This is a genomic window from Vreelandella lutescens (assembly GCF_014640815.1).
In the GTDB taxonomy this organism is placed as follows: Bacteria; Pseudomonadota; Gammaproteobacteria; order Pseudomonadales; family Halomonadaceae; genus Vreelandella; species Vreelandella lutescens.
This window is the reverse complement of record NZ_BMHM01000004.1, coordinates 1-114,567: the sequence shown is the minus strand read 5'-3', so window position 1 is coordinate 114,567 and position 114,567 is coordinate 1. Positions and strand designations below refer to the sequence as shown.

The window sequence follows — 114,567 nt, the reverse complement described above, 5'->3', positions numbered from 1 at the left end:
GTTAGCAACATTTCAGGTTGTTTAGACAGGGCGGTTCGCTCAAACAGCAAGGTGTTTTTTCTTTCCCGCAACTGGCGCACACTCCATCTCTCCTGCGCGCACATCTGACTATAAAAGTCGCGCTGAAGCGTATCTTTTAGATAAATCAGCTCTAAAAAATGACTCCATGACAATTGTCTCGACAGTGTCGAGACAATCTGCCCATCGGGGTAAGCCTCGACAAAGCGCAGCATGTGGCGCAGGTTTTTGGCAGAGAAACCGCGGCCGTACTCCTGTTCTAATTGTCTCGACAGTGTAGAGACTATTTGCTCGCCATAGGCAGCACGCTCACCCTGAAGCACTTCATGGTGAATACGCTGGCCAATTTGCCAGTAGAGGATCGTTAGTGCGCTGTTGACGGTTGTGGCCAGTTGCTGGCGACCCTGCTCAATCAGCGTGCGGATATCACCAAGCAGTTGTTGGTCGGTCGGTAAAGCTGGCTTGCTCATGCGTCTTCTGCCTCTGGGCTAAAGTGGTGAGCAAGGGCTGCCGCCAGTTCGCTTTTGAGCTGGTTTTCGGTTTCTTCAATTTCCCCCAAGAGCTGTTTGTATTTGACCAATAGCTCGTCAGGGTCGTGGCTTTCTTCTTCGGGGCCATTCGGATTTTTAATATCCAAATTAAAGATTGGCCAATAAATACGGTCGCCTGCGGACTGCGCGTCGCGGGCTTTTAAGCGCAGCGTTTCACTTTCGCTGCGTAAGCTTTCCATTTCATCGTCCACGCTTTGGCGTTGTGTTTTATCGTTGTTTCCTTTAATAGAGCCACGCAAGTCACGAATGCGGTTTTCCAATGCGCTGGCTTGGTTATTAAGCTGCTCAGCATTATCCCAATGCGGTTGGGCGGCAGCTTCGGCCTGTTCACGCTTAGTTTTAAAATCGACCTTCCAGGCGAATTCGTTTTCTTCGCGGCTGGCAAAGTCATCGCTTTCATCGCCCCACCAGTCTTGCTCGGGTTTAAATTCTTCCAGGCGTATGGGTTTGGTTTTGCTATAGCTTTTATAGCCCGGCGGATAGGGGTGTTCGTAAAACCAAATGGTGTCGGTGTGGAAATGCTCGCTGCCATCGTCTACCCGCGTACCTTTGGTAAAAAACAGCAAGTTGGTTTTGATAGTAGTGTAGGGAGCAAACACGCCTTTGGGCAGGCGGATAATGGTGTGCAGTTTGCACTCTTGCAGCAGCAGCTTTTTAAGCGTGCCTTTGATGCCATCACCAAACAAAAACCCATCTGGAAGTACCACGGCGGCACGACCGTTTTCTTTTAAAAGCTTTTTGATAATCAGCGCCATAAACATATCGGCGGTTTCACGTGTTTTTAAGTCAGTCGGGTAGTCGCCACCTACCGTGTCATCTTCATAGCCACCAAAGGGTGGGTTGGTGATGATACAGTCAACTTTTTCGTTAGCACTCCATTCGTTCCAGCCCTTGCCTAAGGTGTTTTTATGTTCGATCTGGCTGGGAATATCAATTTCGTGCAAAAGCATGTTGGTGGTGCATAGCAGGTGCGGTAGTTGTTTTTTCTCAATGCCGCGAATAGCAGCTTCGATAGCGTGCTGTTCCTTTGTGCTAGATTTATTAGTGCGCTGTTTACGCAAATGGTCGATGGCGGCGGTTAAGAAGCCACCAGTGCCGCAAGCTGGGTCGAGCACGATCTCGGTGCGTGGCTTCAATCGAGGGTTTACTCGGTCAACCATAAATTGTGTGATGGCGCGAGGGGTGTAAAACTCGCCCGCATTGCCTGCACCACGCAGGTCGTTCAGCAGTTGCTCATAAACATCACCAATCTGCGAACGAGTGGTGAAGTCGTGAAAGTTAATGGCTTCTTCAAGCTTTTCGATCACCGCCAGTAACTGGGTGCCAGACTTCATGTAGTTGTTGGCATCTTGAAAGACGCTGCGAATGACCTTGTGTTGTGGGCTGGCGTTGGCGTCCAGCTCTTTCAGTGCCGGAAATAAATGATTGTTAACAAAACTGACGATATCCGACGGGGCCATTTTATGGGATTTTTTGCCTTGCTCATCGTCATTCATTTTGGCCCAATTGCGCCAGCGAAACTCTTCCGGCAGTGGTGATTGATAGTTCGCTTTATCGTCTTCCCACTCTTCTTCACGCTGGTCAAATACTTTTAAAAATAGCAGCCAGGTGAGCTGACCCAAGCGCTGCGCGTCACCATCGACGCCATCGTCTTTGCGCATGATGTCTTGAATAGATTTTATGGTGCTGCTGAGATTCATTAGGTTATCCAGTACTCGTAATTAAGCGCTTTGATCGTCGTAAAGCGCTTTTTCTAATTCGTGAATGGCTTGGGTGTACTGCTCGACGCCACCAAAAATGCCGCGACGGATTTGAGTTTTACTGCCGAATTGGTCGAAAGGGGGCAGCTCCAATACTTTGGCATCTTCAATATCTTGCACGCCGTGGTGAGCAAATTTTTCCAGCAGGGCTTCGAGCACGACGCGGGCTTGTTCGCCGTATTTACCGAACACATCGCGTTTTTTGACCTTGTTAGCACGTTCACGCCGGGTGAGAGGCTTTTGGTTAAAAGCGACATGAGCCACCAGATCAAAAGCGTCCAGCTCACGGCCGTTGGGAACGGCTTGCTGCAATATCTCCAGCGGTATCCCATGTTCGGCAAGTTCTTTCAGCACCACTTGCTTACGCTCAGCCCCATTCCAACGGCGCAAAAAGTTGGTGAGGTTGCCAAATTCAGCCTGCAAGGCTTTTTGAATATCGGCTTTGAGCAGGACTCGGTAGTCGTCAGTAATCAGTTTGCCGTCGGCGTCCAGATACTGTTCGAGTATCACAGCGACCCGAACGTTGACATCCCCAATCACGTATTTGGTGCGGCCTTCTCTCTCTCCTGTTTTGCGGCCATCATCAAACCCGTCGGTTGTGCCGGTATCGTAAGGTGGAGGCTCCACTTCACCAATACCAGAGGTGCCTGTGACATCGGGTGGCAGATCTTCCGGCGGTATTTTGTCAGGGGGGATTACCGGGTCATCAGGCTTGGGTTCATAAATGACGACGGGGTCTCCATCAAAATCCGGATCAGCAAACAGTCGTGTGGCACCCTTGAAGTCCATGATCGTGAAGTAGAGCTTTTGGTAATCCTCGCGCAGGCGAGTGCCACGACCAATCATTTGTTTAAATTCGGTCATGGAATTGATGTTTTGATCGAGCACAATCAGCTTGCAGGTTTTGGCATCTACGCCGGTAGTCAGCAACTTAGATGTGGTGGCAATAACGGGATAGGGCTCGTCATTATCAATAAAGTAGGAAAGCTGGGCTTTGCCTTCGTTATCATCACCGGTAATGCGCATCACATAGCGGCGGTTACTAGCAGCTGCTGGAATCAGTTTTACCAGGGCTTGGCGCATGCGCTCGGCGTGGTCTTGATCGTCACAAAAGACGATCGTTTTGGCCATGGGGTCGGTGGCTTTCAAATACTCCCAAACTCTTCTGGCCACCAGTTCGGTGCGTTTTTCCAACACTAAGTTGCGATCAAAATCTTTGGTGTTGAACTGGCGCTGTTCCACCAATTGGCCGAGTTTATCGATCTTGCCTTTTTCGGGTGTGTAGCCCACGGCATCCACATCCGTGGCTATACGGATCACTTTGTAAGGGGCGAGAAAGCCATCTTCGATGCCCTGTTTGAGCGAGTAGGTATAAATGGGGTCGCCAAAGTAGGTGGTGTTGCTGATCTCTTTGGTTTCTTTCGGCGTGGCGGTTAAGCCCAGATGGGTGGCGCTGCCGAAATACTCTAATATATCACGCCAAGCAGAATCATCCGCTGCGCTGCCACGGTGGCACTCATCAATCACGACCAGATCAAAAAAGTTTGAGGGGAACTGGCGGTAGATTTGTTTCCACTCGTCTCGGCCGGTCACCGCTTGATAAAGAGCAAGGTAGATTTCGTAATTCTTTTTGGCTTCTCGATTAGTGACCTTGTGCATGACTTCGCCAAAGGGGGCAAAGTCTTGTTGCATGGTTTGATCCACCAAAATGTTACGGTCGGCCAAAAACAAAATGCGTTTTTTGGCTTTGGCTTTCCATAAACGCCAGATGATCTGGAAGGCAGTGTAGGTTTTTCCGGTGCCCGTCGCCATAACAAGCAGAATACGCTCTTGGCCTTTGGCAATTGCTTCGATGGCGCGATTAATGGCAACACGCTGGTAATAACGGGGCTCTTTGCCACTACCATCGCTATGAAAGGGTTGCTCGACCAGTTTTACCGCTTCCGGCGCTACCAAGCCTTTCCATTGCTGATAGAGAGGCCACAAATTTGCCAAGGATGGCAACTCATTGAGTGAGAGCTCTCGTTCGATAGGCTGAGTAATGCCAGTGCGATCATGCAGCAAAAAACCTGCTCCGTTGCTGCTGAGAGCAAAAGGGGCATCCAGCATTTCGGCATAGGTCAGCGCCTGCTGCATGCCGTGGCCGACTGAAAATTTTGATTGTTTGGCTTCAATAACGGCAATGGGCACGCCGGGGCTGGCGTAAAGCACATAATCAGCACGCTTAGGGCCGCCCTTCGCATTGGGATTTTTCACCCGCGCAGCCAGCTTTCCCCGCACCATAACGCGACCATCGGTAAGATTCACTTCTTCCCGAAACTGATGCTGTTGCCAACCCGCCTGCAGAATGGCTGGCGTGATGAACTTGGTGCAGATGTCTCGCTCGCTGAGCTGGTGTTTATTCATCGAGGCGCATCCCTTTATTTGTGCTTATGGTCATCGTCATCTGCCATATCAGCTCTCGCCCGCTCATCTACCTCCTAAGACTGAAACTACTGCAGCGGACCTTGACTATGGGCAAGTTGGCCTTTACGTCACATCAGTAGTAGACGACCATTGATAATACCAAGGTTGCTTTGCAACGTTTAGGAAGCCGCCCAGGATCTAGGGCCATAATTTTAACGCCCATCTAAAGAGAGTAAAATCGCTATTCTAGATTGAGCTGGGCGATAAATTGCTCTTATCAATTAAACAAAACTAATGTTCCATCACTCAATATTCTGAATCTGCTCCCGCATCTGCTCAATCAGCACCTTCAGCTCCACCGCGCAGCGGGTCGTCTCAGCCACCACGGATTTAGACGAGAGCGTATTGGCTTCCCGGTTAAGCTCCTGCATTAGGAAGTCCAAGCGGCGGCCTTTGGGGCCTTTTTGGGTGAGCTGGTGGCGCACTTCTTCAATGTGCGCCGTGAGGCGGTCTAGCTCTTCGTCCACATCGGCTTTTTGGGCTACCAGTACCAGCTCGGCTTCCAGGCGTTGGGGGTCGAGTTCGGTTTTGGCGACTTCTAGACGCTCTAGCAGTTGGGCACGCTGGCGTTCCAGAATCTGCGGGAGCAGGCTGCGTACGGTGGCCACTTGCTCGCTCACCGCGTCTAGGCGGGTGGTGATCATCTCGGCCAGCTTTTCGCCTTCGCGGGCGCGGGCGTCAATCAGCTCATCCAGCGCTTGGTTAAACAGCGCTTTGGCGGCGGCTTTGATGGCGTCTTGGTCCAGGTGCTGGGTTTCCATCACGCCGGGCTGGTTGAGCAGCGCCAGCGTGGTGGGCGGCACGGCGCTGGGCACCTGCTGCTGAATGGCCGCCAGGGCGTCGGCTATCTCTTTTAGGCGCTGGGCGTTCACTGCCGGTGCTTGGGCGGTATCGGCGCTTTCGAACCGCAGGCTGCACTCTACCTTGCCACGGGCCAGGCGCGTGCGCAGTGCTTCGCGCAGCACCGGCTCTAAATCCCGCAGGCTTTCGTGTAGGCGAAAGTGCGGCTCTAGGTAGCGCTGGTTCACCGAGCGAATCTCGACCTGCAGGGTGCCAAACGGGGCGGCCTGCTCGGTGCGGGCGAAGGCGGTCATGCTGTGTACGCGGCGGGAAGCGGCCATAAGTCGATGCATCCTTTCCATCAATGTGATTCCGAACAGTCTAACCGATAGGCCCATCCGCGCACGCTCAGACGTGTACAATAGAGGGCTTTTCCACTTTAAACATGATGTGAGGTGCTATGCGTCCTGATGTTGTTCGCCCCAGCGGTCGCGAGGCCGACCAGCTCCGTGAAATTCGCTTAACCCGTGATTACACCCGCCATGCGGAAGGCTCCGTGCTGGTGGAGTTTGGCGATACCAAGGTGCTGTGTAATGCGAGCGTGGAAGCGGGCGTGCCGCGCTGGCTGCGCGGTAAACATCAGGGGTGGATTACCGCTGAGTACGGCATGCTGCCCCGCGCCACTCACTCCCGCAGCAACCGTGAAGCGACCCAGGGCAAGCAGGGTGGCCGCACGCTGGAGATTCAGCGCCTGATTGGCCGTAGCCTGCGCGCAGCGGTGAATTTGAAGAAGCTGGGCGAGTTCACCATTACCGTGGATTGCGATGTGATCCAGGCCGATGGCGGCACGCGCACGGCGGCCATTACCGGCGGCTGCGTGGCGCTGGTGGATGCGATTCGCTACCTTCAGCGAGAAAAAAAGATCAAAGGCGACCCCTTCAAGCAGCTGGTCAGCGCGATCTCAGTAGGCATCTACAAAGGCGTGCCGGTGCTAGACCTGGATTACCCTGAAGATAGCAAAGCCGACACCGACCTGAACGTGGTGATGACCGAAGGCGGCGAGCTGATTGAAGTACAGGGCACGGCGGAAGCGGGCGCTTTTAACCGTAAAGAGCTGAACGCGATGCTGGATTTGGCCGAGAAAGCCGGTGATGAACTGCGTGAGAAGCAGCGTGAAGCGCTGGGGATTCGCGGTTAAGGGAACTCGGTATTACAGAGCCCTGAAACGCAACAGGCCAGCGGTAAGCTGGCCTGTTGGCGGTGCGACGCGGGAAGTAGCTAACGCTTAAAGCGCTAGATCATACTCAACGATCAGCGGTGCGAACTCAGAGAAGGTCGCATCGTAATCAATCCACGCGTCCACCACGTGACGACGGAAGTTGGGGCCGACCAGTTGGTAGTCGATCCGCCAGCCTTCTTGACGGTCACGGGGCACGTCTTGGTCAAGCTTTGGCCACCAGGTGTACTCGCCAGCATCGCGATTAATTTCGCGGAAAGTGTCGATAAAGCCGGTGGGGCCAAGCACCTGATCCATCCAGGCACGCTCTTCCGGGCGGAAGCCCGAGGTGAGCTGGTTGTCCGACCAGTTGGCCAAATCCACGGTTTTATGGGCAATGTGCCAGGTACCGCAGATGATGTATTCGCGGCGTTTGCGCGACATCTTCGTCAGGTACTCTTGGTACTGCTCCATAAACGCCTGCTTGGCTTTTTGGTCACTTCCATCAGGCATCAGGAAGGTGGCAATGCTGAAGCGGTCATAATCCGCCTGCAGAAAGCGTCCTTCGTGGTCGCACTGAGGAAACCCCAGGCCGTACATAATGGCTTTGGGGATTTTGCGGCAATAGAGTGCCACACCGGAGAAACCATCCTCCTCGGCATCCAGGAAGTAGCCTTCGTAGCCTTCCGGATAAAGGATGTGGTCACCCAGTTCAAAACTTTTCGCCTTGATGTTCTGCACGCAGACCACGTCGGCATCCTGCTGAGCCAGCCAGTCCAGGAAGCCACGGTCGACGGCATCACGTATACCATTGACATTGATGCTGGCAATTTTCATAAATCGTCCCTTTTGCGTCGCTGCTGTATGATACCCGACGTTTAGACGTTTGGGTAAAGGCAGCGAGTAAAACTTGCCATTTACCCTACTTTTATTGTTGCTTTCGTGCCGATTGAAACCTACCGCTTAGTGAGGAATGCCGTGGCCACCACTCTACAACCCTACCAGCGCGATTTCATTGCTTTTGCCATTGAACAGGGCGTACTTAAGTTTGGCGAGTTTACGCTGAAATCTGGCCGCGTTAGCCCCTACTTTTTCAATGCCGGGCTGTTTCAAACCGGTCGGGCGCTGGCCAAACTGGGCCGCTTTTACGCCCAGGCGATTGTGGATAGTGGCTTGAAAGCTGACGTGCTGTTTGGCCCAGCTTATAAAGGCATTCCACTGGCGGCGGTCACTGCGGCGGCGCTGGCCGACCACCACGACCTGGATATGCCCTACTCCTTCAATCGCAAAGAGGCCAAAACCCACGGCGAAGGTGGCAACATTGTGGGCGCGCCGCTGTCTGGCGATATTTTGATCATTGATGACGTGATCACCGCAGGCACCGCGATCCGTGAAGTGATGGGCCTTATTGAGCAGAGCGGTGCTCGTGCCGGTGGGGTGATCATTGCCCTCGACCGCCAGGAGCGCGGCCAGGGCGAACAGAGCGCCATTCAGGAAGTACAAGCCCAGTACGGCATGCCGGTGGTCAGCATCGTCACCCTTGAGCAAGTGCTGACGTATCTTGAAGAGCACGCAGGCGGCGAGATGCTCGCCTACGCCGATGCGGTACGCGCTTACCGCGACCAATACGGCATTGCCGGATAAATCTAGATCGCGAGGGCGCCGGCGTAATCCTGCTGGCGCCACGCTTCATAGCTCACCACCGCTACCGCGTTGGAGAGATTCAAACTACGGTTATTAGGCTGCATGGGGATGCGCAGTTTATGCTCCGCCGGAAGCATGGCGTGCACTTCTGGAGATAGCCCGGCGGTTTCGGAGCCGAACAGCAGTACATCCCCCGGTGCGAAGCTAGCATCGCTGTGGGCGCGGGTGCCTTTGGTGGTAATCGCCCAGATGGTGCGCCCCTGCATGGCGGTGTAAAACGCCGTAAAATCCGCGTGACGGGTCACGTTGGCAAGGTCGCGGTAGTCTAAACCAGCGCGGCGCAGCTTTTTCTCTTCGAGATCAAAGCCCAGCGGCTCGATCAAATGAAGACGGCAGCCGTTGTTCGCCACCAGGCGCATAATGTTGCCCGTATTGGGAGCCATGCGCGGCTCGAATAGCGCTACTTCAAACATCACCACCTGCCTATGAGTTACCTGCTGTATTTGCCTGCTGCGCCTTCGTCAGCGTCGCTGATTGTAATAGAAATTGCCCCGAAACACTTGTAGAGGTCACCCTTCGCCATGACGCCCCAACCGCCAAAGAGCATTCTTAGCCGTATCAAAGGGCTCAACCCACGCCAGCAAGAAGCGGTGCGCTACATCGATGGCCCCTGCCTGGTACTGGCGGGCGCGGGGTCGGGCAAAACCAGCGTCATCACCACCAAGATTGCCTACCTCGTGCAAGAGTGTGGCATGAGCGCACGCAAAATTGCCGCGGTGACCTTTACCAACAAAGCTGCCCGAGAGATGAAAGAGCGGGTGGGCCAGATGCTGAAGGGCAAAGAGGGCCACGGGCTAACGGTTTCGACGTTTCACAACCTGGGGCTCAATATCATTCGCGGCGAGCTGAAAACCCTGGGCTACAAGCCGGGGTTTTCGCTGTTCGACCCGGAGGATGCCAAGGCGCTGCTGCGGGATTTGATGAACAAGGATGCCCAGGTAGACGCCGAGCAGATTAACGCCGTGCAGGCCAAAATTTCGACTTGGAAAAACGACCTGGTGCTGCCGGGGGATGCACTCTCGTTCGCTGCCGACGATGACGAACACTTCGCCGCGCGCGTCTATGAAGCCTACGTTCGTCACCTAAAAGCCTACAACGCGGTGGATTTCGACGACCTGATTCTACTGCCGGTGGTGCTCTTACAGCGCGACCCTGAGGCGCTGGCCCGCTGGCGGCGCAAAATCCACTACATGCTGGTGGATGAGTACCAAGACACCAACGTCTCCCAGTACCTGCTGGTAAAGCTGCTGATGGCGGAACGGGCCACCTTTACCGTGGTAGGCGATGACGACCAGTCGATTTACGCGTGGCGGGGCGCACGGCCAGAGAACTTGGTCACGCTAGGGGAGGATTTTCCGCGCCTGAAGGTTATCAAGTTAGAGCAGAACTACCGCTCCACCGGCACCATCCTGCGCGCCGCCAACACGCTGATTGCCAACAACCCTCACGTCTACGACAAAACCCTATGGTCGGATATGGGCGACGGCGCGCCGATTCGCGTGGTGGTGAACCGCCATGAAGAGGCTGAGGCCGAGCGAGTCGCCAGTGAGATGCTCACCCGGCGTATCAAAGAAAAAGCCGAATGGCGCGATTTTGCGGTGCTCTACCGGGGCAACTTCCAGGCGCGGCTACTGGAGCTAAAGCTGCAGCACTATCAGATCCCGTACAAGCTCTCCGGCGGCACGTCGTTTTTCTCTCGTAACGAGATCAAAGACGCCATGGCGTACCTGCGCCTGCTGATTAATCCCGCCGACGACAACGCTTTCTTGCGTATTGTGAACGTGCCCCGCCGCGAAGTAGGCCCCGGCACGCTGGAAAAACTCGCCAACTATGCCACCGAGCGCTCGATCTCACTGTTTTCTGCCTGCCATGAGTTAGGGCTTGAGCAAACCCTACCTACCCGCGCCGTGGAGCGGCTCTCGCGCTTTACCCACTTTATCGATGGCGTTCGCAAACGGATGGACCAGGGCGATGCCATTGCCGCGATCCGCGATATGCTGCGGGATATGGATTACGAGGCATGGCTCTACCAAAACGCCAGTGCTCCCACCATCGCCGAACGGCGCATGGCCAACGTGTGGATTTTGATCGACCAGTTGGAGAAGTCGCTGAACCGCGACCCGGAAGACGCCACCGATTCCACCGAAACGGAAACCGACGGGGTGGAAGCGGCCATTTCGCGCCTGGTGCTGCGAGATATTCTCGAACAGCAAGCAGAGGAGGATGACTCGGACCGAGTGCAGCTGCTCACCATGCACGCCTCGAAAGGGTTGGAGTTTCCGCACGTTTACTTGATGGGCTGGGAAGAGGATTTGCTGCCCCACCGCAACGCCATCGAGATGGGCACCGTAGAAGAAGAACGGCGCTTAGCCTACGTGGGCATCACCCGCGCCCGGCGCACACTGACGCTGACGCTGGCCCGCCAGCGCAAGGCCTATGGCGAGCTGATGGACTGCCAACCCAGCCGCTTTTTGGATGAGCTGCCCGCGGATGACTTGGAGTGGGAGGGCCGCGCCGATAAAGAGGACCCGGAGAAAAAGCAGGCACGCGGTAAAGATGCGATTGCCGGACTGCGCTCGCTGCTGGGATAAGCGTGCTGGCCAAGCGCGATGTATCGCGCAAAAAAATATCCACAGGGGGTTTGGATTACCCACCTGTGGATATTTTATAGAGGCTGACTGCCCTACCCTACGTATAGGGTAAGACGGCCACTTACTGTACTTGCGAGACCATGTAGTCTACGACAGCCATAATCTCTTCATCGGAAGCGCTGCTACCGCCACGGGGCGGCATGATGCCCTTACCATTGAAAACGCTTTGGTAGAGTGCGTCAGTACCCTGTTCAATACGCGGGCCCCAGGCATCGGCATCGCCAATCAAGGGAGCGCCAGCCACACCAGCAGCATGACATGCCGCGCAGCCGATGCTGGCGTAGAGTGCTTCACCGTCTAAACCGCTATCGCCACCGGCAGCGGCTTCTTCCGCAGCAGGCTCTGCTGTGGCTGCATCGTCAGCGGCAGCCATATCATCGCTCGCGCTTTCGTCAGTCGCTTCTGCTGCCGCTTCTTCGCCGCCGCCCAGTTCCGGCACTTCCATCACGGGAGAGACCAAGTGAGCAACGGCCGCTTCCATCTCTTCGTCAGAGAGGTTGGGGTTACCGCCACGGGCAGGCATCGCGCCAATACCGTTAATGGAGTGCTCCAGCAGCGTGGCAAAGCCTTGTTCAGTGCGCTCTGCCCAAGCCGCCTCGTCACCGCGTACGGGGGCACCGGCTGCGCCCGTTTCGTGACACGCCATACACACGTTGTTGTAAATCCCTGCACCATCAACTTCGCCACCACCGCCACTGCTGGCCGCCGCAGGTGCCGCCGCCGTACCACAGTCTTGGCCTTGAAGGCAGAGTTGTCCTACCGGCGCTAGGCGCTCAGCAATTGCGTCACGTTCAGCATCTTGGGCATAAGCACCGGATGTGCCTGCCATGACGCCCAGGGCCGCCAGCCCGCTCATGATCAGCTTAGATTTCACTCTCACCACCTCTTGAGTTTTGTCATAAAACGTTGTGCTTAACCCCTGTGCGCGGCAGCGCCACTCACCACTTTGGCAACCGAGACGCCTAGACGTGCATATAGAGTTAGTATACCGAGAACGTAAAGAGTAAGAAAATGCTACTAAGCGCGGCAATTCAACCTATGCCGTGTTTGAACAGGGTGTTTCCTACTCTATTGGCGTTATTAGCACCACGCCAGTAGACGTTCCTGCATCTCCTTTTTCATCCCTGCTCGGGCATAAACACGCTGTGCGGGCGTATTTTGCGCATCCACCGTCAGGGCAAGTCGCTTTGCTCCGCATTGAGCTGCTAATGCTTGGGCCTGCTGAATAACCACTTGCCCAAGGCCTTGACCGCGCCATTCAGGCACAAGCCCCATTAACTGTAGGCTCCAGCGTGGCTGTTGAGTGGCAAGAAGTAGGACCCCAATGGTCTCACCCTGGTGCTCGAGCCGAAACCAGTGGCGAGGGGTAGGCATCATGGCAGAGGTTGCCTGGGCATCAAAACCTGCTAACAGTGTTTTAACCGGCACTGCTTCGCGAAGGGCCGGGCAATCCAAGGACGCTTCGCCCACCCGCGCTAGTAACGCCAACTGTTGGGTTCGCGTGAGTTCTTCGAAGGGGTGTAGGGTGAGTGATGTGTCAGGCATTCGCACCGTCTGACACCGCCAAACCAGATGCTCTAGCGTTGCCAGCACGCGCATGCCACTCTCCACCAGCGTCTTTTCCCATGCTGCCCAAGGCGCAGGTAAGGCCACATGACAGAGCGTGATCGGCTGCTCATTTACCCAATCCTGCAAGCCATCCAACAGCGCGCGAGCGATGGCGTTATTCTGCTTGGGTAACCATAGCTGCGCCGTTTGGTTCGCCAGCGGCTGGACCCAGGCGGCGGCCGCTATGTTGTCACCATCCATCGCTACCCATAGGCCCTGCCAATGAGCATTAGGCTCAGCCTTGGTCATCGTTAAGGCATTCTGCAGCGCAGGCTGTAAGGCAGGATCATACACAGCCGCTAAGTGCAGCAGCGCCTCGCGCTGGCGATGGCTGGGACATGGCTGCGCGACAATGTGGCCGAGTAGCGAGCAACGTGTCATGTTACGTTTCCAGATAGTGTGAAAAAAGCCCGAGAGTAAAAGAGGATCCACCCCCCGCGATGCGTATCTTATTAGTAGAAGACGACCCAAGTTTAGCATCGGGTATCCGCATAGCGCTGAAACCTGAGCACTATACGGTTGATCATCTTACCGATGGCGATACCGCTCTTACAGCGTTGCAAAACGAACCGTTTGATGCGGTGATTCTTGACCTTGGTTTGCCCACCGTGGATGGCATTGATGTCCTGCATGCCATCAGACGTCATGGCAGTCAGGTGCCTATTTTGGTGCTCACCGCCCGGGACGCAGTAGATAATCGCATTGAAGGGTTGGATGCAGGTGCCGATGACTACCTCACTAAACCTTTTGAAGTGGATGAATTAAAGGCACGCCTGCGTGCGCTGCTGCGTCGTAGCCAAGGTCAGCCAAACGGTGTACTGACATTTCGCGGTATTAGCCTCAACCCCCAAACGCTAATAGTGGAGTATCAACAACAGGCGGTTTCACTCTCTCGTCGTGAATTGGCCTTACTCCAGGAGTTTATGAGCCACCCAGGACGCGTTTTTACTCGCGATACATTAACGCGCTTAATTTATGGCTGGGAAGAAGATGTAGAAAGCAACGCGATTGAAGTCCATATACACCACCTAAGGCGCAAACTATTTCCCGATGTCATTCGCACCGTAAGGGGTATTGGCTATGTGATGGATAAGCCTGATAAGGCAACACTATGACCTCTATTCGCCGCCGCACGCTGGGACTTGTCTTGCTTGTTTTTGGCATCAGCATGCTGATTATTGGCTTTATTAGCTATCGTTACGCTGCCCAAGAAATCGAGGCATTGCACGATAGAAGCTTAGCTCAAAACGCCATGTTATTAGAGGGCCTACTCCAAGCTCCCTTACCTGATAACGACCAGTATCTGTTATTAAAAAGTCTGGAAAATGCGCTACAGCAGTCTGATACGGATACGTTATTTCACTTACCGAATGAGCAGACGAACACGCTGGCGTTTCAACTTTGGGAAGGTGACCGGCTGCTGCTGCGCTCCGCCAGTGCACCGCACACTCCGTTGGTCCAACAACCTGCAGGCTACTCAACGCTCAGCGTAGATGAGCACGTCTGGCGGGTTTATGTACTTGAGGTGCCCAACACTACACAACGTGTGGTGGTGAGCGAGCGTGAAGATGTGCGCGGCGAGCTGATCGGTGCGGTAGCGTTGCGCACGTTGCTGCCAGATCTCATCGGCTTGCCACTATTAACGTTACTGCTATGGTGGTCAATTGGCTGGGGGCTAGCCCCTCTATCTCGCATGGCGGAGCAAATCCGCGATCGCGACCCGCATAATCTAAAGCCTCTATCTCTCTACCCGCTGCCCCAGGAACTAGACACCATTGCCGGGGCGCTAAATCGGCTGTTAGAGCGGTTGCGCCAGCTGCGCGTGCGGGAAAAACGCTTTATTGCCGACGCTGCCCATGAGCTGCGCACCCCACTCGCGGTACTCGATTTACATGCGCAGAATGCCCTTACCGCCGATAACGCTGAGGACCGGGAAGAGTCCCTGCACCACCTGCGTAGCGGCGTGGCCCGCTCTACCCGCCTAGTGTCTCAGTTATTAACGCTGGCTAGGCTCGACCCAGAAGAGGAGCCGCTGCCTGAACTTCGCCACGCCAATGTGCTTTTAGAAACCCAGGAAACACTGGCCAAGCTCTCTCCATTAGCAGCCGAGCGTCAGCAACTGCTGCTTTTGAATGCCAATGACCAGGCGGATTGGAACATGGAGGAGGAGCCTGGCGCCATTGAGACCTTGGTGCAAAACCTAGTGGGTAATGCCATCCAGCACTCTCCCAAACAGGGCACCATTACCATTACACTGGAGGCCGCCATGCAGGGCATTACGTTGATGGTAGATGACCAAGGGCCAGGTATACCGGCCCAAGAACGGAGCCGGGTGATAGAGCGTTTCCAACGGGCAGGCCCAGGCGCAGGGGCAGGATTGGGACTATCCATCGTGGAACGCCTAGTCAAACGCCATGAAGGCTTGTTGAGGTTAGAAGATGCCCCTGGCGGTGGTCTCCGTGTAAAAGCCGTTCTCGCAAGGGATGCTCTCACTCAGCGCCATGCAAAAGAATGAGAAAAAATGTAACAACATCGGTCTCTTAAGATTGCGATAAGAATTCCGTGCAAATGTGAAGGTACAGAGCAGGCGTGTTGTTAATGACCTGCTTCTTCACACCACGGAGGTACCCCCGATGAATACATTACTGAACAACCGTAAGCCGCTAGTGCAATTTGGCGCGACACCTTTACTGACTACCCCAGCTCCTAAGCAGCTTACCCCGGACAGCCCAGCCATATCTGTCTTGACCGACTTCACACAGGTCATGCCGCAGTCTATTGCTGGCGATACCCCCATTGATGATGCTCACCTAAAAATGCGTCATGGCGGTATTCGCTTACTGTTTGTGATGGATAAGCAGGCACACTGTGTCGGCGTACTCACTGCAAAAGAGGTGATTGGCACACGTCGCATTAACCTCGCCATGCAACAGCGCAACCTAGAACGCTCTGAAGTGACCGCCGCCATGATCATGACGCCCTGGGAAAAACTCAGCGCGATGCCATTAGAGCAGCTGGCTTCGCTGACCATTGAAGACCTTGTGCTCTCGATGGAAAGCTTTACCGAGCAGCACCTGCTGATCACCGAGCGTAAGCCGAATCAGGAGTTGAGCGTTCGCGGCATCATTTCCGCGACGGATATTCAGGCGGTCATGGGTAGCCGAATCCCCGCCAAGCTTCCTACTACGGTTGTTCCCATGGCGCGCAGTTTTGCCGATATTTGCCAAGTCATTACCGGGCACGATTTATAAGCGCTGAAATATAAAATAGCGTATTAGTTTTAAAGCATCTGAACGCAAACGCCCCTTATCGAAAGATAAGGGGCGTTTTGTTTGCCTGCTTAACCGAAAGGGCTAAGCAGGCAAAGGTATCAACAAACGGTTAGAACATGCCCGCATTAATCCACAAGTGCGCTGCGATGCTGGCCACGTAGCCTAATAAAATGGCAGGCACCCAGCGCAGGTGAACCGCAAAGGTGTAGATGCCCCGTGCCTGGCCCATCAGTGCCACACCAGCAGCGGAACCCATAGAGAGCAGACTACCGCCCACCCCTGCGGTCAGCGTTATCAGCAGCCAGTTGCCTTCCGACATCTCCGGTGCCATCGAGAGCACGGCAAACATCACTGGGATGTTATCCACCACCGCAGAGATTAACCCCAATACCACGTTGGCCCATACCGGGTCCCAGCCGCCGTAGAGCGTCTCGGAGAGCAGGCTCAGGTAGCCCATAAACCCAAGGCCACCCACACACATCACTACCCCGTAGAAGAACAGCAGTGTGTCCCACTCGGAGCGGGCAATTTTGCTGAAAATATCAAACGGCACGACGCTGCCTAGCTGCTCCAGCTTTTGCCAGTCGCCTCGGCGAGAGTAGCGTTCGCGCTTGCGTTCCAGGGAACGAGGCAGGCTGCGGCGCAGGTAGTAGCCAAAGAACTGCAGCAACCCCAGGCCAAACATCATGCCCATAGCAGGCGGCAGGTAAAGGACCGAGTGGCACAGCACCGAGATCGCCACGGTGATTAAGAACAGGACGATGATGCGTTTAGCGCCACGCTTCATCCAAACGTTCTCGGTGAGCGCGGCTGGCTGACGGTTAACAAGGAAGAAGTTCATGATCACCGCAGGCACCATGAAATTCACTATCGCGGGGACTAATAACGCGAAGAAGCCTTCAAAAGGCACTTGTCCTGCCTGCCACACCATCAGCGTGGTGATATCACCAAACGGGCTAAACGCGCCGCCCGCGTTGGACGCCACGACGACGTTAACGCAGCAAAGGCTAATAAACTTGTTATCCCCTTCCGCCACCTTCAGTACGACCGCACACATCAACATGGCGGTGGTCATGTTGTTGGCAATCGAGGAAATACCGAACGCCAAACAGCCGGTAATCCAGAACAGGCTGCGGTAGCTAAAGCCTTTACGCACCAACCACGCCCGCAAGGCATCAAAAATACGCCGCTCTTCCATGGCGTTGATGTACGTCATCGCCACCAGCAAGAATAAGAGAAGCTCAGTGTACTCCAGCAGAGTTTCCTTAAAGGCGCTTTCCGCCTCGTGGGGCATCCCTGCTTGAACGTAAACCCACGCCACCATGGCCCAGATAAGGCCAGCGGCCACCAGGACAGGTTTGGATTTACGCATGTGGATAATTTCTTCACTCATTACCAAGGCATAGGCAAGAATGAAAATAGTCACGGAGGCAATACCGGCAAGTGAGGTGGTCAAATCTAGGGGGCCGGCAGCAGCATAGGAGAGCGAAGGAAAAGCAAAAAGGCAAAGTGCGGTCAACAACCAAGCAACGCGGCAAGCAGGATGCCGAGTTGCAAGGGCGTTAGGTGGTTTCATAGCAGCATGATCCTGGCAGGGTGAGAGAGTACCGCCACGATAATAAGCACACTAACTATGTGCTGCAACGCAGCGATAGCGCATAAGATGCGGCTATTCGCCGCATCTTGTAAAGCGCTTTATGCCAGCTAACTGTTATTAATTGTGACGCGTTAATTATTCGACGGTCACACTCTTCGCGAGGTTGCGCGGCTGATCCACATCGGTGCCTTTTAACACCGCCACGTGATAGCTCAGCAGCTGCAGAGGAAGGGTGTAAAGCAGTGGTGCCAGTGCTTCGTGTACCTCGGGCAGCTCCAGCACACGGATATCATCTTGCGGGCTAATACCCACCTTTTGGTCAGCAAACACAAACAGCTGGCCGCCGCGAGCGCGCACTTCTTGAAGGTTGGATTTCAGCTTTTCCAGCAGGTCATCATTGGGTGCCACTGAAATGACCGGCATCTCACTATCGACCAGTGCCAGCGGGCCATGTTTCAGCTCCCCGGCGGGATAGGCTTCGGCGTGAATGTAGGAGATCTCTTTGAGCTTTAACGCGCCTTCCAGGGCAATGGGGTAGTGCGCGCCGCGTCCTAAAAAGAGCGCGTGATTCTTTTCAGCAAATGCCTGGGAGAGCACTTCTATCTGCTTATCGAGCGCTAACACCTGTTGGCATAACGCTGGCAGCGCTTGCAGCGCAGCGATTATTTCCGGCTGCTCTGGCTGGCCCTTCGCTTTACTGACAGACAACGTCAGCAGCATCAGCGCCACGAGCTGGGTAGTAAACGCTTTGGTCGAGGCGACGCCAATTTCGGGGCCTGCCCGCGTCATCAACGACATGTCCGACTCGCGCACCAGCGAGCTGCCGGGCACGTTACAAATAGCCAGCGAGCCCACATAGTTGAGCGTTTTGGCAAAGCGCAGTGCTGCCAGCGTATCGGCGGTTTCCCCGGATTGGGAGAGCGTGACAAACAGCGTGCCTTCCGGTACCACCGGGTGGCGGTAGCGGTACTCCGACGCTACTTCAACCTGTACCGGTACGCCAGCGTAGCGCTCCAGCCAGTAACGCGCGACCAAGCCTGCATGGTAGCTAGTGCCACAGGCGATGATATGCACATGGCGCGTTTTCTGAAACAGCGCCAGCGCATCCGGCCCAAAACTCTCTACCAACACACCGTGGCTACTTAAACGCCCTTCCAGCGCGGCACTAATGACGGAGGGCTGCTCAAAAATCTCTTTGAGCATGTAATGACGATACTCGCCTTTGCTGGCCGCGCCATCGCCATGCTCAAAGATATGAATAGAGCGCTCAACGTCATTGCCTTGGCGGTCAACGATGCGAATCACCCCATGCTCACGCAGCTCGACTAAATCGCCCTCTTCTAGGTAGATAAAGCGGTCGGTGACTTGAAGCAGCGCCAGCGGGTCCGAGGCTAAAAAGGCTTCATCAATACCAACACCCACCACCAAGGGGCTGCCTTGGCGTGCACCCACTACCACGCCGGGCTCGGCTGCACTCATTACTCCCAGGGCGTAGGCACCGCCCAAGCCACTGACAATCTCTTGTGTCGCATCAAACAGCGTTTTGCCCGTGGCGAGTTTGTCTGCCAACAGATGCGCGATGACTTCGGTATCGGTTTCCGAGGTGAAGGTATAGCCACTGCCCTGCAGCGTCTCTTTGATCTGCTCGTAGTTTTCGATAATGCCGTTATGCACCACCGCGACGTTATCGCTGCTGTGGTGCGGGTGGGCGTTAGCCTCAGAGGGTTTGCCGTGGGTTGCCCAGCGCGTATGGGCGATACCGCTGTTACCCGGCAGTGCAGCAGCCTCTAACTGCTCAGCAAGCGCCGCGACTTTACCCAAAGCACGGTGACGGGTTAATACACCGTTGTTAAGCACCGTCATGCCAGAAGAGTCATACCCGCGATACTCCAAGCGTTTAAGCCCTTCCAACAAGATTCCCTGCACATTGCGCTGCGCAACCGCTGCGACGATGCCACACATAGCTCTTTCTCCTGAGGCGTTATCACGCCGTGTTATTCAACGTCCTGATACGCTTATTTAGCCTTTTTAACCGGGCGAGGCCAGTCTGGTTTTTCTAACTGTCGGCTACGGGTGACCGCTAATGCGTGCTCGGCAACGTCTTTAGCAATCGTTGACCCCGCGCCCACAGTGGCCCCCTTACCCACCGTAACAGGGGCCACTAAGGCGGTGTTGGAACCAATAAAGGCGTTATCGCCAATCTCAGTGAGGTGTTTGTTCACACCGTCGTAGTTGCAGGTAATGGTGCCCGCGCCCACGTTCACATCGCGCCCCAATCGAGCATCGCCCACGTAGCTTAAATGGTTGATTTTGCTGCCTTCACCCACATCGGCATTTTTAGTTTCGACAAAATTGCCTACCTTGGCTTTCACGGCTAAGCGCGTGCCAGGACGCAGCCGTGCGTAGGGGCCGATCTGATTAAGGCCCGCCGCCACGGTCGTGTCGATGACGCTGTGGCTGTGAATCTCACTCTCTGCGCCAATCGTGCTGTTTTTGATAATGCAGTAGGGGCCTACCCGCACGCCTTCGCCAAGCTCTACGTCCCCTTCAAAAACACAGCCCACGTCGATGAACACGTCGTGGCCGCAGGTAAGCTTACCGCGCACATCAATTCTCGCCGGGTCAGCCAGGGCAACGCCTTGGGCCATGAGCGTCTCTGCCATCTGCTGCTGGTAGGCGCGCTCCAAGCGGGCCATTTGCGAGCGATTATTGACCCCCTCCACCTCGGTGGCGTTATGGGGCTGCGCCGTGGCGACTTTAACGCCTTCGCTGGCCGCCATGGCGATCACATCGGTCAGGTAGTACTCGCCCTGGGCATTTTCTGCCGATAGCTGGGGCAGCCAACGCTTCAGCTGAGCGCTGGTCATGGCCATAATGCCGGTATTGCACTCGGTAATTTTCAGCTGCTCGTCGTTGGCATCTTTCTGTTCCACAATCGCCACGGCGTGGCCATCGCTGTCACGCACAATACGGCCGTAGCCGCTGGGGTCATCTAACGTGACGGTCAACAGGCCCATATGTTGTTCATCTACCTGGGCCAGCAGACTCGCCAGCGTATCGCGGCGAATCAGCGGCACATCGCCGTATAGCACCAATACGATGCCGCTGCCCAGCTGTGGCTGTGCTTGGGCCACCGCATGGCCGGTTCCCTTCTGCTCTTCCTGCAGCGCAAATGACACGTTGTGCTCTGCCAACGCCTCGCGCAGGTGATCCGCTCCGTGGCCAATCACTACATGGGTGCGGCTGGGGTTCAGGCCACCGGCCGTATCCAGCACATGCTGGACCATAGGTTTACCCGCCAGCGTATGCAGCACTTTAGGCAGTTGGGAGCGCATTCGCGTGCCTTTACCCGCCGCAAGAATGACGATATCGAGGTCTTGCATGTTATTCACCTGTCTCCGTTTGGCGATTCGCCACAGGCGTCGCCCAGGGCTCTATACCCAGTTCATCCATTAACGCATCGCCGAAATAGTTAACGAAGGCTGGACTTGCTAAGCTGCGCCAGCGATTGTCATCTTTTACCAGCATTAAAATATTCAGGTTGTTCTCTACCGCCAGCTGCATCCCTTTTTCACTGCCCACCACGGTTAAGGCCGTTGCCCAAGCATCTGCCCAGGTATTGGAGGGGTGAAACACAGACACTGAAGCCAGTTGATGCTTAATAGGACGCCCGGTTCGTGGGTCCAGAAGATGGGAGAAACGCTCGCCATCAGCTTCAAAGTAGTTGCGGTAATCCCCTGAGGTAGCCACCGACATGCCCTCCAGCGCAATCACGTGCTGGGCTTCTGGCACCCCGCTTTGCGGCACTTCAATACCAATGCGCCAGGGGGTTTGCGCTTCCACATCGCGGTAGCCCCGAGCAATGAGTCCACCGCCAATATTCACCAAGTAGTTCTCGATGCCCTGCTGGTCGAGGTAAGCGGCTACCCGGTCCGTGCCATGGCCTTTGGCAACCCCAGAAAGATCAGCAAAAACATCACGCAAACGGCGGGCCTGCATGCGCTGAGTATCGACCTCCACCGCATCAAAACCGATAGTGGCCATACGCTCGCTGAGCTCAGCCTCACTGGGAATCTCTTCGGGTCGCGCTTCGGGGCCAAAGCTCCACAGATTCACCACATCACCAATGGTGATATCAAATGCCCCATCGCTGGCTTCCGCCACTGAGCGGCTCACCGCGAGCACTTCGATCAGTTCGTTAGAGAGCGGCTGCCATTCGTTCAACGGGGTTTGATTAAAGGCCACTAATTCCGAGTCATCCCGATACGTGGACATCGCTTGATCCACGTCTTCCATCTCGGCCAGTATGCCCTCTTCCAGCGTATTGGCTTCGCCCTGAGTCAGTGGATCCACTAACGTAATTTGGTAATACGTACCGAAGATGCCGCCTTCAAAGCGCACCGGTGACTCCAGCGGCCGATCATTCTCTGAACAGCCTACTAATAAGGTCCCGGCCAGTGCCACGACTCCCACACGCCCTAGCGCGGTTTGATAGCCCTTCATTTTATTTCCTTAAATAAAGCGCGCCGTTTAGAAGTGAAAAAACCACAGCAACCAGGCACCAAACAGCACCCGGTACGCTACAAACGGCTGCATCCCCAGCTTTTTAATCACCACCAGAAAGTAGTGAATGCATAAATAGGCGCTGATCCCTGACAAAAGAGCCCCTACTAGCATAGCGGGTACATCAATTAAGTGAGGTGCTTTCATCAGGTTGATCGCTTCAAGCCCACCTGCCAGCACAATCACCGGAATAGAGAGTAAAAAAGAGAAGCGTGCGGCACCTTCACGGTTCATGCCCACCATGAGCGCAGCGGTCATGGTGATACCAGAACGCGAGGTGCCGGGAATCAGCGCCAGCACCTGGGCACCGCCGATAATCAATACATCTTTCAAGGTCAGCTGATACTCACTGCGCGTACCGCGCATTTTCCAATCGGCGTAGCCCAGCAATAAGCCAAAACCAATCAGACTAACGCCAATAATCAGCGTGGAGCGCATATAGCCAGAAATAAGATCATGGAATAAAAAGCCAACGATACACACAGGCAGCGTGGCAACAGTGACCCAAAACGCTAGGCGCGCATCTTCATCTATGCCTTTTCCTCTTAGCGCCGTCAGGCTACTGGTAACCATTTTCCAAATTTCTTGGCGAAAATAGATCACTACGGCACTTAAGCTTCCCAGATGCAGCGCCACATCAAAGGCAAGACCTTGATCTTCCCAAGTGGTCAGCACCGGCACCAAAATAAGGTGAGCTGAGCTAGAAATAGGAAGAAATTCAGTGAGCCCTTGCACCACCGCCAATACCATCACTTGGAGCCAATCCATAGGTCATCCTGTCTGTATTACGTCATGAAATGATGTTTACGAACCTGCAGTGGCGCTAAGGATACACATCCAGCAATTCATTGTCCGCACTGGTCAAACGTACGAATTCATAAGAGGGTATAGAGCTTGCCCGGCGGTAAGCTACAATAGGCGTCTATTAGAAGTGTGCGTCCCTGCAAGGTACCTCATGACTCAGACCGTAGAAACGCCAGTGGTTCCCAACCGCGAGCTCGATAGCCAAGAGGCTAAGCGCGTGACCTATATCGGCGCTTGGCTAGACGGATTGCTGAGCGTTATTAAAGTGGCCGTCGGCTTTTTTGTCGGTTCGGCCGCGCTAATTGCCGATGGTATTCACTCGCTCTCTGATCTGGTCACCGATGGTTTTGTCCTGGCCGCTATCCATTATGGTCGCCAAGAACCCGATAACGACCATCACTACGGCCATGGCCGAATCGAAACCCTGACCACACTGTTACTGGGTAGCGTACTGATCTTCGTGGCAGGGGGAATTGCATGGTCAAGCGTTGATCGCTTGTTAAGTGGCACCGAAGTGGGTGCCCCTGGTGCGTTTGCGATCGTCATCACGATACTGGCACTGATTAGCAAAGAGTGGATTTTTCGCTACACCATGCGTGTCGCAAAACGATTGAAATCCAAACTGTTAGAAGCCAACGCGTGGCACTCGCGCAGCGATGCACTCTCCACCGCCGTCGTGCTGGTGGCCTTAGTGGGTGCGCAATTTGGTTTGGGCTGGCTGGATGCGGTGGCGGCGATTATTGTGGGTCTTCTAGTCGGTAAAGTGGGGTTAGATTTGTTGTGGGAATCTGCCCGCGAACTGGTCGATACGGCATTACCTGAAGAAGTGCAGCAGCAAATGCACGATGTCGCCTGCAGCGTTCCTGGCGTTGATAGCGTGCACGACCTACGTACCCGACAGTCAGCCGGTTGGGTCATGGTCGATTTGCATGTGGTGGTGGGACCTAAAATTACCGTTTCTGAGGCCCATGAAATCGGTAACGAAGTGAGCCGCCGTCTACGCCACGAGTTTCCTCTGCTCACCGACGTCATCTTCCACGTTGACCCAGAGGATGATGCGGGTGAAGGCGACCCCAGCCGACTGCCTGGCCTGCCACTGCGCCCGGAAGTGGAAGCAGCCCTTAACGAGCGCTGGTACCGACACCCCGTATGGCGCACGCTCAACGAGCTGCAGCTCCACTACTTGGACGACAAAGTATCGGTATCACTGATTATCGGCGATGCGGTTCACCAGCCGCCTCAATGCCTCGCCAGCCAGCTAAAAGCGCTGGCCAGTGACATTGAGTGGCTGGGCCATGTGGAAGTCATGTTTATCACTCGCGCGGCCAGTAGCGCCATGCGTTAAGCCCTCCTAAACGCCTGCCAATATGGCAGTGGCAATACTGAAGTAGATCAGTACCCCAGAGGCATCGATCATCGTGGTCACCAGCGGTGCAGAGGCTGTAGCGGGATCCACTTTAAAGCGCTCCAGCACAAACGGCAGACACATACCGATCATGCTGCCAAAGAGTACAATCGTGACCATGCTTAGCGCCACGATCATGGCAACCTCTTCACCGCCACGGAAAATGCCTATCGGGGCCACGGCAATCGCCATGGTTAGCCCTAATGCGCCAGCCACCAGCAACTCACGCCCCAACATTTTACTCCAGTCTTTCACGCCGACATCGCCTGTGGCCATGCCGCGCACCATCAGCGTGGCGGCCTGCGCCCCGGCGTTGCCACCGCTGCCAATCAGTAAGGGCAAAAAGAACACTAGCGCGACCTGAGCGGCAATGGTCTCCTCAAAGTAGGCAATGCCCGCCCCGGAAAAGAGGTTGGCGAACACCAGTAGTACCAGCCAGAAGACCCGCTTGCGATAAAGGCTCCACAGCGGTACCCGGCTGACGCCATCTTCCAACTGGCCGATGGACATCCCTTTGTGGATATCTTCGGTGGCCTCCGACTCAGCAACGTCCATGGCGTCATCGTGAGTCACGATCCCTACCATTCGGCCATCCGCATCAATGACGGGCAGCGCCAGCAAATCGTAGCGTGCCACGATTCTCGCCACCTCTTCCTGGGCTTTATCCACGGGGGTTTTAATCACATCTTTAATCATGATGTCATCTACCAGCGCCCCAGGGCGCGCGACCATCAACTGACGCAGCGACATGGTGCCAATCAGGTGGCCATCACTATCCAGTACATACAACTGGTAAACCGTCTCTGCATCGGGGGCGGTCTGACGCACGCGCATCATTGCCTGCGATACCGTCATGCCACTGGCTATGGCCACATAGTCAGAGGTCATGATGGCACCGGCAGTGCCTTCTTCGTAACTGGCAAGGCGCTTTAGGTCTTCCCGCTCTTGATGCGCCATGCGTCGCAGCAGCGCTTCGCGGCGATCCTCCCCTAGCAGGTTGAACAAGTCCGCCCGCTCATCCGAGCCCATCTCTTCGAGCAGCTTGAGCACTTGGCTATCGGATAACTCTCCCACCACCTCAAGCTGACTCTCTTTAGGCAAGTAGCCCAGCACGTTGGCCGCTCGCTCAGCAGAGAGAATAGCGAGCACGGCAAGCGCTGCCGACAGCGCATTGTCCTCCTCGATTAGCTCTTCCAACACGTCGCCAATATCGGCCGAGCGAAGTTCCGCCAGACGCTCAGCGAGCTGTGTTTTATTCGGCGCTTCTTGGGTAAGCTCTTCAAGCAGTTCGTTTTTTAAGGCTTGCAGGGCTTCTTCGTTTAGTGACATCGCCATCTCCTTGTGCGCAGCCAAGCGCCATACCACTCACCGCATAGATAAGATAACTATCGGATAAAAAAAACGCCCCTTAAACCCTGCGACGGGTTCAAGGGGCGTTTTTATTCACGCAGCGCGTGTTGTTAGCCTTTACCCGCCTTTTTACGCAGCTGCTGAATCGTTCGCAGCTGTGCAACGGCTTCGGCAAGTTCAGCGGCAGCGCGGGTATAATCCAGCTCCGCTGACTTCTCATTAAAGGCTTTCAGCGCCTGCTGACGTGCTTCTTCGGCGGCGGCCTCATCAAGGTCGCCCGCACGAGCCGCAGCATCTGCCAGGATCGTCACAACATCTGGCTGCACTTCCATGAAGCCACCAGAGACAAAGAAGTTCTCTTCCTTGCCATCATCGTGGATCACGCGGATCGGGCCCGGCTGAAGCTCGGTCAGCAGAGGGGCGTGCCCCGGCAAAATGCCGAGGTCACCCATCATCCCGGAAGCAATTACCTGCTCAACTTTACCTGAGAAGATAGATGCTTCTGCGCTGACGATATTGCAAGTGAAGCTATTCGCCATAGCGAATCCCCCTAATGGACGGGATTACTTCTTCATCTGGTTGGCTTTTTCGACAGCTTCGTCGATGGAGCCGACCATGTAGAAGGCCTGTTCCGGCAGATCGTCATACTCACCCGCGAGGATGCCCTGGAAGCCACGGATGGTGTCTTTCAGCGACACGTATTTACCGGGCGAACCAGTGAATACCTCGGCCACGAAGAACGGCTGCGATAGGAAACGCTGGATTTTACGCGCACGAGATACGGCCAGCTTGTCTTCATCAGACAGTTCGTCCATACCCAGAATCGCGATAATGTCCTTCAGTTCCTTATAACGCTGCAGAACGTTCTGAACGCCACGAGCAACATCATAGTGCTCTTCACCTACCACCAGCGGATCCAACTGACGCGAGGTAGAGTCCAGCGGGTCAATCGCGGGGTAGATACCCAGCTCAGCGATTGAACGCGCCAGTACTACGGTCGCATCAAGGTGGGAGAAGGTGGTGGCTGGCGACGGGTCGGTCAAGTCATCCGCAGGGACGTAAACGGCCTGTACGGAGGTGATAGAACCGGTTTTCGTGGAGGTGATACGTTCCTGCAGAACGCCCATCTCTTCAGCCAGGGTCGGCTGATAACCTACCGCAGACGGCATACGACCCAGCAGAGCAGATACTTCGGTACCGGCTAGGGTGTAACGGTAGATGTTATCAACGAACAGCAGAACGTCACGGCCTTCATCACGGAATTTCTCAGCGATGGTTAGACCGGTCAGCGCCACGCGCAGACGGTTGCCGGGCGGCTCGTTCATCTGACCATAGACCAGCGCTACCTTGTCGATAACGTTGGATTCGGTCATTTCGTGATAGAAGTCGTTACCCTCACGCGTACGCTCACCTACACCGGCGAATACAGAGTAGCCGCTGTGTTCGGTGGCGATGTTGCGGATAAGCTCCATCATGTTAACGGTTTTACCTACACCCGCACCGCCGAACAGACCGACTTTACCGCCTTTCGCGAAGGGGCAAACCAGATCGATAACCTTAATACCGGTTTCCAGCAGCTCGTTAGAGGCTGCCTGGTCGGCATAGCTCGGTGCTTTACGGTGGATCGGCATGCGCTCTTGCTCGCCGATCGGGCCTGCTTCATCAATCGGCTCGCCGAGCACGTTCATGATGCGACCCAGCGTTTCCTTACCTACCGGTACGGAAATCGCGGTACCTGTGTTGGTCACGTCCAAGCCACGCTTTAAGCCCTCAGTGGAGCCCATGGCAATGGTGCGCACCACGCCGTCGCCCAGCTGCTGCTGGACTTCGAGGATGGTCTCAACATCGGAGACCTTCAGCGCGTCGTAGACCTTGGGCACAGAGTCCCGCGGAAACTCTACGTCAATCACCGCGCCGATGATTTGTACGATACGTCCGCTCATCTTGGTTCCTCTCAAAAACCTGCAAATGAAACCTGTCTGCCGGGAGCGAGCTCAGTCATGGCAAGCTCCCTAGGCGTTATACGGCAGAAGCGCCGCCGACGATCTCGGAAATTTCCTGGGTGATGGCGGCCTGACGGGCCTTGTTGTAAACCATCTCCAGATCGTCGATCAGGTTGCCCGCGTTATCAGTGGCACTCTTCATAGCGATCATACGGGCGGCCTGTTCGCACGCGCCGTTTTCGACTACCGCCTGATACACCTGCGATTCGATGAATCGAACCAACAGGCTGTCTAGCAACGCCTTGGCATCCGGTTCATACAGGTAGTCCCAGCTTCCGGGACGGGCGTTTTCTTCGTCACGCTTAGCGTCTGCGCCCATATCGGACGACAGAGGAAGAAGCTGACGCACAACGGGCCGCTGCGTCATGGTGTTCACAAACTCGTTATACACCACGTACAGGCGATCCAGGCGTCCTTCGTCATACGCTTCAAGCATGACCTTGACACTACCGATCAGACCCTCGACGGTGGGTGACTCTCCTAATCCGCTTTTTGCAGCAATCAAGTTGCCGCCGTAATTGCGGAAGAAAGCACCCGCTTTCGAGCCAAGGGCGCAGAAGTCTAGCTCAGCGTCTTGCTGCTTCCAGGCAACGGCGTCTTTCACCACTGCCTTAAACAGGTTGACGTTTAAGCCACCACACAGACCACGATCAGTGGAAACCACAATATAACCAACGCGCTTCACCTCGTTACGCTCAACCATATAGTCGTGCTTGTACTCGGGGTTTGCGTCAGCGATGTGGCCTACCACGTTACGAATCTGCTTGGCGTACGGCTGGCCAGCCTTCATCAGATCTTGCGCTTTACGCATTTTCGATGCAGCTACCATTTCCATGGCACTGGTAATCTTCTGCGTATTTTTAATGCTCCCGATCTGGGTGCGTATCTCTTTTGCAGCTGCCATAGCGATCTACCCTTCGTTCGTGGCTCTCAGAAAGCATGCAAGCCCGCCCGCAGGCGGGCCGAACATTACCAGCTCTGAGTCGCCTTGAACTTCTCGAGACCTGACTTCAAGCCGTCCTGAATCTCGCCGTTGTAGTCGCCGGTCTGGTTGATCTTATTGAGCAGTTCGCTGTGCTCAGACTTCATGTAATCGTGCAAAGCACGTTCGAAGTCCAGCACCTTGTCGACGCCCACGTCATCCAGGTGACCTTCGTTAGCGGCGTACAGAGACAGCGCCATTTCTGCAACTGACATCGGCGAGTACTGCTTCTGCTTCATCAGTTCGGTAACGCGTTGACCGTGCTCAAGCTGCTTACGCGTCGCTTCATCAAGGTCAGAGGCAAACTGCGAGAACGCCGCCAGTTCACGGTACTGAGCCAGGGCCAGACGAACACCGCCACCCAGCTTCTTGATGATTTTAGTCTGCGCAGCACCACCTACACGAGAAACCGAGAGACCTGCGTTAATCGCCGGACGAATACCGGAGTTAAACAGGTTGGTTTCCAGGAAGATCTGACCATCGGTGATGGAGATAACGTTGGTCGGAACAAACGCCGATACGTCACCACCTTGTGTTTCGATGATTGGCAGTGCGGTCAAGGAACCGGTTTTGCCTTTCACTTCGCCGTTGGTGAACTTCTCAACGTAGTCAGCGTTAACGCGCGCAGCGCGCTCCAGCAGACGCGAGTGGAGATAGAACACGTCACCCGGGTAAGCTTCACGGCCCGGCGGACGACGCAGCAGCAGCGATACCTGACGGTAGGCAACGGCCTGCTTGGAAAGATCGTCATACACGATCAGTGCGTCTTCACCACGGTCACGGAAGTACTCGCCCATGGTGCAGCCAGAGTAAGCGGCTAAGAACTGCATCGGTGCCGGGTCGGCAGCGCCTGCAGCGACGATGATCGTGTGATCCAGCGCGCCGTGCTCTTCGAGCTTGCGAACGACGTTAGCAATGGTCGATTGCTTCTGACCGATTGCTACGTAGACACAGGTAACGCCTTTGCCTTTCTGGTTGATGATCGCATCGATAGCAATGGCAGATTTACCAATCTGACGGTCACCGATGATCAGCTCACGCTGACCACGACCGATTGGCACCATGGCATCGATAGATTTCAGACCGGTTTGGATCGGCTCGTCAACGGACTGACGGGTAATAACGCCAGGTGCTACTTTTTCTACCGCGTCGGTCAGTTTAGCGTTGATCTCGCCTTTGCCGTCGATGGGGTTACCCAGCGCATCGACAACGCGACCAATCAGCTCAGGGCCTACCGGAACTTCAAGAATGCGACCGGTACACTGAGCGGTCATGCCTTCTTCAAGCTGCAGGTAGTCACCCAGGACAACGGCACCTACGGAGTCACGCTCCAGGTTCAGTACCATGCCAAAGATGCTGTTGGGGAATTCAATCATTTCACCAAACATCGCGTCTTCGAGGCCGTGAATTTTCACGATACCGTCGGAAACGCTGACGATGGTGCCCTGATTACGGGCTTCGGATGCGACGTCAAGCTTCTCAATTCGCTGCTTGATGATGTCGCTGATCTCGGAAGGATTCAGTTGCTGCATGCCATGTCCCTCAGACTCAAGCGGTCAGCGCTTCGGAAAGTCGGTTCAATCGACCACGCACCGAACCGTCAATGACGGTATCGCCGGCACGCAGGATGACACCGCCAATCAGCGTCTTGTCCACCTGAGTAGTAATGGAGATTTCGCGATTCAGACGTTTCTTGAGCGCGTTTGCTAGCTTGGTCTGCTGCTTGCTGTCCAGCTTGTACGCTGAAACCACAGTGACGTCGATACGCTGCTCATACTCTGCACGAAGGTGTTCAAACTGATCAGCAACAGCTGCCAACGCCGTTAAACGGCGCTGATCAGCTAGCGTTGTCAAAAAGCGTTTAAACGCATCATCTGCGTTATCTGAAAGCATCTCTACTAACAGGTTTGCTTTTTGTTCGCTGCTGAGTTTGGGGCTACCTAACAGGCCAGTAACTTGGCGATCTTTTACAATCGCGCTTACCATTGCCAGCGCTTGTGACCAAGCGTCGAGAGCCTGATGATCGCGCGCGTATTCAAACGCCGCTTTGGCGTAAGGACGAGCGACGGTTGTTTGTTCCGCCATGAGTCACCTCCTTACAGTTCAGCGGCAAGCTTATCAAGCAAGTCGCGGTGCGCTTTCTCGTCAACAGAGGCTTCAAGAACTCGTTCAGCACCCACAATCGCTAGGTGAGAAACTTGGGCGCGAAGCTCATCTTTAGCACGATTTACTTCTTGCTCAATCTCAGCTTTAGCGTTTGCCACTAGACGTTCGCCTTCAGCGCGCGCTTGTTCGCGAGCCTCTTCGATCATCTGGTTAGACCGCTTATTGGCCTGCTCGAGAATTTGGGAAGCCTGTTCCTTGCTTTCACGCAGTGTCTGCTCAGCGCGTTCTTGAGCCAGCTCAAGATCACGGGTAGCACGGCTGGCTGCATCTAAGCCATCAGCAATTTTCTTTTGACGCTCGTGAAGCGCGTTGCTGATCGGAGGCCACACATACTTTATGCAAAACCAGACAAAGATCGCGAAGGCGATCGTTTGCCCGATAAGCGTCATGTTGATATTCACAGGGATGTACCTCTGACAAGTTCGTGGCGACCGGAGTGATATAAAGCCGAGCGGACTCGCCGCTCGGCTAAAACATCATTAACCGGCAACAACGAAGATCAGGTACATCGCGATACCAACACCGATCATCGGAACGGCGTCAAGCAGACCGGCCATGATGAAGGTTTTGGTTTGCAGCTGGTCGCCCAGTTCCGGCTGACGAGCGGTAGACTCGAGCAGTTTACCACCCAGCATAGCGAAGCCAAGGCCAGTTGCCAGGGCGCTAACACTGATGATGATGGCGGCAGCAATGTAGACGATTTCCATGATGAAGCTCCTGATAGTGCGTTAATTTCAAGGGTTTAGGTTAAGGGTATTATGCAAAGCGTTGCTCTTGATTAGTGATGCTCGTGTGCGGCGCTCAGGTATACGACCGACAGCGTCGTAAAGATAAAGGCCTGCAACGAAACCACCAAAATGTGGAAGATGGCCCATGGCACATCCAGTAGCCAGATCGCCCAAAACGGCAGAAGGGCAATCAGGATAAAGATGACTTCACCGGCAAACATGTTGCCGAACAGACGCAGACCTAGACTGATAGGCTTAACAATCAGGCCCACTGTCTCAAGAACAAGGTTGAAGGGAATCAACGACCAGTGGTTGAACGGCGTAAGCGAAAGCTCCTTGGCGAAGCCGCCCGCTCCCTTCACTTTGATGCTGTAATACAGAATCATTAAGAAAACGCCAAAGGCCATACCCAGCGTCGCGTTCACATCCGTGGTGGGTACAATTTTCATGTACTCCAAGCCAAGCTTGTTGAACAGCACGGGGAAGTAGTCCACCGGGATGATCTTCAAACTATTCATCAGCAAAATCCACATGAATAGCGTGAGAGCAATCGGGCCGATGTGCTTATTGTGGCCGTGGAACGTTGAGCGCGTCAGATTTTCGACGAACTCAATGACCATTTCTACTGCATTTTGCAATCCGCTGGGTACACCCGTCGTAGCGGCCTTCCCTGCTTTATGAAATAGCCATAAAAACAGTGCGCCCATTCCGATGGACCACCCCATGGTATCTAGGTGGATAGCCCAAAATCCCATTTCGGTGGCTTCGGTAGAGGTGGACGCAAGCGACCAGCCATTTTCCGGATGCTTACCAAATGTAAGATTCTGAAGGTGGTGCTGTATGTAATAGATGGCCGATACTTCATTATCCGCTGCCATACTGCTTCCTCAGGTGTTAGGGGTTGACCGCTCGCGCACAAGCCAAGGAGTCAGCCAGTACATGAGTTGGGCCACCACATAGGCGACAAAGAAAAAAGCTGGGTTTGAAGGAGGCACTAGAGCAAACACCAAGGCGAACAGTGCCACCGTCAAACCAAACTTACCCATTGCTGCTTGATATAAATTTAATACGTTGCGCTGTGGCTGGGGTGAACGCCGCGTACCGCGCCACACAAAGTAGATGCCGGGGGCTAAGCTAACCCCTCCTCCCATTAATGCCGACCACACCGCTTCAGCTCCAGACATAGCACCTGCTAGTGCCATGATAGCCGCCGTTGCGGCTAGCTGAGCCTTAAAGAGCCTGCTGAAGTCTAGCGAGCGCCGCTGGGCAGTTGATACATTCGTCATTTCAACTACCACTCCATGCTGCTGAACTACCGCTTGTCGCTAGAATGTCCTTCACCTTTTGCTGCAGGCATCTTTATGGCAAACACGGCGGATTATAGGGAAGCGCTATCACACCTTCAACCGAAGTTGCACGGAATTCGCGCGTTTCAGCGCCGACTTGCGACCAAAGGGTTAAAAAAAGGGCGCATCTTTCATTAGCCTGCTATTTAATGTGTGCAAGAATTCCATCTAACTCTTCAAGACTTGTATAACGGATGGTGACACGGCCTTTACCTTTTTGGCCATGATCAATCGAAACCGGTGCCCCTAAGAGCTCACCCAAATGGGTTTCTAAACGTGCCACATCCGGTGTTTTGGCCGCCTGCTTAGCAGAAGGCACAGGTGCTTGGTTGGTTTGCACCCTTTTCACCAGCGCTTCAGTATCGCGCACAGTAAGGTCTTTATTGACCACTTCGTGGGCGACCTGGCGCTGTTGAGCACTCGTTAACGAGAGCAGCGCTCGCGCGTGCCCCATATCTAAATCGCCCCGCTCCAGTAGGGTTTGTACCTCTGGGTCGAGGGCTAACAATCGAAGTAAGTTAGCGACCTGAGTACGAGACTTGCCCACTGCATCAGCAATCTGTTGCTGGGTGAGTTCAAATTCATCGCCCAAGCGCTTCAGCGCAATCGCTTCTTCAATCGCGTTGAGGTTCTCCCGCTGAATATTCTCAATCAGCGCCAGCGCGAGGGCGACTTCATCGCTCACATGGCGTATCACCGCCGGAATGACGTCTAACTCTGCCAGTTGAGCAGCACGCCAGCGGCGTTCACCGGCAATGATTTCATAGCGATCTTTGCCTACCGGGCGTACGACGATGGGCTGCATAACGCCTTGGGCACGGATAGAGTCAGCAAGCTCTTCAAGGGCTTCGGGCTGGATATCTCGACGCGGCTGATACTTTCCACGCGTCAGTTGCCCCAGCGGCAGACGCTCCAAACGTTCAGCCGTGGCGTCATGTGTAGCCACGTCTGTCACCGGGGTGTCAGCGCTCTCAAGCGATGCACCACCGGTCAGGTCCAAACTGTCACGACGACGTGCGCCCGCACCAATCAGGGCATCCAGGCCACGTCCTAGCGCGCGTTTACGCGTCATTCGCTTTCCCTCGTACTTTTAACGTTTACAACGACAGCCGTCGAATCATCTCTTTGGCCAGCACACGGTAAGCCTGGCTGCCTCGCGAAAAACGCGCATATTGAGTTACTGGAATACCATGACTTGGTGCCTCCGCAACCTTAACGTTACGCGGAATCGTCGTTTTTAGCAGCGCATCACCGAAAAAGTCGCGTAACTGCTTATCGACCTCACGGGTAAGGCTGGTGCGCTTATCGTACATGGTGCGCAGAATGCCAGAGACCGCCAGTTCAGGGTTAACACTCTGTTTGATCTGCTCTACGGTATCCAACAGCGCCGAGAGCCCCTCTAGGGCGTAGAACTCACACTGCAGTGGAATCAGCACGCCGTGGGCAGCGGTAAGCGCGTTCACCGTCAGCATGTTCAGCGACGGCGGGCAGTCGATCAGCACCACATCGTATTCATTGGCGACGCTGGCCAGCGCCAGCGACAGGCGGCTTTGGCGCTGGTCGCTATCCAGTAATTCGACTTCCGCGGCGGTCAGGTCACCGTTACCAGGCAAGACATCATAGTGAACCGGCAGACCTCGAATGATCACGTCACTTGCCGTGGCTTCGCCTAGCAATACATCAAGCACGCTTTTATCAAGATCGTATTTATCGATACCACTGCCCATGCTGGCATGGCCCTGTGGATCCAAGTCCACCAGCAGTACGCGGCGATCAAGAGCAGCTAGGCTGGCGGCCAGGTTAACGGCTGAAGTGGTCTTGCCCACGCCGCCTTTTTGGTTGGTCAGGGCAATGATCTGGCTCACTACTCAACTCCTTTTGGGGTCAGGATCAACAGCTGCCGCTCGGCCGTTTCAAAGGGTACATTCAACAGGTGGCGCTCGCTGAGTTCAATGCCTTCAGGCAGGTCACGCAGCTCATCATCAGCACCGGGGCCTTTCATTGCCAGCCACTGGCCGTTAGTGGCCGGTAAAGGGCGGGTCAACGTGACGAAGTCAACTAGGCTAGCAAATGCCCGCGAGATGACTTGATCAAAGTGCTGCCCCGCGAACTGCTCTACCCGTGCTTGGGTAGGCGTCACGTTAGTAAGCGCTAGCTCCATCACAGCTTGGCGCTGAAAGCGGACTTTCTTGCCATTACTGTCTAGCAGCGTCACCTGAAGCTCAGGCTTCATAATCGCGAGTACCAAGCCTGGTAACCCAGGCCCTGCCCCTACATCCAGAAGCGTTGGGCCGTGAACGTAGGGAGCAACGGCAGCGCTATCCAACACATGACGCGAGACCATTTCTTCAACATCACGCACTGCGGTGAGGTTATAAGCCCGGTTCCACTTGTGCAACAGCGCCAGTAAACCCAGCAGTTGTTCTCTCTGTTCAGCGCTGATGGTAACCCCCAGCGCTGATAGGCCTTGATCAAGTCGTGGTGCAACGCCATTGGGTAAGCTGTTGACCAGCGGCTGGAGTCGACTCATCCGTTGGCCACCTCGGCGTTGGTGATCAGACGACGTTTTTTCAGATGCACAAGCAGAATCGATATGGCTGCGGGCGTTACCCCAGAAATCCTGGCGGCCTGTGCAAGGGTCTCTGGGCGAGTGTCGCTGAGTTTTTGGCGAATCTCATTGGAGAGGCCTTCCACCCGGTGGTAATCCAGCTCCGCAGGCAGCGGCGTGGCTTCATGACGCTTAAGCTTATCGATCTCATCCTGCTGGCGATCAATATAGCCCTGATATTTAGCTTGAATTTGCACCTGTTCGGCCACGGCTTCGTCGTGTACGTCACCGTTTTCCATACCGGGAAGCGAGGTAATATCGGCATACGTCAGCTCAGGGCGTTTCAGCAAATCGCTTAAGCAGTACTCACGGGGTAGCGGCCTGCCGGTTTTTTCAGCAATTTTTTCTGCGGCAGGACTATTAGGCTGCACCCAAGCGGTGGTCAAGCGTGCGGTTTCCCGCTCGATAGCTTCGCGCTTTTGGCTAAACGCAGCCCAGCGCGTGTCGTCTACCAAGCCCAGCTCGCGGCCTTTTTCGGTCAGGCGCAGATCGGCATTATCTTCACGCAGCAGCAGACGATATTCCGCCCGTGAGGTGAACATGCGGTAGGGCTCTTTGGTGCCCATGGTGATTAAATCGTCTACCAAAACGCCTAGGTAGGCTTCATCACGGCGGGGGTACCACGCTTCAAGCTGTTTAGCGCGACGTGCGGCGTTCAGGCCCGCCAGTAGCCCTTGCGCACCCGCTTCTTCATAACCGGTTGTGCCGTTGATTTGTCCGGCAAAAAACAGGTTGTGGATAAATTTGGTTTCCAGCGAGTGTTTCAAATCCCGCGGATCAAAGAAATCGTACTCAATGGCATAGCCAGGACGCGTAATGTGCGCGTTTTCTAACCCTTTGATCGAGCGCACCACCTGCAGCTGCACATCAAACGGCAGCGAAGTCGAGATGCCGTTGGGATAGAGCTCGTGGGTATCCAGGCCTTCTGGCTCGATGAACACCTGATGGCTCGATTTATCGGCAAAGCGGTGCACTTTGTCTTCAATCGACGGGCAGTAGCGCGGGCCGATGCCTTCAATGACGCCAGAGTACATCGGCGAGCGATCCAAATTACCCAGAATAATCTCGTGGGTGCGCTCGTTGGTGTGCGCGATATGGCAGCTCACCTGCTGGGGGTGCATTTCCCGCGAGCCAAGGTAAGACATTACCGGCGTTGGCGTATCGCCTGGCTGCTCTTCCAGCTGCGAAAAATCGACGGTTTTGGCATCGATACGCGGCGGCGTGCCGGTTTTGAGTCGGTCAACGTGAAACGGCAACGCACGCAGTCGTTCGGCTAGCGCGTTGGAGGGCGGATCACCCGCGCGGCCTCCTCGGCTTTGATCCAACCCAATGTGGATAACACCGCCCAGGAAGGTACCCGTTGAGAGCACGACAGATTCCGCATGAAAGCGAATGCCGGTTTCGGTCACGACACCGCGCACGGTGTGGTTATCCACAATGAGATCACCTGCCGCCTGCTGAAAAATCGTCAGGTTCGGCTGGTTTTCCAACATACCGCGTATGGCGGCTTTGTAGCGAATGCGGTCGGCCTGGGCACGGGTTGCGCGTACCGCTGGCCCTTTACGTGCGTTGAGCACACGAAACTGGATGCCACCTAAGTCCGTCGCTAACCCCATTGCACCGCCGAGCGCATCAATTTCTTTCACCAAATGGCTCTTGCCGATGCCGCCAATGGCGGGATTGCACGACATTTGGCCAAGCGTCTCGATGTTGTGAGTTAGCAATAGGGTTTGACAGCCCATACGAGCAGAGGCCAGTGCGGCTTCAGTTCCCGCATGGCCACCGCCGATGACAATCACGTCAAAGCGGTCGGGGTAGTTCAAGAGACACCTCGTCTTGTGCCTGTTGGCACGGATGATGTGGTCAGCATGTCAGCGCTGACGGAATAAGCCCGCCAGTATAAACCTCCTGTGGGTAACCGTCAGGTTTTTCCACACCCCAACTGAGGGGTTCTGTCTTTATTAATAACAAAATAAAAATAAATAAGAGAAGTTCTGTTGATGTAGTAACTACTGGTGTGGACAAAATCTGTTGATAAGTCTATTAACGTTATTTTTATCAACATTTTACATTGTTGACCTTTAGGTGATTAAGCAACGGAGTGCCTGCGTAGAAGCGGTGTTGAAGCTGTGGATGAAAATACGACTTACCCACAGCGCTGGCTAGCAACGGGTTATCCACCGCTGGATACCTGGCTTGTTACCGCACCTGTGAACAACCTCCATAGGAGCGCGTTGACACGTTTAAAAGCGCTCATGGCGGGGGGTGTAGCGGAGGTGAGAGAACGTTGTAAAAAATAGTATCCACAGGCAAAAAAAATGGCCTGTCATGAAGACAGGCCATTTTAGGTGGCGTTATTGGCGTTAAACGCGCCGTGTGAAACCGTTATTTAGCGTGGTTTAGTGCTTCAATACCCGTGCCAAAAACGATTGGGTGCGTTCGTGTTGAGGGGCATCAAACAGCTGCTCGGGTGGCCCTTGTTCGGCAATTTCGCCTTTATGGATAAAGATGATGCGGTCAGCCACTTCTCGGGCAAAGCCCATCTCGTGGGTAACAATCACCATGGTCATGCCCTCTTTGGCAAGCTCCCGCATGGCGTCTAGCACTTCACCAATCATCTCGGGGTCAAGGGCTGACGTTGGCTCGTCAAACAGCATGAGGCGCGGCTCCATGGCCAGCGCACGGGCCAGCGCCACACGCTGCTGCTGGCCGCCGGAGAGCTGGCTTGGGTACTTATTTGCTTGGTCGGCAATGCCTACGCGATCAAGCAGTCGCTTAGCGGTCTCTTCGGCATCCTGGCGGCTCCAGCCACGCACTTTCATCGGGGCGAGAGTGACGTTATCGAGCACGCTAAGATGGGGGAACAGATTGAACTGCTGAAACACCATGCCCACTTCGGTGCGGATGGTTTGCAGCGCTTTGGTGCTCTTGCCCAGCGGTAGTAGCTCATTGTTGTCGACCACCAATGTGCCTGACTGGAACTCTTCCAACCCATTAATGCAGCGAATTAGGGTGGATTTCCCCGAGCCGCTGGCACCGATAATCACCACCACTTCGCCGGGGATAATTTCTAAATCAATGCCGTTAAGTACATGAAGACTGCCAAAGTGCTTATTCAGCTTTTGCATACGCACAATGGGTTGCGCTGTGTCGTTCTTGATCGCGTCGTTCTTGATTGCATCGTTCATTGCGCGTGTCCTTATTGTCCGACCAGGCCTCTGCGCTCAAGCTGACGCAGTAAGATTGACAGTGTCCAGGTGATGGCCAGATACATCAGCGCCACCATGAAGTAGACCTCAAGGGCGGTGAACGTGGTGGAGATATAAATTTGTCCCTGACGAACCAGTTCGCCAACGCCAATCACTGAGAACAGCGAGGTGTCTTTAATACTGATAATGCCCTGGTTGCCCAGCGAAGGAATCATGCGGCGAAAGGCTTGAGGCCAAATGACATAACGAAACGCTTGGGGGCGTGAGAGACCCAGTGATAAAGAAGCTTCCCGCTGACCTCGCTCGATAGACTGAACGCCACCACGAACAATTTCAGAGATATAAGCCCCTGAGTTAACGGCAATCGCGGCAATACCGGCGACCAAGGCATTAATAGGACTACCCAATAGCTGTGGTAACCCATAAAAAATGAACAGCACTTGAACCAGAATGGGGGTGCCACGAAACACTTCAATATAGAAAATCGCTAACCATCGCAACAACGGCACGCGGCTGATACGTAACAGGCCAAAGAAAATGCCGATAAAAAAACCGAAGGCAAGGCCACCAAACGAGATAAGCAGCGTCCAGGGAATACCCGGTAACAGATAGGGAATAGACCCAAACGCTGCCGACCAGTCAAACTGAAAATTGACGTCCACGCATATACTCCCGAGTCAAAATAATGAGAAACAAAGCAGGGCCGGGGGCTAGGCCGCCCGGCCCTGATCAAGGTTTACTTGTTTAGTTAATCGTTAAATCACTCTTCGCTGGGTGCTTCGCCAAACCATTTTTCATAGATTTCGTCGTAGGTGCCGTCTTCTCTCATGGCGGCAAGAGCTTCGTTGGTAGGCTCTACCCACTGGCTGCCTTTGTGGAAAACGATACCGTACTGTTGGCCTTCATAGAGGGGGCCAACTACTTTTGTGCGTCCTTCACCGCGGGTTTGTGCGAAGTAGGAGACGTTAGGGGCATCGTAGAACACTGCATCGACGTTGCGGCCCAGCAGTGCCATGTACATATCGCTCATGGCGGGGTAAGGCGTGATATCGGCGTCGTCACCTAGCTCTTCTTGCAGGAAGTCGTAGCTGGTGGAACCAATGCGCGTAGCAACTGAGAGACCTGCAAGGTCTTCGATGCTTTCAATGTCATCGTTATCAGCGCGAACAATAATCTGCAGACCCGAATCGTAGTAGGGGTCTGAGAAATCAACGATCTGAGCACGCTCTTCGGTAATCGTGGTACCGGCAATAGCAATCTCTTGGCTACCGGTTTGCACGGCAGGAATAATGCCGGCAAATTCCATCGTTGTAAGATTGACTTCAAAGCCAGCACGCTTGGCAACTTCGTTGATGATGTCCATATCGAAACCGATCATTTCACCGGTCTCGGGGTCGAGCATCTCAAAGGGCACAAAGCTTGGGTCAGTGGCCACATTAACAGACGGCGTTTGTGCAAACGCGGTGGTACTGCCCAAGCCCAGTGTGATGGCGGTCGCAATAGCAGAGGTAGTGAATAGGTGCTTCATTAGTTTCCCCATGTTTTATGTGGTTTGCCGCGCTATTTACAGAATTTTTTTTCTTATAAATTGGCGATGCAACCGTTATTGACCTTTCAACCTTGGCGAGAAACCGCCAAGGCGTCAAGTCACGGGGAGGAGTTGTTACCAACGTTGGTCACACCATAAATGAGGCACCGCACCCGCAAGTCGTGGTGGCATTTGGGTTTTGGACACGAAAACGCGCCCCTGCTAAGCCCTCTTCATAATCCACCGTGGAGCCCACTAAGTACTGGTAAGAGAGCGGGTCAACGACCAGCGTAGCGTCGCCAAATTCAATCAGCGTGTCGTCTTCGGCAACGCTGTCCGCGAAGTCAAACCCGTATTGAAAACCTGAACAGCCGCCACCGGTTACGTACACGCGCAGTTTTAGCGCAGGGTTACTCTCTTCAGCCATTAACGCTTTGATACGTTTGCGTGCGCTGTCTGAGAGTAATAGGGGGGTTGGAACAAAAGCTTCTGCACCGCTCATGGGTACCTCCCGCGAGCTTTAAGAACGAATAATCCGCAATGGAGGGTGATTATGGGTAATTCCCAGCAAATTGGTCAACTATTGCTGGGAATTCCTCAAACGTTAAGGCATCAGCGCGGGGGCGTTGAGCCCCATGTGTTCATCAAAACCGAACATCAAGTTAAGGTTTTGAATGGCTTGCCCAGAAGCGCCCTTCACCAGGTTATCAATGACCGAGAGCACTACAACCGTATTGCCGTTACCCGGGCGGTGGACCGCGATGCGGCAGGTATTGTTGCCTTTGACACTGCGGGTTTCCGGGTGGCTGCCTGCGGGCATCACATCAACAAACGGCTCGTTGGCGTAGCGCTGCTCAAAGAGCGCCTGTAGATCTTCTGGCTCGGCGGTCAGCGTGCTGTAAAGCGTGGCGTGAATGCCGCGAATCATAGGCGTTAGATGGGGAACAAAGGTCAACCCCACTGGGTTGGGCTGCATATCGCCCAAGCCTTGACGAATTTCTGGCAGGTGGCGATGGCCGCCTGCGCCGTAGGCTTTCATGGATTCACTGGCCTCGGCGAGCAGCGAGGCGACCTTAGCGCCGCGGCCAGCACCGGTCACACCGGATTTACAGTCGGCAATCAGCTGGCTCGGATCAATCAAGCCAGCTTCTAACAGCGGCAGGTAGCCTAGTTGAACGGCAGTGGGGTAGCAGCCGGGGACAGCAATCAAGCGTGCCGTCTTGATCTTTTCGCGATGCATTTCGGGCAGGCCGTAAACGGCTTCTTCCAGCAGTTCCGGCGCGCCGTGGGGCTGGTCGTACCAACGGCTCCACTCGTCGGCATCGCGTAGACGGAAATCGGCAGAGAGGTCGATGACGCGGGTGCCGTTTGCCAGCAGCTCTCCTGCAAGCGCGTGGGCAACGCCATGGGGCGTGGCAAAAAACACCGCATCCATTGCGCCGAGCGCTTTAGCATCAGGCTCGCTAAATGCCAGTGTGTCGTAGTGGCCGCGTAAATTAGGGTACATGTCGCATACTTTCACGCCCGCTTCAGAGCGCGAGGTGATGGCTTCTACGCTTACTTGGGGATGCTGGGCCAGTAGCCTGAGAAGTTCTACGCCGGTGTAGCCGGTGCCGCCCACAATACCAACTTTAATCACAATCCCCTCCTTGTGTGCTTAGCACAGTCAACGCTTAGGTAATTAACAGCCTAATGAGTGTGCCCAGGCTGTTGAAGTGTATCCAGCTATGATACACAAGAGAGCAAGCGCAGAAGAGCGCTGTGCATCGCGAAGCGATGAAACGAAAAAACAAACACAAGGATGGACGTTGTGGCACGTTTTTCACGGTCAGACTTCACCTTAGAGAGCTTTCGTCGTCAACTGGCGAACGTTGATGCCCTGCCGCAACTGTGTGTGTTGGGGCTGGTGTCTGGGGTGATTACTGGGGCAGTGATGGTGGCATTTCGCCTGCTGCTAGAAGCCGGAGCGATGCTGTATATGCCGGAAGGGAATCCGGAAGCGTTTGAGGGGTTAGCACCTTGGTTAAGAGCGCTCCTCCCTATGGTTGCTGTCACTGTTATCGGCCTATTGTTGTATCGCCAGCGAGCTGCTGCGCGCAAGCTCGGGGTGAGCCATGTGATCGAGCGACTCACCTACCACCAGGGGCGCTTTCCCCTGCGTAACTGGCTGAACCAGTGGTGGGTGGGCGTCGTCTCCGTGTTGGGTGGCTTATCTGCCGGACGGGAAGGCCCGGCGATTCATTTAGGCGCGGCGGCTTCCAGCGGTTTAGGGTTAAAGCTTCGGTTACCCAATAACAGTTTACGGGTGCTGGTCGCTTGTGGAACGGCGGCGGGCATTTCCGCTTCGTTCAATACACCGATCGCCGGGGTAATCTTCGCCATGGAAGTGGTGATGATGGAGTACACCCTCATGAGTTTTATGCCGGTGATTTTAGCCTCTACCATGGGAGCGCTGGTGGCGCAGTTGGTGTATGGCAATGAGCCCGCGTTTCGGATACCTGAGGTGGCGTTAGGGTCACTGATGAACCTGCCCTGGATCGTCATTATTGGCCTGGTGATTGGGTTAATGGCGGGGGTGTTTATCCATATCTCCCGCAGCCAACGCCTTCAACAATGGCCGCTGTGGGTAAGGCTAGGCGTGGTCGGGGTGGCTACCGGTGTGTTGGCATGGTGGTTTCCTGAAATTCAAGGCATCGGTTATGACAGCGTGGCGGCGGCGCTGAATAATCAACTAAGCATTAATGTGCTGCTGGCGCTGATGGTGGCTAAGCTGTTAATCACCGCGATTACCGTCGCAGGCGGCGTACCCATCGGCATTATTGGCCCGGTACTGGTCGCGGGGGCGGCCACTGGCGCGCTAGGCGGTATGTTAGGTGGCTGGCTATGGCCTGAGAGAGCCGCTGACCCGGGGATTTATGCCATGCTCGGCATGGCGGCCATGATGGGGGCGGTACTTCAGGCACCGCTGGCGGCGTTGATGGCACTGCTAGAGCTCACTCACACGCCGACTATTATGCTGCCAGGGATGCTGGTAGTCGTAGTGGCCTGCTTAACGTCACGCCAGTTAACGGGCTGCGAAGGTTTTTTTATTAGCTCAGTACGCTATGGGTTGCATCCGTTACAGCAGCCATTGATGCAGGCGCTTTCCCGTGTATCGGTGCCTGCAGTAATGGAGCGCCAGCTGGTGCGCACCGAACGTATGATTACCCCCGATCAGGCTCGCCGCCTGCTGGAAACCAACCCTATGTGGCTGGTGATTGAGCGCTCCAGTGATGATAAGCCGGTATTGGCGCTTAAAGCCGCAGAGCTGGCCCGCTGGCTACTGGAGCACGATGAGGCGCTGAATGGAGAAGCACCGCCAGAGGATGAGTTAATCGATTTGTTGGAGATTCCAGGGCAGCGGTTGGAAATGGCGCCTATTGGTCTCCAGGCGACGCTGTCGGAAGCTTTTTTAAAACTTCAAGACAGTGCGCTTGGAGCGCTGTATGTCGTGCATGGTTATCGACCAAAGCAGCAGCGAATTTCAGGTATCATTACGCGCGGCGCGATTGAGCGTTATTACCACTACACTGACGCTCGACAAACGGATGCCCGCGAAACGGATCCCTAGCAAGAAGCCCACCGCCTAAGGAGAGACCATGTACGAATGGGTAAAGGCTATTCACTTAATGGCCGTTGTCACTTGGTTTGCCGCACTGTTCTATTTGCCACGGCTCTATGTGTACCACGCCATGGCACGCGACAAAGGCGATGAGCAAGCGATCACTTACTTCAAAACCATGGAGCGTAAGCTCTACCGTGGCATCATGACGCCGTCGATGATCCTGGTGCTGATCTTCGGTGGTTGGTTGCTCTATTTAGTGCCTGCCTGGTTTAGCCAGGGCTGGATGCATGCCAAGCTGACATTAGTCGTGCTGCTCATTGCCTACCACCATGTTTGCCTGATTTACCTGAAACAGTTCGACCAGTCGCGCTGTACCAAGAGCCACGTGTTTTTTCGCTGGTTCAATGAAGCGCCCGTGATTGCACTGGTGGCGATTATTCTACTCGCGGTAGTGAAGCCGTTTTGATGCGCCAACCCCTTCCCCCCGTTGTTTTAGTGTTAGCAGGCCATGACCCAACGGGTGGTGCCGGTTTGATTGCCGATAGTGAAGCCATTGCTGCCTGCGGCGGTTGGGCGGTCACTATCCCCACTGCGCTGACGGTACAGAACTGCCATAACGTGTCACGGGTCATGCCAGCCGACCCCGGCGCGATGCGCCAAATGGCCGAAGCGCTGGGTGATATGCAGGTGGCAGCGATTAAGCTTGGCCTGTTAGCAAATGAAGCCACGCTGCGCGCCGCAGAACAGATTATTCGCCGCTTCCCAGGCGTGCCCGTGGTCGCCGACCCGGTCATTAAAGCAGGCGGCGGTGCTGTGTTATCCACAGCCGCTTTGCAGGCCCTTTACCGTGACCGGCTGCTACCCCTTGTGGATATCTTAACGCCGAATCGCTTTGAGTTAGCGGCGCTGACGCCTGAGATTCATGAGCCTTATGACGATACCGCCCGTGCGGTGTCACTGCTGTCACAAGGCTGCCAAGCGGTATTAGTGACGGCGACGGATGATCCGCTACCGGGAACGGCTCAGCAGGTTGTTCATACGCTGCACTCACCTGACACCACCCGACAGTGGCAGTGGCCGCGGCTGCCTGAAGCGTTTCATGGCTCTGGCTGCACATTAGCCTCAGCCTTAGCAGCGCGTCTGGCTGCGGGTGAACGCTTACCAACCGCTTGCGAGCAGGCGCAGCACTTTACCTGGGAGAGTTTGTCTCACGGCTACCAACCACCCAGTGGGCAGTGTTTGCCGAATCGCTTGCCACGCCCCGTACGCTTTTGATCTCATTGGTAGTAAGCCATTTACATTGAGGATGCCATGACCACATCTGCTGAACTATTTGACCTTGCGAGCCGCCATATTCCAGGAGGTGTGAACTCCCCGGTGCGTGCGTTCAAAGGCCTGCATCGCCCACCGGTCTTTATGGAGCGAGCGCAGGGTGCCTACTTATTTGATGTGGAGGGCAATCGCTACGTTGATTACATCGGCTCTTGGGGGCCGATGATCACAGGCCATGCGGATCAAGACGTGCTGGCAGCCGTGCGTGCGCGATTGGATAACGGGCTCTCTTTCGGGACACCCACTGCCGTGGAAACCACCATGGCGGATCTGATCTGCAACATGATTCCTTCCATGGAAATGGTGCGCATGACCAGTTCCGGCACCGAGGCGACCATGTCAGCCATTCGGCTGGCGCGGGGGACTACTGGCCGTGACAAGATCGTTAAATTTGAAGGTAACTACCACGGCCACTCGGATTCTCTGCTGGTAAAAGCGGGTTCTGGCGCGTTGACTCATGGTGAGCCTAGCTCACCAGGCGTGCCGGCCTCACTGGCCGAGCACACCATTACGCTTTCCTACAACGACCCGGAAGGCGTAGAGGCGTGTTTTGCAGAGATCGGCGAGCAGATTGCCTGCATTATCGTGGAGCCGGTGGCGGGCAATATGAACTGTATTCCACCTCAGCCGGGCTTTTTAGAAACCCTGCGTCACGTTTGTAACGAGTACGGCAGCATCCTGATTTTTGACGAAGTCATGACCGGTTTCCGTGTCGCTTTAGGCGGAGCCCAGGCCCACTACGGTGTGACGCCTGATTTAACCTGCTTGGGTAAGATCGTGGGCGGTGGTATGCCGGTCGGTGCGTTTGGCGGTAAGCGTGACATCATGCAAAACATCTCTCCGTTGGGGCCGGTGTATCAGGCGGGCACCCTTTCGGGTAACCCGCTGGCCATGGCGGCAGGGGTGGCGCTACTTTCCAAGCTGCAAGTACCAGGCTTCCACGATGCCTTGAGCCAACGCGTACAAACGCTGTGTAACGGCCTGCAAGAGCGTGCTAATGCGGCACGAGTACCGATGATGACGCAATCAGCGGGCGGTATGTTTGGCCTCTTTTTCACCTCGCAGTCGCGGGTTGATAACTTTGCCCAGGCGACCGCCTGTAACCCGGATGCCTTCCGCCGCTTCTTTGGTGCGATGCTGGACCACGGCGTTTATCTAGCGCCTTCTGCCTATGAAGCTGGCTTCATGTCTAGCGCTCATACGCCAGAAGATATCCAGCGGACGCTGGAAGCCGCTGAAAAGGCCTTTGCTGTTATGTAACGTTGGGTAAGCGGTCAATAAAACGCCTGCTACACTGCAAGAGCCGCTCCTATTGAGCGGCTCTTGTGGTTACCGAGGTAGCTAACATGAAACAATCATCGGCTTGGCACGCTTCACGTCTATACGGCGCGCTGTTCACCGCCGTTCTTACCCTTGGCTTGCCTGCATCAGGGCTAGCTGCACAGGAGCAGGATATGACCCAGATCCACATCACCATGAGCGGCTCCCCCGGCGCTGAGTTTTCCGCCGAGTGGCGCATTACCCACAATGGCGAAACCGTTGAACACCCGGAAACTCACGGCACGGTGCCTGCAGAATTCACTTTTGAAGGCGATACGCTAGAAGGAACGGTCAAGCTGTTAAGTGATGACGAGCGACTAGAAGTCGATATCGTCAAGGGCACCAACCGCTCCCGCTCCTCTACCCAAGGCAAGGGCGGCACGCTGACGGTGATAGTGCGTTAAGGCATAAAAAACCGCCCCAAAGGGGCGGTTGTATGAGCGCTGCAGCAGCCTTAGTGAGCTTGATTCACAACGTTGGTGTTGAAGTTGCCATAGGTTTGAATGTTGGAGTTGTGCTGACCATTACTGAAGAATGAGCCTGGAAGCGTACCGCTTTGATTCACAGTATGGCTGTTGAAGCTGCCATTGGTTTCGATATACGAGTCGTGTCCATAGCCGCTTTGGGTCACTGCATGGCGGTTAAAATCGCCAGTGGTCAGAATACTGCTGTCTAATTGGTCACCATTTTGGGCAACCATCGACCAGTTGGCGTTACCATTGAGCAGCACGTAGCTGTCATTATTTTTGCCGTCTTGCTCTACAGTAGAAATGTTAAAACTACCGTTTTGCTCAACCCAAGACTCATTGGACTCACCGTCTTGATTGACGTTGGCGGTGTTGAAATTCCCTGTTTGCTCAACACCTGAATCATTGAACTTGCCAAGCTGAGATACTGTTGCAGCGTTGGCGTTACCATCCTGGTCAATGTCAGAATCGTTACGTCCAGGGGCTGTTGTAGCAACGCCTGAAATATCATCCTGGGTAACGGTGGCAGAGTTCGCGTTGCCTTCCTGGCGGATGCGAGAATCCTGTGTACCCCACTGCGTTACATTGGTTTTGTTGAAACTACCATCTTGGTAGATGGTGGAATCACTTCCGGTATTTCCAGAGCTGGGAGGAAATGGGAAGAATTGGGCAGAAGCAGCGGCGCTCATGGTGAGGGCAACAGCGGCAGCAATAGCGGTGATTTGAGTTTTCATGGTTACATCCCCTTTATGATGTTCTTGCTTTAGTTATTACTGAGGCAGCATGTGACTGCTCAGTAGGTTTCGACGGTGACTGGACGAGCATTGTCTGAATAGGCGCGCTGTTCGACGCTGATGCTGCGATAGCCACTCCCCGATTGGGATACTTGAACATCGCTACGCTGGCCCAACTGAGTCACGTAGGTTTCAAGCTGTTGATCGTTTCCTGATTGGAAGACATCGGCAGTGTGATGATTACCTTTTTGTAAAATCACACCTGCGTTATTGCCCCCCACTTGCTCAATATTGGCAGTGTTCCAATCCCCTCTCTGGTTAATACGAGAGAAGTTGCCTGTTTGGTAACTAGCAGAATAGGACTGGGTAACGTTAGTGCGATTATTGTTACCAATCTGTTGAATGATGCTGTAGTTACCTTGATAATTCTGAGTGTCTACACCATTAAAATATTGTTCGACACGATGGCTAAAAGAGTCTGCAAAGGCAGGTAACGAAACCGTCGCAGCAATAAAGCAAACGGCAACTTTTTTACCTAGCCGAAGGTTTGCAGTTATTTGCTTTGAGTCTTTAGGTTTCATTTTTATTCCCTCTGCAACGGTTTGTATCTTTTTGTATTCCATGCGTTGAGTTTGGATGATTTAATTTTTGACGCCATAAGTAAAAAACGTATGTTGTAGGCGATTTTTTTAATTAAAAAATACAAAAAAAGTATGAGATAACTAATGTTTTTACTTTTCGCAAAAAAAAGCGGCTTTGCATAAGCAAAGCCGCCAATTATTGTATTTTATGTTCCCTTAAATCAGGTGGTGACAAAAGCAATATTATAAAGCTGGCGTGGGTGCATTTAAGTAGTCAGCTAATACAGAGTTTTGAAGGCTAGACCCGTTTGATAATTTCCATAGATTGTTTTCTACGCCTCGTGCGATTAAGTGAATAACGGCGGATTCGATGGCTGACATCACGGCAAGTTGAACCGGTTCATTGGTAGTGATGCCCGCTTCTGCTTCTAATAGCCGTCTAAAGTCAATAAAGCGATAAACGCCAGCTCGAAGCTCTTTTGAATAGATAGTTTTAGTCGTCGTCACGTTAGCCAGTATTTCGCCTGTGGATATCTCGACGGCCCGTAAATTCACCGTGACCTGATCCACCTGATACTGCCCAGAAGCACCAATACCAAAATATTCCGCGCCTGCGCCCCCGGTTCTAACGTTGGATTCATAAGCGATGATGCCACCTTCCAGCATCACTGATGCTGCTCGCAGGGAAGGCAGTGTGTCTGGCTGGCTAAAGCGCTCAAATTCGGCACGGATAATACGCCGCTCAGTTAATAGGTTTTGCAACCCTACGCGCTCTAAGGGAATAAACCAGCCTGAATCCGCCAATGCACCCGTCAGCATCGCCGCAGCACCTTGCGTGACAGCGGTTGAAAAAGTACTGGCTGGCGCTGGGCGGTACTGGCCTGTTTGGTCGCGGAAATCATACACAGAAACAAAGATTTTGCCGGCGGGTGGCGGCAGTGATACTAAGTCTTGATAGGTAGCTCCACGGGGAGTCAGTGTCGCTTGAGCTCCCTCTAGATTTTCTGATGTGGCTACCATCCCCGCACAGCCACTTAGGAGGCTGACCATTATAATTGAAGCGATGATTTTCATGTTGATCCCCTGACGACACATAGAGCGTTAGTTTTCGGCTTAGTCGCCGAGTTGATGTTATTAGGTGCCGGTTTTTTTATTTTTTAAGGATTGAACAGGCCACCAACGCTGATATTGGTAACATCCCCTGTGACTTTATCGATGACTCGGACAATGAGCTGTCCGCCTTCATCGCGTACAACAACGCTAAACTCACCACTGTCAAAAGAGCCTTCCCCAATTTCTCCCGTACCCACATCGCTGATGAGCTGGGAGATCAATCGACTCTCAAGGCTTTGAATCAGCCGTTCGGTCGAGGAGAGTGTTTCCAGGCTTCTGGCATTAGGGTCACTGTTCGTATCTTGTGATTGCGCTTTCCCTAATAAATAGCTTCCCATAAAGGGGTCACCGCCAAAAGAAGGGTTGAGAGGCTGGTAGATAAGCTCCCCTGCGGTACTTTCTAGCGAGAGAGCCGCTGCCAAGCCAGATATTATCAATGCACTTAACGTGCTTTTTTTAAGATTGGCTTTCATTAGTTTAACTCCTCTTTTCCAAGGTCTTTGTCTGAGGTGAACGCTGCCGTCAACTGCTGTTGAAGAAGCGCTTCTTCGACAATTTGTACAGCTTCTCCAGCAACGCGGTCTGCCTCGCTAATCCTGGGAGAGAGCTGGGTTCTGAAGTACATCTTATTGCCTTCCATTACCCATAGTTGGCTACCCCAGCGTGCATCGGGGCGTTCCTGAATAGTGAGTGTGGCGTTCCCTATGATGAGGTTGTCCATGGCTTGCTGACTGAACGCACGATAAAATGTTTTTCCTGCCATTGTGATCGTGCGATCCACCATAATTCCGGTTAATTCACTGCTTCTATTAACGCGACTTTGTATTTCCGGTCCGTCAGGACTGGATAACTGGTTAATCTCATTAACAGCGGCTGCATCACTAACGGGATCTTCTTCACTGGCATGAGCGCTGTTTACATGGAATGCAATAATCAGTATGGCTAATGACCAATACATATGACTCAATATGGTTTTTAACATGATATTAGCTCCCGTATGACTAACGATGCCGCTGTAAACTGCGTGCAGTTTCAATGTTAGGCAAAATGGGGCCTAGATTTTGATGAATCCAATTGAGCGCCTGTATACGGTTATGAACATTGATTTTTCTGAATATATTGTAAAGATGAGATTTAACCGTATGTTCACTCACAAATAGCTTGTCGGCTATTTGTTGGTTAGAAGAACCAGCACTGAGCAGTGAGATAATTTCCATTTCGCGATTGGTTAAACCACAGGCTGGTCTAAAAGCGTTACTTTGGTATTTGCGGTAAAAGAGAATCAGGCGTGCCATTAAATCTCTCGACATCCATAGCTCGCCTTCCAGTAATGAATGAATGCCTTTGCAGATCACATCGAGGCTTTCATTACGATAAAAAACCCCTTTTAACTGGGCGCATGAGAGGGCTTCAAGGGCGTGATCCATATCGCGAATGTTAAAAGCGGCGAGTGATGTTTTCGCGAGGCTGTCAGGGAGTTTTTCCTGCCATTCAGGCAACGCCTCTATTCCAATGTGATCACTATCAATCAGGATCAGCAGTTTGTCGGGAGTGGCAGCGGGTAATGCGCCACGCGGTGAGTGGATACTGACCGTACACCCTGTGTGCTGGTGTAAGTAGTCAGCAAACAACTGCGATTGAGGGCTTTTTTCGGTGACGATGTACACCAAGCCGTGCGTCTTTTCTTGTGACATTGGGGAGGCCTCATGGGAGTAAAGCGTGAGCAGGTGACCATTACAGTGTTGCCCATGAGCTACATTTCGTAAAGTTTTGTTATTAAAATAATAGTAAAAGTAATTTTTACATAGATATATTTTTTTGGAATATAGAATTAAAATGTTGTTTAATAAATAAAAATATAGTTAAAAATGGTTATTTTGCCGTTGATCTGTCAGATACATTGAGTAACATTTTGTCTCCTTTAGCTGCGTTTCTGATAGGCGTAAACTGAAAGCCTTCTGTGTGGAGGTAGCCCTTATGAATGCAGCAAACACGCTTGTTTTAGCCAGTGGAAATGCTGGTAAATTAAGAGAATTCAATCAGTTGCTGTCGCCGTTAGGGTTAGATGTACGGCCACAGGCGGATTTTGGTGTACATGATGTAGAGGAAACGGGGCTTACGTTCGTTGAAAACGCTTTGTTAAAAGCGCGTGAGGCTAGCCGAGTCAGTGGATTACCTGCGCTAGCGGACGACTCTGGGCTAGAAGTAGATGCGCTGCATGGGGCACCGGGCATCTATTCCGCTCGCTATGCAGGTGAGCCTAAAAGTGACGAACGTAACAATGAGAAATTGCTAGCGGCGTTGAGTGAGTGTGCTGAAGGGCAGCGCAGCGGACGCTACTGGTGCGTGCTGGTGTATCTGCGTCATGCGGAAGATCCTGTCCCTGTGATTGTGCAGCGTAGTTGGGAGGGTGAAATTCTTGCTCATCCTCGCGGTGAGGGCGGTTTTGGTTACGACCCGCTCTTTTGGTTACCCGACCAGGGCATGAGTGTCGCCGAGCTACAAAGCGAGACCAAAAACCGCTTAAGTCATCGCGGTCGCGCGCTACATGCATTAGTGGATATTTTGAAGGTGGCGCATGGCTGATCAGCTGCCGCCACTCTCACTCTATATCCATACGCCTTGGTGTGTCCGCAAGTGCCCCTATTGCGACTTTAACTCCCATGAACCTGATGCCAGCGAGCTACCCGAAGCGGCCTACTTGGCTGCTTTACTTAGCGACTTGGACGGTGATTTATCGTTAGCTTCCGGCCGAACCGTTCAAACCATTTTTATCGGTGGCGGTACGCCTAGCCTTCTTTCTCCTGGGTTTTATCAACAGTTATTTGATGGTATTCGCCAGCGGCTACCTTTTTCACCCACGATTGAAATCACGCTGGAAGCGAATCCAGGCACGACCGAGCAGCAGCGGTTTATCGGTTACCGGGAAGCAGGTATTAATCGCCTGTCACTCGGCGTACAGAGTTTCCGCCCAACCCAATTAAGCGCTTTAGGGCGAATTCATAGCGGCAGCGAAGCGGTGACGGCGATTAGCGAGGCCAGGGCGGCGGGGTTTGATAACCTCAATATTGATCTGATGCATGGGCTACCCCAGCAAACGCCCGAGCAAGCCATGGAAGACATCGACCAGGCACTTGCCCTCAACCCTGAACATCTTTCCTGGTATCAGTTAACCCTGGAGCCTAATACGGCGTTTTTCTCGCATCCGCCACCTCTGCCAGAAGAAGAAGCCCTGTGGGATATTCAGGAAGCGGGGCACCAGCGCTTGGAGCAGGCTGGATTGAACCGGTATGAGATCTCTGCCTATGCCCGGCAAGGGCGACAGAGCCGCCATAACCTGAACTACTGGCGATTTGGCGACTACCTGGGAATTGGCGCAGGCGCTCATGGAAAACTCACCCACATAGATTCCCATGGCAAGTGGCAGATTGAGCGGCGCTGGAAAACACGCCAACCTGATGCGTACTTGCGTCGCGCTAACGACCCGCGTGGTTTTGTGGCAGGCCAGCAGCTTATCGAACCCCAGGAGCTGCCCCTTGAGTTTGCCATGAATGCGCTGCGCTTAACCGAAGGCGTGACGTTAGCAGATTGGTTGGCCCACACTGGCCAGCCAAATGCTCTGTTACTTAGCCGTTTACAAAGCGCCCACGAAAAAGGACTTTTAATGGAAATGCCTGAAAAGCTGCGTGCATCGCCTCAAGGTCTATTATTCTTGAACGAGTTGCTGGCCTTGATCAGCGAAGAGTGATCCGCGACGAGTGACCAGCGATCCATAAGGCCATAAATCAATCATAAGCAAGGAGTGAGTGATGCGTATTTCTCGACTACTGACCCCGTTGGCAGCCGCTATTTTACTGGCAGGCTGCGCTACATCAGACCCGTACGGCGGTCAAACGCAGCGCTCCAGCACCGCGATGGGTACCGGTATCGGTGCTGCGATTGGCGCGGCTGCCGGCGCGCTGTCAGGCGATGGCAGCACTAGCCGTCGTGACCGTGCATTAATTGGCGCCGCTGTTGGTGCGGCTGCCGGCGCCGGTGTAGGTGCTTACATGGACCGCCAAGAGCAGCAGCTGCGTGACAACCTGCAAGGTTCGCGCATCGAGATCGATCGCCGTGGCGACGACATCGTGCTCAACATGCCCAGCAGTGTGACCTTCGGTTTCGATTCTGCTGAGCTGACTGGCGATGCCCGCAGCGCCCTCAACGAAGTTGCTAGTGTCCTCACTCAGTACACCGATACCCGTGTGAATATTGCGGGCCACACGGATAGCACGGGGGATGCCAGCTATAACCAGCGTCTCTCTGAGCGTCGCGCGCAGTCGGTGGGCAGCTATCTGAGCCAGAACGGTGTCTCCTCTATGCGTCTCAACACCATGGGCTACGGCGCTACCCAGCCGGTAGCCAGCAATGACAACGAACAAGGCCGCGCACAAAACCGTCGGGTCGAAATTACGCTGACCCCTACCGGTAATGGCCAGTAGTTGCCAATGAGTTAAATCTCAGCATTGCTGTAAAGCGCCCGCTATGCTCACATAGCGGGCTTTTTTTGTTCAACTGCAAGCGAGCTGCCATGCTGTCGTATCAACACGCCTATCACGCCGGTAACTTTGCCGATGTACAGAAGCATTTAACGCTTTACGCAGTGGCTGACTATTTATTACGTAAAAAATCAGCGATTACATATGTGGACAGTCATGCGGGGAGGGGCCTCTATCCGCTAGCCACCAAAGAGACCCAGCGCCTTCAAGAGTACCGAGAAGGCATCGCTCCGCTATGGCAGGCCCGACAGCAGCTGAGCGACCCGTTGCTCAGCCGTTGGCTTACCGCTTTGAATTCAGCACAACCCAACCCTACTGAGCTATCTCACTACCCGGGTTCCCCCTGGTGGCTTGCTCAGGCGCTACGTGAGCAAGACCAACTGCGTCTATTTGAACTGCATCCGGGTGAGCATGAACATTTGAGTGGCCAGGCGCTGCCTAAGCAGGCACGACGTATTTACGGTGACGGGTTGCAGGGGCTAAAGCAGTTGGTGCCGGTGGCGACGCCTCGAATGTGCGTACTGGTAGACCCTAGCTATGAGCGTAAAGCGGAGTATCAAGAGGTCGTTGAGGCAGTTGCTTACACCCTCGAAAAAGTGCGCCACGCTGTGATAATGATTTGGTACCCGCTATTGCCTGCTGGACATCACGAAACGCTGCTCAGCAGCCTTGAAGCGAGCGGCATTCGTAAAATTTGGCACAGCGAGCTGCTGCTACGGGCAGCGGGGGAGGGTGCACACGGGATGTACGGTAGTGGCATGGTGGTCATCAACCCGCCCTGGGGGCTCGATGAGCAGCTAGCCTCAGCGATGTCCCAAGTGACACCGCTGTTGGGGAGCGACAGCCACTACCGCGCCAAATGGCTGGTGGGCGAGTAGTGATGAAGAGTTGTGGTGGATGATTCGTTGTGAGTGGCTCGGTTACTTACCAATACAGAAGCTGCCAAAGATTTCGCCAAGCAGATCATCGGCGCTAAATTCGCCGGTGATCTCTCCTAGCGCCTGCTGCGCATCTCTTAGGTCTTCGGCAAGAAGCTCACCAGCACCGTAGCCATCCAACTGGGCTCGCCCGGTATCAAGTGCAGCCATGGCGCGGTCAAGAGCATCCAAGTGGCGGCGCCGGGCGGAGAAACGGCCCTCTGTCGTTGCAGAGAACCCCATCACCTCTTTCAGATGCGTTTTCAAACTATCCACACCCTCTCCGGTTTTCGCAGATAGTCGGACGATGGGAGTGGTTGTGGATAATTCAATGCCCGGTGCCTCAGCACTGGCATCGATTTTATTACGCACCAGGGTAAGCCGGCTTTGATCGGGGAGGCGCTCCACAAACTCCGGCCAAATGCTCATCGGGTCGGTAGCTTCGGTGGTGGATGCATCCACCATGAGCAGTACACGGTCGGCTTTTTCAATCTCTTCCCAGGCGCGGGCTACGCCGATTTTCTCTACTGCATCGGGCGTGTCGCGCAGCCCGGCGGTGTCGATAATATGCAGCGGCATGCCGTCTAGGTGGATGTATTCCCGCAGTACGTCACGGGTGGTGCCAGCAATATCTGTCACGATAGCCGTATCCTGCTCGGTCAGCGCATTCAACAGGCTAGATTTACCTGCGTTTGGGCGGCCTGCAATCACCACGCTCATACCCTCGCGCAGTAGTGCGCCTTGCCCAGCGGCTTTGCGAACGGCAACCAGCGCCTGCTGAACACTCTCTAGGTGCGTGGCGACGTGGCCATCGGCGAGAAAATCGATCTCCTCCTCTGGAAAATCGATAGCAGCCTCGACATAAACGCGCAGCTCAATGAGCCGTTTGACCAGAGCGGAGACCCGCTGTGAGAACTCGCCCTGTAGCGAGCGTACTGCGTTTTCAGCGGCGGAGCGGGAAGTGGCATCAATCAGGTCGGCAATCGCTTCTGCTTGGGCTAAATCCAGCTTGTCGTTGAGAAACGCCCGTTCGGAGAACTCCCCTGGGCGTGCCAGGCGCGCCCCTAACTGCAGGCAGCGCTCAAGCAGCATATCCATAATGATGGGGCCGCCATGGCCCTGCAGCTCCAGTACGTCTTCACCGGTGAAAGAGTGGGGGCCGTTAAAGAGAAGCGCAATGCCCTCGTCGATAGCGCCCTCAGCGCCGTGAAAGGGGCCGTAGTGGGCGTGACGAGGGGCGGGGCAGTCACCCAGTATCTTAGCGGCTATCGTCCGGCAGGCGGGGCCTGACACGCGAATAATACCAACGCCGCCACGGCCGGGTGGGGTTGCCAAGGCGGTAATAGTGTCTTGGGTATAGAGTCGATCGGCCATGACGCTTCCTAGTGGCTAAAGAGAGGAGTGTATCGGTGATGGCGCTCATGATGAGCAGGTTAAGCCTAAAACGCCAGACCCCCGCAAAGGCGGGGGTCTGGGAGTATCAGAAGAGGAGCGATTACTTGGTTCGCATCCCTTTGCCGACACTTGGGTCATTCTCAATGCTACGCGTAATGAAGTACTGCTGCGCCACCGAGATGATGTTGTTGACCACCCAGTAGATGACCAGACCTGCCGGGAACCACAGGAAGAAGAAGGTGAAGATAATCGGCAGCATCTTCATGATCTTCGCCTGCATGGGGTCTGGCGGTGTCGGGTTCAACATCTGCTGAACAAACATCGAAATACCCATCAGGATCGGCAGGATGAAGTAAGGATCTTTTACCGAGAGATCCTGGATCCAGAACATGAACGGCGCATGACGCAGCTCAACGGATTCCAGCAGCATCCAGTACAGGGCGATAAACACCGGCATCTGTACGAGGATTGGCAAACAGCCACCCAGCGGATTGATCTTCTCTTTCTGGTAGAACTTCATCATCTCTTGAGACATTTTCTGGCGATCATCGCCATACATCTCTTTAAGACGCTGCATCTCTGGACCTAACTTGCGCATGCGCGCCATGGACTTGTAGGCCTTGGCAGAGAGCGGGAAGAGTACCAGCTTCACCAGCACGGTCAGCAGAACGATCGACCAGCCCCAGTTACCGACAATGTCGTGGATCTTGTCCAGCAGCCAGAACAGCGGGTTGGCAATAAACCATAACCAGCCGTAATCAACGGTAAGCTTGAGGTTTGGCGCGACTTGCTCAAGGTAGTCTTGAACTTTGGGGCCCATGTAGAGCGTAGCGCTTAATGTGGCTTCGCCATCAGCAGCAACGCTGCTGGTGGGGCCAGCAAAGGCAACAACATTACGATCACGGGAATCGGTCGTTACGTAGTAGAGGTTTTGCTGGTTTTGCGCCGGAGCCCAGGCAGACACAAAGTAGTGCTGGATGATGGCAATCCAGCCGCCCTGAGCCTCGCGGTTTTCAAAGTTACGGCTTTGAATAGCATCAAAGTCGATCTTCTCGTAACGCGCTTCCGGCGTGGAGTAAGCAGCACCCAGGTAAGAATTCATGCCCATGGCCACACCGCTAGACGGGTCAGGGCTATTGTCACGGGCTAGCTGACCAATAAAGCGGGCACTTACGGGTGCATCAGTGTTGTTGGCAAGGTAGTAGCTCACGTTGACCGCATAGCTTCCGCGATCAAATGTTAGACGCTTGATGACGTCAATGCCGTTAACTTCAGCTGTTAAATCAACACTAAGCTGCTCTGCATCGTCACTTAAGCGGTATTCGCCACGCTCAGTAGAAAAAGCGATACGGCTGGCTTGACCGTCAAGTTGCAGACCTGAGCGAGCCACATAGCTGCGAGAAGCGTTGTCCGACAGCAGCACGTAGTTGCGGTCAGAGTCCAGCGTCAGCTTATGCTGCGGCAGCGCGGCGTACACAATATCGCCACCAAAGGGGTCGATACGTACGTCCAGGACATCAGTGGTCACCGCAATAAAGTCGCGGCTGGCAGTATCGCTTTCAGCATCACCCACGCCTTCGCTGATGGCGCTTTGGGGTGCGGAAGTGCTAGGTACGGAGAGATCGTCGTTAGCGTTCTCGCTGGCGGAGGCCCCATTACTGCTTTGGGTAATTTCCGGCGTCGAGTCGTAAGTGGTCTGCCCGTAATCCTGATTCCACTGTACAACCAAAAGATAGGCAAGCAATGCCAGTGGAATCAGTAATAAAAGTCGTTTTACGTCCATGAGGGTTCTGCCCGATGGGTGGTGAACATGCTAATGGCGCAGTGTCATTTACTCGACCCATGACACACGAAAGCCTGCCAAGCGGCAGGCCAAGGTCGAGCGGCGAGGTGTGTCGTCAAGCGTCACGTGTTACGCCATTAGGCGGGGGAGGTGCAGACACCGCCTGTGCGTCGCGCTGAAGTCGTTTCCACATGCCGTGTAGCTGGCGAGTAAGCGTTTCGTTGTCGATATCCTGCACGCCTCGTTTTGCCAATATCACGATATCCACAGAGGGTAAGTGATCTTGACGAAGACGCACGGATTCTCGAACGAGTCGCTTGAAGCGGTTGCGATCCACAGCGAGCTTCACATTTTTTTTGCTGACCACCAGTCCAACACGGGGATACCCCCGGGTACTCATGCGCGCTAACGCCATCATACCTTTGCCATGAACTTTGAGGTCTGCCTGTTCAAACACGTGACTAAAATCCCCGGCATTTAGCAAACGTAAGCACCGGGGAAAGCCTTGATGCGACACACGCAATCCGAGATCAGGCGCTCAGACGCTTGCGGCCTTTGGCGCGGCGGCGTGCGATAACGGCACGGCCGTTTTTGGTTGCCATACGAGCACGGAAGCCATGCGCGCGCTTGCGCTTGAGAACGCTGGGTTGAAAAGTGCGTTTCATAACTCGTTATTCCCACGTGGTTTAGGACGGAAAGTGAATTCCAAAAGACCCGGTCCAGTGAGGAACTAGCCGGGGAGTTTCAATTCAAGACCGGAAATTGTAGAGACTTCCCGCGCCGGGTGCAATTTTTCCTTGCATAAAAAGCGTGAAAAAGGCAATAGCGCTGCGGCGTCGGCGTACTGCTTGGGTACTTTGTATCAGACTATTATTACTAATGAAGTTATTTAAAACTTACTGTTATTAATAGTGGGGATACTAATTGTGGATAAGCTATTTTATGATAATTTTATCAACAGCTTAAAATAATAAAAAATCTGTGCATAAGTCCCGAATAAGCGATAAATAAACTGTGAATTATGTGTGTGCAACGTGGCACAACTTGGTCGGAAATGAGGTTGTGCCCACTCCGCTACCGGGTTTTCCTTAGCCCTCACATATAGTTGTCCACAGGCAAAAAAGAGCCGTTAGCGCGTGTGGATAACCGCTTCGTTGGGCGCTACAATGGTCGGCCGTTTTCAACCGATGGTGAGATGAGTGTCGCTCGCGCTTTGGCAACAGTGCCTGGACTACCTGCAGGACGAACTGAATTCACAGCAGTTCAATACCTGGATACGTCCGCTGCAGGCAGAAGAAGGAGACACCAATGAGCTACGCTTATTGGCGCCGAATCGCTTTGTGCGTGACTGGGTGAGTGATAAGTATGCAAAACGCATTAGTGAATTGATGCGCGAACTTGCCCCTTCTAAGCCTCCCAAAGTCAGTTTGACGGTGGGCAGCCGCCGGGCCGCAGCCCCTGCACCGCAGCCCAGAGACCTTGGCAATCCAGTCTCGGCAGCCCCTGCACAGCCGGCATCACCTGCTGTGCATACGCCACCGCGAGGTGATATTGGCGATGAGCGTGAAATCGACCAACTTCGTGAAGAGAGTGGCCCTAGCCGCCGTGGTAACGAACGCCAAGTGCAAGTAGAAGGCAGTTTGAAGCACAGCAGTGGCCTAAATCCTAATTTTACCTTCGACACTTTTGTAGAAGGTAAGTCTAACCAGCTGGCACGCGCGGCTTCTCGTCAGGTCTCCGAGAATCCTGGTGGTGCTTATAACCCTCTGTTTTTATACGGTGGTGTGGGTTTAGGTAAAACGCACTTAATGCATGCGGTGGGTAATGCACTGGCTGGCCGACGTGAAAATGCTCGTGTGGTTTACCTGCATTCTGAGCGCTTTGTCGCCGACATGGTGAAGGCGCTTCAGCTTAATGCGATTAATGACTTTAAGCGTTTTTACCGCAGCGTCGATGCCCTGCTGATTGATGACATTCAATTTTTTGCTGGTAAAGAGCGTTCTCAAGAAGAGTTTTTTCATACCTTTAATGCGCTGTTAGAGGGCGGTCAGCAGATGATCCTCACCTCTGACCGCTATCCTAAAGAGATCAGTGGCGTTGAAGAGCGGCTAAAGTCGCGCTTTGGCTGGGGGCTGACCGTGGCGATCGAGCCGCCAGAGCTTGAAACTCGAGTGGCGATTCTGATGAAGAAAGCCGACCAAGCTAAAGTAGATTTACCCCATGATGCGGCTTTCTTTATTGCCCAAAAGATTCGCTCCAACGTGCGTGAACTTGAGGGTGCGCTGAAAAAGGTGATTGCCGACTCCCACTTTATGGGTAAAACCATTACCCAGGACTTTATTCGCGAGTCGCTAAAAGACCTATTGGCGCTCCAAGATAAGCAGGTAGGGGTGGATAATATTCAGCGAACAGTGGCTGAATATTACAAAATCAAGGTGGCTGATCTGCTCTCCAAGCGGCGCTCTCGTTCGGTCGCCAGGCCTCGGCAAGTGGCCATGGCGCTGGCGAAAGAGCTTACCAACCATAGCCTCCCTGAAATTGGTGATGCATTTGGTGGTCGCGATCATACGACGGTGCTGCACGCCTGTCGCAAAGTGAAAGCTCTGCAGGAAGAGAATGCGGATATCCGTGAGGATTATAAAAATCTTCTGCGTCTGCTAACCAGTTAACCCATTTTCGTTTGGGCCTGCCAAGCGGCAGGTCTTTCAGGATAGACACCCGGAGTTTCGATGAAATTTACCATTTCCCGAGAGGCGCTGCTTCGCCCGCTGACTCTGGTAGCGGGCGTAGTTGAACGGCGCCAAACGCTGCCTGTGCTTTCAAACGTACTGATTCAAGTAGAAGGCGATCAGGTCGCTCTAACCGGTACCGATTTAGAAGTGGAACTCGTTGGCCGTACGGTGGCCAGCCAAGTGGATCAAGCAGGTTCTGCCACCGTGCCTGCTCGTAAATTGATGGATATCTGTAAATCGCTGCCTGATCAGTCCGAAATTCAGCTGGCGGTTGAAGAGGGTCGTGCGGTATTACGTAGCGGTCGTTCGCGCTTTACACTTTCTACACTTCCTGTAGCAGAATTTCCTAATATTGAAGATGCTGATGGCAGCCAGGAGCTTAGCGTTCCCCGTGGTACGCTTAAGCACCTGATCGAATCAACTTCTTTTGCCATGGCGCAGCAGGATGTGCGTTATTACCTCAATGGTATGTTGTTAGAAATTCAGAGCAATCTGCTGCGTACGGTTGCCACCGATGGCCACCGTTTGGCGATGTGTTCGCGTCCTATTGATGTGGCGGTAAACCAGTCGCAAAAGCTGATTGTGCCCCGTAAAGGTATCCTAGAGCTTTCGCGTTTACTGGATGACAGCGACGAGCCGGTTAGCCTTACGCTTGGGTCAACCCATGTGCGTGCTCATACCGGTGACTTTACCTTTACCTCTAAGCTGATTGACGGCAAGTTCCCAGACTATGAGCGCGTAGTGCCCCGCAATGGCGACAAAGTATTAATCGCTGAGCGTGCTGAACTGCGTCAGGTATTATCCCGTACAGCGATTCTTTCTAATGAGAAGTACCGCGGTGTACGGCTATATCTTGAGGAAAATAACCTCAAAGTAATGGCCAACAACCCGGAACAGGAAGAGGCTGAAGAGAATATTGCGGTGGAATACAACGGCAGCGCCATGGAAGTGGGCTTCAACGTTGGCTACCTGGTAGATGTGCTTTCTGTACTTGATGAAGAGCGCGTACAAATAACGCTTGCTGATCCTAACAGCAGTGCGCTGCTGGAAGAGCCTGGTGGTGGTGATGCGCTGTATGTGGTCATGCCGATGCGTTTATAACAGCCCAAGTGTTGGATGAAAACGGCGCTTCTGATAGCAGAAGCGCCGTTTTCGCATTTGGCACGGAAAGCGAGTTTTATGGTCTTACTAGGTGGCATTAACAGATGAGCGTGACACAACTCACTTTTCACGGTCTGCGTAATTTAGCGCCAGTCACGCTGTCCCCGTCGCCGCGCATCAATGTAATACATGGTGTTAATGGCAGTGGTAAGACTAGCTTGCTTGAGGGGATTCATATACTGGGTATGGGTCGCTCATTTCGCACTCGCCAGCTCAAGAATGCGATTCAGTCAGATGCACCGTACATGACGCTGTATGGCCGACTAGCAGGGGACCCTGAGGTAACGCTAGGAGTGAGGCGAATGCGTGCTCAGCGAGAGCTAGAGCTGCGTTTGCGTGGAGAAAAGGGGGTTCGGTTAGCCGAGCTGGTCGAAGCTATGCCGCTTCAGCTCATCAATCCTGATGCTTTTCGCCTTCTAGAGGGCTCACCTGCTGGGCGTCGTGAATTTCTAGATTGGGGGGTGTTTCACGTGAAACATCACTTTCTAGACGCGTGGCAGCGCACCCGGCGAGCGGTGAAACATCGGAATGCGCTTCTCAGGCGTGGTAGAATAGTACCCAGCGAAATAGCCGTTTGGGAGCAGGAGCTAGCCCACTGGGGCGAGCAAATGGATGCGCTTCGCCAAGCATGGTTCAGCGAGTTCTTACCGGTGTTCGATGAAACACTAAGTAAGTTGTTACCCCTGCCGGGGTTAACGCTGCGCTATGCGAGAGGTTGGGATAAGCAGCGTTCGTTAGCGGATGTGCTTCGTGATAGCCGAGATACCGACCAGCAGATGGGGTTTACGCAGCAGGGGCCACAGCGCGCTGATTTACGTATTCGGTTGAACAAGCAGCCCGCCATTGAGGTGCTTTCCAGAGGTCAGCAAAAGTTGGTGGTAAGCGCTTTAAAGCTTGCCCAGGGAAGGCTTCTGGAAAGTACCGCACAGCGGCACTGTATTTATTTAATTGACGATTTACCAGCGGAACTGGATGAGCGACATCGCCACCAGTTTTGCGCTTTGCTTGAAGAGATGCAGTGCCAAGCATTTATTACCAGCGTCGAGCCCACCGCGCTAAACGATGTCTGGCAGCCCACTACCGCCGTTGAAATGTTTCACGTGAAACATTCCGAGCAGGGGCTAAGCCAGTGTCAGCCAGATGGGTAGACGACACGGAACGAGACAGACTTCACGACGGAGTGGTCAATGAGCGAGCAGGCTTACGATTCATCAAGCATCAAGGTGCTCAAAGGTCTAGACGCAGTACGTAAGCGTCCAGGTATGTATATCGGTGATACTGACGACGGCACCGGGCTGCACCACATGGTTTTCGAGCTGGTGGATAATTCCATCGATGAAGCTTTGGCAGGCCACTGCAGCGAAATTCGAGTGGTCATCCACGCGGATGAATCGGTAACCGTGAGCGACAATGGCCGTGGGGTTCCCACCGAGCTACACGAAGGCGAGGGCGTTTCTGCTGCCGAAGTCATCATGACCGTGCTTCACGCAGGCGGTAAGTTTGACGATAACTCTTATAAAGTATCGGGTGGCTTACACGGCGTAGGTGTTTCGGTGGTGAATGCGCTCTCGGAAGAGCTGCGCCTGACCATCTGGCGTCAAGGTGAAGTGTTTGAGCAAATTTACCACCACGGTGTGCCGCAAGCGCCGCTGGGTGTAGTAGGTAAAACGGAAAAGAGCGGTACCCGCGTTCACTTTCGTCCGTCTCCGGCCACGTTTGCCAATATCGAATTTCACTACGATATTCTGGCGAAACGCCTGCGTGAGCTCTCCTTCCTCAACTCTGGTGTTGCCATTCGTCTGATGGATGAGCGCAGCGGCAAAGAGGAGCTGTTCCACTATGAGGGTGGTCTGAAAGCGTTTGTTGACCATCTGAATAAGAACAAAACCGTGCTTAACCCTGTGTTTCACTTTAATGCCGTGCGTGAAGATGGCGTGGAAGTGGAAGTCGCCATGCAGTGGAGCGATGCCTTCACTGAGAACATTTTCTGCTACACCAACAACATTCCTCAGCGGGATGGTGGTACCCATTTGGCTGGTTTCCGCGCTGCGCTGACGCGTACGCTGAATCACTATATTGAAGCCCAGGGCCTGCTGAAAAAAGCCAAAGTGAATACCTCTGGTGATGATGCTCGGGAAGGCTTAACCGCCATTATTTCCGTGAAGGTTCCGGATCCCAAGTTCTCATCACAGACCAAAGATAAGCTGGTCTCTTCCGAGGTGAAAACGGCGGTAGAGCAAGAGATGGGCCGTCTATTTGCCGACTATCTGATTGAAAAACCCAGCGAAGCCAAATCCATCGTCAATAAGATGCTGGAAGCTGCACGTGCCCGTGAAGCTGCACGCAAAGCGAGGGATATGACTCGCCGTAAAGGTGCGTTGGATATTGCTGGCTTGCCCGGTAAATTGGCGGACTGCCAAGAGAAAGACCCTAGCCAATCAGAGCTTTACTTGGTGGAGGGTGACTCAGCGGGTGGCAGTGCCAAGCAGGGACGTGACCGTCGTACCCAGGCTATTTTGCCGCTAAAAGGTAAAATCCTGAACGTCGAAAAAGCACGCTTTGATAAAATGCTTTCTTCCGCTGAAGTGGGCACGTTGATCACTGCGCTGGGCTGCGGCATCGGTCGTGAAGAGTTTAACCCTGATAAGCTACGCTACCACTCCGTTATCATCATGACCGATGCGGATGTGGACGGTTCGCACATTCGTACACTGCTGTTGACGTTCTTCTTCCGTCAAATGCCAGAGCTGATTGAGCGTGGGCATATCTTTATTGCCCAACCGCCGCTGTATAAAATCAAACGTGGCAAGCAAGAGCTCTACCTGAAAGATGAGCAGGCCATGATTGATTACCTGACCACCACCGCGTTGGATGGTGCAGGGCTGTATGTGAATGCGGATGCTCCGGGCATTGCCGGTTCTCAGCTAGAAGCGCTGGTGAACCAGTACCGTAACGTGATGAAGCGTATTGATCGTTTGGCTAGAGTTTATCCCATTGAAGTTCTGAAGCAGGTAGTACACGCGACGGGGTTACACGGTGAACCGAGCCTGAAAGACCGCGTAACGATGGAGAACTGGATTGCCGAGCTTCAGAAAGCCATGGATGACATGGTGGCCTACGAAGGCGGCCCGCGCTATCAGTTCTACCTCCAAGAAGATACCGAGCGTGGCCTGCATCTACCGGCGGTTTCCCTGATCGCTCACGGCGTGACCACGGAGTATGTGTGGGGCCTAGACTTCTTTGAAAGCGCTGATTACCGCGCCATTGCAGGCTTAGGGGAAACCCTCAACGGCTTGCTGGATGAAGGTGCCTACATCGCCCGTGGTGAGCGCCAGAAGCCTGTTGGGCACTTCTCTGAAGTGCTTGCATGGCTCATGCAGGAAGGCCAGCGTGGCCTCTCTGTGCAGCGCTATAAAGGGCTGGGTGAGATGAACCCAGATCAGCTGTGGGAAACCACCATGGACCCGGATAGCCGTCGTATGCTGCGCGTCACGATCGAAGATGCGGTCGCGGCGGATATGATGTTCAACACCTTGATGGGCGACGAAGTAGAGCCGCGCCGCGAATTTATCGAGACCAATGCGCTCGTCGCTAACCTCGATATCTAAGCAGTCTCATCAGTGTTTCACGTGAAACACTGAAAAATAAAAACCGCAGGCGATACGTCTGCGGTTTTTTTATGCGTGGTGCTCAACGCTGTTCATGCCACCGATCGCGGAAAACTTCGTAAAGGTTAGTCCAATAGCTCTGCTATTAAGTCATCAACAAAAGCAGCCAAGTCAGCGTAAATCAAGGCATGCTCAAGCCCGGCCCCTTTCGCTAAGGTTTTTTCGCCTTTGCCGGTTTTAACAAGAACGCTGCGGCATCCCACCGCTTCACCGGCTTGTAGGTCGCGGAGGCTGTCGCCCACCATCCAACTGCCTTGCAGGCTGGAAAGCTTCAGCTTTTGCTGTATTTCGGTGAGTAGCCCAGGTAGGGGTTTGCGGCAATCACACTGGTCATCAGGACCATGGGGGCAGTAGGCGATATGCGCAACTTCGCCGCCTTCGGCGTTTACCAGCGCATTCAAACGCTCATGCATGGCGTCCAGCGTGCTTTCATCGTAGTAGCCCCTCGCGATACCGGATTGATTGGTGGCGACGGCGACGGTAAAACCAGCCTGGGTTAACCGTGCCATCGCGCTAATCGCAGAAGGGTAGGGGATCCATTCGGCAAGGGATTTGATGTAGGCATCCGAGTCGTAATTGATCACGCCATCCCGGTCGAGAATCACGAGCTTTTCCGGCGGTATGACAGTAACAGGTAGTGAAGAGAGCATACCTTTTCTATTTCCTACGGAGATGTTGATCTATAAGGGCCAGCGCGTGCAGCGTATGAGCGATTTTTTTTCCATCACTACCAAAGCGCTGAAATGGAATTTTTTTCATGCGCTTGAGTCGAGGCAGCGTGGCGATAAAACGTTCACGCACATCATCTCGGGCATCCTGAAGTCCGCTTATCAGCGCTGCTGTTAAGCGCTCTCGATGTAATGGGCGTTTGCTCAGCTTGCCGTAAAGCGAAAAAATAAAGCAGTGCCAATCGCGTACCATGCAGTCGGTCAGCTCATGATATTGGCCTGGATCGGTTTCAAAGTCGATAAACACAACCCCTTCTTTATTGACGAGGATGTTGCGGGCAAACGCTTCACTAAGATAGCAGCTTCGGGTGTGCACATCGTTCAGTGCTGAGATACCTATACTGAGTAGGTGGTCGATTTCATCGGGTGTGTTGGCCTGTGTCAGGCTTTCCAATAGTGTTTGTGCAGGTGCCTCTTCAGTACCAACATCAGCCAGTAATAGCGCTTCAGAGGTTTCCGAAAGTACCACTGGCACTGCAATGCCAGCAGCGGAGAGTGCTCTGATTCTCTCAGCTTCCAAGGCTACGCTTTGCTCGCCGCCCAGATTGGGGACGGGATTGAGCGCCTCGAGTTTTAACCACCGAGCCAGCAATGTCAGTGGCAGATAGACCCAGCGTGAATTGCGTTTAGTGGCTTTCTTTAGCCACACTTTTTGGCCATCCAGTCGATAGGAAGCAATGTTGGACTGTTGCTGGGGAAGGGTATCAAAAAGAAACATATCGTACACAAGCCAACTCCTTGGCAATAAATCGCCTGCACCTGTGGAAAAGACGCAGCGAAAAGCATAAATATTTTATTAATTTTACCTTGATGTTTCACGTGAAACAAAATGAATCATAAAAAAAAAGCCCGGCCTATAAAGGCCGGGCTAACGCTGTCAGTAATGAACTTGCGTGCAACGTGGTAAGTTGAGTTACCGCTATTGGGGCAGCTGGGAAATATCCGCAACGCCTAAGAACAGCGCCTGCAGACTCGCCAGTAATGCTAAGCGATTACGACGCACGCTGGCATCGTCCGCCATGACCATCACCTGATCAAAGAAGGCATCGACGGGCTCGCGCAGCGTGGCCAGCGCGTCTAATGCCTGCTGGTAATCACCTGCTGCAAACAGCGGAGCCACCTGCTGCTGGCTAGCCGTGACTGCTTCAAATAGGGCTTTTTCCGCCGCTTCTTGAAGAAGCGAGGCCTCTACCTGAGTGCTGCCATCATGCTCCTGCTTGCTCAGGATGTTGGAAACACGCTTGTTCGCAGCGGCCAGGGCAGCTGCTTCTTCACGCTGGGCGAAGGCTTTCACAGCACGTAAGCGACGCGCAAAATCCAGTGGTTTGGTGACCGGGCGGGCGCGAACCGCAAGGTACATTTCAGCAGAGATGCCCTCTTCCTGACCCCAGGCGCGGAAGCGGTCAAGCATGTACGTCAGCACGTCTTCTACCAGCCCGTCGGCTTTCGGCAGGTTCTGGTGCTGGTCAGCCGCCACTTGCAGCAGTTCACGCAGGTCGAGGTTCAGCTCGCCTTTTACCAGAATATTCAGCACGCCAATGGAGGCGCGGCGCAGGGCGAAGGGGTCTTTCGCGCCCGTGGGGCGTTGGCCAATACCAAAGATGCCCACCAGGGTATCTAAGCGATCTGCTAGTGCCAGCGCTTGGCCGGTCAGGCTTTGCGGAATCGCATCGCTGGCAAAGCGGGGCAGGTATTGCTCTTCTAACGCCTGGGCAACTTCCGCAGGCTCGCCATCCTGCTCAGCGTAGTAGCGACCCATGATGCCTTGCAGCTCTGGGAATTCGAGTACCATCTCAGTGACGAGATCACATTTGGCTAATGTCACGGCACGCTGGGCGTGGGCCACATCGCCGTGAATACGCTCGGCGATAAAGGTGGCAATGGCCGTGCTGCGGCGGGCTTTATCTGCCAGCGTGCCCAGCTGCTGCTGGAATACCACGCTTTCTAACTGCGGAATGCGCGAGGCCAGCGTGTGCTTGCGGTCGGTATCGTAGAAGAAGGCCGCATCCGCCAAGCGCGGACGAATGACCTTTTCATTGCCGGAGATCACCTGATCAGGGTCTTGGCTCTCGATGTTCGAGATAGTGATGAACAGCGGCTTCAACTTGCCCTGGTCATCTAACAGGTGGAAGTACTTCTGGTTGGCCTTCATAGAGGAGATCAGACACTCCGCGGGCACTTCCAAAAAGCGCTCGTCGAAGCTGCCGGTTAGCGCAACGGGCCACTCCACCAAACCGCTGACCTCTACCAGCAGGTCTTCATCGATGACGGCGTTGGCTTCCTGAACCTCGGCCTCGGCTAGCACCTGCTCACGAATACGCTCGCGGCGGCGCTGGCGGTCTGCCAGTACGTAGGCGTTTTCCAGTGCCGCCAGGTAGTCATCGGCATGCTCTAGCTGAATCGCATCCGGCGCGTGAAAGCGATGGCCGTAAGTGGTACGGCTGGCTTGAAGGCCAAGGGCTTCAGCCGCTACCACGTCGCTGCCATACAGAGCGACCAGCCAGTGCACAGGGCGGGAAAACTCAACGCGGGACGCACCCCAGCGCATGTTCTTGGGCACTGGCAGCGACTGTAGCGTTTTACGAATCATCTCCGGCAGCAGCGCTTGAACGCTTTCGCCTTGCTGCTGCTCCTGAAAACCTAGCCAAGTGCCTTTATCGGTTTCCAGGTGAATCAGCTCATCGACGCTAACACCGCAAGAGCGAGCAAAGCCTTCGGCCGCTTTGGTGGGCACGCCATCTTTAAACGCAGCGGCCAAAGCGGGGCCACGGCGCTCTACTGCGCGGTCAGGCTGCTTGTCGGCAAGCCCGGTCACCTGCACCGCTAAACGGCGTGGTGTGGCGTAGGCGGTCACGGTTTGGAACGGAATTTCGGCGTCTTGCAGGCCTTTTTCAATGCCCGCAGCAAACGCATCAGAGAGTGCGTCCAGCGCGGTAGGGGGAAGCTCTTCTGCGCCCAGTTCTAATAAAAGCGTATCAACGGCCATTATGCGTCTCCCTGGTCGGCGAGTGATTCTTGTAACAGTTCGCGGCGCAGGGCCTCGGGGGCCATGGGGAATCCTGCTGCTTTACGAGACTCGAAGTAGGCGGTAGCGACGTCACGCGCCATGGTGCGTACGCGCAGGATGAAGCGCTGGCGTTCCGTGACGGAAATCGCGTGGCGGGCGTCCAACAGGTTAAACGTATGGGACGCTTTTAATACCTGTTCGTAGGCGGGCAGCGGCAGGCTAGCGGCCAGCAGTTTGCTGCACTCTTTTTCCTGGTGGTCAAACGCTGCGAAGAGCTGATCCACATCCGCGTGTTCAAAGTTATACGCTGATTGTTCCCGCTCGTTTTGCAGGTAGACGTCGCCGTAGCTGACTTTGCTACCGTCTGGTGCGATGGCCCATACCAAGTCGTAAACGCTATCGACGTTTTGCAGGTACATGGCAATACGCTCAAGCCCGTAGGTCAGCTCGCCGGTCACGGGGTAGCACTCGATGCCACCGGCCTGCTGGAAGTAGGTGAACTGGGTGACTTCCATGCCGTTGAGCCATACTTCCCAACCAAGGCCCCAGGCACCTAGGGTGGGGGATTCCCAGTTATCTTCCACGAAGCGCACGTCGTGAATCAGCGGATCAAGCCCTAGGCGCTTCAATGAGCCCAAGTACAGGTCCTGCAAGTTACTGGGGGAGGGCTTCATCACCACCTGAAATTGGTAGTAGTGCTGCAAACGGTTGGGGTTTTCGCCGTAGCGGCCGTCGGTTGGGCGGCGGGAAGGCTGCACATAGGCAGCGTTCCACGTTTCTGGGCCAATTGCCCGCAAGAAAGTCGCGGGGTGGAAGGTGCCCGCGCCGACTTCCATATCGAGGGGCTGGAGGATGACACAGCCCTGTTCTGCCCAGTACTGTTGCAGAGCAAGGATCAAGCCTTGAAAGGTCGACACATCGGGTGTCGATTGGTTTGTCGAAACACTCATCGCGGAAAGCACCGTTGGCCATGAATTCATAAGCCGTCAAGTATACAATCACAGGCAGATGGGTTATAGGCACGTTAGCCAAAGAGCCGCTTTTGGTAAGGAGAACGAGATGATCGTGGTAACAGGCGGCGCCGGGTTTATCGGCGCCAATATTGTCAAAGCGTTAAATGCTCGTGGCCGTGACGATGTGATGGTGGTCGACGACCTGCGTGATGGCACCAAGTTTGTCAATTTGGCGGACTGCACGCTGGCGGACTACTTGGATAAAGACGATTTTATTGCCCGGGTGAAAGCCGCGCTGCGCGGTGAGACGGTGGACCTGCCGACCATTGATGCTATTTTCCATGAGGGTGCCTGCTCGGACACCACCGAGTGGGATGGGCACTACATGATGGAGAATAACTTCGAGTACTCCAAAGTGCTGCTCAACTACTGCGAAAAGCTGGGTATCCCGTTCTTGTATGCCTCGTCGGCGGCCACCTACGGCGGCAGCGAAGTCTTCAAGGAAGCGCCAGAGCATGAGAAGCCGCTGAACGTTTATGGCTACTCTAAGCTGCTGTTTGATCAGCACGTGCGCTCACGCTGGAGTGAGCTCACTACGCAGGTGGTCGGTTTCCGTTACTTCAATGTCTACGGGCCGCGTGAGCAGCATAAAGGCAAGATGGCCAGCGTGGCGTATCACAATCACCTGCAGATCCGTAACGGCGAGACGCTGAAGCTATTCGGTGCTTACGGCGGCTATGAGGCGGGCATGCAGAGCCGCGATTTTGTCTACGTCGGTGATGTGGTCGATGTGAATCTTTGGTTCCTGGATAACCCCAGCGCGTCGGGTATTTTCAACCTGGGCACTGGCCGAGCCGAGCCGTTTAAGGCCATTGGCGAAGCGGTCATCGACTTCTATGGCCAGGGGGAAATTGATTACATTCCCTTCCCCCAAGAGTTGAAAGGGCGCTACCAGAGCTACACCCGCGCTGATATTAGCAACCTGCGTGCGGCGGGCTGCGATGTGGAGTTCAAAACCGTCGCTCAGGGCGTTAAGGCGTACTTGGAGTGGTTAAATGGCTAACTCTGCCAAGCGACTGCTGGTAGTAGGCCCCTCCTGGGTAGGCGATATGGTCATGGCCCAGAGCCTGTTTATGACCTTAAAAGCGCGCTACCCGGGTGCCACCCTAGGGGTGGTCGCCCCCGCTTGGTCTCAGCCGATTCTTGAGCGAATGCCGCAAGTAGATGAGGTGCTGCCACTCACGGTAGGCCACGGTGAGTTTGGTCTCGCCAGCCGTCGGGAGCTGGCAGCTCAGCTACGAGGCCGCTTTGATCGTGCCATTGTGCTGCCGCGCTCCTGGAAGGCGGCGCTGGTGCCGTTTATGGCCCGTATTCCCGAGCGAGTGGGCTTTCTAGGTGAGCACCGCTACGGGCTGTTGAAAGAGCGTCGCAAGTTAGATAAGCAGGTGTTGGATCAAACCGTTAAACGGTTTGTATCGCTTGGGCTTCCCCTGGAGGAGGCGCAAACCGGCCAGTTCTCGATTCCCAAGCCGCGGCTCACCATTGACCGGGATAACTTGGTAAATTTGCGGCTTGCCCATGCGCTTTCGTCACGGCCTGCGATTGGCATGATGCCCGGCGCGGAGTACGGGCCTGCGAAACAGTGGCCGCTTGAGTATTTTCATCAGCTGGCGGCGCGGCTAATAAAAGATGGCTATGAAGTACGGGTATTAGGCGGGGCAAAAGATCATCCGGCGGGGCAGGCCATCGTGAAAGGATTATCGCATGCGCATAATCTGTGCGGTAAAACGCAGCTGGCGGACGCGGTAGATTTACTCGCTGACTGCCGTCAAGTGGTGACTAATGATTCAGGCCTTATGCACGTTGCCGCTGCCGTGGGTGTGCGCATCCATGCGCTTTATGGCTCCTCGTCGCCGGCCTATACGCCTCCGCTCACGCCTAATGCCGCCATACACTATCTAGGGCTCTCCTGTTCGCCGTGCTTTAAACGGACCTGCCCGCTTGGTCATACGAACTGTCTCAACGAGCTGGACGTTGATCGGGTCTATCAGGCGATGCGCGAGGATAAAAGCCCCGTTAGCGCATAATTTCCACTTCCTCGGCCTGATCGGAGGGCGTCTCGGTAATCTGTTCGGTGATGCTCTCTTCTGCTTCACGCCGTTGAGGGGTAAGCCCTTCCCAAAGTCTGTGCTGCAGAGCGGTCTCTTCTCTTAAGCGTCCATTTAGCGCTTCCAGCCCATGGATTTCCACTAGCGTGGGCTGGCTACTAAGCAATGAAGCGCCTAACCCGGCACGGTTATCATCCAGCTCTAGCCCCATTGCATCTAAAATCGTGGGAAATACATCCAGCATGGTGGCACCTCGTTGCACTCGCTGCGGTCTGATGCCATCTCCCAACATGATGAACGTGTTATCACGGTCAAGCGCGGTGAGCTGGTCCCACACGGATACCCGCATGGTGAGGTGGTCGCTGAGTACGACGACGAGCGTGTTATCTAGCAGTCCCTCTTGCTCTAACTGTTCGATAAAGTCCCGCGCTTGGCGAGCAGAACACTCCACGGAGTAGAGAATATCCTGACCATCGAACTCGCCCTGTCGATCCAGACAGGTTTGGGACGGAAAGCCGCCGGGAGCATGGCCTGCAATACTGAGGTTCACCACGGCCCAAGGGCCGTTATCCTCTTCATTGAGGCGGCGTATCTCCTTGGCCGTAAAGTCGTATAGTGTGTCGTCGTAGAGCCCCCAGCTGTTGACATACTCGGGATCATCAACCTCAGGCAGTAGCTCCTCTTTGCCTTTCACGGTATTAAACTGATGGCCGCGGTAGAAAAGCCCTTTTCCCGCGAACTGCGTGCTAGCACCGCCTAAAAAGCTGAGCCGATACCCTTGCTCAGCCAATACATCGCCCAAACAGTCGACCCCAGGCACTACTTTGGAAAGAGGGTCAAACTGGCTATCGTGAAGCAGTCCTGCTGGCATTAGCGGCACACCGCACTGGCTGGCAATCATTCCCGCCATCGTCCAGCCGGTATTCTCCATTTGGTGAACACCTTCAAATACTAGCCCCCGTTCGCCTAGCGCAGTTAAATCAGCATAAGCATCGCCAAACAGCTCATGGCTGTAAGTTCGCTCCAGGCTTTCTAAATACATGAGCAGCAGGTTGGGGGCATTTGCCTGGTCGCTGACGGGCGGCGATACGTAGCGGCGGTCAAGCCAGGCACCATCGTCAGTTACAATCGCTGCGCTACGCTGCCCCAGGCCGTACAGGAGCGGATTAGCCGCCAGTAAGGCGATGGCGAAGAAGCGCTCCGTCAAACGCCAGCGCTGGTCGTTACGTGAGAGCCACGTCACCGAGGCGAGTAACGCGATGACCGTTAGGGTATAAGTGAGCGCCAGCAGCATTTTGCCAGCACCGCCATGCTCCGCCATGCCTGCCTGAAGGTGAAAAAACACGGCGCCTAGATCGACATTGCCAAAGCTGTCGGCTAAATAGACATAGATGCCAAATAGGCTCAGCGGGACAAGTGACCAAGGCCACATGGGGCGGTAGCGCGCATTTAGCGGCGCTCCCCAGCGTAGTTTTAGGCCGACCCCAATCCATACGGCTGCGGTCAAAAAGAGCGTCCACCAGGGCAGGCGAGTAAGTACCGTGACCGCATAGCCAAGACTGAGCCCAATAATAACGAGTGGCAGCCAGGGGGTAAATTTGAGTGACCGGAAGGGGGGCATCCTGTATCCCTTTTCATAACCTGCTAAATGAGTGAGTCAGCTTAACAAAAGTCGCGGGCTGTGGCCGTGTTAGCATGCAACTAAACGAGCGATGGTCATCCGTGGGCCATGTGCCTTAAACCGAGCTGGCAAAGGTGAATCGTGTCTATTTCCGCTGTATTGATTGTCAAAAATGAAGCCCATCATCTCCGCGAGTGCTTAGACACGCTGACCTGGGCGGATGAAATCGTGGTGCTGGATGCGGGTAGCCAGGACGAAACCTGCGCGATTGCCCGTGAATTTACTCACAATGTGAGCGTTAACGCTGACTGGCAAGGCTTTGGTATTCAGCGCCAGCGAGCGGAAGCCCTGGCAAGCGGTGAGTGGATTTTGATGGTCGACGCCGATGAGCGCGTGACACCTGAACTGCGTGACAGCATTCAGGCGGCCGTTCAACAGCCGCCCGCTGCTTATAGCGTGAGTCGGCTCTCTTGGTGTTTTGGCCGCTTTATCCGCCACTCGGGCTGGTACCCAGACCGTGTGCTGCGTCTCTACCCAAAACGTCAGGCCGGCTATAACGCCGCGCTGGTGCATGAAAAGCTGGTGGTGGAAGCGGGGCTGGCTGAAAAGCCGTTATCCGGCGACTTGCTTCACTACACGTACCGTGACCTGCGCCACTATCTGGAAAAATCGGCCCACTATGCGCAGGCCTGGGCAGAGCAGCGCGCGGCTCAAGGCAAAACGGCCACATTATGGCAGGGCGTTAGCCACGGGTTGGCCTGTTTTCTCAAAATGTATGTGCTCAAAGCGGGCTTTAAAGATGGCAAGCAGGGCCTGCTGCTAGCACTGCTGTCTGCGCACTCAACCTTCGCGAAGTACGCCGATCTCTGGGTTCGTACGCAAACGTTTGAGAAGCAGCGCTGAGATCTGTTCGGCTGCTGCGTTGAGATCAATGGCGGTCATGTCCTGCTGGCCGGCGTCTGAAGGCGGGCTAAACGCTAGGCGCTTTTCTGCTCGGTTGCAGGTTTGCCAGCGCAGCGGCGTGGCGGAGCGTTTGGCCGGATAGAACCCCGCCGTGGCGATGTCGAGGCAGCCTGCGATATGCAGCGGGCCAGTTGATCCGGCAATCAGCATATCTGCTCCGCCAAGCTGTAGGGCAAAGGCGTCGACACCTGTGGTGTCGGGGAAGTGGTCTGCCGTAACGCCGTTGTCGGCTAGCCGCTTTCTCAACTCTTGTGCCTGGGGCTGCTCACTGGGGCCAGAACTGATCAGCCAGCGTAGCGGCAGGTGCGGGCACTGCTGATGGACGTGAGTGATCAGCGCGGCGTACTGCGCTACCGATAAATTCACGGCCGAGCCGCCGCTGCCGGGATGAACCACCACCACGTGCTCTGAAGCGTCGTTGACCAACGTTTGGCGCTGTGCATGACGTTGCGCGTCATCCAGCGGCCAGAAGGGGGGCGAAGGCATGGTGGAAAGCTTTAGTGAAAGGCGAGCCAGCAGTTCACAAGCCAAATCAACGTTGTACTGATACTCCGGTTTCGCCGACTGCGAGCGGCGTTGGCGTACCCGTACGTTATAGAACACCTGCGCCCACTTGGTCGCGGGGGCAACCCGCAGCGGAATGCCCGCTTTCATGCCTAGCCAACCGATACGCGGCGTCGAGAACAGTGTTAGCAGTGCATCGAATTTCGATTGTTTCACGTGAAACAATAGCGCCTGCTGCGCCGCTTTATCGGCTTGGCTGCCGGGGTCAATAATGACCTCATCTACCCATGGGCACGCCTTGGCTAACGGGGCCGTATAAGCGGGCACCAGCACCGTGACGTGGGGCGCAGGCGATGCCTGTTTCAAACACGCCAAGGCTGGCCACGCCAACATAAAATCGCCGATTTTGTCGTTACGTACGACAAGCAGTTTCTGCGCCATGATTTAGGCCCCGTTAATAGCAGCCTGTATACTACAAGAGATTGTAAGGATTGTTTAACGGTGGGCGGCTAGGTAGGGCGAGCGATGGCAAATAAGGTACTGCAACTGTGTCTTTCCGATGGCAAAGGCGGAATGGAGCTATACGTAGACCGGGTGATAGAAGACCTTCAGTCAGAAGGGTGGGAAGTCCTCGGCATCTGCCTGAAAGATACCAAGGTAGAAACTTACATGCAGCGCAATGGGGTAGCGTATAAGGCCTTTGCTAGCAACGGACAGGCACTAACCCATTTGTTCTCGATACGCCGCTGGTTGATGGAAGAAGATATCTCCGTCATTCACTGCCATAAATCGAGTGATCTGCGTCTCACCACGCTGTTAAAAGCGCTATTACCAAAACTAAGAATACTTTACACGGATCACGTGGGGGGGCAGCGTCCTAAAAAAAGCCCCTATCATCGCGTTGCCTATGGCAGCGTGGACCGTGTGCTGTCTATTAGTCAGGCAACGTATCAGCGCAATATCCGCAATTTACCGCTTCCCCAGGAGCGTGTGGTTTGCTTGCCCCACGGGGTCGATATCGACAAATACCAGCCCAATCGTGACCCCGCTGCCATGACTGCTAAGCGGGAAGCGCTGGGTGTTCCGGTAGATGCGGTGCTGATCGGGTTACCTGGGCGTGTCACGCCTGGCAAAGGCCAGGATGTATGGGTGAACGCGCTATTAGCACTTGACCCTACGCTTCACTTTTATGCGCTCTCAATCGGTGGTACCGACTATGCCTCTGGTGGCGTGGAAGCGTTTTATGCTGAGCTACAGCGCACTATTGCGGGCACACCGCTGGCCGATAAAATCACCTTTTTAGGGCATCGCAGCGATCTTACCGATATTTTGCCCGTGTTGGATGTGGTGTGCATTCCGTCAGAAAACGAAGCGTTTGGCCTCACCATCATCGAATCCATGGCCTGTGGGATGCCGATTATTGGCTCGAATACCGGGTCGTTACCGGAGCTGGTAGATGCTGATTCCGGCGTGCTGGTAGGCCCGTTTGATGTGCCCGCCTGGCGCGATGCTATGGACACGCTGATTCGGGATGCTGCTACGCGCCAAGCGATGGGGCGTGCCGCGCGGCGGCGAGTCGAGGAGCACTTCAGTAACAAGCAGCACGTAAAGCGCTTGATGGAGATTTACACGGCGTCTGCATAGCCTGCATAAAGCGGTGCCATCAGGCTTTCCACTTGGCTAGGGGCAAACTTCACCACCGATCGCTCCAGCCGCTGCAGGTTACTTGCCTGCCACTTGCCCGGCGGGCGCAGGCGGCAGCGGTCGAGATCGATTAGCCAGGACTTGCCTGCTTCATCCACCAGAATGTTGCGGGCGTTGAGATCCACGTGATCCAGCCCTGCCTGGTGAAAACGCTTAATCATTGCCCCTACACGCGTTAACAGCGTGTCATCCGCCTCACCTGCACTCAGTAACGTTGCCAGCGCCCGAGCACCGGGGATACGCACGGTCAGCAGTGCCGCTTCGTAAGTCAGGCCAAAGCGTGTGACACAGCAGGCCACCGGGCGGGGCACAGGTAGCCCTTGCTCATACAGCGCGGCGGTTAACCGCACTTCACGAAACGCTCGAGTGCGCTCTACCCCCAGCCAGACATAGCGCTGCTGGCTGAGCTTGGCGATCAGCCCGCCACGCTGGTACGGTCGCAGCACCCACTGCTCGTCGTCGCGTGCCTGTACAAAAAGGCTGCTGCCACGCCCTGGGGCCTCACCCACCACTAGGCCACGAGTGCGCCAGTAGGCCGCTTCAAATAGAGCCGGAGTGAAGGCGTGCGCTATGCCTGGGGAGGCGGACAGTTGGTGTGATGCGGATGCGTCACTTAAACTGTCTGCATCATGTAGAATCAGCCCATTTTTCTGCTGGAGTGCCGCTAAGCGCATGAAGCCCTCTCTGCCTGCTCAACCAAACCATATTGCCATTTTGCGCCTCTCCGCGTTGGGAGACGCGTGCAATCTCGTGCCCACGGTGCGAGCGCTACAGCGTCAGTGGCCAAACGCGCGCATTACCTGGATTATCGGCAAGGGGGAGCACAGTTTACTGGCGGGGCTTTCTGGGGTCGAGTTTGTTGTGTACGACAAATCGACGGGGCTTTCCGGCATGCGCGCTATCTGGCGCGAGCTTGCTGATACCCGCTTCGATGTGCTGCTGCATATGCAGCAGGCCATTCGCGCCAGTGTGCTTTCGCTCGGGCTTAAAGCCAACGTGCGGGTAGGGTACGACAAAGCCCGCGCCAAGGATGCTCAGCACTGGTTTACCCAGCATCAGTTAGTGCCCCATCCTAATGCCCACGTGCTGGAGTCGTTTATGGACTTCGCCCGCCTGCTGGGCGTAGAAGACGACCGTCTGGAGTGGAATCTCGCCGTTCCCGCAGTGGCCTATGATGAAGCCAGCGCGATTAGCGGCGATGCACCTTATTTGGTGATCAACCCCTGTAGCAATGCGCGTTTGCGCAACTTTCGCAACTGGTCGGTGGAAGGGTATGCCAGCGTGATTGAACACGCCTGGGTACAGCACGGTCTGAAGAGCGTACTCACTGGTGGCGGCAGCCCGCTTGAGCGGGAAATGGGCGAGCACATTGAAGCGCTCTGCCAGCCGGATAGCGTCATCAATGCCATAGGCGGCACGTCGCTGAAAGGCGTGCTGGCGCTGATTGATAACGCCCGCGCGGTGATCGCTCCGGATACCGGCCCCGCCCATATGGGCAACGCCATGGGTACGCCGACGCTTGGCCTCTACGCCACCACCAACCCGCAGCGGGCAGCGCCCTACCTGTGGCGTGATTTTGCAGTGAACGCGTATCCCAACGCGGTACGCACTTACCTGCATAAATCGGTAGACGAGGTGAGCTGGGGGCAGCGCGTACGCCACGCCGATGCCATGGATTTAATCAAGGCGGACGACGTTATTGCCAAGTTAGACGCGCTGCTGGCGCATAGCGCAGCGCAGACCACAACAGGACCCTCGGATGAAAGTTGATTTAACCGCCCTAGAACATGCCCGCGTACTGGTGGTAGGCGATGTCATGCTCGACCGCTACTGGCATGGCGGCACCTCGCGGATCTCCCCAGAAGCGCCGGTGCCCGTTGTGCGTGTGGAAGATGCCGATGACCGCCCCGGTGGCGCGGCCAACGTGGCGCTCAACGTGGCATCATTAGGTGGCCATGCGGCGCTGGCGGGCGTGGTGGGCGAGGACGAAAATGCCGAACTGTTAACAAAGCGCCTAGCGTCATCCAATGTAAGCACTTACTTTCAGCGTAGCCCAGAAATACCCACGATTACTAAGCTGCGCGTGATGAGCCGTAACCAGCAGTTGCTGCGCCTCGACTTCGAGCAGCGCCTCGATGGTGTGGACACCAGCGCTCTGCTGGCACAAGTAGAAAAGGCACTGCCTGAGTGCGACGTGGTGATTTTATCCGACTACGGTAAAGGCACGCTTAACCAAGTGGAGCGGCTGATTGAGATGGCTCGCCAGCACGGTAAGCGGGTGCTGATTGACCCCAAGGGCCAAGACTTCACCAAGTACCGGGGTGCCAGCCTGATCACCCCCAACTTGACCGAGTTTGAGGCTGTGGCAGGCCCTTGCGCCACCGACGCCATACTGGCCGAGCGGGGCGAAGCGCTGCGTGCCGAGCTTGAGTTAGAAGCGCTGCTGATTACCCGCAGCGAGAAGGGCATGACGCTGATCCGTGAAGGCCATGCACCGCTGCACCTGCCCACCCGTGCTCAGGAAGTGTTCGACGTCACCGGTGCAGGCGATACCGTGATTGGCCTAATGGGGCTAGCGCTGGCCGCCGGCCACGCGCTGCCGGAAGCTATGATGCTGGCGAACCTGGGTGCGGGCTTAGTGGTGGCCAAGCCGGGCACCGCCACGCTCTCCATTGCGGAGCTCTACACCGCGCTGCACGGTGATAAGCTGGCCGAATTTGGCGTGATTACGCAGGCAGCATTGGTAGAGGCCGTGCGCGCCGCGCAGCGTCGCGGCGAGCGAGTGGTGATGACCAATGGCTGCTTCGATATTCTGCACGCGGGCCACGTGGGTTACTTAGAGCAGGCCAAGCGCCTGGGCGACCGTCTGATTGTGGCGGTCAATGACGATGCCTCCATTGGCCGCTTAAAAGGGCCAAAGCGCCCCATTAACCCGCTGAACCGGCGGATGCAGGTGCTGGCCGGGCTCGGCGCGGTGGATTGGGTGGTACCGTTTAGTGACGACACCCCCGCTGCCCTGATTGAGCAAGTACTGCCGGATATTCTGGTCAAAGGCGGCGACTACCGCCCCGAGGATATCGCTGGCGGCAGCGCCGTGATTGCCAACGGTGGCGAGGTCAAAGTGCTGGGTTTTGAGGATGGCGTGTCCACCTCGGCGATGATCAGTTCGATTCTGGATCGCGAAAGTTAATGGCGCTATCCCGCTGGCCGCGGTTGGCCTATTCGGCGGTGCTGTATGGGCTAGCACCGCTGATTGGCTGGCGTATCTGGCGTGAGCAAGTACCCACTTACTCGCGGCTCCAGCGGCTGGGGATGCGTCTTGAACCACTGCCGCCCGCACCGCGCCTTTGGCTGCACTGTGCCTCGGTAGGCGAGGTACGCGCTGCTCGCCCGCTGATCGAAGGGCTGCTGGCGCGGTTTCCTCACCATAGCCTGCTGCTGAGCACCATGACCGCCACCGGTGCCCAGCAGGCGCTGGCGCTGATCGCAGAGCAGGGCGCTACCGATCAGCCTCGCCTTGCCCACCGCTTTCTTCCGCTGGATTTCCCCGGCGCGGCCAAGCGCTTTGTGGCCCGCGTACAGCCTGATCTGGCCATCCTGTTTGAAACCGAGCTGTGGCCCAATCTACTTCACGCTTGCCACCGGCAGGCGGTGCCCGTCGCGGTGGTCAACGGCCGACTATCGCCTCGCGCGTTTGCCCGCTATCAGCGTCTTCGCCCGCTGATGCACAGCGCCTTAGCCAATGTGGCATGGCTTGCCGCCAAATCGTCAGAGGACGCTGAGCGCTTTCAAGCACTGGGGTGTGCGGCCGACGCCACCACCGTGGTGGGGTCGCTGAAGTTTGAACAGGCACTGCTTGAAAAGGCGTTGGCGGAAAGTGAGCGCTTACTACAAGTGTGGGGAGAGCGGCCCGTCTGGGTCGCGGGCTCTACCCGCGATGGGGAAGAAGCGCTGCTGCTCACGGCCCACCGGCAGTTGCTCAAACGCTTTCCAGACGCACTGCTGGTACTGGTGCCTCGCCACCCTCAGCGCTTTGATGAGGTGGCGGCACTGTGCGAGCGCGAGGGCTGGGAGATTAGCCGCCGTAGCCAGCAGCAATCCGTTACACCCGCCACCCAGATCTATCTGGGCGATACGCTGGGCGAGCTGGCGGCGCTATACGGCGCGGGGAGCGTGGCCTATGTGGGTGGCAGCTTGGTGCCGCTGGGCGGGCACAACGTATTGGAGCCTGCTGCACTGGGTAAGCCCGTACTGTGCGGACCGTCGCTGGAGAACTTCAGCGATGTCGCGGAGCCGCTGTTGGCGGCCAAGGCGCTAACGCTCGTGGCCTCCCCTGATGCGCTTGCCAGTACGCTGGCAGACGCCTTTGCCCACCCGGCCCACGCCCAACAGGCGGGCCAAGCGGGCAAGGCGGTTATTCAAGCCCAGCGCGGGGCGCTCGCGCGTACCTTAACGGGTATTGAGCAGCTGGTCTCGATGCCTTATTGATAGTAAGCATTCACTCCCTTCTCACCCTGGCTGCCTACTTATGGGGCTGCAGCATAAACGTTTGGAACGTGAGCTGCTCAAACTCATGATCAAGTACGGCAAGCCCTACCAACGAGGCAAAGAGCAGCGACAGCGCATAGCCATAGCCGTAAAACACCGGGCCTAGCATTTGGCTGAGCAGGGTGAGGAGCATATTGGCGATGAAAAACAGCAGGCATAGCCACAGCGCGGGCTTTAGGCGGTCGAGATAAAACAGCACGTTCAAGATCGCCATAAACAGCACCTGTATGGCGACCGCCACAATGTCGATATTAAACAGCGGCAGGTACCAGTGGGAAAAACCGAGCCAGGAAAAGAGTGTCGGCCCACTGAGCAGTAAGGCCACTACCGTAATGCCCTGCACCTTGAAGATGTCGTAAATACCGTGCCGCACGCTGGCCACCATCTCGCCGCGTAGATCCTCAATGTGCAGCAGCGTATCGCCTTGGCGAATGGCGTCGTAATAGGCTTGGCAGCGCTCTGCGAAATCTGTCTCCATACGCATGATGAACACGGCCATGCCCGGCACGATGGAGAGGTAAGCCAGAAAAATGGGCAAGTCGTAAATGGGTGAGGCGCGCAGCGGGCCAATAATGGCCTCTGAGGTGCCAGGGTGAAACCAAAAGACGAGCTTATCTGCCCAGATACCTAGCTGATAAAACAAGCCAATCGCCATCAGCGCCCGCTGACACTGCCCAGCCCGGTGCAAGTCAAAAGCCCACAGCCGATCGCTTGGGTAGTGGCGAATCACCATCGCTAGCAGCGTAAAGAGCAGCAGGCTCTGGCCCAACACAAAGCCCCCCAGTAACCCGACCAGCCCGTAACTGCTCAGCAGCATGCCGCCCACGAAGGTGGCGCCGTAGCCAAACGCAAAGGCCCACAGGACTTGGCGATAGGCCTTAACACCGGCAACGAACACCGTGACGCACCAGATCATGCTTAGCACGATAAAGCTCATCAGCATTTCAAGCTGATAAAGCCATGGCGTGCCTTGAAAGGTGAACCATAGAAGGCTCACGCCGACGCTGGCCGCGACGAGCACCACCAGCGTGAGCAGACCAAACAGGTTCGGCAGAATCGCACTGTCGCGCTTTTCAAACAGGCGGTCAGCTACAAAGCGGGTAAACAGCAGCTGCACCAGTGACGTTAGCAGCAGTGAGCTGGCCACCAGCCAAGTGACCGAGACTAAAAACTCCGTCACATGGGCGCTGCCACTGGGGCTTGCTGCTGCCGACAACACCCCTAGCGCCATCACCGCCAGTATCGACAGCACCCAAGGCCCAGAGCTGATTAAACCTGCGTAGCCATAGGCACGCAGCAGGCTGACGTAACTGTCTTGGCGCAGTAACCGCCGAAGCTCAAACCCAATGCCTGCCATAAACCAACCCTCCTCGAATACGTGGCTAGTGCCTGCTGAGCGCGGTGAATAAGCGGGACGCCGCTGTCATCGGTGCGGTGGCGGGTGGGGTAATAACATCGTCATACAGCTGCTGATAGCGCGCCATCATTAAGGCGTCGGTGTAGTCGGCTTCTACGCGGGCAATGCCTGCTGCACGAGCGTCCAGCCATCTAGCGGGCTGCGTTAGCAGCTGCTCCATGGCAGTCGCAGTGGCCATTGGGTTGGCGATGGGCACAATCTGGCCCGCCGCCTGTTGGCGCGTTGGGTCGCCGATCACCAGTTCACGGCAGGCACCCACATCGCTGCACACCACCGGTATGCCCGCCGCCATTGCTTCCAGTACCACCAGCGGCTGGGCTTCGCTAATGGAGGTCAGTACCACTAAGCGCACCTGGGCCAGTATCTCCTCGGTACGTTGGAAGCCAAGAAACCGCACCTGCTTTTCAACGCCTAGCTGCTGGACTAAATCGCGGCACTCTTGGGCGTAGGCAGGATCTTCACTGTCGGGCCCGACAATCCAGCCCTGGGCGTCAGGGACTTGGCTGATAAGCTGGCGCATCGCGCGAATGAAGGTCTTGATATCTTTGATAGGCGTCACGCGCCCCAGTAGCGCCACAATCGGCTGCTGGTTGTTAGCAGTCGCGCTGCGTAGCGGGGCGAAGCGTTCAATCTGGATTCCGTTGGGAATAATCCGCGTGCGCGCCTTTTCGGCACCGTCCTGAATCTGCCGTAGGCGGTTGCCTTCATGTAGCGTGGTAATGTGCGAGGCGCTGGCATAGGTCATGCGGCCAAGGCCCTGGAAAAAGCGAATCCACATCTGGCGCAGGTAGCCGGTATCGATCTGAAAGCCGTGTGAGAGCGCGTCGGTGGACGTTTTGATCCACTTCGCTTCTAGCAGATCAATTTGTCGCTCCTTGGTGTAAATGCCATGTTCGGTAATCACTAACGGGGTGTGATGAATATGGTGCGCCAGTGCGCCGAGAAACCCCGCGTAACCGGTTGAAATGGCATGCAGGCAGCGCCCTTTAGGCAGCCCTTGGGCAATGCTGGCCAGCAAAAACAGCGGGGCATGAATATTGCGCACCGACCAGAAGTAGTCGATGAAAGAGGGCTCGGTAACATGGGTGAGGTAGTGGTCAACGATTTGCTGCCAAGCCGCTTGGCTATGCAGAAAATCCTCCCGGCTTAACCCGCCCCGCTGGCCAATCATTCGCGCCACATCACACAGGGCGCGTAGCGGGTCCTGCTGCTCAGGGTTGCGCAGGTTTTCGTGCAGCTCCTGCACGGTGTTGAACGTACTGGCTTTGCCCTGGCGTGCTTTGATGGCCGATAACGAGGGCAGATCGTCCATCAGATAATGGCACTCCAAATGCACCACGTTCGCGGGCCGCTCAAACAAAATACCCTGGTAGTGATCAGGGCGACCGCCTAAAAAGACCAAGGCAAAGCGCAGGTGGGGCAGCCCACGAATGAGTTGATCCACCCAGGCACTGACGCCGCCCCGTACCATGGGGTAGGTGCCTTCAAGCAGCAAAATTACATCTGCCGGTACGTCGCGTTTACCCAGCGTGGGCCATGTCATCGCCAATACTCCATTAAGGGGTGCAGTACAGGGTGCTGCGCGGCGCTAGGGCTGAGCCGTGCAAGCTGCTCGCGCATGTCGTCATAACGGCGGGTTTGAAAGGCCAGCTCAGCGCGGTAAGCGGCCAGGTCATCGTCATGCATGCCGAGCAAAGCGCACTGCGTAAAAGCGGCTTCGGCGCTGTCGAACGCTTTCAGCGCTAAGCACAAGCGGCCGCGCAGCAGCTGGCGATGGGCCGAGTTGGCGCGGCGAATGGCGGTATCGATCTCAGTTAAGGCTTGGGTTAAATAAAAATGCGCCGTGCTGCCCTGGGCAAGATGCAGGTAGTCGTACTCCCAGTTCAGCATGGCGAGCGCTTCAGCATGATGGCCGTACGGGTCGCCGTGTTGGTCTCGGGTAGCTGTCAGCCGCTGAATACGTTCGTCTAGTTCGCGCTCAAAGCCGCTCAGCATGGAGTAAGCCAGCAAGCGCACATCATCGGTCGGGTCTGCCAGCCCTAAACGCAGCAGGCCAATGGCTTGCCTGGGGGGTAAATGGCGACAGGCTAAAATGGCTTCTTGGCGCGCCATGGGGCTCTCAGAGAAGCTCAGAACGCTGGTAAGCCCTTCCCGCATGGCAATCGAATCCGCGCTTGGGGGTGTCAGTGGCCGGTAGGGAAGGGAGGGTAAATCCAGCGTTTGCCAAGCGCGGATGCGTGCCGGGGCGGCTAAGTAGAGCGCGGGCACGACAGCCAGCAGTAAGCCGATTAAGGCAATGCCGGGCAGCAGAAACAGCAGCAAGAACAGCACCAAAAGGCTGCCCAATACGGGCTGCTGATAGTTAAGCGGTAGCGCCCGCCGGAGGCCTTCGGCCAGTAACACGCTTCCCGCTGCGTGCATGGCGATATCCGTCAGGGAAGGTACGCCTGGGCTCGCGATCCAGCGATGCACCGCCCATGCCTCCACCCCTAAGCCTGCCGCTAGCCAGCATAGGCTGATGGCGTAGTGCCTTCCCCCCGGTTGAGCAGGATTAGGACGTGGCATGGGACACCTCCGCGTGAACGTGGCGCGAGAGGAGTTTTTTGGCCGATAGCCGCCCATCAATCACTTGGTAGCTGAGGCGAATGGCCTGACAGGCTTCGCCTAATCCAGGCTCCGAGGCAAAGATTTCCTGTAGCCGCTCGGAATAGATGGCAAAGGCACGTGGCTGGGTTAAGGGGAGGAGTACATAAAGGTGTTGTGGGTGGTCTGCCTGACGCACCACCCAGCTGCGGTCCAGGCCGCGCTGTTGGTGCGCGACGTTGTCGATGATCAACTGGATCTGCGCGTCGCTTAGCTGTTGGGAAAAGTCGATCGTCACAAGCAGCGAGGTGAGTTGATGTTCTCGTGCATGCCGTACCCACTGAGCAACCAAGGCACGCTGGTCGCCGCTGTTTCCTTGGCCAGGATGCTGCGTGTGTTGAAGCATATCGCCAAGCTGAGCCCCGAGTACCGCCAGCAGGTGCAAATGCCCGCGATGAAAGTCAATAAACGGCATCGCGGTCACCGCCACCACCGCATGAATCTGCTCTTCAACATCGATCAGTGGCACTACAGCGAGCAGAGGGGCGTTATCAATATTGATTCCCTGGGTCATGGCGCTTTTCAGGCAGATCATGCGGCGTTGTTCCAGGCAGGCCGTCAACATTGGGTCATGCCAATCCAGGGCCTTTTCGCCCCCAAACCAGATCGCGGCTTGAGGCACTAGCCGCTGCTGGTGATCCACGGGCAGCAGGACGGCCTGTTGAATGCGCGCGTGAAGCGCTAAAAAATTCAGCAGTTCGCTACCGTGTTGCGCCAGTGGATCCTGATGCGAGGAGAGCGACAGGAATTTCTCTTCCAGTGCGCGTAGCGCATCTCGCAAGGTAAAAGGATTCGCGGCCAGCCGTTCGGCTAGCTGGTCGTGGGAGACCCGGAGCAGCTGATAGTGGCGTACAAACTCTTCTAAGCGGGTCGACTGTGCACGATGAAGAATGGCCATTTGCTGTAAACGCCGCCGCCACACATCTGCCATTTCACCCGCCACCATGCCCACCAAAATGAGCGCGATGGCAATGGGCAACCGCTGGGCGCGTTCTGCCAGCAACTCCCCGTGGTACCAGAAGCCTTCCAAGCCCATGATGGCGACGCTGATCAACGCACTGCTAAACCCCATGGCGAAGCCATAGCGCATCCCCACCAGTAGGGGGGCAATCGCCAGCAGCCAGGTTAATCCGCTGCCGAGCAGCAGCGGGTCGTTTGGATTAATAATCCAGCCAATCACTGGCAGCGCTAGGGTGATCACGAGGGCTTCTAAATAGCGCAGCCAGCGAGGGGCAAGCGCGGGTTGCAGTTCGTCTATATGGGTGGCCATGGCAGACCTCTCTATTGCAAAGGCAGCGTTTCGACGAGATCCGCCATGAGTTTTTGCGCGACGCCGCTAGTGGTACTAAACCCCCAGCCAGTGCGCGCGCCGCTGGCGCTCCACACAATCTCACCGCTATTCACATCGACCACTCGCAGGCTCATGCCAATCGCGGGTTCACCATCTAGCCCCGCTTTGTATTGCCACTCATCCACTGAGCCGGTCACGCCGTAGCGCACGCCTTGCTGCTGCGCCCAGGCAAGCGCTGCCTGATAGTCCTGGTCGCTGGGTAGGCTGAGTAAGTCCATGGCATCTGATCGTGGCGCTTGGCGGAGCGAGTGAATGCCACGCTGCTGTAGCAGCGTGACCAGGCTGGCTTCCGCCTTGTGCCCCGCAAGCGGTGTTTCAGAGTGATTGGCGAGGGGCAGCAGGGCCCAGCTGGCTTGTCGGCTGACAGGGTCAGAGCGATGCACATCGGTGACAGCGCAGCCGCTTAACAACAGGCTAAGCAGCGCCAGCCACATCAGGGGGCGTGATAGATAGGTTTGCATAGCGGTATCTCCGAGGGCGCTAGAGCGGCGCCGCAAGCAGTGGGTGGAGTAACGGCATGGCCGTTGAGTGACCTGTGACATGGCTAGTGCCCTAGGAAGTAGTGATAGGTCAGCGATACACCCAGATTGGTGTCACCTTCGCTGCCAGACCCTTGATCCGCTTCTAACTGCAAGCTGATCGCATCGTTACCAAACAGGCGGCTGCCAACGGCAACACGGGCATTCACGCCAATATCGTTATCGGGCAGCCGGTAGCCTGCCTCTAGTCCGATTTCCAGCATGGGGGAAGCCAGCTGTGGCGAAGTGGCGTACGGGTCGCCGCGCCGCAGTGAGACGCCCACGCCCATAAAGCTGCTGCTGTTGGTGAGCAAATCGGTGGCTTGGGTGCCCGCTGTAAGCCGCCGCTGAATATCGTTAGGCAAAGGGTCGTTGACACGGTAGTCGGCGTGGTTGGCGAGCAGGCTGATCTCTAACTGCCGCGTTGCCCCTTTGATCAGCGCATGGCGCCACGCGGCATCGACGCGGTAGCCATCCCCCAGGCTTGCGCGGGTTTCTCGGCTGCGCAGGTCGATATGGCTGGCGTTGAGGGTCAGGGTGTCGCGAGCGGTGGGCGTCCACTCCAGCTGGGCTCCCAGGCGATCTTCAATGGCCAGTAACCGAAGACGCTCGTTGATCTCTGAGGTTTGGCTGATCTCCCCATACAGCGTGCCGGCAAGGCGCGACGTGGCCTGCCAGCGCTGCGTTGCGCTGCCATAGGTGCGGTTGACCCGGTCCGTTTGTAGCTGGCCGACGTGAAGCGTGGTATCGAGCCTGGGGCCATTCCTGCCCAGGGTTAATTCGGCACCGCGCTCATTGGTGATGCCGCTGCTATCAACGTCATTAGCAGGCGCATCCAACTGGCGCTGTACCAGCGTTAGCTGGCCCCAAAAGCGCTCGCCGCTGAGTTGGTAAACGGCTTCTTGCTCGGCAATCTCCAGCTCTCCCAGGCGTTGATAGGAAGCGCTGCTGGATAGCCGATGGGGCATTTCCTGGGCGAGCTCTACAAGGTCTTGGCGATGGTCTTCCCCTGCATGGGTAAGCGTTTCGGCCAGCGCACGGGCATCTTGGCGGCGGTCAAGCTGGCGCATAATAGCCAGCCGGTCGGTGGTTGAAAGCGTGCGGCCTAGATCACTCTCCAGCAGCTGTTTTAGCGTATCGCGATCATTTTTTTCCATGGCCACGGCGAGCACTTGCCATGGCGGGCTGGGGTAGCCGAGTGCCTGGGCGCGCAGCAGCACATAGCGGGCATGTAGCGGACGCTGCAGGGCGATGTTGGCGTCGAATAACCACTCGCTATCACTGGCTTGCACGGGCGTTGTGGCAAACGCGTCAGCGACGATATGGTGATACCAGCCACGCACGCTGTCTGGGCCCTGACGCTGGGCGACCAGTGCCATGGCTTGGGTCTGTTCACGGCGTTGCTCACTGCTCAGCGGTGTGTCGAGGTCTTTTATCAGCCCAGGAGAGAGCTTGCCAAGTGCGGCGATGCGGCGGGTAAAGGCAACGTTATGCTGGCCGCTTTGGTCCAGCGCATCGGCGTAATACAGCTGCTGCCAGTCATCCAGCACGCGGGCCTCGCTGGCCAAGGCGTACCACATCAGGGCTTGATCCAAATTGCCTAAATAGCGATGGCCCTCTGCCATCGCGCTCATCATGGCGGGCGTATTGGAAGCGGTGGGCTGCCACTCTGCAAGGCGCTGGCGCAGCACGTCCGCCTCACCAGCCGCGGCGAGGGCGTAAAGCATGCCTGCTTGCAGGCTTGGGTCGTCAGGCGATAATTCCAGGGCGCGTTGATAGGCCGCCATGGCCTCGTCTGGGGCACGCTGGAGCAACGCTTGCTGTGCGACGGCTCCCCAGTAGTCGGGAGACTGCGCAAACTGCTCGGGCGCTTGGTCGGCCATGGCCAGTAACGTTTGTGTCAGCGCTGGCTGGCGCTCACGCTGGGCGAGGTACAGCATTTGGATTAGGGCATCGCCATCTCTCGCTTGTGTCCACCGCTGCTCCGACACCCGCATCGCCAGGTCAAACCGTTGCTGATCGGCGGCGGTCTGGATAAGGCGAGAGGTGCCGTCTGCATCGAGTGCCCCCTGTTCAAACAGGGCGGTATAGGCTTCCAGGCTTGCCGCGCTGTCACCTAGCTGCCACGCCAAGGCAGCCCGCTGTTGCCAGTATCCGGTGGCTGTGCCGTGGGCAGCGGGTTGGGCGTTGGCAAGAACATCGAGTGCGCTATCCAATTGCCAGGTTTGTGCCAATACGTTGCTCTGTGCCTGAACAAACGCAGGCTGAGCACCGTACTGGGCATTGATGGCCGCCCAGGCCTCGCCTGCTTCGTCCAGGCGTCCGGTTTGCTCAAGCCATGTGGCGGCGCGAATGGCCAGCGACTGGTCGCGGATACCCGCCGCTTGCCAGGATTGAATGCGGGCGATGGCGGCATCCGGGTCCCCCAGCTGTTCCAACAGGTCTGCCCAGAGCTGACGATCTTCCAGGGTGATCGAGCCATTGTTCTCTAATCGGGTAAGTGCCTGTAGGGCCACGCCCCGGTCACGCACGCTAAGCGCCAGCGCTACCACCCACCGGTCATGGCGCTCTTCGCCGGTCAGCCTCGCCAGCGCTTGGGCACTCTGCATGGCCCCTGCCGCATCCCCTGACCACTGCTGCGTTTGCGCTAGCTGCTCTAGATAGCGGGGTTGCTCTGGGTGGCGTTGGCGCAGAAGTGCGAGTGCTTCCAACGCGGTGGCGAGTTCGTTAAGCCCCAGCGCGATGGTGACATGTCGCTCTAGCGTTGCAGTGTTGGGCTGTACGTCGATGAGCCGCTGCGACCACGCTAGCGCCTGCTGAGGCTGGCCGTGGGAAAGCGCTAACCGAATGCCCAGATCCAGCAGCTCAGGGTCTCTTGGAAACACGCTGAGGTACTCACGAGCGTAGCCAACGCCGTCATCGTCTTGGCTTTGCTGCGCTGAGCGCAGCGCTTCTAGCGCGGCAGCCCGACGGGGAGACTCTGGCGATGCTGCATCCGTTTGTGCGTAGGCAGGGCTCACCAGCCAGCCTAGCCAGCCCAGTGTGACCACAGAGGTTTCCGCCACTTGGTAGGCGCGATGCCAAGCCGCGGCGGAGCGGTCTGGGTGTCCGGCTCTCAGCCACCAATGGCCTGCCAGAGAGAGCCAGTGATATTGACGCTCCAGATCCTGCTCCCCTAAACGTTCATATAAGGTGGCTGCATACACGGGGTGCTCTGTGGCTAGCCAATACGCGGCCATGGTTTCCAAATAAGCCGAGGGCAGGGCTGCATGACGTTGAAACGTCAGCAGCCATTGCTGAAAGTGCTGCACGGCGCTCTGCCGTTCAGGATGATCAGAGGGGATCGCGGCCAGCAATTGCCACTCGATGCTGAGCCTCAGCCACTGCACCGCGATATTGCGGCTGTCATGTAGCGGCTCCAGGGTCGCTTTTGCGAGCGCAAACTCGCCCACCTGAAACAGCTTGTTGGCGAGGCTGATACGCAGCTCGATATTGCCAGGGTTGGCGTTTAGCAGCGCCTGGGAGTAAAGGATCGATATCCGGCTGGGCATGCTGTCGCTGTTTTCTAGCGTGAGCAGGTGATGCGCGGGAAAAAGCAGCACCAGTATCAAGGCCACGACGGCTGCAATGAGGCGTAGCGTGAGCGGCCGAATGAGCCGCCGGGCGGGCAGCACCACCGCCTTACGAACCGTGGGGGTGGGCTTATCGGTTAGCACAGCGCACCTCAATACGCTCACCGCGAGCGCTGCCATAGTGTAGGAAGGTACTGGTGCCGCGTTGCTCTAGGCGCGCATTTGGTGCTGAGACCTGACAGCCCTGAGTGGCAGCAAGCTCCGCCTGCAGAGGCACTTGCTCAGCTGCCAAGGAGAGCGTGATGTTGCCTGGAGAGAGGTGCTGCCATGTATCAATGCGTCCGTTGGCATAGCGCAAGTGCGGTGTTTGCGGGGCATGAGGAGTGAGATACAGCTGGGCGTCGTTTGCGCCTGAGAGCGCCACATAGCGGCCTGACGCAATCTCGCGGACACCCGCCACATTGGTTGAGCGCTGTAGATCGGGCCAGCCAAGCGATGTCGGCAGACGCAGCGTACGCATGTGATGGGTACCCTGAATCATCCAGCTGCCGTCCAGGTGGCGAGCCACCCCTGTGTGGTACCACTGAGTAGCTACATCGCTCCAGGTGCTGGTGTATACCGGCAGTGTCTCTTGGGTCAGCACGTACTCGTACACTTGGTGCAGTGCCCGTAACGCACCGGGGCTAGCGGCCGAGTAGAAGTGGTAGTAGATATCGATGGGCTTTAAGCGGCGAGGCTGGTCGGTAATCTGATAGGTTTCAATCGCGCGCCGATAGCCCCAGAGCGGGCCCAACATGTTATTGGTGTAGACGTTTTCATTAATCTGCGGCGCGTAGACCTGTAGATAGCGCCCCACAGGCCGCAGCATCGGATACACCCGGGTCATGGTGGGGTTACTGTGCGTCACGCTGGTATTGCCGCCATTGATATTGCGAAGACCGAGCTCGTCGGCAATGGCCAAGGCTTCTTCCGGTGGCAACGCGTTGCCTGTCCAGAGCACGACGCTGACGGGCTTTCCGGCAGGTGCGAGCGCGCGGTTGATATAGTTGGCAGAGCCCTCGATTTCTCGACGTAATGAAAACCGGTAGTTAGGGATCGGCATGTTGTAGTTAAAGCCTGCCGTGGTGGTTCCCTGGCCAGCCAGGTCGTTTTCGTTGAGATTTTCCCACTCAAAGGGGTGGCTGAAAGTATGGGTCGCTACCTCTACCCAAGGCAGGGCAAAGATGCGTCGTGCGAGCGGTTCTAATACCGAGCGGTACTGGGGATAGAGGCCTTCTGGGCCTATTTCACCCTCAATGATCGATACCGTGGTAGGCACTTGATAGCGCATGAGAATATCGGACAGCATCAATTCGCCGGTAAAGGGAGTACCCGGCAGGTCGGCACGACTGACAAAGGCGTCGCCATCAATTTGGGTCATCCAGTACCGAGCGCCATTCTCTGTCGTGGCGTCGGGCACGGGAATATCGGGCAGTGCTAAGGCGCGCTGTAAAAAGGCAAAGGGGTCAAGGTTCCAGCGTTTTTGATACTCGTTCGCCTCTTCGACAACCCATGGGTAGCTGGCCAAACCTCCCCAAGCACCGGTGACAATCGGTGCAAAGTGGCGGCCAGTGTTGTCACGGAGAGTGAGGTGGGCGGTTAAGCCACTGCCTACCACTTCATAACTGGTTTGCGGCGTGGGCGGTGAGAGTGGCATGCCTTCAAAGTTAGCCACGTCATCATGATTCACCACGGTCAGACCCTGAGAAGCAATGCCATAGACTTCACGTAATCCCATCAAGCGGCCTAGCGCTCCGGAAATCGGCACCCCCGGTAAGCCAACAATGGCAGCCCGTAAGCCATGCTCCATTTGATGCTGTAACCAAGCGCTGTAATGGCTCGCATTCGTCAGCGGCTCGTTAAACCATGTCACGACGCCAGCGTAGCGGCCATGAAGCAGGTCGCTAGGCAGTGGACCGTTAACATCCAGGTACTCTGCGCCATAACCTAAGTATTCCAGTGGCATCGCGAGGTAGCGGTGCGCGTTGGTATACGCTAGCTCCCCCGCTTCTGTTGTTGATTTATCAAACAAAATCAACACTCTGCGTGGAATTGGTTCAATCAGGCCCACGCCCATTTGATTAAGCTGCGGCACACTCACCCAGGGAATGAAGCCCTCTGCATGGATGCGTTGCGCGGTATCTCTGGCAAGCTCACGGTTATTAGCGGGCACATAATCAATCGCGATGGCTGGTAACTGATACTGATCGCGCACACGGGCTAACTGCGGGTAAAGCCAGGCTTGATCGCTGTCGGGGACTGCCCCGTATACCTGGGTGGTCGGATTCCATCCCCGGTAAAGCGACTCTGCGGCCACGCCAACAATCTCTCCATGCACCTGCTCAAGGACTTCAAAGCCACGGTTGAGCAGCAGCTGCATCTCAGGAAGCTGCTGCTTAATGGAATGAATAATGTCTACCAGCGCGGCCTGCTGACGCTCGGCGGCTGGGCCATCGGGTGCAAATAAGCGATAGCTGTCTAACGTATCCAGAAACAGGCCACGATAGCCTGCTTCCCACAGCGGGCGGATGTGCTCTTCAAGCAGGTATGTGCGCCATGCTGGGTGTGTTAGATCCGCCACCTGGCTATTCCAGGCGGTGTTAGAAGTGACGAGCGCAGCAGCGGGCAGCGAGGTGGTAGCACCCCGCCATGCGTCGAGTTCACCGATGCTGACATACGCAAACGGTTGCCCCCCATGCTGTGCTAGCAGGCGCTGCTCGGTGCTGTCGACATTAGCGGCCTCGACCACAATCCAGTCAAACTGAGACAGCAGCTCAACAGGGGGCTCGTTACCGTAATAAAACGCAACGCTAGGCTGTTGGTTGGGAGCGTTTGCGTAAACAGCGGTGCAGCCAAGCCCGAAGAACAGCCATGCTAGCGTACATATAAAAAGCTTAGCCATCGGTGCCACCTATCGTTTTAAAAGAAGGTGAAGAAGGGGGTCTGCTAAGCGTTTAAGCGAGTAGGCTCATTAACGTAGTCGTGTGTAGGGCTTACATAACGAATCAGCTCACTTAAACCTTCTGCCAAGGTCCACTTGGGCTCGATGGTTAACCATTCGGATAACCGCTGGTTGTTACCACACGAGTCACGGATATCTTCTGCTTTGGCGGGCAGGTGTTGAGGGGCCAAATGGCAGTGGGTGAGTTGACCCAGCAAATCGATCAAGCCAAGCAAATCAATCTGCTGGCCCGTCGCGACGTTGCATACGCCGCATCGAGGGCTCAATAGAGCGGCCACGTTGGCTCGAGCGATGTCGCCGACATAAACAAAATCACGCGACTGCAGGCCATCCCCGAACACTAAGGGGGGCTGAAGGCTAAGCAGCCTGTCGAGAAAGCGCGCAATCACGCCCGCATACGGAGAGTTAGGGTCTTGACGGGGGCCATACACATTAAAATAGCGTAGCCCTAAGCTGGGTAGCCCATGCAGGCTGCCCAGCAGAGCCGCATAGCGCTCATCCACCCACTTCTCTAAACCGTAGGGTGATAAGGGCTGAAGCGTAGCCTCTTCTGATAGTGGTAACTGAGCAGGAATGCCATACACCGCTGCAGAAGAGGCATAGACGAGCTTATGAACACGGGCCATGGAAGCCGCATGCATTACGTTCAGCGCACCCAAAATATTATGAGTGGCGGAACCCACAGGGTCCTCAACAGAGCTTGTAACAGACACCTGTGCTGCTAAATGCAGGCAGTGTGTTACGCCCTTCATGGCGGCTTGAACGTCATCGACGCTGCGAATATCACCGATGACAACGTCTAGCAGCGGGTGGGTGGGGAGATTGCTTAAACGACCCGTGGAAAGGTTATCTAATACCCTGACGCGAAAATTTTCCTGCAGCAGTCGCTCAACGGTATGGGAGCCAATAAAACCCGCTCCGCCAGTCACCAATACCTGATGTGGATACGTTAGCATGGTCTTTCTCCCGTGAGGCTCAAAGCAGGCCATAGCGAGTTGCTAAGAATTCATGATTTGAAACAGAATGTATCTTAATGTTTAATTGAATTACATTCAGATACAAGGAGCGGGAGGCTGATATTTCTCCTCAAGAAAAGAGGCTTCTTCTAAACCGGGGGATATGAGGTAAGCGTAACCCGTCAGACAAATGACAGGGCCAGCACTGGGCTGGCCCTTAAAGCGAAAGAATATTATACGGTTAGCGTAGCGCTGTGCGTTCGACGCCATCCGCCTTGCCTAGCAACAGTACATCGGCACCACGGGCGGCAAATAGCCCGTTGGTCACAACGCCCACGATACTGTTAATACGCGCTTCCATCGCGACCGGGTCATCAATCATAAAGTTAAAGCAGTCGATAATATGGTTACCGTTATCGGTCACCACCCCTTGGCGATACACCGGCTCGGCCCCTAGCTTGACCAGCTCGCGCGCAACGTAGGAGCGTGCCATGGGAATCACTTCCACGGGGAGGGGAAAGTGACCCAACTGTGCCACGTATTTAGAGCCATCGGCGATACAGATGAAGTGCTTGGCGCAAGCGGCGACGATTTTTTCTCGTGTTAGCGCAGCACCACCGCCTTTAATCATGTGTAAGTGAGCATTTACTTCGTCTGCACCATCGATGTAAAAAGGAACATTCCCCACTTGGTTCAGCTCAAATACCTCAATGCCTAACTTTTGAAGGCGCTCGGCGCTCGCTTCTGAGCTGGCCACGGCACCTTTAAATTGGTCGCGTAGCGGGCCTAAACGGTCGATAAACAGGTTAGCCGTAGAGCCGGTGCCGATGCCCAAAACGGTGTCTTTTTCAAGGTGGGGCGTAATCTCGTTAATGGCAGCGTCGGCTACCGCCGCTTTCAGTTCATCTTGTGTCATGATGGGGTCCAGTATTAGGAAAGGCAGTCGCCCTTAGTATAACGACCTAAGCGCCGACTGCCGATGGCAACGCCGCTAGACGTTGCCAGCCGTAATCTGCTACCAATAAAGGTTTTGCTCGCACCCGTCAGGGTCACGTCATTTTTCTGGGATTTCAGCATGCTCGAAGCAACCGTCAAAAAGATCCTCCAAGCTCGCGTTTATGAAGCCGCTTGTGAGACGCCTATTTCCCCCGCTCCCTTTTTGTCGCGTCGTTTCAACAACCAGATTTTGATTAAGCGCGAAGATCTGCAGCCTGTGTTTTCGTTCAAAATTCGCGGGGCCTACAACAAAATGGCTCAGCTAACGGAAGAGCAGAAAGCCAAAGGGGTGATCGCCGCCTCGGCAGGCAACCACGCCCAGGGATTGGCTATGGCGGCCAAGCTGATGGGGGTTAAAGCCGTGATTGTGATGCCACGCATTACGCCGGATATCAAAGTCCAAGCGGTACGGGCCCGTGGTGCAAAAGTGATTTTGAAAGGCGATGCTTTTGCCGCCGCCGCTGAGCATGCGCAGGAGCTGATTAAAGAGCACGGCTACACCTATATCCCTCCGTTTGATGATATCGACGTGGTCGCGGGCCAAGGCACTATTGGCGTCGAGATTCTGCGCCAGCACAGCGGTCGCTTAGATGCGATTTTCATCCCCGTAGGCGGCGGCGGGCTGATTGCCGGGGTCGCTGCTTATGTGAAGTATCTACGTCCAGATATCAAAATTATTGGCGTAGAAGCGGAGGATAGCGCTTGCCTGAAAGCCGCGTTAGAAGCCGGTGAGCGCGTGGTGCTGGACCAGGTGGGCGTGTTTGCAGAGGGTGTGGCGGTCGCGCAAATTGGTGAGGTGCCGTTCTCGCTGGTGCGTGATTTGATCGATGATGTGATCACCGTTAATACCGATGAGATGTGCGCCGCGGTGAAAGATATTTTTGAAGATACCCGCGCGGTGGCAGAAACGTCGGGGGCACTGTCATTGGCGGGCCTTAAAAAATACGTTCAGCAAACCGGGGCTGAAGGACAAACGCTCATCTGTATTAATTCAGGCGCGAACACGAACTTCGACCGTTTGCAGCATATTGCCGAGCGCACGGAGCTTGGCGAGCAGAGGGAAGCCATTTTAGCGGTCACGATTGCTGAAAAGCCGGGGAGCTTTAAAAAGTTCTGTCGCACATTAGGTAAGCGTATGGTGACAGAGTTTAGTTACCGCTACGCCGATGATAGCGAAGCGCATATTTTTGTCGGCGTTCAAGTAAAGCCCGGCGGCGAAGATCGTCAGGCGGTGATTGAAAAGCTACGGGAAGGTGGTTATCAAGTAGAGGATTTAACCGATAACGAGTTGGCTAAACTGCATATTCGTCATTTAAGCGGCGGCCGCCCTAGCGAGCGTTTTGAAGAAGAGCTTTATCGGTTTGAGTTTCCAGAGCGCCCGGGTGCGTTGATGAACTTCTTAACGCAACTACCGCATGACTGGAATATTTCGTTGTTTCATTACCGCAACCATGGCGCTGCCTATGGTCGCGTACTGGTGGGGATGCAGGTGCCCAGTGAAGATCGCACCCACGTCACGGAGTATCTAGACGCCATTGGTTACCGCTATTGGCAGGAGAGTGACAACCCCGCTTACCGACTCTTTATGGCGTAACGTTATGTAAGTGTTCACTAACTGCGCATTCCAGAGCAGCTAGGCAAAGTGAGGCGGCTAAAACGTTTAATAAAGAGGCTAAAATAGTGCTATTAGCAGTTGTCATTGAGCCCCTTATGGCCCTATAGTCGTGACCGAAATTAATGAGGTGTGTCATCTTCCCAAAATGAAAACTTGGTGACGCACAAAGGGCATTTGGCAACTGCGAAAGACGTTGGAGAAGAGGCATGCGGCGTAGAAAGCCTGATATGGTGATGGCGTTAACCGTGGTGTTTTTACTGGGTGTATTGGCCACTGGATATGCACAGGCGCTGTCGGGGAGTTAACCAACGGTTAACAACAGCGCTCTAAGCATTAACGCTGCACCTGCTAGGTGAACACATAAAACGGGCTGATCATTCTGATCAGCCCGTTTTTGTTGGTCGAACGACGCCAGTGTCGCTGACCACCGCATTAAGCGGAATATCCCAGGGCTCAATAGGTAGGGTGTCCACCTGCTGGCAAGCGTGTGCCACGCCAATCAGCGTGGGCGCGGGCCCGGGGCGGCGCATAAAGGCCAGGCTACGGTCATAAAAGCCACCTCCCATACCCATCCGGTTTGCGTGCTGATCAAACCCCACCAGCGGCACCATCAGCGTATCCAGCGCCCACGCGGGCAGCCGGTTGCGGCGCTGGGCAGCAAAGCGCGGGCAGGGCTCGGCAATGCCAAAGCGGTTTTTGACCATGGGCGTGGTATCGCCGTAGGCCACAAACCAGAGGCTGTTATCGCTAAAAGGGCGTAAAACAGGCAAGTAGATCGCCACCCGGCGCTGGCGCAGCCAAGGAATTAACGGCGTTGGGTCGATCTCACCGTTGACCGGCAGATAAAGGCTGATGCGTCTGGCGCGACAGATTTCCGGAAGCTTGCGCAAACGCTGGCAGAGTGCCAGGGCGGCCTGCTTTTGCTGCTCGGCGGAGAGTATACGGCGGCGGCGTTTCAATTCGCGCCGAATGGCTGTCTTGTCGCTAGGTGAGGTAGGAGTCATCTCGCGGAAGGTCATCACAAAGTGTTCCCCAGAATGCCGCTGTCGTTCTGGCCCTGAACCTACTGGTTCAGGTGGGTGGCCGCAGCCAAACCGTCAGGCTTTCCGACGCACGGACATGCACACGGGTCTGGCTAGCATTTGGCCCCCTGGGTACTGCGCATAGGCTCGAGGGACTATAACGACTGGCGTACACCCCAGAGAACATCGCTATCCTAACAGAGCCGTTGCTAATGCCAAAGTATCGGTTGCAGATGTTTGGCAGTTTAAGGCTCTTTGCGCGGCCGGGTGCCCATCAGCGCCCGCTCAAGCCGATCATTTAAACGGCTGAGATTGGCTTCCCCCGCGCGATGCTCATCCAGCGCTTCCAGCAGTTCGTGGGTAATATTGAGCGCCGCCATAATGGCGATTCGCTCGCTGCCCAGCACGCTGCTCTGGGCATGAATGCCGTGCATGGCGCGATCCAAATAGCGAGCAGCGCGTTCAAGCTGGGCTTCTTCGCCTGTGTCGCAGGCAATCATATAGCTGCGACCCAGCAGGGTAATCTCTTTCGTTGGCCGCTTTGCGTTACTCATCAATGGCTCCAGCACGGGCCAGCAAGGGGCCCAATGCGTTAACATCACTACATAGGAAGGATAGACGGCGTTCACTATAAGAGAGCCGCTTGTGTGGGGTCAACGCGCAGGCTCGCCCGCCTATCCTCGTGGTCTTATCTTCACACTGTATAAAGCGAGCATGAAACATGTCATTGATTGACGAGCGCCAGGACTTTTCTGACGTAGCGGATGTATTTTTATTGCACGGTAGCATGCAGTCCCCCGCCTTTTTAGATGGTCGCCTGTGTGGCTTATTAGCGCTACGCGATGTGACCGCTGAAGCATGGCTGGAAGAAGTTTGCTTGAGCCTGGGTGTCGAACAGCCTCGTGACCCGGCAAGCGCTGAGCGCCTGCTAGGTTGGCGTCGCCAAACGCTAGAGGCATTGAGTGCCAGCGACTTGAACTATGCCCCCTTGCTGCCTGATGAGCTGTTTTCACTGGCAGAGCAGGCTCAAGGCCTTAAAGAGTGGACGCTAGGCTTTATGGAGGTGGTGGAGGAAGTGGCCGATGACACCCTGCGGGAGCGCTGGTCGCAAACGCTGAAAGAAGCGATTGATGACTTGGAAGGCCTGGGCCAGATGGAGACCGACATCGACGACAGCACGGAAAACGAGAACGACCTGTTTGCCTTAACCGAACATGCCCGCATGGCGGCCATGCTGCTTTACACCGAACAGCACCCCGGCAAGCCTCAGGTTGAGCAAACCGACGCCCCCGTTCATTAATCACGTCTGCATAGGAGCCGTTATGCCCACGCCACTGCCTCGCCCCGCTGCCATTTCCGCAGACGAGTATCGTCAGCGCCGAGAGGCGCTTATGGCGCAGTTGCCGAACCATGCTGCGCTGCTGGTGCCGGGGGCGTCGCTCGTCACCCGCTCTCACGACAGCGAATACCCCTTCCGCCAGCAGAGCGACTTTTACTACTTAACCGGCATTCAAGAGCCTGACGCGCTGCTAGTTCTGTTGCCAAGCCGCGCAGGGGGTCAAAGCGTGGTGTTCTGCCAAGACCGAGACCCCACCATGGAGGCCTGGACCGGAAGGCGGTTAGGTGCCGATGGCGTTGTCAGCCTGCACGGTATCGACCAGGCGTTCGAGAATGCCGAGCGTGACGCCCTTCTCATGGAGCTGCTGGATGGTCGCGAGCTTCTCTATGCGCCGCTGGATAACCCTGAAGCGGTCAGCATGGCTGAAGAAGCGCTTGCCCATGCTCAAGCGGGCATGCGCCGGGGCAAGCCCGCCCTGAAAGGCTGGCTGGATAGCCGCCCCTTGATTCACGACATGCGCCTGATCAAAAGCCCTGCTGAAATAGCTTTGCTGCGCCATGCAGCGGCCATTTCAGCCCAGGCCCACGTACGTGCTATGCGCACCTGCCAAGCCGGGCTAAGTGAGTACCAGCTGCAGGCTGAACTGGAGCACACCTTTGTGTGGCAAGGCGCTAGCGGGCCTGCCTACAGCACGATTGTGGGCGGCGGCGCCAATGCCTGCGTGCTGCACTATATTGAGAACAGTGATGTGCTGGAGGAGGACACGCTGGTACTGATTGACGCTGGCGCCGAGTTTGACCTCTACGCCGGCGACATCACCCGTACCTTCCCGGTGAGCGGGCGCTTTAATGACGCCCAGCGAGCGCTCTACCAAGTCGTGTTAGACGCTCAGATACGTGCTGTTGAGGCCATTGCGCCTGGTGCTACGCTAGCGGATATCCACCAGGGCGTGGTGCATGACCTGACGGCTGGCCTGATTGGGCTGGGGCTTTTAGAAGGTGATGTTCAGGCGCGGATTGATGATGAAAGCTATCGCCGGTTTTACCTTCACTCGACCTCTCACTGGCTGGGGCTGGACGTTCATGATGTGGGCACCTACCGCCTGGATGAAGCCACTCCCCGCCAGCTAGCTCCCGGTATGGTGCTCACCGTTGAGCCTGGGCTCTATATCCCTGATGAAGACGATATTCCCACTGCCTATCGCGGTATTGGCATTCGTATTGAGGATAACGTGGTCGTCACCCAGCAGGGGCATGAAGTACTGACCGAAAGTGTGCCTAAGCAAATCGCAGAAATTGAGCAGTTAATGGCTAATAAATAACCAGAAATTTTTCGCTAGATAGTGGTTATGTAAACTACGTTACGAAATTACGGTTAGGTTTGATAGCCCGTTATAAACAGAGGAGAGGTCAATGCATCGGTCTGAACAGGTAACGCCTGCACAGAAGCAGTCGCCCAGCCACGACATCGTGATTGTGGGCGGTGGGCTGGTAGGTGCCAGCTTGGGCTGTGCATTGGCACCATTAATCGAGCGCTACGGCTGGCGAGTGGCCATTGTCGAAGCCAACGCGCTGCCGCAAGACGACCAGGAAGCCACTTGGCAGCCAAGCTTTGATGCCCGCGCCAGCGCCATTGCCGAGGGTTCTGCTCAGCGCTTTCGTCAGCTAGGCGTGTGGGAAGCGATGCAGGCCGAGGCCACACCGATCAACCGTATTCATATCAGCGAGCGAGGCCGTTTGGGAGCGACTCGCCTTGATGCGCAAGAGCTAGGCGTCGCTGCCTTGGGACACGTGATACCCAATGCCTGGATGGGGCGCGTGTTGCATCAGAAGCTGCAGCAATTACCCATTGAGTGGCACTGCCCCGCCACGGTGGCACAGTTAACACCCACGGCTAGCGGCCATCATTTGCAGCTTTCCGATGGCAGCGAGCTAACGGCAGCGTTGACCATTTTGGCTGATGGCGGGCGCTCGGGGCTGAAGGAGCAATTGGGGATCGCCAGCCGCCGTCACTCCTATGAGCAAACGGCGGTCATTGCCCATGTGGGCATTAGCCAGCCCCATCAAGGTATTGCTTATGAGCGCTTTACCTCCGAGGGGCCTATCGCGCTGCTGCCGCTGCCGGGCCAGGCCATGGAGCTGGTCTGGACGCATGCCAGCGGTAGCGAGCAGGCACGATTATCGCTATCGGATCATGCCTTTCTGAGCCAGCTGCAACAGGCGTTTGGTGACCGTGTTGGGCGGTTCACCCGCGTTGGCCAGCGCTTCAGTTATCCGCTGTCACTGGTCACCGCAGAAGAGCCCGTGCGCCCTGGCTTAGCGGTGCTGGGAAATGCCGCCCACGCGTTGCATCCGGTGGCGGGCCAAGGGTTTAATTTGGCGCTGCGTTCGGTGATGGATCTCATCGAAGCGCTGTCTCTGGGCGCTCAGCAGCAGCGCTCATTAGGTGATATGCATACCCTGCAGGCCTTTGAGCGCCGTCGCTCGCAAGACCGTGCCAACGTGATCCGTTTTAGCGACGGTTTGGTGCGCCTGTTTGGTTACTCATTGCCACTGTTGCCCCACGCCCGCGGTGCCGGCTTAATCGGCCTTAATTTGATCGGCCCGCTGCGCCGCGGTTTAGCGCGCCGTGCCATGGGGCTTGAGCGCTGATGCGCAGCTATCGCTCTCAACCAGCGAAGGCCACCACCGAAGGAGTGTTATGACAACGCAATCAGAAGCAGCTAAGCCTCCCGTCGCGCAGTTCGACGCGGTGATTGTTGGCGCGGGCATGGTAGGCACTGCGCTGGCTGGGCTACTGGCAGAGGCGGGGATGCAGGTGGCGCTGGTGGAAGCCAAGGCATCGCCACTGCGCCTGGACGAAGTCGCTGGCGAGATTCCCGCGCCCCGCGTCAGCGCGCTGACCCCAGTGTCCCAACGGCTGCTCACGCATTTGGGCGCATGGCCCGCCATAGCCGCGGCAAGGGTAACGCCTTACCGGTATATGCAGGTGTGGGATGCTGAGGGCAGTGGTCATATTCACTTCTCGGCAGATGAGGCAGGCACTCCTGTGCTGGGCCATATCGTAGAAAACGATGTGACACTGGCCGCGTTAAACGCGCAAGTGCACAAACAGCCGACGCTGACACGTCTGGATAGCGTGAGCGTGTCGGCCCTGCAAACTACGTCTACTAGCCGCTGGTTGGTGCTGGATGATGGCCGCCAGCTGCAAACGCCGCTGGTCATCGCTGCTGATGGCGCACGCTCTGCTTTGCGGGAGCTGGCGGGTATCGCTGTGGCTGAAGAGTCGATGGAGCAAGAGGCCGTTGTCACCACGGTGCGCTGTGAACAGTCTCACAATGACACTGCTCGGCAAGCCTTTATCGATGGGTGCCCGTTAGCATTTTTACCGTTAACCGTGAACGGGGATGACCGCTACTGCTCTATTGTATGGTCAACGACGCCTGCGCACGCGCGTGAACTGACCGCGTGCTCGACTGAGGCGCTGGGCCAGGCGCTTGGCGCAGCTTTCGGGGGCCGCTTGGGGCATATCATCCCTGTGGATAAAGCCTACCGGTTTCCGCTGGTGCAGCGCCATGCCAAGCAGTATGTGCAGCCCAACTTCGCTTTAGTAGGCGATGCCGCCCACAGTATTCACCCGCTGGCAGGCCAGGGCGTCAATCTCGGTTTGATGGATGCAGCGGTGTTAGCCGAAGAAGTAGTAGTGGCATGGCATCGAGGTGCCCCTTGGGGCAGCCTTGCCACGCTGAGTCGCTATGAGCGTCGTCGGCGCTTGGATAACAGTGCCATGCTGGGCTTAATGAAGGGGTTTAAAGTGCTGTTTGGTAGCCATCAACCTGTGTTTACGCTGGCGCGCAATCTCGGTATGAGTGGCATGAACCAGTTAGTACCGCTTAAGCGTGTGGTGATGCGGCAAGCGACCGGTGAGCGAGGCCGCCTGCCTGCGTCGTGTCGCTAGCCGCGGCGACGATCCACCACGTTCAGCGCCTTCAGGAGGTTCAGCGCTTCGCTAAGCTGATAATCGTCACGCAGCCGCTGGGACATGGCTGCTCGTGCTGGCGGTAGGTCGCTTTGGCTACCTAAGTGGCCATCTAGGTCGGCCTCACGCACTTCACGCCGCCCTTCAGCCACCTCCAGTCGGCCGCGTACCACTTCAACATCGGGTTCAATGCCCTGCGCTTGAATAGAGCGACCGTTGGGCGTGAAGTAAAGAGCGGTAGTGAGCTTCAAGCCTTCGCCATTGCCCAGCGGCATAATCTGCTGCACTGAGCCTTTCCCGAAGCTCTCTGTGCCCATAATGACGCCTCGGCGCTGGTCTTGTAGCGCACCCGCGACAATTTCAGCGGCGGAGGCACTGCCGCTGTTGATTAAGACGACCAGCGGTACGTCGGCCGCGGGGGTGTCGGGTGAGGCAGAGAACGACATCTCGGTATCCGAGAGGCGGCCTTCGGTATAGACGATTAATCCTTCATCTAAAAACAGATCCGCTACACCAACCGCCGCTTGAAGCACGCCACCGGGGTTGTTACGTAGATCTAGAATCAAACCCTCCAAGGGCTGTTCACGGGCCATGCGCTCTATGGCACGGCGTGCCTGTTCGGGGGTCCGAGACTGAAATTGGCTGATACGTAAATAGCCATAGCCAGGCTCAAGCGTCTCGTGTTTTACGCTCTCGCTACGAATGACTTCACGGTTCAATGTGAACTCACGGGGTGACTCTTCGCCTGAGCGCAAAATGGTGAGGCGAAGCGCGGTACCAGGCTCGCCACGCATGAGGTTCACTGCTTCTTGTAACGACAGACTGTCGGTGGGGGTGCCGTCGATAGCGATGATAATATCCTGAGACAGCAGGCCTGCCCGCGAGGCGGGCGTGTCATCAATCGGCGTCACAACCATCAGTTGACCATTCTGGTTACCGACTTCAATGCCGATACCGCCGAACTCACCTTGTGTTGACTCTCGAAGACTCTGGTACTCGTCTTCGTCTAAATAAGCGGAGTGGGGGTCTAGCTCGCTCAGCATGCCGCGCATAGCGTTACGCAGTAGCGTGCGGTCATCGACCTCTTCCACGTAGCCGCGCTTAATACGCTCGAACACCTCAGCGAAGGTTTGGATCTCTTCCAGTGGCAGGTCGTCGGCAACGCTGTTCGCCGGTTGGGCCGCTAAGGGGAGCGGAGCAGCTAGCAGCGCGAGCGGAAGCAGGGTAGCCAAAAAACGCTTGGCAGGGGCCGATACCTCGGTAACAGATAGCGTCATGCGGACTCCGCTAGGCGAAAGGCAGCGTTGGGCGTCGCTGCACGGGTTGAGACGTTCATCACAAAGAGAATGAAATAAAGAGAGCTATCAGCTTATCCCGTCAACGTCGTGCAATCCAACGTTGCGGATTAATTGGTTCGCCACCACGGCGCACCTCAAAGTAAAGCGCTGGGCTTGCTTGGCCCCCAGTGTTGCCTATTCGGCCAATCTCATCGCCACGGTTGACCTGCTGGCCAGGGCGGGCGCTGAACTGTTGTAAATGGGCGTGGAGCGTCATGATCTGGTCGCCATGGTCGATAATTAATAAGTTACCGAACCCGCGCATCCAGTCAGCGAAGACCACACGGCCGGAGTGAACCGCTGTTACCGCTGTCCCTGCGCCTGCCTGAATCACAATCCCGTTGTAGTGCACGCCATCTTGGCGCTGAAAACTTGCCGTGATCGCACCCTGCACCGGCCAGGGCAAATCGCCTTGAGTGCGGGTGATGTGCGTGGTGGGCGTGGGTTCTGCTAATCGCGCCAGCTCGGCTTGAATGGCTCTTAGCTGCTGCTCGGCCTGTTCACGGCTTTGGTTAAGATCTGCCAAGCGATCAGCTTCACTGCCGTAGCGGTCGTCTAGCGTCGTCACCACGCCACGGCGCTCTTCGGTGCGTTCGGCGAGCAGCGCGCTTTGCGTTTCTAGCTCGTCGGCTAGTGTGTCCAGGCGAGTTTGCCGCTCAGCGAGCGCCAGTTCGGTATCCGCAAGCGCTGTATCCAGCCGGGCGATATCGGTCAAGCGCTGCTGGCGCGCTTGGGTAAGCCGGTTTAAATAAGCCTGCATGCGGTCAAGTTCAGCGGGATCGCTTTGGTTGAGCAGCAGCTTAAGCTGGGGCGTTGGCCCCAGCCGGTAAAGCGCGGCAAGCTGCTGACCGAGCGCGGCGTACTGGGCATCGCGTTCCCCCTCTAAGCGCTCGCGGTGCTGGCGTAGCTGAGAGGTTTCATCAGCGAGTTGGCGTCGCTCGGCCTGTAGCTGGTCCAGCCGCTGGTGGGTCTGGGCCAGCTCTGTTTCCACCTCGCGCAGCTCACGCTGGGCACTGTCACGTGCTTGATCCGTGGCGCTTAGCCGCTCGGCCATGGCGTCAATTTCTTGGCCGAGGGCGTCTAGCTGCTCTCGTGCGCCACGTTCATCCTGCTGCGCCAAGGCGGCTTGTGAAACGCTCAAGGTCAGTAAGGCCACCAAGGCCAGCCGTTGCCAGGTCTGCATTACTCGAAGCGCAGCAGCGGTGTTCCGGTCATGGCATCAGGCTGTGGCTGATTCATCATGGTCAGCAGCGTGGGGGCAAGGTCGCACAGGCGGCCATCTTCGAGCTGAGCGGCCCGCTCGCCAACGTACACTAGCGGCACCACAAAGGTGGTGTGGGCCGTCTGCGGCTCACCTGTTTCAGGGTGCACCATCTGCTCAGCATTGCCGTGGTCGGCGGTAATCAGGCAAGCGCCGCCTGCACGCTCAATGGCTTCCACCACGCGGCCAACGCAGATGTCGACGGTCTCAATCGCTTTCACGGCAGCGTCGAAATCCCCGGTGTGGCCGACCATATCGCCATTGGCGTAGTTGCACACCATGAGATCGAAACGGCCACTATCAATGGCTTCCACGAGCTTGTCGGTAATCTCATAGGCGCTCATTTCCGGCTTTTCGTCGTAGGTTTTTACGTCGCGGGGGGAGGGCACCAGGATGCGCTCTTCACCTTCGTACTCATCTTCGTTACCGCCGGAGAAGAAGAAGGTCACGTGGGGATACTTCTCTGTTTCGGCAATCCGCAGCTGGGTGAGGCCGCGCTTGGCGACCACTTCGCCGAGGGTGTCGGTGAGGTCGGTGGGCGGAAACGCGGCTGGCGCGGCGATGTCCGCTGCGTAACGCGTCATCATGACCAAACCATCACCGGCAAGCGTGGGGCGCGCACGGCGCTCAAAGCCGGTGAAGTCTGCCTCGATGAAGGCGCGGGTCAGCTCACGAGCGCGGTCGGAGCGGAAGTTCAGGAAAATCGCTGCGTCGCCATCTTGTAACGTAATGGCGTTACCGTTGACCGGTACGCTGGTCGCCGCCACGAATTCGTCGGTTTCGCCGCGCTGGTAGGCATCCCGCAAGCCGCTTTCCGCGCTGGTGGCGGTGTAATCGGCGTGGCCGTCGGTGAGCAGGCGGTAGGCTTGTTCAACGCGCTCCCAGCGGTTGTCGCGGTCCATGGCGAAGAAGCGGCCAATGATGGAAGCCACGAAACCGTTATCGGCACCGACCAGTTCGGAAAGGCGGGCGTTGGCGCGCTCGATAGACGCCAGCGCGCTTTGCGGCGGCATATCTCGGCCATCTAGAAAGGCGTGCACGTAGATGCGCTGGGCACCGCGACGCGCCGCGAGTTCAGCCATGGCAATAAAGTGATCTTCGTGGCTGTGGACGCCGCCAGGGGAGAGCAAGCCCAATAAGTGTACGGCGCGGCCATTGGCAACGGCTTCGTCGATGGGCTTGGTGAGCACCTCGTTGGTATCCAGGTCACCATCTTCAACCGCTTTGGTGATGCGGGTGAAGTCCTGGTAAACGATGCGCCCGGCACCCAGGTTCATATGGCCCACTTCAGAGTTGCCCATTTGCCCGTCAGGTAGACCCACATGGCGGCCATCGGTATGCACAAAGGAGTGGGGGCGGTTGGCCCACAGTGCGTCCATCACCGGGGTGTTGGCCGCAGCCACGGCGTTGTGAGCGTTATCGGGGTTGTGACCGTAGCCGTCTAGGATGATCAGCGCGACGGGGCGCGGTGCAGATGTTGTCATTGAAAATTCCCTCGTTTGTGAGTCAGCCAAGCGACGTGAGGTGCAGTTTGAAACGCTGGTGAGGGCGGCTCAGCCAGTTTTCAGACAACACCTGATAATCGGGGTCGCGACAGGCGCGCGCTTGGGGCATCATAACGCAGGCAGCCGTCGGGCGTCATGGCCTGCGCGGTATGCCCTGTGACGTGTATACTTGTCGCGTTTCTGAGGGCGGTTAGGCCGCTTTTTTCTGCATAGACCAAGAGATTGTGTTCGCGATGATCGATCAGCTGTTCGAATTCGTAATGAACCACCCCCTCCTCGTGGGGGCATTTTTGCTAGTGCTCATAGCGTGGATTGTTTATGAAACGCGTAGCGCCGCCTCGAATGCGGTGTCCTCTACTCAGGCCACTCAGCTCATCAACCGCGAAGACGCGGTGGTGCTGGATATTCGTGAAAGCAAAGACTTCAAAGCCGGACATATCGCTGGCGCTCGCAACATTCCCCAAAGCAGCCTTGATAGCCGCATGAACGAGCTGGATAAAGTGAAAGCCCAGCCGATCATTGTGGTCTGCAAGCATGGCCAAAGTTCGGGCGCTGCCCAGGCAAAGCTGGAAAAAGCGGGCTTTGAACGGGCGATGAAGCTGCGCGGCGGCATGATGCAGTGGCAGGCCGATGGTCTTCCGTTGGTTAAGAAGTAAACGAGAGCATAAGTAGCTGCGCAGCTGCGCATATTTTTATTGGATGAACAATTAGGAGTATCCCATGGCGGAAGATAACAACACCCCGCAGGCAGGTGCCGCAGAAGGCGAAAAGCCCCAGCTGAAATTCTCTTTACAGCGTATTTACGTGAAAGACATTTCCTTTGAAGCGCCGAACTCTCCTTCTGTGTTCAAGCAGGCGTTCAAGCCGAAGGTGAATCTGGACCTGAACACCACCAGCCAGAAAGTGGCCGACGACCAGTACGAAGTGGTCGTCAAAGTGACCGCGCAGGTCAACGACAGCGAAACCGGCACCACCTCGTTTTTGGCAGAAGTCGAGCAGGCGGGCCTGTTCCATATTTCAGGCATCGAAGGTGCACAGCTTGAGCAAACGCTGGGTGCGTTCTGCCCTAACCTGCTGTTCCCGTACGCCCGTGAGTGCGTTGACAACCTAGTCAACCGTGGCGGTTTCCCGCCGCTGATGCTGGCTCCGGTTAACTTCGAAGCCATGTACGCCCAGCGCAAGCAGCGCGAAGCGCAGCAGGCAAGCCAAGCGGCTGAGAACACGCACTAAGCTATGTCGGGTTCGCTAAACGCCGCTGGTTGGATCGCGCTACACGGCAAAATGCCGCGCCTCTATGTGCCTGCTGAGTTGTCAGCGGGCGCTATCTTAACGCTACCTGAGGGCCCTGCTAAGCACGTTACCCGCGTGCTGCGCATGGGCGAAGGCGCGCCGCTGATCTTGTTTGATGGCGCAGGCCAAGAGGCGGGCGTTCGGCTGGCGGAGGTGGGGCGTAAGCACACCTCTGTCACCGTTGAGGCGGTGTGGTCAGGTAGCGGTGAGTCGCCGCTATCAGTGCATCTTGGGCAAGCGATTTCCAAGGGCGACCGCATGGATTACGCCATTCAGAAAGCCGTCGAGCTAGGTGTGGCGGCGATTACCCCGCTGTATACCGAGCGGGGCGATGTGCGTTTGAAAGGCGACCGCGAAGAGAAAAAGCTGGCGCACTGGCAGGCCGTGGCGGCCAGTGCCTGCGAACAGAGCGGCCGGGCAGTGGTGCCTCCTGTTCACCCCCCGCAGGCGTTAGGTGAGTGGCTGGCCGAGCGCCAAGAGCCGCTGCGCTTGATGCTGCACTTAGCGACAGGTAACGGCTTTGCTCAGCCAGAGCGGCCCACGTCCGCCGCGCTGTTGATTGGCCCAGAGGGTGGCTTAAGCGATACGGATATTCAGGCCGCTATCGCCAGCCACTTTACGCCATTAACGCTGGGGCCACGGGTACTGCGCACTGAAACGGCTCCTGTTGTTGCGCTAACGCTTCTGCAGCACCACTTCGGCGATTTGTAAGCGCTTACTATCAAACCGCTGCCGTGTTTGCTGCGGCAGCGGTTTTTTTGTACCCAGCGCTGGCGTCATTCGACGCTGCTTTGCCTTGCTTAGGCAAGGTACCATAATGAAGATCTACTTCTTGTAAGGACGGCACCCATGGTCCGTGAGTCACACTCAACCCCCCGATCCGCCAGCGATGCGTCTGCCCAACTGGGCGATGTGGCCTATTTAACCGTGACGGCGGTGAACAGTACCGGAGCCTTTTTGCGTTGGGGGCAGCCCAAAGACGTGCTGCTGCCCTATAGCGAGCAGCGCTTTCGCCCCGACCCCGGTAAACGGGTATTGGTGATGCTGTATAGCGATGACCAGGGGCGGCCGGTCGCTACCATGCGTCTTGACCGTTTTTTGACGGACGACGCCTGGGCGCTAGAGAAGGGCGACGAAGTCGATGTGGTGGTAGCCGACCGCACGGACTTAGGCATGAAAGTAGTGGTCAATCACCGCTACTGGGGGCTGATCTACCAAGACGATATTACCCAGCCTCTGCGCCGTGGTCAGTCGCTGAAAGGCTTTGTGAAGCAGCGCCGCGAGGATGGCCGCGTGGATATTTCACTGCTACCGCCGGGCGCGGCACGTCTGGATGTGGTGGGGGACAAAGTGCTGAAAGCGCTGCGTGAAAGCGGCGGCTATCTGCCGTTGGGCGATAAAAGTTCGGCCCATGATATTAAGACCCGATTAGGCGTTAGCAAGAGCGCTTTTAAACAAGCCATTGGCCGCCTTTATAAGCAGCAGCTGATTACCCTTGCGCCTGATGCCATTAGGCTCGTGCCGGGTGCGATGACACCACCAGATACCGAGTAGCTCCTTACCGCTGTGGTTGGAGCCGTGCAAGCAGTGCGGCATACTGATGACCTATTGATCCTCCATGGACTGTATTTCGATGAGCCAATCAACGTTGCATCTCGGTGTGGTGATGGATCCCATCAGCGACATCGCGTACAAGAAAGACACTACCCTGGCCATGCTGTGGGCCGCTCAAGAGCGCGGTTATACGCTGCACTATATGGAGCAGGACGACCTATTCTTACAGGCGGGTAAGGCCTACGCGCGGATGCGTCCACTCACCGTGCACCGTAACCCAGATCACTGGTACGACCTGGGCGAGGCTACCCAGCGCCCGTTGGCCGAGCTGGATGTGGTGCTGATGCGTAAAGACCCGCCGGTGGATGCGGAGTTTATTAACGCGGTGCATCTGCTGGGCTTTGCCGAGCGCGAGGGCGTGCTGGTGGTAAACCCTACCGCTGCGCTGTTGCAGTGTAATGAAAAGCTCTTTGCCCAGCAGTTTCCCCAGTGCTGCGCGCCGACGGTTGTGGCGAGCCGCGATGATGTACTGCGTGCCTTTCATGCCGAGCATGGCGATGTGATTTTCAAGCCGCTCGACGGCATGGGCGGCACGGGCATTTTTCATATCGGCCCCGATGGCCGCAATATTGGTGCGGTGATTGAGCAACTGACGCTGCGTGGCCAGCGCCAAATCATGGCTCAGCGCTACCTGCCGGAAATCAAGGATGGCGATACGCGGATTCTCTTGGTCGATGGTGAGCCGGTGCCGTTTGGCCTGGCGCGAATCCCTTCGGCGGGCGAAACCCGCGGCAATCTGGCCGCAGGCGGTCGCGGTGTGAGCCGCGAATTGACCGAGCGCGACCATTGGCTGATTCAACAAGTGCAGCCGATGATTCGCGAGAAAGGGCTGATGTTCGTGGGCTTGGATGTCATCGGTGACTACATTACCGAGATCAACGTCACCAGCCCCACCTGTGTCCGTGAGATCGACGATCAGCGCGGCACCGATATTTCCGGAATGCTGTTAGACGCTATCGAACGTCGCTTGGCCTAATCAGTGAACGTTCTACTCGCCAAATGACGCGAGGCTTGCCGAGTTATCGGCAAGCCGTAGGAGACGCATGCAAAGCTTAAAACACCATTTTTTAATGGCGATGCCCCACCTAGAAGATCCTAATTTTGCGGGCAGCCTGATTTATCTTTGTGACCATGATCACAATGGTTGCATGGGCGTGATTGCCAACCGGCCCCTGGAAATTACCCTGGACGCCCTGTTCGAGCAGCTCTCTCTCGGCGGTGACGACAGCCCCCACCGCAATGCACCGGTCTATTACGGCGGCCCTATGCATAAAGATCGCGGCTTCATTCTTCACGTGGGTGACAGCCAAGCGTGGGACTCCAGCGTACAGGTGGAAGATGGCATTGCGCTCACTACCTCCATGGATATTCTCCAAGCGCTGGCGGATGGCACTGGCCCCGAGCACTTTCTGGTGTGCTTAGGCTGCGCAGGCTGGGAAGTGGGGCAGTTAGAGGATGAGCTGAAAGAGAACGCCTGGCTAACGGTAGAGGGCCAAAGCAGCGTGCTGTTTGATACGCCCCCAGCCGAGCGCCTTACGGCCGCTGCGGGGATTCTCGGGGTTGATTTAAACCTAATGACGCGCAACGCGGGGCATGCATAAGCGTGCGGTTGGATGGGGCGTAAGTGGCATGGCAGATAACGGGCAGCGCCTGATCTTGGCGTTCGATTTTGGAACGCGGCGCATTGGCGTTGCGGTGGGTAACGAGCTGCTTCACAGTGCCCGGGAGCTGATGCCGCTGCCCGCGCGTGACGGCATCCCTGACTGGAACGTGGTCACACGCCTTATTGAAGAGTGGCAGCCAGACCTGTTTGTCGTTGGCCTGCCGCTCAATATGGACGGGACTGAGTCGCTCATGAGTACCCGGGCGCGTAAGTTCGGCAATCGCCTGCATGGCCGCTACGGCAAACCCTGTGAGATGGTCGATGAGCGTGGCTCGACTCAAGAAGCCAAGCGGATTGCCCACACGGCGGGCCACCGAGGTAACTACCGAGAAGAGAGCGTAGACGGTATCGCCGCAGTGTTAATTTTGGAAGGTTGGTTCGCCCACCAGGAAGGCCTTCCCGGCGGGCGGAGCGCCTACTAATCCACTGCCGTATTAACGGTCGAGGGTGCCGGTTTGGGAGGGCACGAACCAGCGGACTGGGCGCAGGTCTTTCTCAATCAGGTCATCCACTTTTAGCAGTGTGGCAAAAATCGCCATCCGCATGGGGATACCATTATCGGTTTGGCGGAAAATCGCCAGCCTCGGGTCGCCGTTCAAATCGACGTTCAAATCATTAGCGCCTGGGCGGCTATCGCGGGGAAGCGGGTGCATTACAATCGTGCTTTGGCTACAGCGCTGGTCAAGAAAATCACGGTTGACCATAAAGTCGTCGGAAAGCCCCTGGAAACTCTCGTTCATTTCATCCGTAAAGCGCTCTTTCTGAATGCGGGTGGTGTACACCACATCCAAATCGGCAAAGTCACTGGCCAATGAGTCGCGTTGCTCAATGCGGTGCCCGCGAGAAGCCACTAGATCAATTAAGTAAGCAGGCATCTCCAGCCCTGGTGGCGACACCAGCGTAATGCGCAGCGGGTCATAGAGTGACAGCAGCTTAATCAGCGAATGCACCGTGCGACCGTATTTCAAATCACCGGTCAGCAGAATATGCGCCCCGCTTAAGCGTTTGCCTAACCGCTGAAACTCCTTATCAATCGTATAAAGGTCCAGCAGTGCCTGGCTTGGGTGCTCGCCTGGGCCATCGCCACCATTGATGACGGGCACATAGGTGGCAGCGGCGAACTCGGCTACCGAACCTTGGTCTGGGTGACGCATCACAATCGCATCGCAGTAGCCGCTCATTACACGGCTGGTGTCGTAAAGCGACTCGCCTTTGGCCATGGAAGAGAAGGTAAAGCCTGTGGTGTCGCACACGCTTCCCCCCAGTCGGCAGAATGCGGCATTAAAGCTCACTCGTGTGCGAGTGCTCGCTTCAAAAAACAGGTTACCCAACACTGCACCTTCCAACACCCGCGTGACTTGGCGGCGGCTAGCAATCGGCTCCATGCGTGCCGCCACGCGTAACAAGTGATCAACGCTCTCGCGGCTTAATGAATCGACAGTTAATAGGTGCTGGCTCATCATGGACCTCATCTTTGGTGGGCGTGGGTGAAGGTGGCAGCTATATAGAGTGCTAAGTGTAACCGCCAAACTAGACGTGCCGAAGCGGTTTCCATTGCTCTATAGAAAAGGGCAAATAAAGAAGCAGAGACTTTTTTCGACTATTTGATAATTAGCTCTTGCCAACCCGGCCGCGAATCCGTAAAGTACGCATCCGCTGCCGGGGACGCCAAGCGTTACCAGCGGTGAAAGAG

At 55.8% G+C, this 114,567-nt stretch carries 103 protein-coding genes and 1 other RNA gene (1 of these 104 only partly in view); 39 read left to right on the top strand and 65 right to left on the bottom strand.

Features of this window, described 5'->3' with window-relative positions; all coding sequences use genetic code 11:
• The 4 genes from IEW65_RS11160 to IEW65_RS11145 all read right to left on the bottom strand — a co-directional run.
• Positions 1 to 488: the beginning of a PDDEXK nuclease domain-containing protein gene (locus tag IEW65_RS11160; protein ID WP_188639568.1), read on the bottom strand. The gene continues 559 nt to the left of window position 1, outside the view; the window shows 488 of its 1,047 coding nt (coding positions 1-488); its start codon is at positions 486 to 488; its stop codon lies beyond the left edge, outside the window.
• Complete coding sequence (locus IEW65_RS11155) at positions 485 to 2,269, bottom strand: type I restriction-modification system subunit M (protein ID WP_188639567.1); 1,785 nt, start codon at positions 2,267 to 2,269, stop codon at positions 485 to 487. The genes IEW65_RS11160 and IEW65_RS11155 overlap by 4 nt, the downstream gene beginning before the upstream one ends.
• A 21-nt stretch (positions 2,270 to 2,290) precedes the next feature.
• Positions 2,291 to 4,735: an EcoAI/FtnUII family type I restriction enzme subunit R gene (hsdR, locus tag IEW65_RS11150; RefSeq protein WP_188639566.1), complete on the bottom strand. Its 2,445-nt coding sequence runs from the start codon at positions 4,733 to 4,735 to the stop codon at positions 2,291 to 2,293.
• 302 nt (positions 4,736 to 5,037) lie between these two features.
• Complete coding sequence (locus IEW65_RS11145; RefSeq protein ID WP_188639565.1) at positions 5,038 to 5,916, bottom strand: YicC/YloC family endoribonuclease; 879 nt, start codon at positions 5,914 to 5,916, stop codon at positions 5,038 to 5,040.
• A gap of 119 nt (positions 5,917 to 6,035) precedes the next feature.
• Between IEW65_RS11145 and rph the strand changes: the two genes are divergently transcribed.
• Complete coding sequence (rph, locus tag IEW65_RS11140; protein WP_188639564.1) at positions 6,036 to 6,773, top strand: ribonuclease PH; 738 nt, start codon at positions 6,036 to 6,038, stop codon at positions 6,771 to 6,773.
• An 87-nt stretch (positions 6,774 to 6,860) separates the two neighbouring features.
• Here the strand turns inward: rph and IEW65_RS11135 are convergent, their stop codons facing one another.
• A complete protein-coding gene (locus IEW65_RS11135; protein WP_159343622.1) occupies positions 6,861 to 7,628 on the bottom strand; it encodes an exodeoxyribonuclease III in 768 nt (255 codons plus the stop codon).
• A 141-nt stretch (positions 7,629 to 7,769) separates the two neighbouring features.
• Here IEW65_RS11135 and pyrE point away from each other — a divergent pair, with 141 nt between their 5' ends.
• Positions 7,770 to 8,435: an orotate phosphoribosyltransferase gene (gene pyrE, locus IEW65_RS11130; RefSeq protein WP_159343623.1), complete on the top strand. Its 666-nt coding sequence runs from the start codon at positions 7,770 to 7,772 to the stop codon at positions 8,433 to 8,435.
• Between the two features lie 2 nt (positions 8,436 to 8,437).
• Here pyrE and IEW65_RS11125 read toward each other — a convergent pair whose 3' ends face one another.
• Positions 8,438 to 8,908, bottom strand: a complete 471-nt coding sequence (locus IEW65_RS11125) for a tRNA (cytidine(34)-2'-O)-methyltransferase (protein WP_188639563.1) — start codon at positions 8,906 to 8,908, stop codon at positions 8,438 to 8,440.
• A gap of 108 nt (positions 8,909 to 9,016) precedes the next feature.
• Here IEW65_RS11125 and rep point away from each other — a divergent pair, with 108 nt between their 5' ends.
• Positions 9,017 to 11,086, top strand: coding sequence for a DNA helicase Rep (rep, locus tag IEW65_RS11120; RefSeq protein ID WP_188639562.1), 2,070 nt, complete (start codon positions 9,017 to 9,019; stop codon positions 11,084 to 11,086).
• 121 nt (positions 11,087 to 11,207) lie between these two features.
• On the opposite strand, the gene IEW65_RS11115 is transcribed toward rep, so the two are convergent.
• Positions 11,208 to 12,020, bottom strand: coding sequence for a c-type cytochrome (locus IEW65_RS11115; protein ID WP_188639561.1), 813 nt, complete (start codon positions 12,018 to 12,020; stop codon positions 11,208 to 11,210).
• A 206-nt stretch (positions 12,021 to 12,226) separates the two neighbouring features.
• On the bottom strand, positions 12,227 to 13,135 hold the full coding sequence (locus tag IEW65_RS11110) for a GNAT family N-acetyltransferase (RefSeq protein ID WP_188639560.1): 909 nt from the start codon (positions 13,133 to 13,135) through the stop codon (positions 12,227 to 12,229).
• Between the two features lie 59 nt (positions 13,136 to 13,194).
• Between IEW65_RS11110 and IEW65_RS11105 the strand changes: the two genes are divergently transcribed.
• The 3 genes from IEW65_RS11105 (at position 13,195) to IEW65_RS11095 (ending at position 16,005) form a co-directional block, all read left to right on the top strand.
• The gene (locus IEW65_RS11105; protein ID WP_188639559.1) at positions 13,195 to 13,869 is read left to right on the top strand and encodes a response regulator transcription factor; all 675 of its coding nucleotides are present in this window, start codon (positions 13,195 to 13,197) and stop codon (positions 13,867 to 13,869) included.
• Positions 13,866 to 15,269, top strand: coding sequence for an ATP-binding protein (locus IEW65_RS11100; protein ID WP_188639558.1), 1,404 nt, complete (start codon positions 13,866 to 13,868; stop codon positions 15,267 to 15,269). The genes IEW65_RS11105 and IEW65_RS11100 overlap by 4 nt, the downstream gene beginning before the upstream one ends.
• 118 nt (positions 15,270 to 15,387) lie before the next feature.
• Entirely contained in the window at positions 15,388 to 16,005 is a 618-nt protein-coding gene (locus tag IEW65_RS11095; RefSeq protein WP_188639557.1) for a CBS domain-containing protein, read from the top strand.
• Positions 16,006 to 16,135: 130 nt separating this feature from the next.
• Here IEW65_RS11095 and nhaD read toward each other — a convergent pair whose 3' ends face one another.
• The 5 genes from nhaD to IEW65_RS11070 all read right to left on the bottom strand — a co-directional run bounded on the left by nhaD (position 16,136) and on the right by IEW65_RS11070 (position 22,954).
• The gene (nhaD, locus tag IEW65_RS11090) at positions 16,136 to 17,602 is read right to left on the bottom strand and encodes a sodium:proton antiporter NhaD (protein WP_188639556.1); all 1,467 of its coding nucleotides are present in this window, start codon (positions 17,600 to 17,602) and stop codon (positions 16,136 to 16,138) included.
• 156 nt (positions 17,603 to 17,758) lie between these two features.
• The gene (glmS, locus tag IEW65_RS11085; protein WP_188639555.1) at positions 17,759 to 19,585 is read right to left on the bottom strand and encodes a glutamine--fructose-6-phosphate transaminase (isomerizing); all 1,827 of its coding nucleotides are present in this window, start codon (positions 19,583 to 19,585) and stop codon (positions 17,759 to 17,761) included.
• 53 nt (positions 19,586 to 19,638) lie between these two features.
• Positions 19,639 to 21,006, bottom strand: a complete 1,368-nt coding sequence (glmU, locus tag IEW65_RS11080; RefSeq protein WP_188639554.1) for a bifunctional UDP-N-acetylglucosamine diphosphorylase/glucosamine-1-phosphate N-acetyltransferase GlmU — start codon at positions 21,004 to 21,006, stop codon at positions 19,639 to 19,641.
• Between the two features lies 1 nt (position 21,007).
• A complete protein-coding gene (locus IEW65_RS11075) occupies positions 21,008 to 22,126 on the bottom strand; it encodes an FAD:protein FMN transferase (protein WP_188639553.1) in 1,119 nt (372 codons plus the stop codon).
• Positions 22,127 to 22,153: 27 nt separating this feature from the next.
• Positions 22,154 to 22,954, bottom strand: a complete 801-nt coding sequence (locus IEW65_RS11070; protein ID WP_188639552.1) for an undecaprenyl-diphosphate phosphatase — start codon at positions 22,952 to 22,954, stop codon at positions 22,154 to 22,156.
• Positions 22,955 to 23,141: 187 nt separating this feature from the next.
• On the opposite strand from IEW65_RS11070, the gene IEW65_RS11065 reads away from it, so the two are divergent.
• Positions 23,142 to 24,335: a cation diffusion facilitator family transporter gene (locus IEW65_RS11065; RefSeq protein ID WP_188639551.1), complete on the top strand. Its 1,194-nt coding sequence runs from the start codon at positions 23,142 to 23,144 to the stop codon at positions 24,333 to 24,335.
• Positions 24,336 to 24,341: 6 nt separating this feature from the next.
• On the opposite strand, the gene mgtE is transcribed toward IEW65_RS11065, so the two are convergent.
• From mgtE to argC, 19 genes are all read right to left on the bottom strand, one after another.
• Positions 24,342 to 25,724, bottom strand: a complete 1,383-nt coding sequence (gene mgtE / locus IEW65_RS11060) for a magnesium transporter (protein ID WP_188639550.1) — start codon at positions 25,722 to 25,724, stop codon at positions 24,342 to 24,344.
• Positions 25,725 to 25,855: 131 nt separating this feature from the next.
• A complete protein-coding gene (locus tag IEW65_RS11055; RefSeq protein WP_188639549.1) occupies positions 25,856 to 26,284 on the bottom strand; it encodes a F0F1 ATP synthase subunit epsilon in 429 nt (142 codons plus the stop codon).
• 24 nt (positions 26,285 to 26,308) lie between these two features.
• On the bottom strand, positions 26,309 to 27,688 hold the full coding sequence (atpD, locus tag IEW65_RS11050) for a F0F1 ATP synthase subunit beta (RefSeq protein ID WP_188639548.1): 1,380 nt from the start codon (positions 27,686 to 27,688) through the stop codon (positions 26,309 to 26,311).
• A gap of 76 nt (positions 27,689 to 27,764) precedes the next feature.
• Positions 27,765 to 28,652, bottom strand: coding sequence for a F0F1 ATP synthase subunit gamma (gene atpG / locus IEW65_RS11045; RefSeq protein WP_188639547.1), 888 nt, complete (start codon positions 28,650 to 28,652; stop codon positions 27,765 to 27,767).
• 65 nt (positions 28,653 to 28,717) lie between these two features.
• Positions 28,718 to 30,262 carry a F0F1 ATP synthase subunit alpha gene (gene atpA, locus IEW65_RS11040; protein WP_188639546.1) on the bottom strand — a complete coding sequence of 515 codons (1,545 nt, stop codon included), beginning with the start codon at positions 30,260 to 30,262 and terminating at the stop codon, positions 28,718 to 28,720.
• Between the two features lie 16 nt (positions 30,263 to 30,278).
• On the bottom strand, positions 30,279 to 30,815 hold the full coding sequence (locus tag IEW65_RS11035; RefSeq protein WP_188639545.1) for a F0F1 ATP synthase subunit delta: 537 nt from the start codon (positions 30,813 to 30,815) through the stop codon (positions 30,279 to 30,281).
• 11 nt (positions 30,816 to 30,826) lie between these two features.
• Positions 30,827 to 31,297, bottom strand: coding sequence for a F0F1 ATP synthase subunit B (locus IEW65_RS11030; protein WP_188639544.1), 471 nt, complete (start codon positions 31,295 to 31,297; stop codon positions 30,827 to 30,829).
• A 78-nt stretch (positions 31,298 to 31,375) separates the two neighbouring features.
• Entirely contained in the window at positions 31,376 to 31,603 is a 228-nt protein-coding gene (atpE, locus tag IEW65_RS11025) for a F0F1 ATP synthase subunit C (protein ID WP_039179032.1), read from the bottom strand.
• A 71-nt stretch (positions 31,604 to 31,674) separates the two neighbouring features.
• Positions 31,675 to 32,502 carry a F0F1 ATP synthase subunit A gene (gene atpB / locus IEW65_RS11020; protein WP_188639543.1) on the bottom strand — a complete coding sequence of 276 codons (828 nt, stop codon included), beginning with the start codon at positions 32,500 to 32,502 and terminating at the stop codon, positions 31,675 to 31,677.
• Positions 32,503 to 32,511: 9 nt separating this feature from the next.
• Positions 32,512 to 32,910 carry an ATP synthase subunit I gene (locus IEW65_RS11015; RefSeq protein ID WP_188639542.1) on the bottom strand — a complete coding sequence of 133 codons (399 nt, stop codon included), beginning with the start codon at positions 32,908 to 32,910 and terminating at the stop codon, positions 32,512 to 32,514.
• A 202-nt stretch (positions 32,911 to 33,112) separates the two neighbouring features.
• The gene (locus tag IEW65_RS11010; protein ID WP_188639541.1) at positions 33,113 to 34,042 is read right to left on the bottom strand and encodes a ParB/RepB/Spo0J family partition protein; all 930 of its coding nucleotides are present in this window, start codon (positions 34,040 to 34,042) and stop codon (positions 33,113 to 33,115) included.
• Positions 34,043 to 34,067: 25 nt separating this feature from the next.
• Complete coding sequence (locus tag IEW65_RS11005; RefSeq protein WP_188639540.1) at positions 34,068 to 34,835, bottom strand: ParA family protein; 768 nt, start codon at positions 34,833 to 34,835, stop codon at positions 34,068 to 34,070.
• Positions 34,835 to 35,500 carry a 16S rRNA (guanine(527)-N(7))-methyltransferase RsmG gene (rsmG, locus tag IEW65_RS11000; RefSeq protein WP_188639539.1) on the bottom strand — a complete coding sequence of 222 codons (666 nt, stop codon included), beginning with the start codon at positions 35,498 to 35,500 and terminating at the stop codon, positions 34,835 to 34,837. The genes IEW65_RS11005 and rsmG overlap by 1 nt, the downstream gene beginning before the upstream one ends.
• Positions 35,497 to 37,401: a tRNA uridine-5-carboxymethylaminomethyl(34) synthesis enzyme MnmG gene (mnmG, locus tag IEW65_RS10995; RefSeq protein WP_188639538.1), complete on the bottom strand. Its 1,905-nt coding sequence runs from the start codon at positions 37,399 to 37,401 to the stop codon at positions 35,497 to 35,499. The genes rsmG and mnmG overlap by 4 nt, the downstream gene beginning before the upstream one ends.
• Before the next feature lie 576 nt (positions 37,402 to 37,977).
• Entirely contained in the window at positions 37,978 to 38,766 is a 789-nt protein-coding gene (locus tag IEW65_RS10990; protein ID WP_308421460.1) for an amino acid ABC transporter ATP-binding protein, read from the bottom strand.
• An 11-nt stretch (positions 38,767 to 38,777) separates the two neighbouring features.
• A complete protein-coding gene (locus IEW65_RS10985; protein WP_188639537.1) occupies positions 38,778 to 39,449 on the bottom strand; it encodes an amino acid ABC transporter permease in 672 nt (223 codons plus the stop codon).
• Between the two features lie 98 nt (positions 39,450 to 39,547).
• Entirely contained in the window at positions 39,548 to 40,315 is a 768-nt protein-coding gene (locus tag IEW65_RS10980; RefSeq protein WP_188639536.1) for a transporter substrate-binding domain-containing protein, read from the bottom strand.
• A gap of 148 nt (positions 40,316 to 40,463) precedes the next feature.
• Positions 40,464 to 40,817 (bottom strand): iron-sulfur cluster insertion protein ErpA, encoded by a 354-nt coding sequence (gene erpA / locus IEW65_RS10975; RefSeq protein WP_044628592.1) that lies wholly within the window; start codon positions 40,815 to 40,817, stop codon positions 40,464 to 40,466.
• 102 nt (positions 40,818 to 40,919) lie between these two features.
• Positions 40,920 to 41,954 (bottom strand): N-acetyl-gamma-glutamyl-phosphate reductase, encoded by a 1,035-nt coding sequence (gene argC / locus IEW65_RS10970; RefSeq protein ID WP_188639535.1) that lies wholly within the window; start codon positions 41,952 to 41,954, stop codon positions 40,920 to 40,922.
• Between the two features lie 171 nt (positions 41,955 to 42,125).
• Here argC and IEW65_RS10965 point away from each other — a divergent pair, with 171 nt between their 5' ends.
• The 5 genes from IEW65_RS10965 (at position 42,126) to IEW65_RS10945 (ending at position 46,975) form a co-directional block, all read left to right on the top strand.
• Positions 42,126 to 43,925: a chloride channel protein gene (locus tag IEW65_RS10965; RefSeq protein ID WP_188639534.1), complete on the top strand. Its 1,800-nt coding sequence runs from the start codon at positions 42,126 to 42,128 to the stop codon at positions 43,923 to 43,925.
• Positions 43,926 to 43,953: 28 nt separating this feature from the next.
• On the top strand, positions 43,954 to 44,385 hold the full coding sequence (gene hemJ / locus IEW65_RS10960) for a protoporphyrinogen oxidase HemJ (protein ID WP_188639533.1): 432 nt from the start codon (positions 43,954 to 43,956) through the stop codon (positions 44,383 to 44,385).
• Positions 44,385 to 45,194, top strand: coding sequence for a bifunctional hydroxymethylpyrimidine kinase/phosphomethylpyrimidine kinase (thiD, locus tag IEW65_RS10955; protein ID WP_188639532.1), 810 nt, complete (start codon positions 44,385 to 44,387; stop codon positions 45,192 to 45,194). The genes hemJ and thiD overlap by 1 nt, the downstream gene beginning before the upstream one ends.
• A 36-nt stretch (positions 45,195 to 45,230) precedes the next feature.
• Positions 45,231 to 46,511, top strand: a complete 1,281-nt coding sequence (gene hemL, locus IEW65_RS10950; RefSeq protein WP_188639531.1) for a glutamate-1-semialdehyde 2,1-aminomutase — start codon at positions 45,231 to 45,233, stop codon at positions 46,509 to 46,511.
• An 86-nt stretch (positions 46,512 to 46,597) separates the two neighbouring features.
• Positions 46,598 to 46,975, top strand: coding sequence for a hypothetical protein (locus IEW65_RS10945; protein WP_188639530.1), 378 nt, complete (start codon positions 46,598 to 46,600; stop codon positions 46,973 to 46,975).
• Positions 46,976 to 47,025: 50 nt separating this feature from the next.
• Here the strand turns inward: IEW65_RS10945 and IEW65_RS10940 are convergent, their stop codons facing one another.
• The 6 genes from IEW65_RS10940 to IEW65_RS10915 form a co-directional block, all read right to left on the bottom strand.
• Positions 47,026 to 47,772, bottom strand: a complete 747-nt coding sequence (locus tag IEW65_RS10940) for a curlin subunit CsgB (RefSeq protein WP_188639529.1) — start codon at positions 47,770 to 47,772, stop codon at positions 47,026 to 47,028.
• A gap of 59 nt (positions 47,773 to 47,831) precedes the next feature.
• Entirely contained in the window at positions 47,832 to 48,353 is a 522-nt protein-coding gene (locus tag IEW65_RS10935) for a hypothetical protein (RefSeq protein ID WP_188639528.1), read from the bottom strand.
• Between the two features lie 243 nt (positions 48,354 to 48,596).
• Entirely contained in the window at positions 48,597 to 49,427 is an 831-nt protein-coding gene (locus IEW65_RS10930) for a CsgG/HfaB family protein (RefSeq protein WP_188639527.1), read from the bottom strand.
• Positions 49,428 to 49,510: 83 nt separating this feature from the next.
• Complete coding sequence (locus tag IEW65_RS10925; RefSeq protein WP_188639526.1) at positions 49,511 to 49,939, bottom strand: curli assembly protein CsgF; 429 nt, start codon at positions 49,937 to 49,939, stop codon at positions 49,511 to 49,513.
• Entirely contained in the window at positions 49,939 to 50,448 is a 510-nt protein-coding gene (locus IEW65_RS10920) for a CsgE family curli-type amyloid fiber assembly protein (RefSeq protein WP_188639525.1), read from the bottom strand. Before IEW65_RS10920 ends, IEW65_RS10925 begins: the two co-directional genes overlap by 1 nt.
• Before the next feature lie 19 nt (positions 50,449 to 50,467).
• Positions 50,468 to 51,160, bottom strand: coding sequence for a response regulator transcription factor (locus IEW65_RS10915; RefSeq protein WP_188639524.1), 693 nt, complete (start codon positions 51,158 to 51,160; stop codon positions 50,468 to 50,470).
• A gap of 283 nt (positions 51,161 to 51,443) precedes the next feature.
• On the opposite strand from IEW65_RS10915, the gene rdgB reads away from it, so the two are divergent.
• From rdgB to IEW65_RS10895, 4 genes are all read left to right on the top strand, one after another.
• Positions 51,444 to 52,052 (top strand): RdgB/HAM1 family non-canonical purine NTP pyrophosphatase, encoded by a 609-nt coding sequence (gene rdgB / locus IEW65_RS10910; RefSeq protein ID WP_188639523.1) that lies wholly within the window; start codon positions 51,444 to 51,446, stop codon positions 52,050 to 52,052.
• Positions 52,045 to 53,214 (top strand): radical SAM family heme chaperone HemW, encoded by a 1,170-nt coding sequence (gene hemW, locus IEW65_RS10905; protein ID WP_188639522.1) that lies wholly within the window; start codon positions 52,045 to 52,047, stop codon positions 53,212 to 53,214. The genes rdgB and hemW overlap by 8 nt, the downstream gene beginning before the upstream one ends.
• Before the next feature lie 61 nt (positions 53,215 to 53,275).
• Positions 53,276 to 53,947, top strand: coding sequence for a YiaD family glycine zipper/OmpA-like lipoprotein (locus IEW65_RS10900; RefSeq protein ID WP_188639521.1), 672 nt, complete (start codon positions 53,276 to 53,278; stop codon positions 53,945 to 53,947).
• An 89-nt stretch (positions 53,948 to 54,036) separates the two neighbouring features.
• Positions 54,037 to 54,882, top strand: a complete 846-nt coding sequence (locus IEW65_RS10895; protein WP_188639520.1) for a 23S rRNA (adenine(2030)-N(6))-methyltransferase RlmJ — start codon at positions 54,037 to 54,039, stop codon at positions 54,880 to 54,882.
• Positions 54,883 to 54,924: 42 nt separating this feature from the next.
• Here IEW65_RS10895 and mnmE read toward each other — a convergent pair whose 3' ends face one another.
• The 4 genes from mnmE to rpmH all read right to left on the bottom strand — a co-directional run bounded on the left by mnmE (position 54,925) and on the right by rpmH (position 58,764).
• Complete coding sequence (gene mnmE / locus IEW65_RS10890; protein ID WP_188639519.1) at positions 54,925 to 56,295, bottom strand: tRNA uridine-5-carboxymethylaminomethyl(34) synthesis GTPase MnmE; 1,371 nt, start codon at positions 56,293 to 56,295, stop codon at positions 54,925 to 54,927.
• 121 nt (positions 56,296 to 56,416) lie between these two features.
• The gene (gene yidC / locus IEW65_RS10885) at positions 56,417 to 58,099 is read right to left on the bottom strand and encodes a membrane protein insertase YidC (protein ID WP_188639518.1); all 1,683 of its coding nucleotides are present in this window, start codon (positions 58,097 to 58,099) and stop codon (positions 56,417 to 56,419) included.
• Positions 58,100 to 58,214: 115 nt separating this feature from the next.
• A complete protein-coding gene (gene rnpA / locus IEW65_RS10880; RefSeq protein ID WP_188639517.1) occupies positions 58,215 to 58,616 on the bottom strand; it encodes a ribonuclease P protein component in 402 nt (133 codons plus the stop codon).
• Positions 58,617 to 58,629: 13 nt separating this feature from the next.
• Entirely contained in the window at positions 58,630 to 58,764 is a 135-nt protein-coding gene (gene rpmH, locus IEW65_RS10875) for a 50S ribosomal protein L34 (RefSeq protein WP_009723348.1), read from the bottom strand.
• A 534-nt stretch (positions 58,765 to 59,298) separates the two neighbouring features.
• Here rpmH and dnaA point away from each other — a divergent pair.
• From dnaA to gyrB, 4 genes are all read left to right on the top strand, one after another.
• Positions 59,299 to 60,768 carry a chromosomal replication initiator protein DnaA gene (gene dnaA / locus IEW65_RS10870; protein ID WP_188639516.1) on the top strand — a complete coding sequence of 490 codons (1,470 nt, stop codon included), beginning with the start codon at positions 59,299 to 59,301 and terminating at the stop codon, positions 60,766 to 60,768.
• 60 nt (positions 60,769 to 60,828) lie between these two features.
• Positions 60,829 to 61,932, top strand: a complete 1,104-nt coding sequence (gene dnaN, locus IEW65_RS10865) for a DNA polymerase III subunit beta (RefSeq protein ID WP_188639515.1) — start codon at positions 60,829 to 60,831, stop codon at positions 61,930 to 61,932.
• 104 nt (positions 61,933 to 62,036) lie between these two features.
• Entirely contained in the window at positions 62,037 to 63,140 is a 1,104-nt protein-coding gene (gene recF / locus IEW65_RS10860; RefSeq protein ID WP_188639514.1) for a DNA replication/repair protein RecF, read from the top strand.
• Between the two features lie 39 nt (positions 63,141 to 63,179).
• On the top strand, positions 63,180 to 65,600 hold the full coding sequence (gene gyrB / locus IEW65_RS10855) for a DNA topoisomerase (ATP-hydrolyzing) subunit B (protein WP_188639513.1): 2,421 nt from the start codon (positions 63,180 to 63,182) through the stop codon (positions 65,598 to 65,600).
• 125 nt (positions 65,601 to 65,725) lie between these two features.
• On the opposite strand, the gene gmhB is transcribed toward gyrB, so the two are convergent.
• From gmhB to glyQ, 4 genes are all read right to left on the bottom strand, one after another.
• Complete coding sequence (gene gmhB / locus IEW65_RS10850) at positions 65,726 to 66,310, bottom strand: D-glycero-beta-D-manno-heptose 1,7-bisphosphate 7-phosphatase (RefSeq protein ID WP_188639512.1); 585 nt, start codon at positions 66,308 to 66,310, stop codon at positions 65,726 to 65,728.
• Positions 66,311 to 66,317: 7 nt separating this feature from the next.
• Positions 66,318 to 67,106 carry a BUD32 family EKC/KEOPS complex subunit gene (locus IEW65_RS10845; protein ID WP_229755564.1) on the bottom strand — a complete coding sequence of 263 codons (789 nt, stop codon included), beginning with the start codon at positions 67,104 to 67,106 and terminating at the stop codon, positions 66,318 to 66,320.
• Positions 67,107 to 67,307: 201 nt separating this feature from the next.
• Positions 67,308 to 69,374, bottom strand: coding sequence for a glycine--tRNA ligase subunit beta (gene glyS / locus IEW65_RS10840; RefSeq protein WP_188639510.1), 2,067 nt, complete (start codon positions 69,372 to 69,374; stop codon positions 67,308 to 67,310).
• Positions 69,374 to 70,345 carry a glycine--tRNA ligase subunit alpha gene (glyQ, locus tag IEW65_RS10835; RefSeq protein ID WP_188639509.1) on the bottom strand — a complete coding sequence of 324 codons (972 nt, stop codon included), beginning with the start codon at positions 70,343 to 70,345 and terminating at the stop codon, positions 69,374 to 69,376. Before glyQ ends, glyS begins: the two co-directional genes overlap by 1 nt.
• Positions 70,346 to 70,454: 109 nt before the next feature.
• Between glyQ and rfaD the strand changes: the two genes are divergently transcribed.
• Both rfaD and waaF read left to right on the top strand, forming a co-directional pair.
• A complete protein-coding gene (gene rfaD, locus IEW65_RS10830; protein WP_188639508.1) occupies positions 70,455 to 71,411 on the top strand; it encodes an ADP-glyceromanno-heptose 6-epimerase in 957 nt (318 codons plus the stop codon).
• Positions 71,404 to 72,435, top strand: coding sequence for a lipopolysaccharide heptosyltransferase II (gene waaF / locus IEW65_RS10825; protein ID WP_188639507.1), 1,032 nt, complete (start codon positions 71,404 to 71,406; stop codon positions 72,433 to 72,435). Before rfaD ends, waaF begins: the two co-directional genes overlap by 8 nt.
• On the opposite strand, the gene IEW65_RS10820 is transcribed toward waaF, so the two are convergent.
• Positions 72,425 to 74,077 carry a sulfatase-like hydrolase/transferase gene (locus tag IEW65_RS10820; protein WP_188639506.1) on the bottom strand — a complete coding sequence of 551 codons (1,653 nt, stop codon included), beginning with the start codon at positions 74,075 to 74,077 and terminating at the stop codon, positions 72,425 to 72,427. The genes waaF and IEW65_RS10820 overlap by 11 nt on opposite strands.
• 141 nt (positions 74,078 to 74,218) lie before the next feature.
• On the opposite strand from IEW65_RS10820, the gene IEW65_RS10815 reads away from it, so the two are divergent.
• A complete protein-coding gene (locus tag IEW65_RS10815) occupies positions 74,219 to 74,980 on the top strand; it encodes a glycosyltransferase family 2 protein (protein ID WP_188639505.1) in 762 nt (253 codons plus the stop codon).
• Here the strand turns inward: IEW65_RS10815 and IEW65_RS10810 are convergent.
• Positions 74,918 to 75,985 (bottom strand): glycosyltransferase family 9 protein, encoded by a 1,068-nt coding sequence (locus tag IEW65_RS10810; protein ID WP_188639504.1) that lies wholly within the window; start codon positions 75,983 to 75,985, stop codon positions 74,918 to 74,920. The genes IEW65_RS10815 and IEW65_RS10810 overlap by 63 nt on opposite strands.
• 84 nt (positions 75,986 to 76,069) lie before the next feature.
• Between IEW65_RS10810 and IEW65_RS10805 the strand changes: the two genes are divergently transcribed.
• On the top strand, positions 76,070 to 77,188 hold the full coding sequence (locus IEW65_RS10805) for a glycosyltransferase family 4 protein (RefSeq protein WP_188639503.1): 1,119 nt from the start codon (positions 76,070 to 76,072) through the stop codon (positions 77,186 to 77,188).
• Here IEW65_RS10805 and IEW65_RS10800 read toward each other — a convergent pair.
• Complete coding sequence (locus IEW65_RS10800; protein ID WP_188639502.1) at positions 77,170 to 77,922, bottom strand: 3-deoxy-D-manno-octulosonic acid kinase; 753 nt, start codon at positions 77,920 to 77,922, stop codon at positions 77,170 to 77,172. The two genes, IEW65_RS10805 and IEW65_RS10800, sit on opposite strands and share 19 nt — an antisense overlap.
• Here IEW65_RS10800 and IEW65_RS10795 point away from each other — a divergent pair.
• From IEW65_RS10795 to waaA, 3 genes are read left to right on the top strand one after another with little or no spacing between them, the layout of a single operon-like run.
• Positions 77,921 to 79,018, top strand: a complete 1,098-nt coding sequence (locus tag IEW65_RS10795) for a glycosyltransferase family 9 protein (RefSeq protein WP_188639501.1) — start codon at positions 77,921 to 77,923, stop codon at positions 79,016 to 79,018. The genes IEW65_RS10800 and IEW65_RS10795 overlap by 2 nt on opposite strands.
• On the top strand, positions 79,008 to 80,438 hold the full coding sequence (gene hldE / locus IEW65_RS10790) for a bifunctional D-glycero-beta-D-manno-heptose-7-phosphate kinase/D-glycero-beta-D-manno-heptose 1-phosphate adenylyltransferase HldE (protein WP_188639500.1): 1,431 nt from the start codon (positions 79,008 to 79,010) through the stop codon (positions 80,436 to 80,438). Before IEW65_RS10795 ends, hldE begins: the two co-directional genes overlap by 11 nt.
• The gene (waaA, locus tag IEW65_RS10785) at positions 80,438 to 81,736 is read left to right on the top strand and encodes a lipid IV(A) 3-deoxy-D-manno-octulosonic acid transferase (protein ID WP_188639499.1); all 1,299 of its coding nucleotides are present in this window, start codon (positions 80,438 to 80,440) and stop codon (positions 81,734 to 81,736) included. Before hldE ends, waaA begins: the two co-directional genes overlap by 1 nt.
• A gap of 34 nt (positions 81,737 to 81,770) precedes the next feature.
• Here waaA and pelG read toward each other — a convergent pair whose 3' ends face one another.
• The 9 genes from pelG to rpiA form a co-directional block, all read right to left on the bottom strand.
• Complete coding sequence (gene pelG, locus IEW65_RS10780) at positions 81,771 to 83,153, bottom strand: exopolysaccharide Pel transporter PelG (protein ID WP_188639498.1); 1,383 nt, start codon at positions 83,151 to 83,153, stop codon at positions 81,771 to 81,773.
• A gap of 25 nt (positions 83,154 to 83,178) precedes the next feature.
• Positions 83,179 to 84,756 carry a GT4 family glycosyltransferase PelF gene (pelF, locus tag IEW65_RS10775; RefSeq protein ID WP_188639497.1) on the bottom strand — a complete coding sequence of 526 codons (1,578 nt, stop codon included), beginning with the start codon at positions 84,754 to 84,756 and terminating at the stop codon, positions 83,179 to 83,181.
• Complete coding sequence (locus IEW65_RS10770; RefSeq protein WP_188639496.1) at positions 84,753 to 85,778, bottom strand: HEAT repeat domain-containing protein; 1,026 nt, start codon at positions 85,776 to 85,778, stop codon at positions 84,753 to 84,755. Before IEW65_RS10770 ends, pelF begins: the two co-directional genes overlap by 4 nt.
• Complete coding sequence (locus IEW65_RS10765) at positions 85,765 to 87,126, bottom strand: PelD GGDEF domain-containing protein (RefSeq protein WP_188639495.1); 1,362 nt, start codon at positions 87,124 to 87,126, stop codon at positions 85,765 to 85,767. Before IEW65_RS10765 ends, IEW65_RS10770 begins: the two co-directional genes overlap by 14 nt.
• Before the next feature lie 11 nt (positions 87,127 to 87,137).
• A complete protein-coding gene (locus IEW65_RS10760) occupies positions 87,138 to 87,668 on the bottom strand; it encodes a hypothetical protein (protein ID WP_188639494.1) in 531 nt (176 codons plus the stop codon).
• Positions 87,669 to 87,751: 83 nt separating this feature from the next.
• Complete coding sequence (locus tag IEW65_RS10755) at positions 87,752 to 91,441, bottom strand: tetratricopeptide repeat protein (protein ID WP_188639493.1); 3,690 nt, start codon at positions 91,439 to 91,441, stop codon at positions 87,752 to 87,754.
• Entirely contained in the window at positions 91,428 to 94,238 is a 2,811-nt protein-coding gene (locus IEW65_RS10750) for a bifunctional glycoside hydrolase/polysaccharide deacetylase family protein (protein WP_188639492.1), read from the bottom strand. The genes IEW65_RS10755 and IEW65_RS10750 overlap by 14 nt, the downstream gene beginning before the upstream one ends.
• Before the next feature lie 44 nt (positions 94,239 to 94,282).
• Positions 94,283 to 95,254 carry an NAD-dependent epimerase/dehydratase family protein gene (locus IEW65_RS10745; protein ID WP_188639491.1) on the bottom strand — a complete coding sequence of 324 codons (972 nt, stop codon included), beginning with the start codon at positions 95,252 to 95,254 and terminating at the stop codon, positions 94,283 to 94,285.
• 241 nt (positions 95,255 to 95,495) lie between these two features.
• Positions 95,496 to 96,170, bottom strand: coding sequence for a ribose-5-phosphate isomerase RpiA (gene rpiA / locus IEW65_RS10740; protein WP_188639490.1), 675 nt, complete (start codon positions 96,168 to 96,170; stop codon positions 95,496 to 95,498).
• A 159-nt stretch (positions 96,171 to 96,329) separates the two neighbouring features.
• On the opposite strand from rpiA, the gene ilvA reads away from it, so the two are divergent.
• Entirely contained in the window at positions 96,330 to 97,844 is a 1,515-nt protein-coding gene (ilvA, locus tag IEW65_RS10735; RefSeq protein WP_188639489.1) for a threonine ammonia-lyase, biosynthetic, read from the top strand.
• 404 nt (positions 97,845 to 98,248) lie between these two features.
• Here ilvA and IEW65_RS10730 read toward each other — a convergent pair whose 3' ends face one another.
• From IEW65_RS10730 to IEW65_RS10720, 3 genes are all read right to left on the bottom strand, one after another.
• Positions 98,249 to 98,884: a 5-formyltetrahydrofolate cyclo-ligase gene (locus tag IEW65_RS10730; protein WP_229755563.1), complete on the bottom strand. Its 636-nt coding sequence runs from the start codon at positions 98,882 to 98,884 to the stop codon at positions 98,249 to 98,251.
• A 6-nt stretch (positions 98,885 to 98,890) separates the two neighbouring features.
• Positions 98,891 to 99,073, bottom strand: a non-coding RNA gene (gene ssrS / locus IEW65_RS10725) — 6S RNA.
• A 59-nt stretch (positions 99,074 to 99,132) separates the two neighbouring features.
• Positions 99,133 to 99,441, bottom strand: coding sequence for a cell division protein ZapA (locus IEW65_RS10720; RefSeq protein WP_188639488.1), 309 nt, complete (start codon positions 99,439 to 99,441; stop codon positions 99,133 to 99,135).
• 167 nt (positions 99,442 to 99,608) lie between these two features.
• Between IEW65_RS10720 and IEW65_RS10715 the strand changes: the two genes are divergently transcribed.
• The 4 genes from IEW65_RS10715 (at position 99,609) to IEW65_RS10700 (ending at position 104,183) form a co-directional block, all read left to right on the top strand.
• Complete coding sequence (locus IEW65_RS10715; protein WP_188639487.1) at positions 99,609 to 100,187, top strand: UPF0149 family protein; 579 nt, start codon at positions 99,609 to 99,611, stop codon at positions 100,185 to 100,187.
• 22 nt (positions 100,188 to 100,209) lie between these two features.
• Entirely contained in the window at positions 100,210 to 101,547 is a 1,338-nt protein-coding gene (gene pepP / locus IEW65_RS10710) for a Xaa-Pro aminopeptidase (protein ID WP_188639486.1), read from the top strand.
• Positions 101,548 to 101,638: 91 nt separating this feature from the next.
• Positions 101,639 to 102,877 (top strand): 2-octaprenyl-6-methoxyphenyl hydroxylase, encoded by a 1,239-nt coding sequence (ubiH, locus tag IEW65_RS10705; protein WP_188639485.1) that lies wholly within the window; start codon positions 101,639 to 101,641, stop codon positions 102,875 to 102,877.
• A 49-nt stretch (positions 102,878 to 102,926) separates the two neighbouring features.
• Positions 102,927 to 104,183, top strand: a complete 1,257-nt coding sequence (locus IEW65_RS10700) for a UbiH/UbiF/VisC/COQ6 family ubiquinone biosynthesis hydroxylase (protein WP_188639484.1) — start codon at positions 102,927 to 102,929, stop codon at positions 104,181 to 104,183.
• Here IEW65_RS10700 and IEW65_RS10695 read toward each other — a convergent pair.
• From IEW65_RS10695 to gpmI, 3 genes are all read right to left on the bottom strand, one after another.
• Entirely contained in the window at positions 104,180 to 105,481 is a 1,302-nt protein-coding gene (locus IEW65_RS10695; protein ID WP_188639483.1) for a S41 family peptidase, read from the bottom strand. The two genes, IEW65_RS10700 and IEW65_RS10695, sit on opposite strands and share 4 nt — an antisense overlap.
• A 100-nt stretch (positions 105,482 to 105,581) precedes the next feature.
• Entirely contained in the window at positions 105,582 to 106,724 is a 1,143-nt protein-coding gene (locus IEW65_RS10690; protein ID WP_188639482.1) for a murein hydrolase activator EnvC family protein, read from the bottom strand.
• Positions 106,724 to 108,286 (bottom strand): 2,3-bisphosphoglycerate-independent phosphoglycerate mutase, encoded by a 1,563-nt coding sequence (gene gpmI / locus IEW65_RS10685; RefSeq protein ID WP_188639481.1) that lies wholly within the window; start codon positions 108,284 to 108,286, stop codon positions 106,724 to 106,726. The genes IEW65_RS10690 and gpmI overlap by 1 nt, the downstream gene beginning before the upstream one ends.
• 254 nt (positions 108,287 to 108,540) lie before the next feature.
• Between gpmI and IEW65_RS10680 the strand changes: the two genes are divergently transcribed.
• From IEW65_RS10680 to ruvX, 7 genes are all read left to right on the top strand, one after another.
• Positions 108,541 to 108,963, top strand: a complete 423-nt coding sequence (locus IEW65_RS10680) for a rhodanese-like domain-containing protein (RefSeq protein ID WP_188639480.1) — start codon at positions 108,541 to 108,543, stop codon at positions 108,961 to 108,963.
• Positions 108,964 to 109,027: 64 nt separating this feature from the next.
• Positions 109,028 to 109,537 carry a protein-export chaperone SecB gene (secB, locus tag IEW65_RS10675; RefSeq protein WP_188639479.1) on the top strand — a complete coding sequence of 170 codons (510 nt, stop codon included), beginning with the start codon at positions 109,028 to 109,030 and terminating at the stop codon, positions 109,535 to 109,537.
• Positions 109,538 to 109,540: 3 nt separating this feature from the next.
• A complete protein-coding gene (locus IEW65_RS10670; protein ID WP_188639478.1) occupies positions 109,541 to 110,308 on the top strand; it encodes a 16S rRNA (uracil(1498)-N(3))-methyltransferase in 768 nt (255 codons plus the stop codon).
• Positions 110,309 to 110,446: 138 nt separating this feature from the next.
• Positions 110,447 to 111,151 (top strand): CvfB family protein, encoded by a 705-nt coding sequence (locus tag IEW65_RS10665; protein WP_188639477.1) that lies wholly within the window; start codon positions 110,447 to 110,449, stop codon positions 111,149 to 111,151.
• 79 nt (positions 111,152 to 111,230) lie between these two features.
• Complete coding sequence (gene gshB, locus IEW65_RS10660) at positions 111,231 to 112,187, top strand: glutathione synthase (RefSeq protein WP_188639476.1); 957 nt, start codon at positions 111,231 to 111,233, stop codon at positions 112,185 to 112,187.
• A 67-nt stretch (positions 112,188 to 112,254) separates the two neighbouring features.
• Complete coding sequence (locus IEW65_RS10655; RefSeq protein ID WP_188639475.1) at positions 112,255 to 112,812, top strand: YqgE/AlgH family protein; 558 nt, start codon at positions 112,255 to 112,257, stop codon at positions 112,810 to 112,812.
• A 28-nt stretch (positions 112,813 to 112,840) separates the two neighbouring features.
• On the top strand, positions 112,841 to 113,296 hold the full coding sequence (gene ruvX / locus IEW65_RS10650; protein WP_188639474.1) for a Holliday junction resolvase RuvX: 456 nt from the start codon (positions 112,841 to 112,843) through the stop codon (positions 113,294 to 113,296).
• A 12-nt stretch (positions 113,297 to 113,308) separates the two neighbouring features.
• Here the strand turns inward: ruvX and IEW65_RS10645 are convergent, their stop codons facing one another.
• Complete coding sequence (locus IEW65_RS10645) at positions 113,309 to 114,334, bottom strand: aspartate carbamoyltransferase (protein WP_188639901.1); 1,026 nt, start codon at positions 114,332 to 114,334, stop codon at positions 113,309 to 113,311.
• Positions 114,335 to 114,567: the final 233 nt, after the last annotated feature.

What these genes read in the sequence shown, in the direction of transcription:
- IEW65_RS11155 (WP_188639567.1), bottom strand. Translation starts at nt 2,269, where the DNA reads ATGAATCTCAGCAGCACCATAAAATCTATTCAAGACATCATGCGCAAA.
- hsdR (WP_188639566.1), bottom strand. Translation starts at nt 4,735, where the DNA reads ATGAATAAACACCAGCTCAGCGAGCGAGACATCTGCACCAAGTTCATC.
- IEW65_RS11145 (WP_188639565.1), bottom strand. Translation starts at nt 5,916, where the DNA reads ATGGCCGCTTCCCGCCGCGTACACAGCATGACCGCCTTCGCCCGCACC.
- rph (WP_188639564.1), top strand. Translation starts at nt 6,036, where the DNA reads ATGCGTCCTGATGTTGTTCGCCCCAGCGGTCGCGAGGCCGACCAGCTC.
- IEW65_RS11135 (WP_159343622.1), bottom strand. Translation starts at nt 7,628, where the DNA reads ATGAAAATTGCCAGCATCAATGTCAATGGTATACGTGATGCCGTCGAC.
- IEW65_RS11125 (WP_188639563.1), bottom strand. Translation starts at nt 8,908, where the DNA reads ATGTTTGAAGTAGCGCTATTCGAGCCGCGCATGGCTCCCAATACGGGC.
- rep (WP_188639562.1), top strand. Translation starts at nt 9,017, where the DNA reads ATGACGCCCCAACCGCCAAAGAGCATTCTTAGCCGTATCAAAGGGCTC.
- IEW65_RS11110 (WP_188639560.1), bottom strand. Translation starts at nt 13,135, where the DNA reads ATGACACGTTGCTCGCTACTCGGCCACATTGTCGCGCAGCCATGTCCC.
- IEW65_RS11105 (WP_188639559.1), top strand. Translation starts at nt 13,195, where the DNA reads ATGCGTATCTTATTAGTAGAAGACGACCCAAGTTTAGCATCGGGTATC.
- IEW65_RS11100 (WP_188639558.1), top strand. Translation starts at nt 13,866, where the DNA reads ATGACCTCTATTCGCCGCCGCACGCTGGGACTTGTCTTGCTTGTTTTT.
- IEW65_RS11095 (WP_188639557.1), top strand. Translation starts at nt 15,388, where the DNA reads ATGAATACATTACTGAACAACCGTAAGCCGCTAGTGCAATTTGGCGCG.
- nhaD (WP_188639556.1), bottom strand. Translation starts at nt 17,602, where the DNA reads ATGAAACCACCTAACGCCCTTGCAACTCGGCATCCTGCTTGCCGCGTT.
- glmS (WP_188639555.1), bottom strand. Translation starts at nt 19,585, where the DNA reads ATGTGTGGCATCGTCGCAGCGGTTGCGCAGCGCAATGTGCAGGGAATC.
- glmU (WP_188639554.1), bottom strand. Translation starts at nt 21,006, where the DNA reads ATGCAAGACCTCGATATCGTCATTCTTGCGGCGGGTAAAGGCACGCGA.
- IEW65_RS11075 (WP_188639553.1), bottom strand. Translation starts at nt 22,126, where the DNA reads ATGAAGGGCTATCAAACCGCGCTAGGGCGTGTGGGAGTCGTGGCACTG.
- IEW65_RS11070 (WP_188639552.1), bottom strand. Translation starts at nt 22,954, where the DNA reads ATGGATTGGCTCCAAGTGATGGTATTGGCGGTGGTGCAAGGGCTCACT.
- IEW65_RS11065 (WP_188639551.1), top strand. Translation starts at nt 23,142, where the DNA reads ATGACTCAGACCGTAGAAACGCCAGTGGTTCCCAACCGCGAGCTCGAT.
- mgtE (WP_188639550.1), bottom strand. Translation starts at nt 25,724, where the DNA reads ATGTCACTAAACGAAGAAGCCCTGCAAGCCTTAAAAAACGAACTGCTT.
- IEW65_RS11055 (WP_188639549.1), bottom strand. Translation starts at nt 26,284, where the DNA reads ATGGCGAATAGCTTCACTTGCAATATCGTCAGCGCAGAAGCATCTATC.
- atpD (WP_188639548.1), bottom strand. Translation starts at nt 27,688, where the DNA reads ATGAGCGGACGTATCGTACAAATCATCGGCGCGGTGATTGACGTAGAG.
- atpG (WP_188639547.1), bottom strand. Translation starts at nt 28,652, where the DNA reads ATGGCAGCTGCAAAAGAGATACGCACCCAGATCGGGAGCATTAAAAAT.
- atpA (WP_188639546.1), bottom strand. Translation starts at nt 30,262, where the DNA reads ATGCAGCAACTGAATCCTTCCGAGATCAGCGACATCATCAAGCAGCGA.
- IEW65_RS11035 (WP_188639545.1), bottom strand. Translation starts at nt 30,815, where the DNA reads ATGGCGGAACAAACAACCGTCGCTCGTCCTTACGCCAAAGCGGCGTTT.
- atpE (WP_039179032.1), bottom strand. Translation starts at nt 31,603, where the DNA reads ATGGAAATCGTCTACATTGCTGCCGCCATCATCATCAGTGTTAGCGCC.
- atpB (WP_188639543.1), bottom strand. Translation starts at nt 32,502, where the DNA reads ATGGCAGCGGATAATGAAGTATCGGCCATCTATTACATACAGCACCAC.
- IEW65_RS11015 (WP_188639542.1), bottom strand. Translation starts at nt 32,910, where the DNA reads ATGACGAATGTATCAACTGCCCAGCGGCGCTCGCTAGACTTCAGCAGG.
- IEW65_RS11010 (WP_188639541.1), bottom strand. Translation starts at nt 34,042, where the DNA reads ATGACGCGTAAACGCGCGCTAGGACGTGGCCTGGATGCCCTGATTGGT.
- rsmG (WP_188639539.1), bottom strand. Translation starts at nt 35,500, where the DNA reads ATGAGTCGACTCCAGCCGCTGGTCAACAGCTTACCCAATGGCGTTGCA.
- IEW65_RS10990 (WP_308421460.1), bottom strand. Translation starts at nt 38,766, where the DNA reads ATGAACGATGCAATCAAGAACGACGCGATCAAGAACGACACAGCGCAA.
- IEW65_RS10980 (WP_188639536.1), bottom strand. Translation starts at nt 40,315, where the DNA reads ATGAAGCACCTATTCACTACCTCTGCTATTGCGACCGCCATCACACTG.
- erpA (WP_044628592.1), bottom strand. Translation starts at nt 40,817, where the DNA reads ATGAGCGGTGCAGAAGCTTTTGTTCCAACCCCCCTATTACTCTCAGAC.
- hemJ (WP_188639533.1), top strand. Translation starts at nt 43,954, where the DNA reads ATGTACGAATGGGTAAAGGCTATTCACTTAATGGCCGTTGTCACTTGG.
- thiD (WP_188639532.1), top strand. Translation starts at nt 44,385, where the DNA reads ATGCGCCAACCCCTTCCCCCCGTTGTTTTAGTGTTAGCAGGCCATGAC.
- hemL (WP_188639531.1), top strand. Translation starts at nt 45,231, where the DNA reads ATGACCACATCTGCTGAACTATTTGACCTTGCGAGCCGCCATATTCCA.
- IEW65_RS10945 (WP_188639530.1), top strand. Translation starts at nt 46,598, where the DNA reads ATGAAACAATCATCGGCTTGGCACGCTTCACGTCTATACGGCGCGCTG.
- IEW65_RS10940 (WP_188639529.1), bottom strand. Translation starts at nt 47,772, where the DNA reads ATGAAAACTCAAATCACCGCTATTGCTGCCGCTGTTGCCCTCACCATG.
- IEW65_RS10935 (WP_188639528.1), bottom strand. Translation starts at nt 48,353, where the DNA reads ATGAAACCTAAAGACTCAAAGCAAATAACTGCAAACCTTCGGCTAGGT.
- IEW65_RS10930 (WP_188639527.1), bottom strand. Translation starts at nt 49,427, where the DNA reads ATGAAAATCATCGCTTCAATTATAATGGTCAGCCTCCTAAGTGGCTGT.
- IEW65_RS10925 (WP_188639526.1), bottom strand. Translation starts at nt 49,939, where the DNA reads ATGAAAGCCAATCTTAAAAAAAGCACGTTAAGTGCATTGATAATATCT.
- IEW65_RS10920 (WP_188639525.1), bottom strand. Translation starts at nt 50,448, where the DNA reads ATGTTAAAAACCATATTGAGTCATATGTATTGGTCATTAGCCATACTG.
- IEW65_RS10915 (WP_188639524.1), bottom strand. Translation starts at nt 51,160, where the DNA reads ATGTCACAAGAAAAGACGCACGGCTTGGTGTACATCGTCACCGAAAAA.
- rdgB (WP_188639523.1), top strand. Translation starts at nt 51,444, where the DNA reads ATGAATGCAGCAAACACGCTTGTTTTAGCCAGTGGAAATGCTGGTAAA.
- hemW (WP_188639522.1), top strand. Translation starts at nt 52,045, where the DNA reads ATGGCTGATCAGCTGCCGCCACTCTCACTCTATATCCATACGCCTTGG.
- IEW65_RS10900 (WP_188639521.1), top strand. Translation starts at nt 53,276, where the DNA reads ATGCGTATTTCTCGACTACTGACCCCGTTGGCAGCCGCTATTTTACTG.
- IEW65_RS10895 (WP_188639520.1), top strand. Translation starts at nt 54,037, where the DNA reads ATGCTGTCGTATCAACACGCCTATCACGCCGGTAACTTTGCCGATGTA.
- mnmE (WP_188639519.1), bottom strand. Translation starts at nt 56,295, where the DNA reads ATGGCCGATCGACTCTATACCCAAGACACTATTACCGCCTTGGCAACC.
- yidC (WP_188639518.1), bottom strand. Translation starts at nt 58,099, where the DNA reads ATGGACGTAAAACGACTTTTATTACTGATTCCACTGGCATTGCTTGCC.
- rpmH (WP_009723348.1), bottom strand. Translation starts at nt 58,764, where the DNA reads ATGAAACGCACTTTTCAACCCAGCGTTCTCAAGCGCAAGCGCGCGCAT.
- dnaN (WP_188639515.1), top strand. Translation starts at nt 60,829, where the DNA reads ATGAAATTTACCATTTCCCGAGAGGCGCTGCTTCGCCCGCTGACTCTG.
- recF (WP_188639514.1), top strand. Translation starts at nt 62,037, where the DNA reads ATGAGCGTGACACAACTCACTTTTCACGGTCTGCGTAATTTAGCGCCA.
- gyrB (WP_188639513.1), top strand. Translation starts at nt 63,180, where the DNA reads ATGAGCGAGCAGGCTTACGATTCATCAAGCATCAAGGTGCTCAAAGGT.
- gmhB (WP_188639512.1), bottom strand. Translation starts at nt 66,310, where the DNA reads ATGCTCTCTTCACTACCTGTTACTGTCATACCGCCGGAAAAGCTCGTG.
- IEW65_RS10845 (WP_229755564.1), bottom strand. Translation starts at nt 67,106, where the DNA reads ATGTTTCTTTTTGATACCCTTCCCCAGCAACAGTCCAACATTGCTTCC.
- glyS (WP_188639510.1), bottom strand. Translation starts at nt 69,374, where the DNA reads ATGGCCGTTGATACGCTTTTATTAGAACTGGGCGCAGAAGAGCTTCCC.
- glyQ (WP_188639509.1), bottom strand. Translation starts at nt 70,345, where the DNA reads ATGAGTGTTTCGACAAACCAATCGACACCCGATGTGTCGACCTTTCAA.
- rfaD (WP_188639508.1), top strand. Translation starts at nt 70,455, where the DNA reads ATGATCGTGGTAACAGGCGGCGCCGGGTTTATCGGCGCCAATATTGTC.
- waaF (WP_188639507.1), top strand. Translation starts at nt 71,404, where the DNA reads ATGGCTAACTCTGCCAAGCGACTGCTGGTAGTAGGCCCCTCCTGGGTA.
- IEW65_RS10820 (WP_188639506.1), bottom strand. Translation starts at nt 74,077, where the DNA reads ATGCCCCCCTTCCGGTCACTCAAATTTACCCCCTGGCTGCCACTCGTT.
- IEW65_RS10810 (WP_188639504.1), bottom strand. Translation starts at nt 75,985, where the DNA reads ATGGCGCAGAAACTGCTTGTCGTACGTAACGACAAAATCGGCGATTTT.
- IEW65_RS10805 (WP_188639503.1), top strand. Translation starts at nt 76,070, where the DNA reads ATGGCAAATAAGGTACTGCAACTGTGTCTTTCCGATGGCAAAGGCGGA.
- IEW65_RS10795 (WP_188639501.1), top strand. Translation starts at nt 77,921, where the DNA reads ATGAAGCCCTCTCTGCCTGCTCAACCAAACCATATTGCCATTTTGCGC.
- IEW65_RS10800 (WP_188639502.1), bottom strand. Translation starts at nt 77,922, where the DNA reads ATGCGCTTAGCGGCACTCCAGCAGAAAAATGGGCTGATTCTACATGAT.
- hldE (WP_188639500.1), top strand. Translation starts at nt 79,008, where the DNA reads ATGAAAGTTGATTTAACCGCCCTAGAACATGCCCGCGTACTGGTGGTA.
- waaA (WP_188639499.1), top strand. Translation starts at nt 80,438, where the DNA reads ATGGCGCTATCCCGCTGGCCGCGGTTGGCCTATTCGGCGGTGCTGTAT.
- pelG (WP_188639498.1), bottom strand. Translation starts at nt 83,153, where the DNA reads ATGGCAGGCATTGGGTTTGAGCTTCGGCGGTTACTGCGCCAAGACAGT.
- pelF (WP_188639497.1), bottom strand. Translation starts at nt 84,756, where the DNA reads ATGACATGGCCCACGCTGGGTAAACGCGACGTACCGGCAGATGTAATT.
- IEW65_RS10770 (WP_188639496.1), bottom strand. Translation starts at nt 85,778, where the DNA reads ATGCCACGTCCTAATCCTGCTCAACCGGGGGGAAGGCACTACGCCATC.
- IEW65_RS10765 (WP_188639495.1), bottom strand. Translation starts at nt 87,126, where the DNA reads ATGGCCACCCATATAGACGAACTGCAACCCGCGCTTGCCCCTCGCTGG.
- IEW65_RS10760 (WP_188639494.1), bottom strand. Translation starts at nt 87,668, where the DNA reads ATGCAAACCTATCTATCACGCCCCCTGATGTGGCTGGCGCTGCTTAGC.
- IEW65_RS10750 (WP_188639492.1), bottom strand. Translation starts at nt 94,238, where the DNA reads ATGGCTAAGCTTTTTATATGTACGCTAGCATGGCTGTTCTTCGGGCTT.
- IEW65_RS10745 (WP_188639491.1), bottom strand. Translation starts at nt 95,254, where the DNA reads ATGCTAACGTATCCACATCAGGTATTGGTGACTGGCGGAGCGGGTTTT.
- rpiA (WP_188639490.1), bottom strand. Translation starts at nt 96,170, where the DNA reads ATGACACAAGATGAACTGAAAGCGGCGGTAGCCGACGCTGCCATTAAC.
- ilvA (WP_188639489.1), top strand. Translation starts at nt 96,330, where the DNA reads ATGCTCGAAGCAACCGTCAAAAAGATCCTCCAAGCTCGCGTTTATGAA.
- IEW65_RS10730 (WP_229755563.1), bottom strand. Translation starts at nt 98,884, where the DNA reads ATGACCTTCCGCGAGATGACTCCTACCTCACCTAGCGACAAGACAGCC.
- IEW65_RS10720 (WP_188639488.1), bottom strand. Translation starts at nt 99,441, where the DNA reads ATGAGTAACGCAAAGCGGCCAACGAAAGAGATTACCCTGCTGGGTCGC.
- IEW65_RS10715 (WP_188639487.1), top strand. Translation starts at nt 99,609, where the DNA reads ATGTCATTGATTGACGAGCGCCAGGACTTTTCTGACGTAGCGGATGTA.
- pepP (WP_188639486.1), top strand. Translation starts at nt 100,210, where the DNA reads ATGCCCACGCCACTGCCTCGCCCCGCTGCCATTTCCGCAGACGAGTAT.
- ubiH (WP_188639485.1), top strand. Translation starts at nt 101,639, where the DNA reads ATGCATCGGTCTGAACAGGTAACGCCTGCACAGAAGCAGTCGCCCAGC.
- IEW65_RS10700 (WP_188639484.1), top strand. Translation starts at nt 102,927, where the DNA reads ATGACAACGCAATCAGAAGCAGCTAAGCCTCCCGTCGCGCAGTTCGAC.
- IEW65_RS10695 (WP_188639483.1), bottom strand. Translation starts at nt 105,481, where the DNA reads ATGACGCTATCTGTTACCGAGGTATCGGCCCCTGCCAAGCGTTTTTTG.
- IEW65_RS10690 (WP_188639482.1), bottom strand. Translation starts at nt 106,724, where the DNA reads ATGCAGACCTGGCAACGGCTGGCCTTGGTGGCCTTACTGACCTTGAGC.
- gpmI (WP_188639481.1), bottom strand. Translation starts at nt 108,286, where the DNA reads ATGACAACATCTGCACCGCGCCCCGTCGCGCTGATCATCCTAGACGGC.
- IEW65_RS10680 (WP_188639480.1), top strand. Translation starts at nt 108,541, where the DNA reads ATGATCGATCAGCTGTTCGAATTCGTAATGAACCACCCCCTCCTCGTG.
- secB (WP_188639479.1), top strand. Translation starts at nt 109,028, where the DNA reads ATGGCGGAAGATAACAACACCCCGCAGGCAGGTGCCGCAGAAGGCGAA.
- IEW65_RS10670 (WP_188639478.1), top strand. Translation starts at nt 109,541, where the DNA reads ATGTCGGGTTCGCTAAACGCCGCTGGTTGGATCGCGCTACACGGCAAA.
- IEW65_RS10665 (WP_188639477.1), top strand. Translation starts at nt 110,447, where the DNA reads ATGGTCCGTGAGTCACACTCAACCCCCCGATCCGCCAGCGATGCGTCT.
- gshB (WP_188639476.1), top strand. Translation starts at nt 111,231, where the DNA reads ATGAGCCAATCAACGTTGCATCTCGGTGTGGTGATGGATCCCATCAGC.
- IEW65_RS10655 (WP_188639475.1), top strand. Translation starts at nt 112,255, where the DNA reads ATGCAAAGCTTAAAACACCATTTTTTAATGGCGATGCCCCACCTAGAA.
- ruvX (WP_188639474.1), top strand. Translation starts at nt 112,841, where the DNA reads ATGGCAGATAACGGGCAGCGCCTGATCTTGGCGTTCGATTTTGGAACG.
- IEW65_RS10645 (WP_188639901.1), bottom strand. Translation starts at nt 114,334, where the DNA reads ATGAGCCAGCACCTATTAACTGTCGATTCATTAAGCCGCGAGAGCGTT.